The 115,343-nt window shown below is 56.7% G+C and carries 100 protein-coding genes (2 of these 100 only partly in view); 40 read left to right on the top strand and 60 right to left on the bottom strand.

Annotated features, from left to right (window positions below; translation table 11 throughout):
- From purF to PQR63_RS06635, 19 genes are all read right to left on the bottom strand, one after another.
- Positions 1 to 1,063: the 5' portion of an amidophosphoribosyltransferase gene (gene purF, locus PQR63_RS06725; RefSeq protein WP_408166696.1), read on the bottom strand. 458 nt of this gene lie to the left of the window's left edge; 1,063 of the gene's 1,521 nt are visible here — the first part of the coding sequence; its start codon is at positions 1,061 to 1,063; its stop codon lies off the left edge, out of view.
- Positions 1,064 to 1,101: 38 nt separating this feature from the next.
- The gene (locus tag PQR63_RS06720; protein WP_094564803.1) at positions 1,102 to 1,590 is read right to left on the bottom strand and encodes a CvpA family protein; all 489 of its coding nucleotides are present in this window, start codon (positions 1,588 to 1,590) and stop codon (positions 1,102 to 1,104) included.
- 40 nt (positions 1,591 to 1,630) lie between these two features.
- Complete coding sequence (locus PQR63_RS06715) at positions 1,631 to 2,662, bottom strand: SPOR domain-containing protein (protein ID WP_408166694.1); 1,032 nt, start codon at positions 2,660 to 2,662, stop codon at positions 1,631 to 1,633.
- Between the two features lie 134 nt (positions 2,663 to 2,796).
- Positions 2,797 to 4,104, bottom strand: coding sequence for a bifunctional tetrahydrofolate synthase/dihydrofolate synthase (folC, locus tag PQR63_RS06710; RefSeq protein ID WP_408166692.1), 1,308 nt, complete (start codon positions 4,102 to 4,104; stop codon positions 2,797 to 2,799).
- Between the two features lie 146 nt (positions 4,105 to 4,250).
- A complete protein-coding gene (accD, locus tag PQR63_RS06705) occupies positions 4,251 to 5,123 on the bottom strand; it encodes an acetyl-CoA carboxylase, carboxyltransferase subunit beta (RefSeq protein WP_408166690.1) in 873 nt (290 codons plus the stop codon).
- Between the two features lie 157 nt (positions 5,124 to 5,280).
- Positions 5,281 to 6,078 carry a tryptophan synthase subunit alpha gene (gene trpA / locus PQR63_RS06700; protein ID WP_408166689.1) on the bottom strand — a complete coding sequence of 266 codons (798 nt, stop codon included), beginning with the start codon at positions 6,076 to 6,078 and terminating at the stop codon, positions 5,281 to 5,283.
- A gap of 120 nt (positions 6,079 to 6,198) precedes the next feature.
- Positions 6,199 to 7,458 (bottom strand): tryptophan synthase subunit beta, encoded by a 1,260-nt coding sequence (gene trpB, locus PQR63_RS06695; RefSeq protein ID WP_094564807.1) that lies wholly within the window; start codon positions 7,456 to 7,458, stop codon positions 6,199 to 6,201.
- Between the two features lie 52 nt (positions 7,459 to 7,510).
- Positions 7,511 to 8,170, bottom strand: a complete 660-nt coding sequence (locus PQR63_RS06690) for a phosphoribosylanthranilate isomerase (protein ID WP_408166686.1) — start codon at positions 8,168 to 8,170, stop codon at positions 7,511 to 7,513.
- Positions 8,171 to 8,252: 82 nt separating this feature from the next.
- Positions 8,253 to 9,119 carry a tRNA pseudouridine(38-40) synthase TruA gene (gene truA / locus PQR63_RS06685; protein ID WP_408166790.1) on the bottom strand — a complete coding sequence of 289 codons (867 nt, stop codon included), beginning with the start codon at positions 9,117 to 9,119 and terminating at the stop codon, positions 8,253 to 8,255.
- A gap of 307 nt (positions 9,120 to 9,426) precedes the next feature.
- Positions 9,427 to 12,165, bottom strand: coding sequence for a motility hub landmark protein FimV (locus PQR63_RS06680; protein WP_408166685.1), 2,739 nt, complete (start codon positions 12,163 to 12,165; stop codon positions 9,427 to 9,429).
- A 333-nt stretch (positions 12,166 to 12,498) separates the two neighbouring features.
- Positions 12,499 to 13,605 carry an aspartate-semialdehyde dehydrogenase gene (asd, locus tag PQR63_RS06675; protein ID WP_408166683.1) on the bottom strand — a complete coding sequence of 369 codons (1,107 nt, stop codon included), beginning with the start codon at positions 13,603 to 13,605 and terminating at the stop codon, positions 12,499 to 12,501.
- A 78-nt stretch (positions 13,606 to 13,683) separates the two neighbouring features.
- Positions 13,684 to 14,754 (bottom strand): 3-isopropylmalate dehydrogenase, encoded by a 1,071-nt coding sequence (leuB, locus tag PQR63_RS06670; RefSeq protein WP_408166681.1) that lies wholly within the window; start codon positions 14,752 to 14,754, stop codon positions 13,684 to 13,686.
- A gap of 140 nt (positions 14,755 to 14,894) precedes the next feature.
- The gene (gene leuD / locus PQR63_RS06665) at positions 14,895 to 15,542 is read right to left on the bottom strand and encodes a 3-isopropylmalate dehydratase small subunit (RefSeq protein WP_094564813.1); all 648 of its coding nucleotides are present in this window, start codon (positions 15,540 to 15,542) and stop codon (positions 14,895 to 14,897) included.
- 124 nt (positions 15,543 to 15,666) lie between these two features.
- Positions 15,667 to 15,798, bottom strand: coding sequence for an entericidin A/B family lipoprotein (locus PQR63_RS06660; RefSeq protein ID WP_408166679.1), 132 nt, complete (start codon positions 15,796 to 15,798; stop codon positions 15,667 to 15,669).
- Positions 15,799 to 15,816: 18 nt separating this feature from the next.
- The gene (gene leuC, locus PQR63_RS06655; RefSeq protein WP_408166678.1) at positions 15,817 to 17,217 is read right to left on the bottom strand and encodes a 3-isopropylmalate dehydratase large subunit; all 1,401 of its coding nucleotides are present in this window, start codon (positions 17,215 to 17,217) and stop codon (positions 15,817 to 15,819) included.
- Between the two features lie 131 nt (positions 17,218 to 17,348).
- Entirely contained in the window at positions 17,349 to 18,188 is an 840-nt protein-coding gene (locus tag PQR63_RS06650) for a M48 family metallopeptidase (protein WP_408166677.1), read from the bottom strand.
- Positions 18,189 to 18,413: 225 nt separating this feature from the next.
- Positions 18,414 to 19,511: a chorismate synthase gene (aroC, locus tag PQR63_RS06645; protein ID WP_408166676.1), complete on the bottom strand. Its 1,098-nt coding sequence runs from the start codon at positions 19,509 to 19,511 to the stop codon at positions 18,414 to 18,416.
- A 57-nt stretch (positions 19,512 to 19,568) separates the two neighbouring features.
- Positions 19,569 to 21,455: an MFS transporter gene (locus PQR63_RS06640; RefSeq protein WP_408166675.1), complete on the bottom strand. Its 1,887-nt coding sequence runs from the start codon at positions 21,453 to 21,455 to the stop codon at positions 19,569 to 19,571.
- A 158-nt stretch (positions 21,456 to 21,613) separates the two neighbouring features.
- Entirely contained in the window at positions 21,614 to 22,063 is a 450-nt protein-coding gene (locus tag PQR63_RS06635) for a CBS domain-containing protein (protein ID WP_094564818.1), read from the bottom strand.
- Positions 22,064 to 22,263: 200 nt separating this feature from the next.
- On the opposite strand from PQR63_RS06635, the gene PQR63_RS06630 reads away from it, so the two are divergent.
- Positions 22,264 to 22,584 (top strand): Mpo1-like protein, encoded by a 321-nt coding sequence (locus PQR63_RS06630; protein WP_408166673.1) that lies wholly within the window; start codon positions 22,264 to 22,266, stop codon positions 22,582 to 22,584.
- A 5-nt stretch (positions 22,585 to 22,589) separates the two neighbouring features.
- Here PQR63_RS06630 and PQR63_RS06625 read toward each other — a convergent pair whose 3' ends face one another.
- The gene (locus tag PQR63_RS06625) at positions 22,590 to 23,894 is read right to left on the bottom strand and encodes a YihY family inner membrane protein (RefSeq protein ID WP_408166671.1); all 1,305 of its coding nucleotides are present in this window, start codon (positions 23,892 to 23,894) and stop codon (positions 22,590 to 22,592) included.
- 142 nt (positions 23,895 to 24,036) lie between these two features.
- On the opposite strand from PQR63_RS06625, the gene wrbA reads away from it, so the two are divergent.
- The 3 genes from wrbA to PQR63_RS06610 are packed head-to-tail and all read left to right on the top strand — an operon-like array spanning position 24,037 to position 26,509.
- Positions 24,037 to 24,648 carry an NAD(P)H:quinone oxidoreductase gene (wrbA, locus tag PQR63_RS06620; RefSeq protein ID WP_408166670.1) on the top strand — a complete coding sequence of 204 codons (612 nt, stop codon included), beginning with the start codon at positions 24,037 to 24,039 and terminating at the stop codon, positions 24,646 to 24,648.
- Complete coding sequence (locus PQR63_RS06615; protein WP_408166668.1) at positions 24,649 to 25,044, top strand: DUF2069 domain-containing protein; 396 nt, start codon at positions 24,649 to 24,651, stop codon at positions 25,042 to 25,044. It begins immediately after the preceding gene.
- Between the two features lie 16 nt (positions 25,045 to 25,060).
- Entirely contained in the window at positions 25,061 to 26,509 is a 1,449-nt protein-coding gene (locus PQR63_RS06610) for an FAD-binding oxidoreductase (RefSeq protein ID WP_408166666.1), read from the top strand.
- A gap of 121 nt (positions 26,510 to 26,630) precedes the next feature.
- Here PQR63_RS06610 and PQR63_RS06605 read toward each other — a convergent pair whose 3' ends face one another.
- Complete coding sequence (locus PQR63_RS06605; protein WP_408166665.1) at positions 26,631 to 27,344, bottom strand: hypothetical protein; 714 nt, start codon at positions 27,342 to 27,344, stop codon at positions 26,631 to 26,633.
- Positions 27,345 to 27,709: 365 nt separating this feature from the next.
- On the opposite strand from PQR63_RS06605, the gene PQR63_RS06600 reads away from it, so the two are divergent.
- Together PQR63_RS06600 and PQR63_RS06595 are read left to right on the top strand one after the other, a co-directional pair.
- Positions 27,710 to 28,423, top strand: a complete 714-nt coding sequence (locus PQR63_RS06600; RefSeq protein ID WP_408166663.1) for a hypothetical protein — start codon at positions 27,710 to 27,712, stop codon at positions 28,421 to 28,423.
- Between the two features lie 202 nt (positions 28,424 to 28,625).
- Entirely contained in the window at positions 28,626 to 28,910 is a 285-nt protein-coding gene (locus PQR63_RS06595) for a hypothetical protein (protein WP_408166661.1), read from the top strand.
- A gap of 102 nt (positions 28,911 to 29,012) precedes the next feature.
- Here the strand turns inward: PQR63_RS06595 and PQR63_RS06590 are convergent, their stop codons facing one another.
- Together PQR63_RS06590 and PQR63_RS06585 are read right to left on the bottom strand one after the other, a co-directional pair.
- Positions 29,013 to 30,647 (bottom strand): methyl-accepting chemotaxis protein, encoded by a 1,635-nt coding sequence (locus PQR63_RS06590; RefSeq protein WP_408166659.1) that lies wholly within the window; start codon positions 30,645 to 30,647, stop codon positions 29,013 to 29,015.
- Between the two features lie 321 nt (positions 30,648 to 30,968).
- Entirely contained in the window at positions 30,969 to 33,056 is a 2,088-nt protein-coding gene (locus PQR63_RS06585; RefSeq protein WP_408166658.1) for a putative bifunctional diguanylate cyclase/phosphodiesterase, read from the bottom strand.
- 330 nt (positions 33,057 to 33,386) lie between these two features.
- Between PQR63_RS06585 and PQR63_RS06580 the strand changes: the two genes are divergently transcribed.
- Positions 33,387 to 34,607 carry a phospholipase A gene (locus PQR63_RS06580; protein ID WP_408166656.1) on the top strand — a complete coding sequence of 407 codons (1,221 nt, stop codon included), beginning with the start codon at positions 33,387 to 33,389 and terminating at the stop codon, positions 34,605 to 34,607.
- Positions 34,608 to 34,670: 63 nt separating this feature from the next.
- Here the strand turns inward: PQR63_RS06580 and gorA are convergent, their stop codons facing one another.
- Positions 34,671 to 36,023, bottom strand: a complete 1,353-nt coding sequence (gene gorA / locus PQR63_RS06575) for a glutathione-disulfide reductase (RefSeq protein ID WP_408166654.1) — start codon at positions 36,021 to 36,023, stop codon at positions 34,671 to 34,673.
- An 18-nt stretch (positions 36,024 to 36,041) separates the two neighbouring features.
- Complete coding sequence (locus PQR63_RS06570; RefSeq protein WP_408166652.1) at positions 36,042 to 37,649, bottom strand: ABC transporter permease; 1,608 nt, start codon at positions 37,647 to 37,649, stop codon at positions 36,042 to 36,044.
- A gap of 286 nt (positions 37,650 to 37,935) precedes the next feature.
- On the opposite strand from PQR63_RS06570, the gene PQR63_RS06565 reads away from it, so the two are divergent.
- The gene (locus PQR63_RS06565) at positions 37,936 to 39,021 is read left to right on the top strand and encodes an ABC transporter ATP-binding protein (protein ID WP_408166650.1); all 1,086 of its coding nucleotides are present in this window, start codon (positions 37,936 to 37,938) and stop codon (positions 39,019 to 39,021) included.
- 96 nt (positions 39,022 to 39,117) lie between these two features.
- Here the strand turns inward: PQR63_RS06565 and PQR63_RS06560 are convergent, their stop codons facing one another.
- From PQR63_RS06560 to PQR63_RS06520, 9 genes are all read right to left on the bottom strand, one after another.
- Positions 39,118 to 40,152 (bottom strand): Fe(3+) ABC transporter substrate-binding protein, encoded by a 1,035-nt coding sequence (locus PQR63_RS06560; protein WP_094564831.1) that lies wholly within the window; start codon positions 40,150 to 40,152, stop codon positions 39,118 to 39,120.
- 300 nt (positions 40,153 to 40,452) lie between these two features.
- Positions 40,453 to 40,692, bottom strand: coding sequence for a hypothetical protein (locus PQR63_RS06555; protein WP_094564832.1), 240 nt, complete (start codon positions 40,690 to 40,692; stop codon positions 40,453 to 40,455).
- Positions 40,693 to 40,881: 189 nt separating this feature from the next.
- Positions 40,882 to 42,228, bottom strand: coding sequence for a TAXI family TRAP transporter solute-binding subunit (locus PQR63_RS06550; RefSeq protein WP_408166648.1), 1,347 nt, complete (start codon positions 42,226 to 42,228; stop codon positions 40,882 to 40,884).
- A gap of 43 nt (positions 42,229 to 42,271) precedes the next feature.
- On the bottom strand, positions 42,272 to 42,715 hold the full coding sequence (gene cynS, locus PQR63_RS06545; RefSeq protein ID WP_094564834.1) for a cyanase: 444 nt from the start codon (positions 42,713 to 42,715) through the stop codon (positions 42,272 to 42,274).
- 62 nt (positions 42,716 to 42,777) lie between these two features.
- Positions 42,778 to 43,638: an ABC transporter ATP-binding protein gene (locus PQR63_RS06540; protein ID WP_408166646.1), complete on the bottom strand. Its 861-nt coding sequence runs from the start codon at positions 43,636 to 43,638 to the stop codon at positions 42,778 to 42,780.
- A gap of 27 nt (positions 43,639 to 43,665) precedes the next feature.
- Entirely contained in the window at positions 43,666 to 44,559 is an 894-nt protein-coding gene (gene ntrB / locus PQR63_RS06535; protein WP_408166644.1) for a nitrate ABC transporter permease, read from the bottom strand.
- Entirely contained in the window at positions 44,559 to 45,968 is a 1,410-nt protein-coding gene (locus PQR63_RS06530) for a CmpA/NrtA family ABC transporter substrate-binding protein (protein WP_408166642.1), read from the bottom strand. The genes ntrB and PQR63_RS06530 overlap by 1 nt, the downstream gene beginning before the upstream one ends.
- A 180-nt stretch (positions 45,969 to 46,148) precedes the next feature.
- Positions 46,149 to 46,793 carry a response regulator gene (locus tag PQR63_RS06525; protein WP_094564838.1) on the bottom strand — a complete coding sequence of 215 codons (645 nt, stop codon included), beginning with the start codon at positions 46,791 to 46,793 and terminating at the stop codon, positions 46,149 to 46,151.
- 50 nt (positions 46,794 to 46,843) lie between these two features.
- The gene (locus PQR63_RS06520) at positions 46,844 to 48,052 is read right to left on the bottom strand and encodes a sensor histidine kinase (RefSeq protein WP_408166788.1); all 1,209 of its coding nucleotides are present in this window, start codon (positions 48,050 to 48,052) and stop codon (positions 46,844 to 46,846) included.
- A 151-nt stretch (positions 48,053 to 48,203) separates the two neighbouring features.
- Here PQR63_RS06520 and PQR63_RS06515 point away from each other — a divergent pair, with 151 nt between their 5' ends.
- Complete coding sequence (locus PQR63_RS06515; protein WP_408166641.1) at positions 48,204 to 48,686, top strand: DUF4259 domain-containing protein; 483 nt, start codon at positions 48,204 to 48,206, stop codon at positions 48,684 to 48,686.
- An 86-nt stretch (positions 48,687 to 48,772) separates the two neighbouring features.
- Here the strand turns inward: PQR63_RS06515 and PQR63_RS06510 are convergent, their stop codons facing one another.
- Positions 48,773 to 49,534 carry an SDR family NAD(P)-dependent oxidoreductase gene (locus PQR63_RS06510; protein ID WP_408166639.1) on the bottom strand — a complete coding sequence of 254 codons (762 nt, stop codon included), beginning with the start codon at positions 49,532 to 49,534 and terminating at the stop codon, positions 48,773 to 48,775.
- A gap of 189 nt (positions 49,535 to 49,723) precedes the next feature.
- A complete protein-coding gene (locus tag PQR63_RS06505; RefSeq protein WP_408166638.1) occupies positions 49,724 to 50,443 on the bottom strand; it encodes a FadR/GntR family transcriptional regulator in 720 nt (239 codons plus the stop codon).
- A gap of 302 nt (positions 50,444 to 50,745) precedes the next feature.
- Between PQR63_RS06505 and PQR63_RS06500 the strand changes: the two genes are divergently transcribed.
- Positions 50,746 to 52,221: an MATE family efflux transporter gene (locus tag PQR63_RS06500; RefSeq protein WP_408166636.1), complete on the top strand. Its 1,476-nt coding sequence runs from the start codon at positions 50,746 to 50,748 to the stop codon at positions 52,219 to 52,221.
- Between the two features lie 20 nt (positions 52,222 to 52,241).
- On the opposite strand, the gene PQR63_RS06495 is transcribed toward PQR63_RS06500, so the two are convergent.
- Positions 52,242 to 53,219, bottom strand: a complete 978-nt coding sequence (locus PQR63_RS06495) for an aldo/keto reductase (RefSeq protein ID WP_408166634.1) — start codon at positions 53,217 to 53,219, stop codon at positions 52,242 to 52,244.
- Positions 53,220 to 53,400: 181 nt separating this feature from the next.
- Here PQR63_RS06495 and PQR63_RS06490 point away from each other — a divergent pair, with 181 nt between their 5' ends.
- The gene (locus PQR63_RS06490; RefSeq protein WP_408166632.1) at positions 53,401 to 55,074 is read left to right on the top strand and encodes a Na+/H+ antiporter; all 1,674 of its coding nucleotides are present in this window, start codon (positions 53,401 to 53,403) and stop codon (positions 55,072 to 55,074) included.
- A gap of 231 nt (positions 55,075 to 55,305) precedes the next feature.
- Here PQR63_RS06490 and acpA read toward each other — a convergent pair whose 3' ends face one another.
- A complete protein-coding gene (acpA, locus tag PQR63_RS06485; RefSeq protein ID WP_408166631.1) occupies positions 55,306 to 56,934 on the bottom strand; it encodes an acid phosphatase in 1,629 nt (542 codons plus the stop codon).
- A 152-nt stretch (positions 56,935 to 57,086) separates the two neighbouring features.
- Here acpA and PQR63_RS06480 point away from each other — a divergent pair, with 152 nt between their 5' ends.
- Positions 57,087 to 58,367 (top strand): cytochrome-c peroxidase, encoded by a 1,281-nt coding sequence (locus PQR63_RS06480; protein WP_408166630.1) that lies wholly within the window; start codon positions 57,087 to 57,089, stop codon positions 58,365 to 58,367.
- A gap of 98 nt (positions 58,368 to 58,465) precedes the next feature.
- Here PQR63_RS06480 and PQR63_RS06475 read toward each other — a convergent pair whose 3' ends face one another.
- The 6 genes from PQR63_RS06475 to PQR63_RS06450 form a co-directional block, all read right to left on the bottom strand.
- The gene (locus PQR63_RS06475) at positions 58,466 to 58,702 is read right to left on the bottom strand and encodes a hypothetical protein (RefSeq protein WP_408166629.1); all 237 of its coding nucleotides are present in this window, start codon (positions 58,700 to 58,702) and stop codon (positions 58,466 to 58,468) included.
- A gap of 195 nt (positions 58,703 to 58,897) precedes the next feature.
- On the bottom strand, positions 58,898 to 59,701 hold the full coding sequence (locus PQR63_RS06470) for a transporter substrate-binding domain-containing protein (RefSeq protein ID WP_408166627.1): 804 nt from the start codon (positions 59,699 to 59,701) through the stop codon (positions 58,898 to 58,900).
- Positions 59,702 to 59,721: 20 nt separating this feature from the next.
- Positions 59,722 to 60,495: an ABC transporter permease gene (locus PQR63_RS06465; protein WP_007884259.1), complete on the bottom strand. Its 774-nt coding sequence runs from the start codon at positions 60,493 to 60,495 to the stop codon at positions 59,722 to 59,724.
- Positions 60,496 to 60,704: 209 nt separating this feature from the next.
- A complete protein-coding gene (locus PQR63_RS06460; RefSeq protein WP_408166626.1) occupies positions 60,705 to 61,715 on the bottom strand; it encodes an ABC transporter substrate-binding protein in 1,011 nt (336 codons plus the stop codon).
- Positions 61,716 to 61,723: 8 nt separating this feature from the next.
- A complete protein-coding gene (locus PQR63_RS06455) occupies positions 61,724 to 62,509 on the bottom strand; it encodes an ABC transporter ATP-binding protein (protein ID WP_408166624.1) in 786 nt (261 codons plus the stop codon).
- Positions 62,510 to 62,694: 185 nt separating this feature from the next.
- Positions 62,695 to 63,576, bottom strand: coding sequence for an SDR family oxidoreductase (locus tag PQR63_RS06450; RefSeq protein WP_408166623.1), 882 nt, complete (start codon positions 63,574 to 63,576; stop codon positions 62,695 to 62,697).
- A gap of 12 nt (positions 63,577 to 63,588) precedes the next feature.
- Between PQR63_RS06450 and PQR63_RS06445 the strand changes: the two genes are divergently transcribed.
- The 4 genes from PQR63_RS06445 to PQR63_RS06430 all read left to right on the top strand — a co-directional run bounded on the left by PQR63_RS06445 (position 63,589) and on the right by PQR63_RS06430 (position 67,136).
- Entirely contained in the window at positions 63,589 to 64,620 is a 1,032-nt protein-coding gene (locus PQR63_RS06445; protein WP_408166621.1) for a CDP-6-deoxy-delta-3,4-glucoseen reductase, read from the top strand.
- 308 nt (positions 64,621 to 64,928) lie between these two features.
- Positions 64,929 to 66,131, top strand: coding sequence for an acetylornithine transaminase (locus PQR63_RS06440; protein ID WP_408166619.1), 1,203 nt, complete (start codon positions 64,929 to 64,931; stop codon positions 66,129 to 66,131).
- A 17-nt stretch (positions 66,132 to 66,148) separates the two neighbouring features.
- On the top strand, positions 66,149 to 66,685 hold the full coding sequence (locus PQR63_RS06435; protein ID WP_408166617.1) for a C40 family peptidase: 537 nt from the start codon (positions 66,149 to 66,151) through the stop codon (positions 66,683 to 66,685).
- A 76-nt stretch (positions 66,686 to 66,761) separates the two neighbouring features.
- Positions 66,762 to 67,136, top strand: a complete 375-nt coding sequence (locus PQR63_RS06430) for a GFA family protein (RefSeq protein WP_408166615.1) — start codon at positions 66,762 to 66,764, stop codon at positions 67,134 to 67,136.
- 18 nt (positions 67,137 to 67,154) lie between these two features.
- Here the strand turns inward: PQR63_RS06430 and PQR63_RS06425 are convergent, their stop codons facing one another.
- The 5 genes from PQR63_RS06425 to PQR63_RS06405 form a co-directional block, all read right to left on the bottom strand.
- Positions 67,155 to 68,078, bottom strand: coding sequence for a FadR/GntR family transcriptional regulator (locus PQR63_RS06425; RefSeq protein WP_408166613.1), 924 nt, complete (start codon positions 68,076 to 68,078; stop codon positions 67,155 to 67,157).
- A gap of 86 nt (positions 68,079 to 68,164) precedes the next feature.
- Positions 68,165 to 69,223, bottom strand: a complete 1,059-nt coding sequence (locus PQR63_RS06420) for an Ldh family oxidoreductase (RefSeq protein ID WP_408166611.1) — start codon at positions 69,221 to 69,223, stop codon at positions 68,165 to 68,167.
- A 67-nt stretch (positions 69,224 to 69,290) separates the two neighbouring features.
- On the bottom strand, positions 69,291 to 70,784 hold the full coding sequence (locus tag PQR63_RS06415) for a tripartite tricarboxylate transporter permease (RefSeq protein WP_408166609.1): 1,494 nt from the start codon (positions 70,782 to 70,784) through the stop codon (positions 69,291 to 69,293).
- 12 nt (positions 70,785 to 70,796) lie between these two features.
- Positions 70,797 to 71,270: a tripartite tricarboxylate transporter TctB family protein gene (locus tag PQR63_RS06410; protein WP_408166607.1), complete on the bottom strand. Its 474-nt coding sequence runs from the start codon at positions 71,268 to 71,270 to the stop codon at positions 70,797 to 70,799.
- Positions 71,271 to 71,420: 150 nt separating this feature from the next.
- The gene (locus PQR63_RS06405) at positions 71,421 to 72,395 is read right to left on the bottom strand and encodes a Bug family tripartite tricarboxylate transporter substrate binding protein (protein ID WP_408166605.1); all 975 of its coding nucleotides are present in this window, start codon (positions 72,393 to 72,395) and stop codon (positions 71,421 to 71,423) included.
- Positions 72,396 to 72,951: 556 nt separating this feature from the next.
- Here PQR63_RS06405 and PQR63_RS06400 point away from each other — a divergent pair.
- From PQR63_RS06400 to PQR63_RS06365, 8 genes are all read left to right on the top strand, one after another.
- The gene (locus PQR63_RS06400) at positions 72,952 to 73,158 is read left to right on the top strand and encodes a hypothetical protein (protein WP_408166604.1); all 207 of its coding nucleotides are present in this window, start codon (positions 72,952 to 72,954) and stop codon (positions 73,156 to 73,158) included.
- Between the two features lie 92 nt (positions 73,159 to 73,250).
- On the top strand, positions 73,251 to 74,978 hold the full coding sequence (locus PQR63_RS06395; RefSeq protein ID WP_408166602.1) for an IlvD/Edd family dehydratase: 1,728 nt from the start codon (positions 73,251 to 73,253) through the stop codon (positions 74,976 to 74,978).
- A gap of 109 nt (positions 74,979 to 75,087) precedes the next feature.
- Positions 75,088 to 76,044, top strand: a complete 957-nt coding sequence (locus tag PQR63_RS06390; protein WP_408166600.1) for a C-terminal binding protein — start codon at positions 75,088 to 75,090, stop codon at positions 76,042 to 76,044.
- Between the two features lie 484 nt (positions 76,045 to 76,528).
- The gene (locus PQR63_RS06385; RefSeq protein WP_408166598.1) at positions 76,529 to 77,617 is read left to right on the top strand and encodes an ABC transporter ATP-binding protein; all 1,089 of its coding nucleotides are present in this window, start codon (positions 76,529 to 76,531) and stop codon (positions 77,615 to 77,617) included.
- 124 nt (positions 77,618 to 77,741) lie between these two features.
- Positions 77,742 to 79,079: an ABC transporter substrate-binding protein gene (locus PQR63_RS06380; RefSeq protein ID WP_408166597.1), complete on the top strand. Its 1,338-nt coding sequence runs from the start codon at positions 77,742 to 77,744 to the stop codon at positions 79,077 to 79,079.
- Between the two features lie 130 nt (positions 79,080 to 79,209).
- Positions 79,210 to 80,109, top strand: a complete 900-nt coding sequence (locus PQR63_RS06375; protein ID WP_408166595.1) for a carbohydrate ABC transporter permease — start codon at positions 79,210 to 79,212, stop codon at positions 80,107 to 80,109.
- The gene (locus PQR63_RS06370) at positions 80,106 to 80,990 is read left to right on the top strand and encodes a carbohydrate ABC transporter permease (protein ID WP_007884378.1); all 885 of its coding nucleotides are present in this window, start codon (positions 80,106 to 80,108) and stop codon (positions 80,988 to 80,990) included. The genes PQR63_RS06375 and PQR63_RS06370 overlap by 4 nt, the downstream gene beginning before the upstream one ends.
- Positions 80,991 to 81,291: 301 nt before the next feature.
- Positions 81,292 to 82,050, top strand: coding sequence for a class I SAM-dependent methyltransferase (locus PQR63_RS06365; protein ID WP_408166593.1), 759 nt, complete (start codon positions 81,292 to 81,294; stop codon positions 82,048 to 82,050).
- A gap of 136 nt (positions 82,051 to 82,186) precedes the next feature.
- On the opposite strand, the gene PQR63_RS06360 is transcribed toward PQR63_RS06365, so the two are convergent.
- A complete protein-coding gene (locus tag PQR63_RS06360; protein WP_408166591.1) occupies positions 82,187 to 82,957 on the bottom strand; it encodes a dienelactone hydrolase family protein in 771 nt (256 codons plus the stop codon).
- Between the two features lie 224 nt (positions 82,958 to 83,181).
- Here PQR63_RS06360 and PQR63_RS06355 point away from each other — a divergent pair, with 224 nt between their 5' ends.
- Together PQR63_RS06355 and PQR63_RS06350 are read left to right on the top strand one after the other, a co-directional pair.
- On the top strand, positions 83,182 to 83,700 hold the full coding sequence (locus PQR63_RS06355; protein ID WP_408166589.1) for a MerR family transcriptional regulator: 519 nt from the start codon (positions 83,182 to 83,184) through the stop codon (positions 83,698 to 83,700).
- A complete protein-coding gene (locus PQR63_RS06350; protein WP_408166587.1) occupies positions 83,603 to 84,664 on the top strand; it encodes an aldo/keto reductase in 1,062 nt (353 codons plus the stop codon). The genes PQR63_RS06355 and PQR63_RS06350 overlap by 98 nt, the downstream gene beginning before the upstream one ends.
- Positions 84,665 to 84,789: 125 nt before the next feature.
- On the opposite strand, the gene lpdA is transcribed toward PQR63_RS06350, so the two are convergent.
- From lpdA to gshA, 7 genes are all read right to left on the bottom strand, one after another.
- Entirely contained in the window at positions 84,790 to 86,556 is a 1,767-nt protein-coding gene (lpdA, locus tag PQR63_RS06345) for a dihydrolipoyl dehydrogenase (RefSeq protein ID WP_408166586.1), read from the bottom strand.
- Between the two features lie 140 nt (positions 86,557 to 86,696).
- Complete coding sequence (gene aceF / locus PQR63_RS06340; protein ID WP_408166584.1) at positions 86,697 to 88,379, bottom strand: dihydrolipoyllysine-residue acetyltransferase; 1,683 nt, start codon at positions 88,377 to 88,379, stop codon at positions 86,697 to 86,699.
- 154 nt (positions 88,380 to 88,533) lie between these two features.
- Positions 88,534 to 91,230: a pyruvate dehydrogenase (acetyl-transferring), homodimeric type gene (gene aceE / locus PQR63_RS06335; protein ID WP_408166583.1), complete on the bottom strand. Its 2,697-nt coding sequence runs from the start codon at positions 91,228 to 91,230 to the stop codon at positions 88,534 to 88,536.
- Between the two features lie 412 nt (positions 91,231 to 91,642).
- Positions 91,643 to 91,990, bottom strand: coding sequence for a hypothetical protein (locus PQR63_RS06330; protein WP_408166581.1), 348 nt, complete (start codon positions 91,988 to 91,990; stop codon positions 91,643 to 91,645).
- Positions 91,991 to 92,086: 96 nt separating this feature from the next.
- On the bottom strand, positions 92,087 to 92,758 hold the full coding sequence (locus PQR63_RS06325) for an amino acid ABC transporter permease (RefSeq protein ID WP_408166579.1): 672 nt from the start codon (positions 92,756 to 92,758) through the stop codon (positions 92,087 to 92,089).
- Positions 92,759 to 92,800: 42 nt separating this feature from the next.
- A complete protein-coding gene (locus PQR63_RS06320; protein ID WP_408166578.1) occupies positions 92,801 to 93,598 on the bottom strand; it encodes a transporter substrate-binding domain-containing protein in 798 nt (265 codons plus the stop codon).
- Between the two features lie 178 nt (positions 93,599 to 93,776).
- Positions 93,777 to 95,381, bottom strand: coding sequence for a glutamate--cysteine ligase (gene gshA, locus PQR63_RS06315; RefSeq protein ID WP_408166576.1), 1,605 nt, complete (start codon positions 95,379 to 95,381; stop codon positions 93,777 to 93,779).
- Positions 95,382 to 95,555: 174 nt separating this feature from the next.
- Between gshA and folD the strand changes: the two genes are divergently transcribed.
- The 8 genes from folD (at position 95,556) to PQR63_RS06275 (ending at position 105,289) form a co-directional block, all read left to right on the top strand.
- On the top strand, positions 95,556 to 96,401 hold the full coding sequence (gene folD / locus PQR63_RS06310) for a bifunctional methylenetetrahydrofolate dehydrogenase/methenyltetrahydrofolate cyclohydrolase FolD (protein ID WP_408166575.1): 846 nt from the start codon (positions 95,556 to 95,558) through the stop codon (positions 96,399 to 96,401).
- A gap of 6 nt (positions 96,402 to 96,407) precedes the next feature.
- Positions 96,408 to 98,504 (top strand): M3 family metallopeptidase, encoded by a 2,097-nt coding sequence (locus PQR63_RS06305; RefSeq protein WP_408166573.1) that lies wholly within the window; start codon positions 96,408 to 96,410, stop codon positions 98,502 to 98,504.
- Between the two features lie 180 nt (positions 98,505 to 98,684).
- A complete protein-coding gene (locus tag PQR63_RS06300) occupies positions 98,685 to 99,104 on the top strand; it encodes a DNA polymerase III subunit chi (protein ID WP_408166572.1) in 420 nt (139 codons plus the stop codon).
- A 4-nt stretch (positions 99,105 to 99,108) separates the two neighbouring features.
- A complete protein-coding gene (locus PQR63_RS06295; protein WP_408166570.1) occupies positions 99,109 to 99,657 on the top strand; it encodes a hypothetical protein in 549 nt (182 codons plus the stop codon).
- 149 nt (positions 99,658 to 99,806) lie between these two features.
- Entirely contained in the window at positions 99,807 to 101,114 is a 1,308-nt protein-coding gene (locus PQR63_RS06290; protein ID WP_408166569.1) for a D-amino acid dehydrogenase, read from the top strand.
- 298 nt (positions 101,115 to 101,412) lie between these two features.
- Positions 101,413 to 102,315, top strand: coding sequence for a lipid A hydroxylase LpxO (lpxO, locus tag PQR63_RS06285; RefSeq protein WP_408166567.1), 903 nt, complete (start codon positions 101,413 to 101,415; stop codon positions 102,313 to 102,315).
- 622 nt (positions 102,316 to 102,937) lie between these two features.
- Positions 102,938 to 103,978: a GGDEF domain-containing protein gene (locus tag PQR63_RS06280; protein ID WP_408166565.1), complete on the top strand. Its 1,041-nt coding sequence runs from the start codon at positions 102,938 to 102,940 to the stop codon at positions 103,976 to 103,978.
- Positions 103,979 to 104,218: 240 nt separating this feature from the next.
- Positions 104,219 to 105,289, top strand: a complete 1,071-nt coding sequence (locus PQR63_RS06275) for an asparaginase (RefSeq protein WP_408166563.1) — start codon at positions 104,219 to 104,221, stop codon at positions 105,287 to 105,289.
- Positions 105,290 to 105,423: 134 nt separating this feature from the next.
- On the opposite strand, the gene PQR63_RS06270 is transcribed toward PQR63_RS06275, so the two are convergent.
- Positions 105,424 to 106,065, bottom strand: coding sequence for a DedA family protein (locus PQR63_RS06270; protein ID WP_094566425.1), 642 nt, complete (start codon positions 106,063 to 106,065; stop codon positions 105,424 to 105,426).
- A gap of 123 nt (positions 106,066 to 106,188) precedes the next feature.
- Positions 106,189 to 107,388 carry a serine hydrolase domain-containing protein gene (locus PQR63_RS06265; RefSeq protein ID WP_408166562.1) on the bottom strand — a complete coding sequence of 400 codons (1,200 nt, stop codon included), beginning with the start codon at positions 107,386 to 107,388 and terminating at the stop codon, positions 106,189 to 106,191.
- A gap of 337 nt (positions 107,389 to 107,725) precedes the next feature.
- On the opposite strand from PQR63_RS06265, the gene PQR63_RS06260 reads away from it, so the two are divergent.
- A complete protein-coding gene (locus PQR63_RS06260; RefSeq protein ID WP_408166560.1) occupies positions 107,726 to 107,992 on the top strand; it encodes a hypothetical protein in 267 nt (88 codons plus the stop codon).
- Here PQR63_RS06260 and PQR63_RS06255 read toward each other — a convergent pair.
- On the bottom strand, positions 107,943 to 108,650 hold the full coding sequence (locus PQR63_RS06255) for a GntR family transcriptional regulator (RefSeq protein WP_408166558.1): 708 nt from the start codon (positions 108,648 to 108,650) through the stop codon (positions 107,943 to 107,945). The genes PQR63_RS06260 and PQR63_RS06255 overlap by 50 nt on opposite strands.
- Before the next feature lie 486 nt (positions 108,651 to 109,136).
- Here PQR63_RS06255 and PQR63_RS06250 point away from each other — a divergent pair, with 486 nt between their 5' ends.
- The 5 genes from PQR63_RS06250 to PQR63_RS06230 all read left to right on the top strand — a co-directional run.
- Positions 109,137 to 110,411, top strand: a complete 1,275-nt coding sequence (locus PQR63_RS06250) for an ABC transporter substrate-binding protein (protein ID WP_408166556.1) — start codon at positions 109,137 to 109,139, stop codon at positions 110,409 to 110,411.
- Positions 110,412 to 110,566: 155 nt separating this feature from the next.
- Positions 110,567 to 111,442, top strand: coding sequence for a branched-chain amino acid ABC transporter permease (locus tag PQR63_RS06245; protein ID WP_408166554.1), 876 nt, complete (start codon positions 110,567 to 110,569; stop codon positions 111,440 to 111,442).
- A gap of 8 nt (positions 111,443 to 111,450) precedes the next feature.
- Positions 111,451 to 113,973 carry a branched-chain amino acid ABC transporter ATP-binding protein/permease gene (locus PQR63_RS06240; RefSeq protein WP_408166552.1) on the top strand — a complete coding sequence of 841 codons (2,523 nt, stop codon included), beginning with the start codon at positions 111,451 to 111,453 and terminating at the stop codon, positions 113,971 to 113,973.
- A gap of 36 nt (positions 113,974 to 114,009) precedes the next feature.
- Entirely contained in the window at positions 114,010 to 114,792 is a 783-nt protein-coding gene (locus PQR63_RS06235; RefSeq protein WP_408166550.1) for an SDR family oxidoreductase, read from the top strand.
- Between the two features lie 21 nt (positions 114,793 to 114,813).
- Positions 114,814 to 115,343, top strand: partial view of a 3-hydroxyacyl-CoA dehydrogenase gene (locus PQR63_RS06230; RefSeq protein ID WP_408166548.1) — the 5' portion only. It continues 403 nt past the right edge of the window; 530 of the gene's 933 nt are visible here — the first part of the coding sequence; its start codon is at positions 114,814 to 114,816; the stop codon falls past the right edge of the window.

Here is a 115,343-nt window from a genome sequence, read left to right as displayed (position 1 = left end):
CGATGGCGTTGAGCTTCTGACGCACGGACTTCTTGCGCAGGCCCTGGCCTGGCATGATAAAGGTACGGCCGATGTAGCGGTTTTTGATGAAACCTTCGCGGTAATCGAGGTTCAGCTTGAGCGCCAGTTCCATCGCTGCAGGACGCGACGAATCAGGAATCGGCATGACGACATCGATTTCACCGCTGGAGATTTCGCGACGGACCTTCTCGGCCAGGTATTCACCCATCTTCAGACGGCTGGCGTAGACCGAAGCACCATCGATGACCGAGTCAGGACGGGCCAGGTAGACGAATTCGAACGCACAAGGATTCAGCGTCGGATTGTCGGCACATTGCTGGTTGTACAGCTTGCCATCGTTGTCGATGAAAATCGCTTCACCCGGCATCACATCGCGCAGGAAGCGGAAGCCCAAGCCTTCCAACGCCACGGATTCGCTGGCCAGCATGTATTCGGAGCCCTTGTCGGTTTCGTTGAAACCCAGGCACATCGGACGGATACCGTACGGATCGCGGAAACCCAGCAGGCCGTAACCGGCGATCTGCGCCACCACGGCGTAGGAGCCGCGCACGCGCTTGTGCACCATCGCAACAGCCTTGAAGACTGCAGCCGGATCCAGCGAATAGCCGGTCGTAGCTTGCTGCAACTCATGCGCAAACACGTTGACCAGCACTTCGGTATCGGAATCGGTGTTGAGGTGGCGGCGGTCGTTCTTGAACATCTCGACCTTGAGCTGTTCCGCATTGGTCAGGTTGCCGTTATGCGCCAGAATGATGCCGAACGGCGCATTGACGTAGAACGGTTGCGCTTCTTCTTCGCTGGACGAGCTGCCGGCGGTCGGATAACGCACCTGGCCGAGGCCGGTGTTGCCTGGCAACGAACGCATGTTGCGCGTACGGAACACGTCGCGCACCAGACCGTTGGCCTTGTGCATCGAGAAACCGTTTGCGTGATTGGTTGCGATACCCGCTGCATCCTGGCCGCGATGCTGCAACAGCAGCAGCGCATCGTAGAGCAACTGATTGACTGGACTATGGGAAACGACGCCGACAATGCCACACATGGTGGACTCCTAATGAAAACAAAGACGAAAAAACAAAATTAAAAATGGACGTGCTGCGCGAACTGGCCCGGCAAATAGGGTTTAACGGTCTCCGCGGCGGTTTCCGCCAGCGGGCTTAACCTCGCATCTTTCCAGAATGGCTGCTGCGGAATCGACGTCGTACCGCATAACAACACCACCGCCAGCACAATCACCGCACCGCGCGCCAGGCCAAACACTGCACCCAGGCTGCGATCGATCAGCGACAGGCCGCTTGCCTTAACCACTTCGGACATCGCTCTGGTCACCAGGCCCATCAACAGGCGCGTACCGATAAACAAAGCAATGAATCCCACAATCAATCTTGTCGACTCGCCCGGAATCACGTCGGGTAACATCGTCGCCAATGTTTCACCATAGGCGTTGGCGACGACTAATGCAATTATCCAACTGGCCAGCGACAGCACTTCCCTGACCAATCCTCTTAACATGCTGATGATTACTGAACAAACCAGTACCAGCAATACCAGATAATCAAAAATCGTCACAATAACAACATAAGCAATATGCGACCGGTCATCGCGAAATTCAAGCTGGAACGATAGTAGCGTTCAAGCCGAGCTTATTAATCCTGGCGCGCATCTTGTCGGCCTCGTCGCGGCTGGCAAACGGGCCGACGCGGATACGCGTACGGTCACCCGATTGGGTTGCCACTTTTTGCGTAAATGATTTGATGCCAGCGCTATTGAGCTTGCCGCGCAACTCATCGATTTTTTCCTGTGTCGCTAACGCGGCGACCTGAATCACAAATTTACCACCTGCCGCTGCTGGAGCCGATGCTGCCGGTTTCTTGTCGGCGGTGGCAGACTTGCCTTCCAGAATCGCCATGGCGCGGGCCGCATCGTCGGGCTTATCCGCAGTCTTTGGCTTGGCCGCTTCCTTCACGTCCTTCTTGCGATCGTCTTTGTGCTCGGTTGGCTTGGCTGCAGCCTTGCTATCTTTTACGTCTGCTTTGGCGTCGGCTTTAGTCTCGGGCTTGGCCGCAGGTTTGGGGGCTTCAGGTTTCTCTGCAGGCTTTTCCGCCACGGCAGCAGTTGGTTCAGACAGTTTGGCCAGCGGCGCATTGGCAGGACCGGAAGGCATTGCCGGAGCACCGGGAGCAATAGCGGGCTTCTCGTTAGCAGGCGCCAGCGTTGCCGGATCGACAAACTCTTCCTTCGGTTGCGCTGCTGAGTTTGCCGAAGCTGTCGATGTTGCCGGTTTGGCATCGGCAACCGTATCCTTGGCAGCATCCTTGCCATCCTTGGAAGGAATCTGGATCGCGATATCGTCCGCGAGCGGACGCGGCTCGGAGTCGAGAACCATCGGCAACACAATCACCACTGCCAGCACCAGCGCAACGGCACCGATCAGGCGGCGGCGTGCACGTTTCTTTTCCGGCAGTACGGGATCGACCGACTCTTCTTTGCCGCCCTTGCTGGACTTGCGGGAATTCCCCGCACTACGGCTGCTGCGGCTGTTCTGTGCGGCCGACGACTCCCCTGCGGAACGCGACAGGAATTCGCCTTGACCGGAAGCAGATTCCTGCTTGTTTTTACGAAAAAACGAGAACAAGCCCATGCTGATCTATATAAGGTGGTCTGAAAAATGCGGATGACAAATACCGGGCGCAGCGGATGCGACTGATCGCATCAAAAAACAAACTGCAACATCCCAGCCGAAAACGACGCAAACCGAGGCAAACCGCAAAAAACTCAATGCAACTCCGGCTTACGGGCTTGCATCACGCCTGCAACGGTGAGGAAGGATCCAAAAACCACAATTCTATCATTCTCGGTAGCTCTGCTCTGCGCATTTGCGAATGCAGCAGCAGGCGTTTCAAAGGTTTCTATGGTGCAGGCCGCGTCAGGCTTGAATTCCGGCTCGACGCCTGCTTCCAGTAATTTATCCTTCAATTGCTGCGCCGTAGCAGCGCGCGGCAATGGCAAGCCGGTCACACACCAGTGATCGATCTTGCCTTTGAGCTGATTGATGACGCCTTCGATGTCCTTGTCGAGCATGGAGCCGAACACTGCATAGGTGTAGGGATGAAAACCCATGTTGTCGAGATTTTGCGCCAGCGTGGCGGCGGCGTGCGGGTTATGCGCGACGTCGAGAATCACCAGAGGTTGTCCAGGCAAGACCTGGAAACGCCCCGGTAATTCGACCGTTGCCAGGCCGGTGCGTACTTCTTGTGCGCCGATGGGCAACACGTCGCGCAAGGCTTCCAGCGCAGCCAGTGCAGCCGAAGCATTAAGCAATTGATTGGCGCCACGCAGGCTCGGATACGCCAGCGAATTGCGGCGCTGAGCGCGACCGCCATAGGCCCACTGTTGCTTGTCACCCTGGTAGTTGAAATCGCGGCCCATCAGCCAGAGATCGGCGCCGATGGATTCAGCATGCTTGATGAGCGACCTCGGCGGTACGGGATCGCCGCAAATCGCAGTTTTGCCGGCGCGATAAATGCCAGCTTTCTCAAAGCCGATTTCTTCGCGCGTGGTGCCGAGGTATTCGGTATGGTCGATGTCGATGCTGGTGACGATGCCGACGTCGGCATCGATGACATTGACGGCATCCAGACGACCACCCAGGCCGACTTCCAGGATCACGACTTCCATCTTGGCATCGGCCAGCAGCTTCATGATGGCCAGTGTGGTGAACTCGAAATAGGTCAGCGAAATATCGCCGCGCTTTTCTTCCACCGCTTCAAACGCAGCGATCAGCGCCGCATCGGATGCCGGCACGCCTTCGACCCGGGCGCGCTCGTTGAAATGCAGGAAATGCGGCTTGATGTACAAACCCACGCGATAACCGGCGCGCATCAGGATCGATTCCAGCATGGCGCAGGTCGAGCCTTTGCCGTTTGTGCCGGCCACCGTGATGACGGGGCAATCGAAACGGATGTCGAGCAATTCTTTGACCTTGCCGACGCGCTCCAGGCCCATGTCGATGGACTTGGTGTGACGGGTTTCCAGAAGGGTCAGCCATTCGGCCAGGGTGGAAGGTTTTGCTTGCGCTTGCATGAGTTGAATCTACAGTGAATCTGAGATGACCTGCATGGAGCTGATGAGCTCGATGAATGACTTGGAACGACTTGGAATAACTTAAAAGCAAAAACCCGAACTTGCGTTGAACGACGACAAGTTCGGGTCTGTCTGCAGCATCGCGATCAGGAAACGGTTTCGGCCGCCTGATTTTGCAGCAACGCCAGCAAACGTGCGATTTCTTCGCGCATCTTGCGACGGTCGACGATCATGTCGATGGCGCCCTTGGTCACGAGGAACTCGGAGCGCTGGAAGCCTTCCGGCAACTTTTCGCGCACGGTGTTCTCGATCACACGTGGACCGGCAAAGCCGATCAGTGCTTTCGGTTCGGCCATCACGACGTCGCCCATGAAGGCGAACGATGCCGACACGCCGCCCATGGTCGGGTCGGTCAGCACGCTAATAAAGGGCAACTTCTTCTCGGACAGCTTGGTCAGCATGGAAGTGGTCTTGGCCATTTGCATCAATGACAACAAGCCTTCTTGCATACGCGCACCACCGGTGGCGGTGATGCAGATGAACGGTACTTTTTGCTCCAGCGCCATCTGCGCGCCACGGGCGAAACGCTCGCCAACCACAGAGCCCATAGAACCTCCCATGAATTCGAACTCAAAGCAGGCAACCACGACCGGCAGGGTCATGATGGCGCCGCCCATGACGATCATGGCATCGGTTTCACCGGTGGATTCCAGCGCGTCTTTCAGACGGTCTGGGTATTTCTTGCTGTCTTTGAACTTGAGCGTATCGACCGGCAGGGCTTCCTGGCCGATTTCATAACGGCCACCTTCGTCGAGCAGCGAATCCAGGCGCGCACGGGCGCGGATACGCATGTGATGGCTGCACTTCGGGCAAACGTGGAGATTGGATTCCAGATCCGTACGATAAAGCACTGCTTCGCAGGATGGGCACTTGACCCATAAACCTTCGGGTATCGACTTCCGGCTTGCGGAATCGCTACGTTGAATTTGAGGCGGGAGTAATTTCTCTAGCCAGCTCATAGAAACCTCTTTCTAATTTCCGGTGGCGCATTGTACCAGAGGCAAAGCCACACAACCGGAGACGATGATTTGATTGCTTTTCGATAATTTCTTTTAGGAAACCATGCTTTCAGGAGAGGCCGGGCTCGCTGTCGGCCTCCTCCTCGAGATGCAGGGATCAGGCGTCCATTGCCTTGCGAATATCCGTCACGAAGGCCTGAACCGCCTCCACCGCACGCTCACGCGGGGTGTTTTCCAACTCTTGAATAATGCGGCTGCCGATCACGACGGCATCCGACACCTGGCTCACTGCCTTGGCGGTGGCACCGTCGCGAATGCCGAAACCGACGCCGATCGGCAGTTTGACGTGCTTGCGGATTTCCGCAATGCGCTTGGCGACTTCGGCGGTATCGATGTTGCCGGCGCCGGTCACGCCCTTCAAGGAGACGTAGTAGCAGAATCCGCTACTGACCTTGGCCACTTGCTGGATACGTTCTTCGGTCGACGTCGGCGCCAGCAGGAAAATCGGATCGAGTCCCTGTGCCTGCATTTTTTGCGAAAACTCTTCGCATTCTTCCGGCGGGTAATCGACGATGATGGTGCCGTCCACGCCAGCCTCTTTCGCTGCCGCAATGAAGGCATCGACGCCAAAACGTTCCAGCGGATTGGCATAGCCCATCAGTACTACCGGCGTCGTGCTGTTGGTCTTGCGAAACTCACGCACATAGCCGAGCACGTCGCGCGTGCTGACGTTGAATTTGAGCGCGCGCTCGCAGGCACGCTGAATGACCGGACCTTCTGCCATAGGATCGGAAAAAGGCACCCCAAGTTCAAGAATATCGACGCCACCCGCGACCAGCGCATGCAGCAGAGGCACAGTCAGTTCGGGAGCCGGGTCACCGGCTGTGATAAAGGTGATCAGCGCCTTCTTGTTGCTGGCTGCCAGTGCGGTAAAAGTGGATTGAATTCGGGACATGGTGTTGAAATGTGTTGTTCGTCGATTCGGCCAGCCCTGCTTTGTTTTTGCAGCTTGCGCGCAGCGGATTTTAAGTCCGCTGCCCGCATGCAGAGCTGGAGCCTTTTTGCTGGAGCTTATTTAACCCTGATGTTGCTGGACGGTGTGCATGTCCTTGTCGCCACGTCCCGACAGATTGGCCAGCACAATGCGGTCTTTCGGCAAAGTCGCTGCCAGCTTGGCGGCGTAGGCCAGCGCATGGCTCGACTCCAGCGCGGGAATGATACCTTCGATGCGGCAGCAGGTATGAAACGCCGCCAATGCCTCGTCGTCGGTGATGCATTCATAGCTGGCACGCCCGCTGTCTTTCAACCACGAGTGCTCAGGACCGACGCCTGGATAGTCAAGACCCGCCGAGACGGAATGCGTTTCCATGATCTGGCCGTTTTCATCCTGCAGCAGATAGGTACGATTGCCGTGCAGCACGCCTGGCGTACCCAGCGTCAGCGAGGCGGAATGACGGCCGGTATCGAGACCGTCGCCGGCGGCTTCAACACCGACCAGTTTGACGTCCTGATAATCGATATAGGGATAGAAAATACCCATCGCATTGGAGCCGCCACCGACGGCCGCCACCACGTAGTCAGGCTGACGGCTGGCGATCTCAGGCATTTGCACGATACATTCGTTGCCGATCACCGATTGGAAGTCGCGCACCATCATCGGATAAGGATGCGGACCAGCCACTGTTCCGATGATGTAGAACGTGCTTTCAACGTTGGTGACCCAGTCGCGCATCGCTTCGTTGAGTGCATCTTTCAGCGTCTTGGAGCCGGATTCTACCGGCACCACTGTCGCGCCCAGCAGGTTCATGCGATAGACGTTCTGCAACTGGCGCTTGACGTCTTCGCTGCCCATGTAGACGATGCATTCCATGCCAAAACGTGCACAGATCGTTGCAGTCGCCACGCCGTGCTGACCTGCGCCGGTCTCGGCGATGATGCGCTTCTTGCCCATGCGCTTGGCGAGCAAGGCCTGACCAATGACGTTGTTGATCTTGTGCGCACCAGTGTGATTCAGGTCTTCACGCTTGAAATAGATCTGCGCGCCGCCTGCCAGCTCGGACCAGCGCTTGGCGTGATACACCGGGCTGGGGCGGCCGACAAAATGTTTCAGCTCGGTATGAAACTCTGCCAAAAACTGTTCGTCGTTCTGGTAATGCGCATAGGCTTCACGCAGCTCCGTGAGTGCGTCGGTCAGAGTTTCCGCTGCGAAGCTGCCGCCGTATTGGCCGAAATGGCCACGTGCGTCCGGCAGGTTATAGGGCGCTGTTTGATGCAAGGCTGCAGCGGCAATAGGCTGACGCTCGGAAAAGTTGCCGAGCGGATTCAATTCTTTCATGGTATTCCTCAAATGTTCCGGTGAGATGGCTGCCAGGCTCAGGGATAGCTAATCAGGTCTTGTCCGCCAGATATACGGCGCTGATGAAAGCGGCGATCTTGGCGGCATCCTTGATACCTTTGGCTTGCTCGACACCACTGCTGATGTCAACGGCGTGCGGGCGCACGCGCTGCACCGCGTCAGTCGCGTTTTGTACGCTCAAGCCACCACTTAAAACGACCCGAGGCGCGAGTTCTTTTGGAATGAGAGACCAATCGAAAACCTTTCCGCTGCCGCCGTATTGCTCAACCAGGGTGTCAAGCAAGAGCCCCGTAAAGAAAGGGCTGGCGGAACGATAATCCTGCTCCCATTTTATCAAATCTTCGGGCGTGGTCGAGCTTCCGATGCGTGCTGCGCGCATAAAAGGCCGTTTGACGGCTTGCGCAATGGCGGCACAATGCTCCGGTGTCTCGTCGCCGTGAAATTGCAACAACGACAAGGGCGCCCGTTCCAACACCGCACTGACCTCCTCCGCACTGGCATTAACAAACAATCCCACCGTCGAAATGAAAGGCGGCACAGTGCGAATCAATTCCGCCGCTGCCGATGCGGTGACATAGCGCGGGCTCTTGTCGTAAAACACAAAGCCGATCGCATCAGCGCCGGCGGCTACGGCAGCGGCAACATCTTCCGCGCGGGTCAAACCGCAAATCTTGATTCTGGTTCTGTGCATGGTGACTAAATGGGGTCGTAAGCGAAAGTGGCAAGACAGATAGCAAGACGCCTAGTCTAACCGATTGAGATAGTGAACCAGATTACAGCCAGGGCCAGGCGGCTTCTTCCTGGGGCAATGACCAGCGCGCCGGATAGTCGACTTTGGCCAGATACAAACCATCGGGCATGAATGTCGGTGCGGCGAGGCTGCGATCCTGCTGCGCCAAGATCTGAGCAATCCATTCCGGCGGCTGCCTGCCGTTTCCGACAAAAATCAACGATCCGACGATGTTGCGCACCATGTGATGCAAGAAGGCGTTGGCTTTCAACGTGAAGACAATCATGTCGCCATGGCGGCGGACCTGCAGCGATTCCATTGTCCGTACCGGCGACTTGGCCTGGCACTCCACTGCCCGAAACGTCGAAAAATCATGCTTACCGACCAGATGATTTGCCGCCTGCTGCATCAAATCCACATCGAGCGGCCGGAAAGTCCAGCCTGCCTTGCCCGCCAGCAAAGGCGAACGCACCGGATGGTTGTACAGCATGTAGTGATAGGTACGTGCTGTCGCGCTGAAGCGCGCATGAAAACCGTCTTCGCGCCCGTTGAGAGCAACGTCCCCGCCTTCATCCGCCGGTAGCTCAATCGCCCAGCGCACGGCAATCGACGATGGCAAAAAGGCATTGACACCGCGCACCCACGATGACTTGTCGCGCGTAATCGTGGTATCGAAATGAACCACCTGCTCCAGCGCGTGCACGCCGGAATCGGTGCGACCGGCACAGGTGGTATCAATGTCAACCAGCGTGAACTGCTTCAGTGCTGCTTCCAATTTATCCTGCACTGTCAGCCCATGAGGCTGTGTCTGCCAGCCTTGCCAGGAATTACCGTCATATTGGATTCCGAGCACAATGCGATGCAGCGAGCGAAGCGGACGCAAAGCCGGTCCGGAAGAAGCCCCCTCGATAACTGGCTGCGGCGCTGCGGAAAGGGAAAGTGCGGGTTCGGTCACGGTAGTTCTTTTCTGCGTTGTTACGTGCGTGATTACATGGATTATTACGTGGATTGCTACTTTATTGATCAGGTTCGTTGCTTCATTGATTGCTTCGTTCGCCGTAACATTCGTTATGCGTCATCTGATCTGGCTGTCACGCAGTCGCGGTAAAGAGATCTCTGCATCCACAGCATATTTCAATCGCAAATCAAAAAGCAAACGGGCGCCAATCTCGGCGCCCGTCTCCGGACAAGTCGGTGTACGGCTTACGGCATCCGCCTTACGACAGCTTGGACAACATTTCCTTGGCACGCGCGATCTGGGCATCGCTGCCGCCACGAATGACTTCGTCCAACAGTTCGCGGGCACCTTCCTTGTCACCGATTTCCTGATACGCCGCTGCAAGATCCAGCTTGGTCGACATTTCTGCAGCAAAGGCCGACTCGTCGTCTTCCAGCACATCCTGTTTAGGCGCTTCCACCGGCTCAGGCAGATCCAGATCGATGTTATTGACGACTGGCGATGGCTTCGGCAGATCATCCAGCAAAGAAGCGGCATCTTCTGCGTCAGACTTGCCGCTATCAAGCTCCAGATCAAAATCGATCTTGCTGCCGATATCTGCGACAGGCGTCGCACCCGGTTGAATTTCTGCGCCTTTGAAGTCGTTCAGATCGAACTCCAGATCCTGTTCTTCAGGAGCAGGCGCTTCTGGTTCGGGCTCTGGCTCCGGCATCTTCTCGGCGACCGGCGCTTCTTCGGCAACAAGCTCTTCCACAGGAGATCCACCGTACAACGGATTGGTCGGATCAAGCACGATACCCATAGCAGCGGCTTGCTCCCATTCCGAACCAATGCCGCTGGTGGCGTCATGCAATTCCCTGGCGACATCATTGAAACCTTCGACGTCCTGGCGCTTGGAATAAATTTCCAGCAGCTTCAGGCGAATAGCCTGACGATTCGGATCGCTCTTCAGGGCCAGACGCAGAATGTCTTCGGCCTGCTCTTCGCGACCATAAGAAATATACATATCCGCTTCAGAGATCGGATCGACCGCATCCGGCTCGGGGGCTGCAGTCACTGCTGCTGTAGCGGCGACGGCTTCAGGCGCCGTCTCTGCGACAACTTCTGGCACGGTTTCCGGTTCTGCAACTGCGGCTGCTTCAGGAGTCGGTTCAGGTTGTTTGGTTACCTTTCCCGGCTCATCCTCCTTGTCTGCATCGGCAGATGCAGCAGTTGCTGCCTTCTTCCGATTATTGCGAACGCGCACAATGCCCCATGCCGCCAGCAGTGCGACCAGCGCACCGGCACCAGGCAAGACGAAAGGATTGTCTTGGATGTTGTCGAAGAAGTTTGCTTTGACGGCAGGCACAGGTGCTGCTGCAACCTTCGGCGCCACCGCTGCCGGCGCAGCAGCAGGCGTTGCTGGAGCAGGGGCCGGTGTTTCAGGCTTAGCTTGTTCAGCAGCTGGTGCTTCAGCTGGTTTCGCTTCGGCCGGTTTTTCTTCCGGTTTGACAGCGGCAGCAGGCGCTGGAGTCGGTTGTGCTGGTGTTTCCGGCTTGGCAGCGGCAGCTTTTTGCTGTTCGCTCATTTCCGCCAGTGTCTTGTTCTTGATTTCCAGCAGTTTTTGCAAATCGCTGACGTTTTTCTCCAGCGCTTTCACGCGCTCGCTCGCTTCAGCAATTGCTTTGTCTGCTGCGATTTTGTCTTCCGCTGCGGCCTTCTCAGCTGCAGCGCGATCACTCGCGCCAGCCTTGGAAAGTTGCAACTTGTCCTTCGCATCGCCCGCGCCGGATTTTTCTTCAACACGTGCAGTCACTTTGCCGCTGCTGCTTTGCCTGGAGTCACCCGCTTTACGTGAAGGACCGTTGGCGACCTGGCCTGCCAGCTTGTTACGATAGGCGTTGAAATCCTGTGCCTGAGCAACAACGGTGGTGCGCGCTTCGCCCTTGTCGACAGCGCTTGCGGTGGCGGCGTCAGGCACCGACAACACGCGGCCTGCGCGCAGGCGGTTAATGTTGTCGCCGATGAAGGCATCCGGATTGGCACGGTACAAAGCGACCAGCATCTGATCCAGAGAGACGGTGTTGCCTTTGGTGCGATTGGCGATTTCCGCCAGCGTATCGCCCTCTTTCACGCGATACGATTTGCCTTCTGTTTTGGCATCCGGCTGCGCGGCATTACTGGCGGCTTTGCCACCTTTGCCGCGTTTGCCTGAAGCGGTAGCGGCAGGCATTGTGGCAGCATCATCCGCTTTGGCATCCATCTTTGCAGGAGCCGGAACAGTCTTTTCCGCAACGGCAGCGGGAACCGGTGCATTGGTCAAACCACTCTGGTCATTGCTGCGGCCGTTACGAATCAGTTCTTCTGCCTGACTGGAAGGAGCCGACTTGGTGACGATACGCGACGTTGGTTCTTCATCGCTGTTATTGATTGCCGCCGCGGCCGGCATTGCGTTTGTAGCTGGAGCCGAAACTGCCGGTGCAGCTGCAACCGGTGTAGCAGCCGGCTTGGCAGGCGCAGTTGCAGGCGCACTGGCCGCTGGCTTGGCGGCAGGAGGTGTCGCCGGAGCCGATTGCGCGGTCTGCGGCTTGCGCATGTCCGGCGGGTCCAACAGGAAGGTGTATTCGCGCACCAGACGCGAACCGCCACCGCTCAATTCCAGCAGCAGGTCGACGAAGGGTTCATTGATCGCTTGCGACGAACTGATGCGGATCAGTTGCTTGCCCTGCCGTTGCTCTACCGAGAAACGTAGCGACGACAACACCGGGTTGAAATCGATATTGGCCTTCTTGAAAGCGTCTGCCGGTGCGAGCCTTGCCACCAATGCGCCCTCTTCCTCTTTCGATACCGAGTTCAACTCGATTTCCGCGCGCAGCGGTTGCCCTAAAGAGGAGAGCACCGTGAGTTTGCCCAGTCCGGCGGCATTCGCAGCCATTGGCAAGGCTAATGCCAAGGTCACGGCAGCACTCAGTTTTTTCAGGCGGGACAGCGCAAACTTATTATGAGTATATAGAGGCATGTTTATATGGTTTTAGATAGACGTTCTACTAAAGAAGGCCTGAAGACCAAAGTTTATTTCATCGATGACAATCAAAAGATCGACAACTCAACCAAAGCCCTCCAAATTGCCACGAAGCAATGGATTTGAACATCCCTCATAGTAAGGGGCTTTAATGACCGGATTGTTGACAGTGATGAGATAAATTCTGATTTTCAACATATCATCAAGAACTTAGGCCTGCAAGTGTAACCAAGTTCTCAAGATGGTCAAAACCCGCCAACATTCCAGTGAAGGAATGTTTGACGGGTTTGCGTTGCAAATTGACAACGGAAGGCCAAGCCTTCCGCGCCATTATTTACCCAGAATGATGCGCAACATGCGGCGCAGCGGTTCTGCGGCACCCCACAGCAACTGATCGCCGATCACGAAGGCCGAAATATATTCCGGTCCCTGGTTGAGCTTACGCACACGGCCAACACCGATTTCCAGGCTGCCGGTGATGGATGCCGGCGTCAGTTCCTTAACGGTGATGGCGCGATCATTCGGCACCCATTTGACCCATTGGTTACCCGAACGGATGATGGATTCGATGTCGGCCAGCGGCAGGTCGCGCTTGAGCTTGATGGTCAATGCCAGGCTATGGCAACGCATCGCACCGATACGCACGCACAGGCCGTCGACAGGAATAACTTTCTCGCTGTCGAGGATCTTGTTGACTTCAGCCTGGCCCTTCCACTCTTCCTTGGACTGACCGTTTTCCAGTTGCGCGTCGATCCATGGGATCAGGCCGCCCGCCAGTGGTGCGCCGAAGTATTCGGTCGGCACGTCTTCGCGAATGGTCTTGGCAACTTTGCGGTCGATATCCAGAATCGCCGACGACGGTGTCGCCAGTTCATCAGCCACGGCTGCATTGATGACGCCCATGCCCTTCAACAGTTCGCGCATATGATTCGCACCGCCGCCGGAAGCCGCCTGGTAAGTCATCGAGCTGACCCACTCAACCAGACCTTCTTTGAACAGACCGCCTACGCCCATCAGCAGGATGGAGTTGGTGCAGTTACCACCGATGTAATTTTTGACGCCCTTGGCCAGCGCGTTCTTGATCACATCGTTGTTGACCGGATCCAGCACGATCACGGCGTCATCCTTCATGCGCAGAGTCGACGCCGCATCGATCCAATAGCCGTCCCAGCCGGCTGCACGCAGCTTAGGGAAGATCTCAGTGGTGTAGTCGCCGCCTTGCGCGGTAATAATGATGTCGCATTTTTTCAGCTCATCAATGCTGTTGGCGTCTTTCAGCGTCGTTGCCGTTTTGGCGAACGACGGAGCTTTACCGCCTGCATTCGAGGTCGAAAAAAATACCGGTTCGATGTGATCGAAATCACGCTCGTCCTGCATGCGTTGCATCAGGACCGAACCCACCATTCCACGCCAGCCAACCAAACCAACCAGTTTCATCATCTTTCCCTATTAATGAACTTCCATAATCAATGAACTACAACGTTAAAAAAACCACCGCCGCGATCAACTTCGAACTCAACCCAATGCTTTGACGACTGCGTCGCCCATTTCCTTGGTGCCGACCTTGGTAGTGCCCTCTTCATAAATATCGCCGGTGCGATAGCCTTGTGCAAGGACTTTCTTCACCGCCGCTTCAATACGGTCTGCCTGTTCCACCTTGTTCAGCGAGAAACGCAGCATCATTGCCGCCGACAAAATGGTCGCCAATGGATTAGCGACGCCCTTGCCTGCGATGTCGGGTGCTGAACCATGCGACGGTTCGTACAAACCCTTGTTGTTGGCATCCAGCGATGCCGATGGCAGCATGCCGATCGAGCCGGTCAGCATTGCGGCTGCATCCGACAGGATGTCGCCGAACATGTTGCCGGTGACGATGACGTCAAAATTCTTCGGCGCCTTGACCAGTTGCATTGCGGCATTGTCAACATACATGTGGGTCAATTCGACTTGCGGATATTCCTTGTGCACGTCAGTGACGATATCTTTCCAGAACTGGAAAGTTTCCAGCACGTTGGCTTTGTCCACACTGCACAGACGATTGCCGCGCTTGGCGGCTGCCTGGAAGGCAACGTGTGCGATGCGGCGGATTTCCGGCTCGCTGTAGCGCATGGTATCGAAGCCTTCGCGCGCGCCCTTGAAAGGACCGTCCGGTGCTTCGCGCATACCGCGTGGCTGGCCGAAATAAATGTCGCCGTTCAGTTCGCGCACGATCAGGATATCCAGACCTGCAACCAGTTCAGGCTTGAGCGATGACGCGCCGGTCAGTTCCGGATAGCAGATCGCAGGACGAAAATTGGCGAACAATTGCAGATGTTTACGCAGACCCAGAATCGCTTGCTCAGGACGCAGCGGACGATCGAGTGTGTCGTACTTCCAGTCACCGACGGCGCCGAACAGGATCGCATCGGCTTCCTTTGCCAGCTTCAGCGTGCCGTCCGGCAGCGGATGGCCGTGCGCTTCATAGCCTGCGCCGCCGACCGGCGCAGTTTCCATTTCAAACTTTTCGCCCAGTGTATTGAGTACACGTACAGCTTGTTCAATGATCTCGGGACCGATGCCGTCACCTGGCAAAATTGCAATCTTCATGTCGTCGTCTTCTAGTCTTGGAAAATAATAGCGCCGGAGGCCACATCTGCACCGGTCTTGGCGACCGTGCAATGCGGCATCCGGCTGATCAGAACTTCAGAAACCTGTTGCGAATAACTTAACCGCGTAATTGACAGCACTCAGATAGTGTTGGCCAACCAAGGTTGATCGTAAAGGTGACGCTCTTCAAAAGCGCGGATTTTGTCCGCTTGGCGCAATGTCAGACCGATGTCGTCAAGGCCGTTGAGCAAGCAGTATTTACGGAATTCGCCGACCTCAAACGGATAAGTCTGACTACCATTCGCGGTAGTGATGATCTGTTTGTCCAGATCAATGATCAGTCGGAAGCCCGGGAATGCTTTTACTTCATCGAACAGATGGTCGATCTGCTGTTCCGACAGCACGATCGGCAGCAAGCCGTTCTTGAAGCAGTTATTAAAGAAAATATCGGCGAAGCTCGGTGCAATTACTGCGCGGAAGCCGTATTGATCCAACGCCCATGGCGCGTGTTCGCGCGAGGAGCCGCAACCGAAATTCTTGCGTGCGATCAGGATCGACGCGCCTTGGTAGCGCGGTTGATTCAGCACAAAATCAGGATTTAGCGGGCGCTTGGAGTTGTCCATGCCGGGCTCGCCGTGATCCAGATAACGCCATTCGTCGAACAGATTCGGACCGAAGCCGCTGCGCTTGATCGATTTCAGGAATTGCTTGGGAATGATCGCATCAGTATCGACGTTAGCGCGGTCAAGCGGAGCAACCAAACCATCATGGACAATAAATTTATTCATGGCACTTTTATCGATGATGGATCGCCGCACCATGCAGCAATCCGGATCAGCCGATTTCTTTTATCTCTTCAACAAACAAATCAGCAACAGCGATGCAAGCGCACCGGCTGCCGCCACTGCATTATTACTTCTTGCTGGCGTCTTGCATCTTGTCGCCAACCTTCGCGACATCTTCACCAAAACCGTGGACGGTATTGCATGCAGTCAGAGTCAGCATAGACGCAGCCAGCAGAGCCAAAGCGATTATTTTTTTCATGATTTCATCCAAGTAGGTTTACAAAGAACGGATATCAACAAAATGTCCTGCAATGCCTGCCGCAGCAGCCATCGCCGGACTTACCAGATGCGTACGACCACCCGCGCCCTGACGTCCTTCAAAATTGCGATTGGACGTCGAAGCGCAACGCTCGCCCGGCTCCAGACGGTCAGCGTTCATCGCGAGACACATCGAGCAACCCGGCTCACGCCATTCAAAACCGGCATCGCGGAAAATCTTGTCCAGGCCTTCGCGTTCGGCTTGTTCTTTCACCAGACCGGAACCTGGCACCACCATCGCCAGCTTGACGTTGGATGCGCGGAATTTGCCACGCACCACCGCCGCCGCTTCGCGCAAATCTTCGATGCGCGAATTGGTGCAAGAGCCGATGAATACTTTGTCGATGCGAATATCTTCAATCGGGGTATTGGGCTTGAGCGCCATATAGGCCAGCGCCTTTTCCATACCGTCGCGCTTGGTGGCGTCTTTTTCCTTGTCCGGATCAGGGACACGGCTGTCAACGGCAACCACCATTTCCGGCGATGTACCCCAGGTCACTTGCGGCTTGATGTCGGCAGCGTTCAAGGTTACGACCATGTCGAATTTGGCGCCCGGATCGGAATGCAGCGTACGCCAGTAAGTCACGGCGCGCTCCCAATGCGGGCCCGAAGGTGCAAACGGACGGCCCTTGAGGTAATTAATCGTGGTGTCGTCAACCGCAACCATACCGGCACGCGCACCCGCTTCGATCGCCATGTTACAGACCGTCATACGGCCTTCCATGGTCAGCGAGCGCATGGTCGAGCCGGCGAATTCAATCGCATAACCAGTGCCGCCCGCGGTGCCGATCTTGCCGATCACGGCCAGCACGATGTCTTTTGCGGTCACGCCGACAGGCAATGCGCCGTCGACCTGCACCAGCATGGCTTTGGATTTTTTGGTCAGCAGCGTTTGCGTTGCCAGCACGTGCTCGACTTCAGACGTGCCGATACCGTGCGCCAGACAGGCGAAAGCGCCGTGCGTGGAGGTGTGCGAATCGCCGCAAACCACGGTCATACCGGGCAGCGTCGCGCCTTGTTCAGGTCCGATAACGTGTACGATGCCTTGACGCTTGTCGTTCATGCCGAAATAGGTCAGGCCGTATTCCTTGGCATTGGCGTCCAGCGTTTCCACCTGCAGACGGGAGATCGGGTCGGCAATGCCGTTAGCGCGATTGGTTGTCGGCACGTTGTGGTCGGCTACCACCAGATTGGCGGCATTGCGCCATGGCTGGCGACCGGCCAATTTGAGGCCTTCAAATGCTTGCGGGCTGGTCACTTCATGCAGTAGATGACGGTCGATGTACAAAATGGCCGTTCCGTCTTGTTCTGCATGAACAACGTGAGATTCCCAAAGTTTGTCGTAAAGCGTCTTAAGCATGATGATGCGGGCGTGTAAAAGCTACGCAAGTCGTTGAAATGAGCCTTTGATTATGCCATAAACGCGCCTTTCCCGAGGCGCGAATGTGGGTTTTAGGGCTGCGTTGTACAACGCTTTGCGGCCGCCGGTGTTCAGCGGGTCTTCTTGCTTTGCTCGTAAAGCGGCATCACGCGTTGCGAATAAACCGTGAGATCGCTGATACGGTCTTCACGCGAGGGATGAGTGGACATGAATTTCATCGGTTCGCTACCACCGATCTGAGCCATTTTTTGCCACAGGGAAATGGCCGCGCGCGGGTCATAGCCGGCACGGGCCGCCAGCTCGACACCGATGCGGTCAGCCTCGGTCTCGTGGGTACGTGAATTCGGCAAACCGACAAGACCCATGTACGCGTACTGTGCTCCCTGCTTCCCCAATTCACCGACGCCCAGAATCGATGATCCTATGGAAATCAGCGATCCCGTCACGGCCTGCTCTGAGGCGCGTTCACGAGCATGCTCGCGCAAGGCGTGAGCGATTTCATGTCCCATGACGGCAGCAAGTTCATCATCGGTAATCTTCAGCTTTTCAATCAAGCCGGTATAGACAGCGATTTTTCCTCCCGGCATGCACCATGCATTGGCCTCAGGCGAGGTGATGATGTTGACTTCCCACTTCCACTTGACGGCGTCGGGACGGAAGGCTGCGGTCTGAGGGATGAGGCGATCCGCGATAGCACGCACGCGGCGCACCTGAGCGGCATTCTGATTCAGCGCGCCCTTCTTCTTTTGCTCATCGAGCACTTGCGCATATTCTTTGACTGCAGAAGCATCGACTTCTTGTGCGGACAACATCATGCTTTGCTGACGTGTGATACCAACAGCCCCACCCTGCGTGGTTTGCACGCTTTCGCAGGCAGTCAGCGCCAAAGCGGCCGCAATCAGAAAAAACCGGGAAAGAAATTGGTGTGAACGCTGCATTTGATACGCCATGCTGTCTCCATCGTCAAAGATAAAAATACGCGGGAGAAACGCTTGGCAGTGCCTGCGAAAATTGCCACGCGACTGCCATCAATTGACATTGTCAGTGCGGCGCTCCCCTATGTTGCAGGCCCTTCGACCTGAACACATTGCCCCAGTTCTGAGACCGACGTGAAAGTCGGCGATCTCAATTTAATTCTTCTTTTATTTCTTCTTTTACTTCTTTGATTCTTCGTTTTATTTCTGTGCGGCGATTTGCGGCGTAGTTACCTTGACATCACCGCATTGGGCGCGATGACGCAAGGCATGATCCATCAAGACCAGCGCAACCATGGCTTCTGCAATGGGCGTAGCACGAATGCCAACGCAAGGATCATGGCGGCCATGCGTCTCGACTTCGGTCGCCTGACCAGCTTTGTCGATTGATGGACGTGGGGAGCGGATGCTCGACGTCGGTTTAATCGCGATCGAGGCCGTGATGTCCTGCCCGGTCGAAATACCGCCCAGGATACCGCCGGCGTTGTTGCCGACAAAGCCCTCCGGCGTCAACGCGTCACCGTGCTCAGTGCCCTTTTGCGCTACCGACTTGAAACCGGCGCCGATCTCGACACCCTTGACGGCATTGATGCCCATCAGTGCGTAAGCGATTTCCGCATCGAGCTTGTCGTAAATAGGTTCGCCCAGACCGACCGGCACGTTTTGCGCCACCACGTCAATACGCGCGCCGCAGGAGTCGCCGGCCTTACGGAGCGCATCCATGTACTCTTCCAGTTGCGGAATCATGGTCGCGTTGGCTGCGAAGAATGGATTTTCACGCACCTGATCCCAGGATTCGAACGGAATCGCGATGTCACCGAGCTGACTCATGCAACCCTTGAACGTTGTGCCGTATTGTTCGAACAGCCACTTCTTGGCCACTGCTGCCGCGCCGACCACCGGCGCCGTCAGACGCGCCGAAGAACGCCCGCCGCCGCGTGGATCGCGAATGCCGTATTTGTGCCAATAGGTGTAATCAGCATGACCTGGGCGGAAGGTATCGAGCAGATTGCCATAGTCCTTGCTGCGCTGATCCTGATTGCGAATCAGCAGCGCAATCGGCGTGCCGGTTGTCTTGCCTTCGAACACGCCGGAGAGAATTTCGACCGTATCCGGCTCCTGACGCTGCGTGACGTGGCGCGAGGTGCCCGGCTTGCGGCGATCCAGTTCAGGCTGAATGTCGGCTTCGGACAATGTCATTCCCGGCGGACAGCCGTCGATCACGCATCCGATGGCCGGGCCATGGGATTCGCCGAAGGTGGTAACGGTAAACAGCGTGCCGAGGGTGTTGCCGGACATAGCGAAGCTCTACTTTTAATTATCTGAAGATGTGATTTTACCAGACCGGCCCAGGTACTATTTCCACTCACCGCGCAACTCGCTCACGCGCTGCTGCAAGTATTCCGGCGTAGCCTGTTCTGCCGCAATCGGTTCGCCCACTGCCAGTTCCAGCTTCGAAAACAAGCCACGCTTGAAGGATCGATGAAAAGGATTACCGCTGCCGCGCGTCAGCAGGCTTCCCCACAATCCGCGCAAGGCCATCGGAAACACCTGTACCGGCGTGCGGTCGATGATCTTCTTGATCCCGCCCTTGAATTCATTGATTTCGCCGGTACTGGTCAGCTTGCCTTCCGGAAAGATGCAGACCAGATCGCCTTCATGCAAGGCTTGGGCAATGTCGACATAGGCCTTCTCCATCAGCCATGGATCTTCCTTGGCCGGTGCAATGGGAATCGCCTTGGCCGTACGAAAAATCCAGGACAGCACCGGCGTCTTGAAGATGCGGTGATCCATGACAAAACGGATCGGGCGTGGACTGGCTGCCATGATCACGATAGCGTCGACATAGCTGACGTGATTGCATACCAGTACTGCCGCGCCATGCTTGGGAATCAGGTCTGAATTGACGGTGCGCACCCGATGGATAGTGTGGATCAGCATCCACGCCAGGAAACGCATCAGGAATTCCGGCACCAGCGAGAAGATATACGTCGCCACGATGGCGTTCAGAATCGCCGTGATGAGGAAGATCTGTGGAATCGTGAAACCCGAGCGCAGCAGCACCATCGCCAGCAAAGCCGCGACCACCATGAACAGCGAGTTCATGATGTTCATGCCTGCAATCGTACGGGAGACATGTTGCGGGTCGCATCGTGTCTGGATCAGCGCAAACAGCGGCACGATATACAAGCCGCCAAACACGCCAATCATCAGACAGTCGAACAAAATCCGCAGGCTGCCGTGCTGAGCGATAAAACCGCTCATATCGACCGCTACCGTTGCGCTGTAACTGACACTGGCGAAGTACAACTCCAACCCAAACACAGACAAGCCGATAGCGCCAAAAGGCACTAGCCCGATTTCAACCTTATGACCGGACAGCCGTTCGCACAGCAGCGAACCAACGCCGATCCCGACGGAAAACACCATCAGCAGCAACACGAAAACGCTATGATCACCGTGCAGGTAATTCTTCGCATACAGAGGGAATTGCGCCAGTACGATGGCGCCGTAAAACCAGAACCAGGAGTTACCGAGTATCGACAGGAAAACAGGGCGATTTCGGCGTGAGAAGCCAAGATTGCGCACCATTTCCGAGAACGGATTCCAGTTGATCTTCAACTCTGGCGCAGGCGCCGGCGACAGCGGTATGGCAAGACTGGTGAGCCATCCAAGAATTGCAAAGCCGATGGTCACAAAGGCGATGGTCTCCAGTCCAAACGGCTTTTGCACCACGAGCACAGCGCCCAACACCTCGCCCAGCAAAATGCCGACAAAGGTGCCCATTTCAATGACGCCATTGCCGCCGACCAGCTCCTGCGGCTTCAGCTGTTGGGGCAAATAGGCATACTTGACCGGACCAAAGATGGTCGAATGAATGCCCATGCCTGCCACCGCCACCACCAGCAGCCACAGGTGATGCGTCATCCAGCCATAAGCGGCGATCCCCATGATGACGATTTCCAGCAATTTGACGTAGCGCGCCAGACGGCCTTTTTCCATCTTGTCGGCCAACTGCCCCGCTGTGGCCGAAAACAGGAAGAACGGCAGGATGAACAAACCCGGAATCAGGTTATTGAGCAGACCGGTGTCCAGCGTGGTCCAGCTCAATGCATCGTAGGTGAGGATTGTAAGTAAGGCCGTCTTGAAAACGTTGTCATTGAGTGCGCCGAGGAATTGGGTCCAGAAAAAGGGAGCAAAACGACGCTGACCGAGCAGGGAAAACTGATTGGATTGACTCATGGAGCGAGCAGAATGGGCAAGTTGGACGAATCGGTTAAAAAAGACGCCGTTCGGATAACAAAAAACCGTTCATGACGGCATGAACGGTTTCTCGGATAAGCGGCGCACCCTGCTTGAGTAATACAGCGGGGGCGCTGCCGATATTTGTTTCAGCTATTTCAGCTATTTTCTTCCTCGGTCGGCCAGTCCCGGATATACGCCTTGAGCATTTTGTTCTCAAAGCCCTGCGCATCCAGCACCGCCTTGGCGACGTCATAAAAAGACATCACGCCCAGCAGTGTCTTGGCGTCCATTACCGGCACATAGCGCGCATGCTTTTCCAACATGATGCGGCGCACTTCGTTGAGGTCGGTGTCGGGTGTGACCGTGATCGGATGGTCGTCCATGTGCTTGCGCACGGTATTGGTGCCGACGGATCCAGCGTTTTCCTGCAAGGTCTTCAACACCTCGCGGAAAGTCAGCATACCGACCAGTTCACCGAATTCCATGACCACCAAAGAGCCAATGTCTTTCTCAGCCATTGCACTCACGGCTTCCGCAATCGGCGTGTCGGGGGTAACGGTGAAGAGAATGTTGCCTTTGACTTTAAGAATTTCAGAGACTTTCATGGTGTCATCCTTAAGTTATTGTGGCCTTATCGGGAATGTAGCCCAAGCGTGGGCAAAAATCTACAAACCAGTGGCGGTTTCTCCATGGTACGAGGTTTGGCGTCTGCCTACAATCACCATTCCATATTAAAAATGAAATTTTTTCATTGATTACGCCCCATAGACGGCCTACTCTGAAATAACAAGACAAGGAGACAAGCATGCCTACCGTTCTGCAACATGAAAAGTACGCCAGCTTTGAGGAGTTCTACCTTACTTATCTCGGAGAGCATTCCAACCGGATTTGCCGTCAGCTGCATTTCGTCGGTTCGACACTGGCGCTGCTATGCCTCGCCATGATGCTGCTAACGCACAATTTATGGTGGTTGCTGGCCGCAGTGCTGTCCGGATACGGCTTTGCCTGGGTCGGCCATTTCAAGTTCGAGAAAAACCGGCCGGCGACGTTTCGCCATCCCCTGTATTCCTTCATGGGCGACTGGGTGATGTATTGGCAATTGCTGACTGGCCAGATTTCGTTCTGACTGGGCTAGCGACCGGCGGTCATCCCGACCGAGGTCACTTCTCGCAAGTCCGGGCCGCCATGGACTTCTGAAAAATAAGACTCCAGCGTCTGATCCAGCACCGCTGCGACGGCGCCATCCACGCGAGTGACCAGTGACCGGTCTTCCTCGAGGTGTGCGGCGGTGTCAAAGACGAACAAGCGATAGACGTCGACCAATTTCAGAAACTCAGGATTGATCAGCAGAGTCCAGTGATCCAGTCCATCAACGAGGCGTTTGTTCCAGGCGGATTTCTTCGGTGCCTCGCTCTTGAGTGAGCCTACCCATCCCGCATCGAGCATTTTTTGCAACAGGTTCTGCAACTCTTCCAGCCCCATGTGCGTATGTGCGCGCAGCAACGCCACGTCCACTGTCGCCGATTCACCGTTGGCGCGGGCATCATGCAAAATCTTCAATACTTTCATGGCATCAACGAACTCGCTGCCGGGCGAAGCGACATGCCACCAGCGCTCATAACGTACGATCGGCAAAGCAGCCGTCAGCAGCGCGCCCACCAGCGTGATCATCCAGAGCATGTAGATCCACAGCAGGAAGATCGGCAAGGCCGCCACCGCACCGTACACCATGGTGTAGGTCGGGAATTTCATGACGTAGGAAGCAAACAGGCGCTTGGCGATTTCCACCGCCACGCCCGCCAGCAAACCACCCCAAACGGCATCGCGCCAATCCACCCATTGATTCGGCACCGCGATATAGAGCAGCGTGAATGCGCTGGTCGTCAGCAAGATCGAAATCAAGGTGTAGAAGCTCGCCCCGATAAACGGCACGCTGGTCACCACGCCATTCGTGGCGGAATACAGATAAGACGTCACGCTGATGGACACACCGATCAGCAGCGGGCCGAGAGTAATAATGGCCCAATAGACCAAGATACGCTGCAGCAGCGGGCGCGACTTCTTGACGCGCCAGATCTGATTGAACACACGGTCGATGGTCGCCATCGTCAGCACCGAAGTCAAAATCAGCGCTACACCCCCGACTGCCGACAGACGCGCCGACTTCGACGAAAACTGATTGAGGTAGCCGAGAATGGTGTTGGCCACGCCCTTGGGCATCAGGTTCTGGACAAAATAGGCCTCCAGCGCCGAGCGGAAAGTGCTGAACAGCGGAAACGCCGTAAAGATCGCCAGCGCGATCGTCAGCAGCGGCACCAGCGACAGGATGGTCGTAAACGTCAGGCTGCCTGCCACTTGCGGCAAGCGATCGTCGCTGAGCCGTTTGACGGCAAACCGGAACAAATCACGCAACTGGGTACGAGACAAGCCCTGCATAGGTTTAAAAAAGGTAAGCAAGATAGGGCAATCAAAATCATGACAGACGCTACAGACCGCCTGCCATGCGCCGGGTTCCACATGCGCGAACGCGAGTACTTAACCCGTGCAACTGAGAATTAAAGGCCCCTATAATACCAACATGGCGAACATAACTAATACAACGATACTAGTCCTTTACTATTCGAGACACGGCTCCACCCGCAAACTGGCCGAATTGATCGCCCAGGGTGTGGAAAGCGTGCCCGGCTGCGACGCGCGCCTGCGCACTGTTCCGGCAGTCTCTAACGTGACCGAAGCCACCGAACCAGATGTACCAGGCGAAGGCGCACCCTACGTCGAACTGCAAGACCTGGAGCAATGCGCCGGCCTCGCACTCGGCTCGCCGACGCGCTTCGGCAACATGGCTTCCGCAATGAAATACTTCTGGGACGGCACCGCACCGCAATGGCTGTCCGGGGCACTCGCGGGCAAACCGGCCTGCGTCTTCACCTCCACCGGCAGCATGCACGGCGGGCAGGAATCAACGCTGCTGTCCATGATGATTCCCTTGCTGCATCACGGCATGCTGATCATGGGCTTGCCCTACACCCAGCCTGAGCTGATGAGCACCAGCACCGGCGGCACGCCCTACGGTGCCAGCCATTGGGCCGGCGTCAACGGCAACCAGGCGATTTCGGAAGATACGCGTGCGCTGGCCATTGCACTCGGCCGACGCCTCGCACAGAATGCCATCAAATTGCAGGAGACTTGAATGAGCTCGCAACGATTTCGTTTTTTCCATATGGGTGCAGCCATCAGTCTGGTGGCGTTGATTGCTCTGTGCGTCGCTTGGGAACTGCTGCTGGCCCCCTTGCGGCCGGGCGGATCCTGGATGGTGCTCAAAGTGATTCCTTTGCTGTTCCCCCTGCGTGGCGTGCTCAAGCGCGACGTCTACACTATGCAATGGTCATCGATGCTGATCCTGCTGTATTTCACCGAAGGCATCGTGCGCGCCACCAGTGACCGTGTCGCCATGTCGGTGACGCTAGGCTGGGTCGAAGTCACCCTGAGCTGCATCTATTTTCTGTGCGCCATCCTCTATCTGCATCCCTACAAGAAAGCAGCCAAGGAAATCGCACGTCAGGCCATTCAAAAGGCCTCGCAATAATTTTCTGAGGGTCGCCATGACGGCAACATCAGCAGCATCGGCAGCACCGACAGCATCACCGGAAACTTTCCTGCAAGCCTGCCGCGCTGCCATCAGTGCCGGCTACGTCCTGACAGAAGACGCCGACACCGTCGGCTATCTGACCGATCAGCGCGGACGCTATACCGGCAAGGCGCTGGCGGTACTCAAGCCCGGCAGCACCGAAGAAGTCGCAGCCATCGTCAAACTCTGTCATCAGCATCTGGTGCCCATCGTGCCGCAAGGCGGCAATACCGGTCTGGTGCTCGGTAGCGTGCCCGACACCAAAGGCAACGCGGTGCTGCTATCGCTGACACGGCTCAATCGCATTCGCACCGTGGACCCGGTCAACAACACCATGACGGTCGAGGCCGGCTGCATCCTGCAGAACATACAACAAGCCGCCGCCGCCGAACAGCGCCTCTTTCCCTTGTCGCTGGCGGCCGAAGGCAGTTGCACCATCGGTGGCAACCTGTCGACCAATGCCGGCGGCACAGGCGTTCTGCGCTACGGCAATACCCGCGAGTTGTGCCTGGGTGTCGAAGTCGTGACCGCTCAAGGGGATGTCATGAGCAGCCTGCGCGGCCTGCGCAAAGACAACACCGGCTACGACCTGCGCGATCTCTTCATCGGCGCGGAAGGCACGTTGGGAATCATCACTGCCGCCGTGATCAAACTCTTTCCGCAGCCGAAGGCGCAGGTCACCGCACTCGCTGCATTGCGCACGCCGGACCACGCATTGCGTCTGCTGAGCCTGGCACAGGCGCGCTGTGGCGCGACACTGACCGGGTTCGAATTGATGTCGGATTTTTGCCTGCAACTGGTGGCCAAACATTTCCCGCCGCATCGGGCTCCGTTCGACAAGCCGCACGCACAATACGTCCTATTGGAGTTGTCGGACAGCGAATCGGAAGCGCACGCCGCCGACATATTTGAAGCCGTCATCGGCGAGGCGCTGGAGCAAGAACTGATTGACGATGCCGTGATTGCGACGTCGATCGCACAATCGAAATCGCTATGGCAATTGCGCGAACACATTTCGATGGCGCAGGCGCATGAGGGCAAGAACATCAAGCACGACATCTCGGTACCGATCTCCCGCATCGGCGAATTCATTCGCGTCACCGACGTACTGGTGCAAGAGACTTCGCCCGGCTGCCGGATGGTGACCTTCGGCCATCTTGGCGATGGCAACCTGCATTACAACGTGTCGCCACCGGAAGGCGTGAAAGATACCGACTTCATCGCCCAGCAAGAAAAAATCAACCGTACGGTGCACGACAGTGTCGACAAATTCGGCGGATCAATCTCGGCAGAACACGGTTTGGGCGCGCTCAAACGCGAAGAAATCCTGCGTTATAAATCGCCGGTAGAACTACAACTGATGCGCACCATCAAACAAGCGCTGGATCCTCATTCATTGATGAATCCAGGGAAAGTCATTTAGCTATCTGGCTTTCCAGTCACATAGATACAGACCTGGTTACTGCACGTGTACTTTTAAGCTTTTGGATTAAGCTCTGTGGCACTGCAATCGCACGCGGCTTATTGATTGTTGCAACCAATTTTTAATTATTGGCCCAACAAGGAAAAGCACGATCCAGCTCACCTAAATTGACGTCCTCGTATAGTTGCCCTGTTCCTCCGCAGAATCCAAAAAGATACGGCCGGAGCGATCTCATGGAAGGCAATTTCTCGTTAAGCATATGAAAACACAGAGATTCTATGGCTGTAACGCTGTCATCACACACGAGATATTTGGGTAAGACATTTTCCGTAAAAAATTCGGTCGTCGTGTAATAAAAACGGGTATCCGTCCATCGTGAAAAAAAACCGTCACGATCGACTGTTTTCCAAAACATGTTTTGAATCTGATGATGGTGAATCACTTCGCGTAGCTTCTTAAAATTTCGACAGTAAATTTTTCCCGTACATTTAAAAAAGCTTGCGGCGCCTTTTAGAAACTCAGAATTCTGCAACGCAAATTGCATCACCATACCTTCTGCATAGCCCTTTCCTTTTTGCTTAACGACTTCATCATCCTGAAAATAACAAATCTGCTCAACCTCGACATTCATTTTCTTGAGCATGGATACTTCATTTTGATCAAGCAGGACACGTCCCGTTGCATCGGCAATCACAATTTTTTCAATGCCTTGCGTTGCCCAAGAAAATACCGCTGCTTTTGCCGCAATACTTCTTGTCGCGACATCTACCGTCTGTAAATAAATCATGCCACGTGGCGGCGCCGTTGCCGTTGTAATCAGAACGATTGAATCCATTGACTGTCTCCATCTCCACATCATCAAGAGGTTACTTTTTCCGTCTTCCAAATTCGCGTAGCAATGACGACATTGCGACTGATTTAACAAAGCGGATAGTCATTAGTTGTACCAAAATTGAGCGCCCACGATAAGCGCCACGGTACAGCTCGAGAGAAAATCATGGCAAATATAGAAATATTTCTAATTACTTCAACAATCGAGCAACACCTCAAGTTTCACGCCATCAATTTTGTTAGCATAAATTGAAGCTCGTCAGACGCCTCACACTAACGCCTTTACCAGTCGCTTCGCAGATTGTTAGTTCGGCATATTCGAGTGCATTCAAGTCTCTCCTTCCCGTACTTCACACCTATGGAATAACGATGAGTTCGACAGTTTTGATCACCACAGCGAATGATCCGCCAAACGGAATGATGTTCTTGACCACGACGGATAGCGCCACAAGACGCATCACGGCGAAAGCAGCTGTCTTCTTTTGGGCAATTCAAGGCGTGGAGAAAATCGTCATCGCCGATGCAACCGGAACTACCCTTCTTGATGAGAATGAGATGTCGATGCTCAATCAAATGAATATCGAGGTCGAACAACTTCACTATTTTCAAGATGACGAAACGGTCAAGCAAAAAGGCAAGGGATATGCTGAAGGCATGCTTATGCAATTTGCTATGCAAAATTCCGAAATTTTAAAAAAAGAAACCGGCTTTTTTAAATGCACAGGTAAAATCTATTGCCGCAATTTTGCGCAGATTCTCCATACAATCCGGACCAACCACTTCAAAAATATATTCTGGACAAATATCGATGAGTCCGGAGCAACTCGAGGTTGGGCAGACACTCGTTTTTTTTATACTTCAATTGATTTTTTCAATGAATATTTGTTGCCCACTTACCTCAGCAGCGATGACAACGTAGCCGCAATCGAGTCGCTCTGCTTCCATTTGCTCAGCACAAGACTTCCGTCGATTAAAACTGTCCGGCCTCTTCTCGTTGGATTTTGCGGTGGAACCGGCGAGTTGTATATGGACAGCAGCTTCGGGGAACTCGATACGAATTTTCCTAGCTGGCTCTCTACTTAGCGTCATGCTGTCGTTTTGTTTTTTCGAATCTCCGGCAGCAATTTACACACCACGCAAATGGCTCCTTGCCATCGCTTTGTTGTATGCAATGCCTGCGCAGGCAGTCTATAGATGCGAGACTGCCGGCCAGGTGATCTATAGCGACGCTGCCTGCACCAATGGCAGGACGCTCGATATCAATACAAGTAAAGGCAATACAGGCATGGCGTCGCCACTCGCCTCCCAAACCAAGGCCGAATCACAGCAGCAGGGACGTGAACGCGCGAAGGCTGACAAACAGCAAATCAAGGCACAGCAAAAAGCCGAGCGCGAAGCCGCCCGCGCCAAATTGGTGGAAGACAAACAGAAACGGAAGTGCGCCCAACTGGCGCAACGCAAGAAGTGGGCGGATGAAGACGTACGCGCCGCCACGGTAAAAAATCTGGAAAAAGCACGCCGCAAAAGTTCGCGCGTTAATGACCAATATCGGGCCGAATGCGCCGCCTAAAAAAAGCGGCCGTCGTTGCGTAGTCGATTACTGCGACAACGACGGCCTGGCTCCCCTTCCCCCGAAGTTTCCCCGCTCTACTCTTCCCTGCTCTTTCCCCGATTACTCCAGACGCGGCGCAGGATTGATATCAATCGTGGTGCGACGCGAATTCGATGCCGCCGGCGCGCCAAGGCTGCCGGTGCTGCTGATGTTGAACACACTGACAAGCTGAGCCAGCTTGCCGGCCTGTTCCTGCATGGATTGTGCTGCAGCGGCGGCTTGTTCAACCAGCGCCGCATTTTGCTGAGTGCTCTCGTCCATCAGAGTAATGGCGCGATTGACCTCTTCGATGCCGGTGCTTTGTTCCTGGCTGGCCGAACTGATCTCGCCGACGATATCGGTCACACGCTTGACGCTGGCAACAACTTCTTCCATGGTCGATCCGGCTTGCTCAACCAGCTTGCTGCCGGTGCCGACTTTTTCCACAGAATCATCGATGAGTGATTTGATTTCTTTCGCTGCTGCCGCAGAACGTTGCGCCAGACTGCGAACTTCGCTTGCCACGACCGCGAATCCTCGGCCTTGTTCACCGGCACGAGCGGCTTCCACCGCGGCGTTCAAGGCCAGAATATTGGTCTGGAAAGCAATGCCGTCAATCACGCTGATAATGTCCACGATCTTCTTCGACGACTCGTTGATCGAGCTCATGGTCGCGATCACCTTGCCGACGACGCTACCGCCTTGCACTGCGACTTCCGATGCCGATACGGCCAGTTGATTGGCCTGGCGTGCGTTGTCGGCGTTTTGTTTCACGGTCGAGGTCAACTCTTCCATTGCCGACGCAGTTTCTTCCAACGAACCAGCCTGTTGCTCGGTACGGGATGACAGATCTAGGTTACCGCTGGCAATCTGGCCAGAAGCTGTTGCGATCGTATCTGTACCGGTGCGAACATTGCCGACGATGTTACGCAAGCTGACGTTCATGTCCTTGAGCGCCTGCAACAACTGGCCGGCTTCATCCTTGGTGCTGACGGTGATTTCAACCGACAAATCGCCCTCGGCAACGCGGCGCGAAATACCTACAGCGGTGTTGAGCGGGCGCGTGATGCCGGTAGTCAGATACCAAGCGCAGATGATGCCCATCGCCAAGACCAGCACTTCCAGCACGATCAACAGGTTGGCGCTTTGCGAAGCGATCTCAGCAACATGCTGATTGAGTTGATCAATGGTCTTACGTTGCAGTGCAAGCAAGTTTTCCACTTCCGTCGAATATTGCTTGGCTGCCGGCAGATAGTCTTTTTCCAGTGCCGCGGCAATCATTGCAGGATCCGGATTTGGTTCGGCCTTAGCCTTGTAGATCACGTCACGCTTGGCAAGATATATTTTGCGCAGTGCCATGATTTTGTCGTAAAGCTGCTTTTCTTCATCGCTGACAAGCAACTCAAAAATCTTTTTTTGCAGTTCTCCGGAGATGCGAGTGGCTTCATCTGTTTCCGGTTTGAAGAAAGCGCCCAACGATGGATCAGAACTCTTGGCAACCGCGGTCGCGCGGCGTATCCCCGAATAGGTGTGCCGATACCAGTCGCCGATCATGCGTTCCTTGGCCAGCGGGACGTCCATCATGGCCTGCGTTGCGGTGGCCACGCTTTGCAACTTCCATACGCCGATACCGGCAATGACGATGGACAAGCCCAAAATCGCTGCAAAGCCCAACCCCAGACGCTTGCCGATCTTCATATTTCCGATGATGTTCATTTCCCCTCCTGACACTTCATTAAAGACAGGCAATCTTGATTTTTATCAATAGTTTTACTAACACCTACTGCTCATAATGATCCCAACAAACGGGATTGAATTCGGGGAACAGCGATTGAGTGCCACGTCTGTTCGTGGCTTGCAGGGCTTGCATTAACAACCAGCAACACCTGCCCGGCGTGGCCGCATTGCAACATCCGGAAGGCTATCCCGGCACCGGCAAGTGATGAAGTGGAAGATGAAGATGAAGATGAAGAGAGATCGGGTCTTGAATACTTCAAGAACAATCAGAGAACTGCCGAAGAGCGCGGCAAGACAAAATCAGAGCGGTTGCACGACACTGTTTTGCAGATTGGAGGTCGCTTCCAGGAATTTCTCCGGCGTCATCGGACGCCCCATCAGATAGCCTTGCAAGGCATCGCAGCCAACTGATGTCAGGAAATCCTGTTGTTTTGTGGTTTCGACACCTTCTGCGACGATGCGCAGGTTCAATGTCCGGCCCAGCGCCACAATAGCGGAAATGATCGCTGCATCGTCGTTGCCGTCCGCGAGGTCACGTATGAAGCCGCGATCGATCTTCAGTTCATTGGCAGGCAAACGCTTCAGGTACAGCAAGCTCGAATAGCCGGTACCGAAATCGTCGATAGAGATATCGACGCCCAGATCGGAAATCTTCTGCAAGGTTTTCAGACTGTTTTCCGCGTCGTGCATGGCGGTCGATTCGGTGACCTCCAGCGTCAGGCAACGTGCCGGCAAGCCATGACGCGACAAGGTGTCTTTGACCAGGTCAATCAGATCAGCATGCGCAAACTGCAAGGCAGATAAATTGACAGCGATGGTCCAGTCCTCGTGCCCCATGTCGAACCATACCTTCATCTGGCGGCAAGCCTCGTTCAAGACCCACTCGCCTATCGGCACGATCAGGCCAGAGCGTTCCGCCAGGCCGATGAACTCATCCGGCCCGACCAGTCCATGCGTCGGATGCTGCCAGCGCAACAGCGCCTCGGCGCCCAGTACCTGCCCGCTCGGCGAATTGAATTTGGGCTGGTAATGCAGCAAAAATTCCTTGCGTTCCAGCGCCATGCGCAGATCTTGCAACCATTGCAGCTGGTTGTGCGCGTTCACATTCATCGACGCTTCAAAGAAGTGATAGCCGTTCCGTCCGGCGCGCTTGGTGTGATACATCGCGGCGTCGGCGTTGACGACCAGATCATGGCGGTTATTGCCATCTTCCGGATAGATGGCGATACCGATACTGGCCGAAACGCGCAAGTCGTGTTTCTGGACGTGAAAGCTTTCGTTGACGATATTCACCAGCTTGTCTGCAATCGTCATCGCGTCGTTGGGCTCTTTCAGCTCCACCAGCATGACGAATTCGTCGCCGCCCAGACGCGCGACGGTATCCTGCGCGCGCATGACGGAACAGATGCGCTTGGCAACTTCCACCAGCAGCAAGTCGCCGACATGGTGACCGAGCGAATCGTTGATTGCCTTGAAGCCATCAAGGTCGCAAAACATCAAGGCAAAATGCCCCTGTTCGCGCGATGCCTTGTTAATGGCCTGATTCAAGCGGTCTTCCAGCAAGGTGCGATTCGGCAGCTTGGTCAAATTGTCGTGCAACACCAGTTGCGTGAGTTCTTCGTTGGCTTCAGCCAATGAGCGCGCCAGCTTCGCCGTGCGCGACTCCAGCCGTGCATCGAGCAGCGACGTCAGCAAGGCAATCGTCAATACCGCCAACGTCACCACAATGATCAAAATCGCCAACCAGCCCGGGCTGACGCCGTCCCTGACCGCGAGACAAATACTGTCGTCAGGGAAATTGGCAGCCGCCATGCCGGAATAGTGCATGCCGACGATGGCGATACCCATTACCACTGCCGCACCGGCGCGAGCGAATTTGACGTGAGGTGTGTTCTTGCGCAGATGGAATGCGATCCACAACGCGGCGGCAGATGCTCCCACGGCGATCATGATCGAGGCAGCAAACCACCATGGATTGTAATGAATACCGGGATTCATCAACATCGCGGCCATGCCGGTGTAATGCATGGCCGCGATACCCAGGCCCATAGCCAGTGCACTCTTGAACAGACGGCGCAAGGGCAGTTCCGGCCGGCTCACAATCCAGAGTGCAAAACCGGAGACCGCAACCGCGATCAATAAAGAGAGGAAGGTAATCCACGGGTCGTACCCGAGATCGATAGGCAGGCGGAAAGCCAGCATGCCGACGAAATGCATCGACCAGATCCCGATACCCATCGCCACCGCACCGCCGATCAGCCAGGAGCGACCGGCATAATCGCGCGTCGAGTTGATCCGCTCGGTCATGTCCAGGGCTGTATAAGAGGCCAGAACTGCGACCAGCAGGGACACGGCGACGAGCAAACTATCGTAAGAAGCGGATAACATGATGAAATGGGAAACTGACTAAAAAAACAACTTTTTGCGTGACTATTTGGATAGCTTATCCAGATTATCCCGCAGAACGATCGTTCTAATTTGAAGAAACCCTCAAAACGGCGACCTTTACATACTTCGACGTATGAATCGTCGGATTCGAGCAACTTTCCTTATCGAAATTACTCCATATGGCTGATGTTCGCTTCTCAAACCATATTAAATCGACAAAAAAGACCAACAATGAAAAAGACGCTTCCCGCCCCCACCTTGCCCGTATGGAAACAAATTTTCCCAATTACCTTGCATACATTGCAACGAGCACTGTTTGCCGCAAGCGCAATGACACTGACACATAGTGCAGTTGCCGGTATCTCCGTCTTGCAGCCCCCCAAGGTCATTGACGGCAACAAACCATTTGTCTTGACTCTCATGGTGAGCGAAGACGACCAGGCATCGCAGGCTTACGCTTTGCCCGATGATCTGGTGATTGCAGCATCAGCCGACATGACACCACCGGTACAGGTGCATCTGAAGCGCAATGGCGACGGCCCCGGCCAATTCACCCTGCAACGCGGCGAATTCCGCAAAGTCACCTACAGCGCGGAATTGCCTAAATACCTGCGCGGTGTCGTGCGTATCGAAACCGTCGGCGTCGATGCTTCGCCGGTGCTGGTTGCCATCGTCCGCGCCAAGCCCGGCAGCGAACAGGTTGCCGATGCGAGTGTCGCGGCGACCGCTACCAGCGTCGAGGGCGGCGCAGCGAAACCATCGGCCTCCGTCATCACCCCGGGCACCAGCAGCAGCCCGATCGGCATTGCGCCGGCAGCCGAAGACCTGATCAATATTCCTCGCCTGTCGTTCAACGAACCCATGTACCTCGCAGCGGGCAACAGCGGCGGCAATCGCAACGCCAAGTTCCAGCTGAGTTTCAAATTTCGCCTCTTCCAGCCTGACGACATGCGCTCGCGGGGGCTGATCGACAATCTGTATTTCGGCTATACCCAGTTCTCGCTATGGGATTTGCAAAGCCCGTCATCGCCATTCCGCGACACCAACTACCGGCCAAGCCTCTATTACTACCTTCCGGATCTGGGCATCCACAACAGCGTGCTGAGCCGCATGTCAATCGCCACCGGTCTGGAACATGAGTCAAACGGCCGCGATGGTCCGCAATCGCGCGGCCTGAATATCTTCTTCGTACAACCGACGCTGACTTTCGGCAATCTCAACGACTACCAATTCCGCATTTCGCCGAAGATCTACACCTATATCGGCCCGCTGTCGGACAACCCCGATATCGGCCAATATCGCGGCCATACGGATTTGAAACTGGCAGTCGGCAAACCGGATGGCGTGGAGTTCTCGACCACGCTGCGCAAGGGTACGCGCAGCAACACAGGCAGCGCGGATTCGACGTTGTCGTATCCGCTGTCCAGACTGATTCCCGGTACTGCCGGTTATCTGATGGCGAGTTATTTCTACGGTTACGGCGAGAGCTTGCTGACGTATAACCAGAAGTCGACGCCACAGTTCAGGATCGGTTACAGCCTTTCCCGCTAAGCGCTGGAAGCCAGACGCTTGCAGAGACCATCCAGGTCTCTGCGGCGGCGACCTTCAGAAGACTTATGCCACCGGCGTACGCATCGTCACAAATTCTTCTGCAGACGTCGGATGAATCCCGATCGTTGCGTCGAACTGGGCCTTGGTAGCGCCGCATTGCAACGCCACGGCAAAGCCCTGCACGATCTCACCGGCATCCGCACCGACCATGTGTACACCGAGCACGCGGTCACTTTTCGCATCCACCACCAGCTTCATGAAGGTACGTTCGCTGTTACCGCTGAGCGTATGCTTGAGCGCCTTGAATTCCGATTTGAAGATACGTAGTTCACCGACCTGCTTGCGCGCATCCTCTTCACTCAGGCCGACTGTGCCGACGTTGGGATGGCTGAACACTGCAGTAGGAATATTCGCGTAAGACATTTCCTTGCCGCCCTTGTTGAACAAGCGCGCAGCAACAACCATCCCTTCTGCGAGTGCGACCGGCGTCAACGCAACGCGGTCGATCACGTCGCCAATGGCGTGGATAGAGGGAACGCTGGAGATGAAATTATCATCGACCTTGACCGCGCCTTTGTCGGTCAGCACAACACCCGCTTTTTCCAGGCCGATGCCGGCCGTATTCGCGTGACGCCCGGTGGCGAACAACACGCAGTCGGCTTCGAGCGTGGCGCCGTCGCTCAGCGTGACCTGCCTGGCGTCACCCGCAGCCTTGAGCGATTCGATATTGTTTTCAAACAGAATCTTCATGCCCTTCTTGCGCATCTCTTCGGCCAGGAAAACGCCCAGCTCGCTGTCCATGCCGCGCAGCAGATGTTTGCCGCGATAGACCAACGTGACGTCGCTGCCCAGACCGTTGAGAATGGATGCCAACTCCACGGCAATATAGCCGCCACCCAGCACCACGGCACGCTTGGGTAACGCGGTCAGGTGGAAGAAATCGTCGGACACAATGCCGAGTTCCTTGCCTGGAATATCCGGCACGGTCGGATGGCCGCCGGTGGCGACCAGAATGTGTGCCGCGGTGTAGCGTTTGCCGTTGACGACGACGGTGTGAGCGTCTTCGACGGTGGCATAGCCTTCGACGATGTCGACCTTGGCGCCATCAAGAATCTTGCGATAAATGCCATTGAGGCGAGCGATTTCCTTGTCTTTGCTGGCGATCAGCGCCTGCCAGTCAAAGCGGCTCTCGCCCACTGTCCAGCCGAAGCCGACTGCGTCGGCAAAATCTTCATGAAAATGCGCGCTGTACGACATCAGTTTTTTGGGGATGCAGCCGACGTTGACGCAAGTGCCGCCAAGATCCTTGCTCTCGGCAATCGCCACGCGCGCACCGTATTGCGACGCAAACCGGCTGGCGCGCACGCCACCGGAACCACCGCCGATGGTGAACAGATCGTAATCATATTGGCTCATGTTTTCCTCTATCTTCTGCTATCTTTTATTTAATGCCCGCGTGACCAGCAGCACCGGGATCAGGCCAACCACAACAATGCTCAATGCCGGCAATGCCGCTTCGCCCAGACGCTCGTCGCGCGCCAGGTTATGCGCGATGACCGCCAGCGTATCGGTATTGAAAGGACGCAGCAGCAGCGTTGCCGGCAACTCTTTCACCACATCGACAAACACCATCAGTCCAGCCGTCGCCAGCGAACGCCACAGCAAAGGCATATGCAGCTTTTGCACAATGCGGCTACGCGATGTGCCCATGGTGCGCGCCGCTTCGTCGAAACTCATCGGGATACGTGTATAGCCGGCTTCCACCGACTGCACCGCAACGGCCGTAAAGCGTACCAGATACGCGTAAATCACGCCGAGCGAGGTTGCCGTTAGCCAGACGCCCGCCATGCTGCCCGGAAACACCGCCTGCAGCCACGCAATCGGCAACAGAATACCAATGGCGATCACCGAACCGGGAATCGCGTAGCCCATGGAGGCAATACGTGCGACCACGCGCAAGAATCCGTATTTGAAACGAGGCAAATCGCTGGCGCGCTGAGCGAAGCACAAGGCCAGCGCCAGCACGATTGCAATCGCCGCCGCCATACCGCCAAAGCGGAAGCTGTTCCAGGTCCAGCCCGCATAGCGAACCAGATTGGTCGCCAGCGACATCTCGCTCTCGCGCCACATCAGTTGCAGCAAGATCAGCACGGGCAAGACGAAGCCCAGCACGATCGGCGTCGCGCACACCAGCCACGCGGCTACCGCTTTGACACCATGCAATTGCGGCAGGCGCGACTCTGCACCATCGTCACGACGATTTCCCCGTACCGAAGAGAACCGCATACGCTGTTGCTCGCGACGTTCCAGCCAAAGCAGCACGGCGACGAACAGCAACAGCAAGGACGCATACTGCGCCGCGGCGATGCGGTCATCCATCACCATCCATGCTTTGTAAATACCGGTGGTGAACGTGGTCAGGCCGAAATAGGCGCTGACACCGTAATCCGCAAGCGTCTCCATCAATGCCAGCGCAGCGCCTGCCATCAGAGCCGGACGCGCCAACGGCAACGCCACTCTGTAGATGCGCTCATGCAGCGGCGTGCCTAGCAAGCGCGCGGCTTCCATCAGATGCACGCCTCGCTCACTCAAGGCATTGCGCGCCAGCAGATAAGCGTAGGGATACAACGTAAAGACGAACAGAAAAATCGCGCCCGACAAACTACGCACATCGATGCGGAATCCGGGAAACATATCGCGCAGGCTACTTTGCACCAAGCCGGCATATTGCAAGAAATCGGTATACGCATATGCAGAAACATACGCCGGCATCGCCATCGGCAACAGCAAAGCCCACGAAAGAAAGCGCTTGCCGCGAAACTCGAACAAGCTGATCGCAACCGCCGTCACGGCGCCAACCAGAATGACACCTGCGGTTACAAACAACGCCAACCAGCCTGAGGTCACCAGATATCCCGGCAAGACGGTCTGTGCCTGCTGCCGGATGGCGTCGATACCGGCAGCATCAAGATGCAGCCATGCCCCCGCGATGCCGAGGATGGGCAAGGAAATCAATAAGGCAACCAGTCCGATGAAATACATAAATGCGTCGATGAAAGATAAGTAAAAAACAAAGGATTCTGACGTTCAGTTGCATCTGCGTCTGTCCTTGAGCGTCGTCCCAGCGACCGCTGGGATCCAGTGTCGTGATGACCGCCGGGACGACACTGGATCCTGACTTTCGTCAGGACGACGGCAAAATGAACTTTGCATGCCTGATGGAAAAATATCCGAGCAAAAGGTCCATGAATATCCGTAAGCGAGAATGACGATGCGCTACACTTGCAGACGCTCAGCAACCCGCGAATTGTAACGACAAAGGCCCACGATGTTCCTGCAAATTGACCACGTCAGCATCAGTTATCCACGTGCCTCCGCGCCCGCGGTGCAATCGGTTTCCCTGACATTGCAGGCCGGACAGCTGGGCGTGCTGATCGGCCCTTCCGGCAGCGGCAAGACGACACTACTGCGCGCCATCGCCGGACTTGAACACCCGCAATCCGGACGCATTCTGCTCGACGGGCAAGTACTGGACGGCCCCGGCATTCGCCTCGCCGCCGAAGAACGCCGCATCGGCATGGTATTCCAGGACTTTGCACTGTTCCCGCATCTCAGCATCGACGCCAATATCGGTTTCGGCTTGCGTCAGGAGCATGGCAGCAAACAACAACGCCGCCAGCGCGTGCAAGAGATGCTGGCGCTGGTCGGTCTGGCCGGCCTGGAAGACAAATTCCCGCATCAGTTATCCGGCGGGCAGCAACAGCGAGTCGCCCTTGCCCGTGCATTGGCGCCGCAACCGCGCCTGTTGCTGCTGGACGAACCCTTCTCCAGCCTCGACGTCGAGTTACGCGAACGTCTGGCCGAAGAAGTGCGCCGCATCCTCAAGCAAGCCGGCATCACCGCGTTGATGGTGACCCACGATCAGATGGAGGCGTTCGCCGTCGGCGATGTCGTCGGCGTCATGCAGCAGAGCCGACTGGAGCAATGGGATGAGCCTTACGCGCTCTACCATCGCCCCGCCACACGCTTTGTCGCCGACTTCATCGGCCATGGCATCTTCGTACCTGGTGCATTAGTCAGTGATTCCGGCGTCACGGCGATGGACACACCGCTGGGCAAATTACACGACGTGGCCCACATGCTTGACACCTTGCAATCCGAAACCGCACACGGTTTGCCATTCGATGTCTTGCTGCGTTCCGATGACATCGTGCATGACGACTTGTCGCCGTTCAAGGCGCGCATCGTGCGCAAGTCATTCCGCGGCGCCGACTTCCTCTACACGCTGCAACTCGACGACGGCATTGAGCTGCTGTCGCTGGTTCCCTCGCATCACGACCACGCCATCGGCGAAGCGATCGGCATCCGGCTCGACGTCAATCACGTCGTCGCATTTCCGCGCGCCACCACATGACCCAACCTGATTCGTTTTGTCCGTAAAAAAGCACCGGAGGGCTTAACCTTCCGGTGCTTTTCAATTTCAGCGCAACGACATTAAACCGTATTGCGATTACTTGTAACCGACGCGATCCAGAATCTGCAGCACCTTCTGTTGATTGCGGCCGGTTGCGGCGACATCGATCACTTCCGCCTTGAACGGCCCCAGCGTATCGAGCGCGGCATTGCCGGTCTTCACGCTTTTGACTGCAGGCCATTCGTTATTGCCTTCGGCGAAATAGCGCTGCGCATCGTCGCTGGACAGATACTCCAGAAATTTCACAGCGTCAGCCTTGTGCGGAGCGTGCTTCGCCACGCCTGCACCGGCGATATTCACGTGCGCGCCAAAGCTCTTCTGATTCGGCCAGACCACGCCAAATTTGCTGACGATAGCGATGTCTTCCGGTTTGGTCGACTTCATCAGGCGTGCCACATAGTAGGAGTTGGAAATCGCCACGCCGCATTCGCCGGATGCCACAGCCTTGATCTGATCGGTGTCACCACCCACAGGAGTACGCGCCATGTTGGCGACCATGCCCTTGAGGATGGCTTCCGTCTTGGCTTCGCCGACATGTTCATACAGCGCGCCGAACAGTGACACGTTGTAAGGATGCGAACCGGAACGGGTGCACAACTTGCCCTTGTTCTTCGGATCAGCCAACGACTCGTAGGTGTCGACGTCCTCCGGCTTCACGTTTTGCTTGTTATAGACGATCACGCGGGCGCGTGTCGAAAAACCGAACCATTGAGAACCCTGGCCGTCGTCCTTGCCGCGCAGGTTGGCGGGAATACGCGATTCCAGCACGCTGGACTTCACCGGTTGGAACAAGCCGTCGTTCTCGCCGCGCCACAGACGGGCGGCGTCGACCAGCAGGATCACATCGGCTGGACTTGCAGTACCTTCGCTTTTGAGACGCGCCAGAATACCGGCGTCATCGGCGTCGACACGGTTGATCTTGATACCGGTTGCCTTGGTGAAGTTGCCATACAAGGCTTCGTCAGTCTGATAGTGGCGCGCGGAGTAAAGGTTGATTACCTTTTCCTGGGCGAACGCGCCGACCGAGGTTGTCGCCAACACCATTCCTGCAACAAAAGTACGCAAAAACATGAACTTATCCCTTTCTGCTGGTTAATCAGTCTGCTTGTCAGCCCCAGCATTTTCTCGAAAACCTTCGAAAAAATTATGCCGGACGGCTGCAAAGACGAACGGAATATAGCACAAATGAGAATAATTCTTGTTTTAAATTCAGCTTTTTGTCAGGATTTGAAAAATAAAAATTTATAACCAGCAACAAGCTACCGATATCCCTGCTCGCATTTCTACCAGCGACAGAAAATCGAAGAGTGAAGCAGATACATAGGGTGCAGCAGATGCTTCAGCTCAATGCGCGAAATCAAATGACGGCGCTTAATTAAGTGAAGCACGCGCCTTCGACAGCACGACCAGCCAGCGGCGGAACAGCAGTACTTCCAGGTGACCTGGCTCGATACCGGCGCTGCATTCAATTACGGGATTGACGCGATAACGGCGCACGTATGAGTCGCGGCAGACGAACATTTCACGGCGGCCGAAGCGCAGGCTGAAAGACGAAGGGGAAGAAGATTCCAGACCAAAGCGAGCGCCTGAAGTGAGATCCAAGTGAGTCATGGCAGTGGTTCCTATCTCTGTTAAAGAGATTCCACTGTATCACAAGTACTGTATAAATAAACAGTAGTTTTTAAAGCCGTTGTTTTTCTAACGATTTTTGAAGTTTTTCGATTTCCGTCCGAATGCAGGCCATTCTACCCTGATCCGGACGGAATCCGTCAACTGTGCGTCAAGGCCAGTCAAACCCGGTTACGCCCCACTCTCCAGCCGGCTGCGCACAAAACCGATGTGCTCGCGCAGTACATAAAACTGATCCGCAAAGGCCAGCGGCATCTTCATCCTGTTGACCGAGGTTTCGATCTCGTCGAGCTGCCTGAGCATCTGCTCCTGCTCTTCCTTGGTTCCGGTGGTCACGCCGCGTTCCAGCGAGATCAACGCGCCATACCATTTGTAGATGCGCGACCGGATGCGCCAGCCATACAGCAGCGGCACCAGTTTGACGCCGGGAATCAGCAGCAGAATAATCGGCAGCAGGATCACCATCGTCCTGTCCACCAGGCTCGCCAGCCAGAACGGCAGCGTACGATAGAAGAAGCTCTTGCCCGACTTGTAATAGCGCGTGGCGTCATCACTGATCGGATATTCATGTGCCAGCGGCGCCGGGAACTCTCCCGCCTTCTGCAGCACGCTGGCCTTGCCGTGCACTTCGCGCGCCGCTTCGATCAGCAGGTCGGACAAGGCCGGATGCAAATCATCGCGGGCGATCAGTTCTGCCGTTGGTGCAATCAATCGGATCGTGTGGTCAGGCAAATTGCGGTGGAAGTCGAACACGCCCGGCGGCAGCGTCAGTTCATTGAGATAACTGAAGCGACGCGTATAAGCAGAGGCTTGCGAGAAATCGAGCAAACGAATGCCCGACGTGCGCAACAGCTTGCCCATGGTCGCCGGCGCCGCCGATTCACCCATCAGGAAGGCCACATCGATCTTGCCCTTGGAAAGCGCATCTGCAGCTTCGTCGCCGCCCATGTCGAGCAACTTCGTTGCGCCACCCGGTTCGATGCCGCTGGCCTTGAGCAAGGTCAGCGCCAGCACGCGCGAGCCGCTGCCCTGCAAACCGATGGCGATGCTCTTGCCGGTCAACTCGGAAAGCCGCGACACCACCTTGTCATTGCGATAAAACACCGACACCGGGGAGTACGACACGCTGCCCAGCGACACGAGGTCTTCAATATTGACGCTGTCGGCGATACCACCCTGCACAAAGGCGACATCGACACCGCTCGCGGAATCGACCAGCTTATGCAAATTGTCGAGCGAGCCTTCCGACGCCACGATCTTCACCGTCACGCCATCACGCGCAAGAATCTTCTTGTAGCGCTCGGCAACGTTCCAGAAATTACTGTGCTCCGGCCCGGTCGCAATCGTGATGGTCTTGGGCGGCGCCGGATGGATCAGCCAGATCGCCAGCCAGACGCCGACGATGATCAGCAAGACCATCGGCCCAAAACTGACGGCGAGGTCGCGCCAGGAGATGGCGACGAAACGCGCCTTCATGGCGCTGACGGAGTGTTTACGAGGGGCGGTAGTTTTTTCCATGAAGGCATTCTACCGCCCTCCTTCCTGAGAAGGAGAAAACGGTTTAGTAAGTCTTATAGGGCAGGAACTTGCCGCTCAACATGACATTCACGCGATCGCCGTTAGGATCTGCCTGGCGCTGGATATCCATCTTGAAATCGATCGCGCTCATAATGCCGTCGCCGAATTCTTCGTGGATCAGTTCTTTGATGGTCGATCCGTAGACGCTGACGATTTCGTACCAGCGATAGATCAGCGGATCGGTCGGTACCGGCGTCGGCAACGAACCCTTGTACGGCACGATCTGCAGCCACAGGGTTTCTTCGTCGGTCAGGCCGAACAATTCCTGCGTGACGGCTGCCTGCTTGGCGGTCAAGGTCATCTGGCCAAGCATGGCGGCGGTTGTCCACTCTTTGCTTTGGCCGATGCTTTCGGCGATCTTGGACCAGGTCATTTTGTTCTTGACCTTGGCTTCGATGATTTTTTGGGTAACGAGATTGCGATCCATGAGCTTCTCCTTGCTGTAAAAATTGAATTGTTGGTAAAAATCAGACGTCTAAATAGTCATTGCTAAGCCACCGCCTGTGAAAGCTTGTCCTCCTCCAGCCCCGGCGTCACCACGCGCGTCACCGCATCTTCCACGCCGGCCTCCTGAATGCGGCGCGAACGATGCACCAGGAAATCGACCAGATGATTGCGGATACGATAGAACTGCGGATCGTGGTGCATGCTTTCACGCGTACGCGTCTTGGGCATGGTATTGACCACAACTTCCGCAATGCGCGCGTGCGGGCCGTTGGACATCAGGAAGATCTTGTCGGCCAGCAGAATCGCCTCGTCCACGTCGTGCGTGATCATGAACACGGTCTGGTGCGTGGCGCTGCAAATCTTCAACAGCTCGTCCTGCACCACGCCGCGCGTCAACGCATCGAGCGCGCCGAATGGTTCATCCATCAGCAACATCTTCGGCTCGATGGAAAACGCCCGTGCGATGCCGACGCGCTGCTTCATGCCGCCGGACAGCTCGGAAGGTTTCTTGTGTTCCGCGCCTTTGAGACCGACCATCTCGATGAAGCGGCGTGCATGCTGCTCCGCCTTATCGCGCGACCAGTCCGGCCAGCGCGAGCGCACCGCGAAGACGACATTGCTCAGCACGCTGAACCACGGCATCAGCGCATGGCTCTGAAACACGACGCCGCGATCCAGGCTCGGCCCTTTGACTTCGCGCTGATCCATGATGACCACGCCGCCCGATGGCGCCTCCAGGCCTGCCAGCACGTTCAGGATGGTGGTCTTGCCGCAGCCCGAATGGCCGATGATGCAAACGAACTCACCCTTGTCGATGCTGAACGACACCTTGTCGAACACCGGCGGCGCATCGTCGGCATAGCGCTTGTTGAGGTTGTCTACGGTAAGAAATGCTTTGTCCATTGTTCTGCCTTATTCCGCTTGTTCCACTTATTCGGTATAGGTAACCAGCTTTTGCAGACGCGCAAACACCAGATCCAGCACCATGCCCGTCACACCGATCACCAGAATTGCAAAGATGACGCTGGTCAGCGACAGGTTGTTCCACTCATTCCAGACGAAGTAGCCGATACCGGTGCCGCCCACCAGCATCTCGGCCGCCACGATCACCAGCCACGCAATCCCCATGGAAATGCGCATGCCGGTCAGAATGGTCGGCGCCGCCGCCGGCAGGATCACGAGGAAGGCCTTGCGCAGCGGCTTGACCTCCAGCGTCTTGGCGACGTTGAGCCAGTCGCGCCGCACCGACGCCACGCCGAACGCGGTATTCATCAGCATCGGCCAGACCGAGCAGATGAATATCACGAAGATCCCCGAGATCGACGAATCCTTGATCGTGTACAAGGCCAGCGGCATCCACGCCAGCGGCGAGATCGGTTTGAGGATCTGGATGAAGGGATTCAGCGCCCTTTGCATCAGCGGCGACATGCCCAGCAAGAAGCCCAGCGGAATCGCCACCAGCGCTGCAATAGCAAACCCCAACCCAACCCGCGCCAGCGAATAACCGAGCTGGATGCCGATACCCTTGTCGTTCGGGCCGTTGTCATAGAAAGGATTGGCCAGCTCCTTGCGCATGGTCTCGCCCATCTGCGCCAGGCCGGGGAAACCGCTGGTCTTGATAGGCGAACTGCTGCTCTTACCCATCAGCTTGGCGTATTCATCTTCAGCCGAGGACGAGGACGAGGACGACGACGCCGCCGAGCCTGCTTCGATACGCGCACTCTCCTTCGGCGCCGTTGCCAGATGCCACACCAGCAGCAGGCAACCGAAGATCGCCAGCGAAATCAGCGCAGCGCGCCAGCCAAGTTGCGAAGCCGGTTTCATCAGGTCGTCCTCTTGATGGCAAAGCTGTTGACGTAAGCGTCGGCCTTGGCTGGATCAAACTCCTTGCCCATGATCTTGTACTTGCGATACGCGCCGTCCGGCACCGGCTGGCCGAGTTCCTTCATGTACTTCTTGGCATCGGTCAGCAACAGCACGCGCTCGGCGATGCCCTTGTAATCGACCTCGCCCTTGACATAGCCCCAGCGCTTCATCTGGCTCAGGATCCACACCGCCATCGAATCCCACGGTACGGGATCGAAGTCAGCACGGCCTGGCACGTTCTTGACGTTGCCAAGACCATCGGCGTAGCGACCGGTCAACACCTGCTCGACCACGGTCTCCGGCTGATTGAGATACGCTGCCGGCGAAATCACTTTAGCCACCAGCGAACGGTTGGCCGGATCGCGCGCCATCGCCGCAGCAGTCAGCACCGCGCGGAACAAGGCGGCGAAGGTATTCGGATTTTGTTTGACGAAATCTTCCGACATGCCGAAGGCACAGCACGGGTGGCCGTCCCAGATTTCCTTCGTCAGGATATGAATGAAACCGATTTCGTCATACACCGCACGCTGGTTGAATGGATCAGGTCCAAGGAAGCCGTCGATGTTGCCGGCGCGCAGATTGGCCACCATTTCCGGCGGTGGCGTGACGCGGATCTGCACGTCGCGATCCGGGTCGATACCGTTCTCGGCGAGGTAATAGCGCAACAGAAAGTTGTGCATCGAATACTCAAACGGCACCGCCAGCTTGAAGCCCTTCCACTGCTTGGGATCGCGCTTGTCCTTGTGCTTCACGTGCAGCGTGATGGCCTGACCGTTGATGTTCTGGATGGTGGCGATGCGCATCTGCACCGGATTGCTGCCCACACCCATTGACATCGCCAGCGGCATCGGCGACAGGAAATGCGAAGCGTCGTGCTCCTTGTTGATCATCTTGTCGCGGATCAGCGCCCAGCCGGCAGTCTTGTTGAGCGAAACGTTGAGGCCTTGCTTCTTGTAGAAACCGAGCGGATCAGCCATGATCAGCGGCGCCGCACACGTGATGGCGATGAAGCCGATCTTGAGATCCTTCTTCTCAATCGCACCGTTCTTTTCCTGCGCCATAGCCTGCAAGGCACCCATCGGAAACATGCTGGCGATCGCCGCCCGCGCCGTATTGACGCCGACCGCACGCAGGAAATCACGACGCTGCGCCGCCTGCGGGAACAGGGCGCGCATCACCGACTCTTCCACCACATCGTTACTCAATTGCTCTGCATCCTGAGAACGCGCCTGCGCCTGCACGTCTGCCTTGCGCTGTTGCTCGTCGTCGTGCGCGGTCTGGCTGGCGTGCTTGCCGCAGGAACAGGTGTTGCCTGCGCGCTCGGCGTCGTAGGTGTGGAAGATGGTGCTGTCGATTTCTTTTGGCATGGATTCCCCCGGCATGATGAGTTGAAGTAACTAAGTGAAGTAACTATCTAAGTAACAACTGCTTTGTTACTTCATCATGTGCAAGGGGCTTGCCAGAGTGCGTTTTGATGTCATCACCAGACGACGTCTTGTAGTGGAACGACTACAAGACGCTGTCAGAGCGATAACGAATTGGACAACTTAAGCCGGTAGAAGCTGATGCCGCACGGCATACATCGCGATGCCGACATCGTTGCTGGCGCCGGTCTTTTCCAGGATACGGCTGCGGTAAGTGCTGACGGTGTTAGGGCTTAGTGTCAGCTGGTCGGCGATTTCCTTGACGCTGCGCCCGGCCGCGATCAGCTGGAAAACCTGATATTCGCGATGCGACAGCGTCTCGTGCGCCGCGCGCTGGGTGCTTGCGGAATGTGCACTCAGCTCGGCGGCCAGCGTCTCCGCCATATGCGGGCTGACGTACACGCCGCCATCCGCCGCCTTGCGGATCGCCGCCACCAGTTGCTCGGTGTCAGCGCTCTTGTTCAAATAACCTGCTGCGCCGAGGCGATAACAACGCGCCGCATATTGCTTCTCGGGATAGGTCGACAGCATCAGCACCGGCAGGCGCGGCATCTCCTGCTTGAGCTGACGCAGCACATCCAGGCCGTCTTGCAGCGGAATGGCGATGTCCAGCAGCACCAGGTCGATCGCCTCCACGCGCGCCTTGCGCAGGACTTCCGGGCCATCGGCGCACTCCGCCGCCACCTCGATGTCGGGTGTGTCGGCGAGGATCTGCTTGAGACCTTCGCGCACGATGCGGTGGTCGTCACAGAGCAGGATACGGATCATTGTTTTCCTTGTTGCTACGGTTGTCTTTCTTGGTACGGCAGGGTCATGCCTTAAGCATGGCTGTCGTTCCTCAGCGGCAAGACCAGGCGCACGCGGGTGCCGCGATTGACGGCGGCATTGCCGCTTTCCGGTGCAACCACTGCACCCGCTGCACCAGCAACGGCGTTTTCGATGCTCAATGCGCCAGCAAAGTGCAGTGCCCGCTCACGCATGCCCATCACACCATAGGACTTCGGATTCGCCAGCGCCGCCGCCGGCACGCCGATGCCATTGTCCTCCACTTCCATCAGCAGCTCATCCGGCGTCAGGCGTACCATGATCTTTGCTTCTGTTGCTTGCGAATGCTGTGCCACGTTGCTCAGCATTTCCTGAAAGATACGAAACGCCGCCGTCGCCAGCGTCCCTTGCGGTGCAAAAGCCTGCGGTGAAATGTCGAACTCCACTTCGCACGGCAGCTCGGTCGCTTCGGAGAACTCCTGCACCTGCCATTCCAGCGCGGCAATCAAACCCTGATGATCCAGAATGCTCGGCCGCAGATCGGTAATGATGCGCCCGACGTTGTCCACTGCGATCTCGATCAGCCGGTTCATGCTCGCACACTTGCGCGCCACCGGTTCGAGGTCGGCGACACGGCTGGCCATCCAGTTCACGTCCAGCTTCAAGGCCACCAGCAAGCTGCCAAGTTCGTCATGGATCTCGCGTGCAATGCGCGTGCGCTCATCCTCGCGCACCGAATGCGCATGCGCCGACAACTCACGCACCTGCGTCAGCGCAGCCGATAATTCACGTGTGCGTTCCGCGACGCGCAGCTCCAGCTCCGCCTTGGCACGCTGTAACTGTTCCTCCGCCAGACGGCGCTTGGAAATATCGCTGAACGTAATCACCGCCCCGCGTACCTCGCCACCATCGACGATCTGATAGGACGAGTATTCGGTCGCAAAATAAGTGCCGTTGGCACGCCAGAACACTTCCTGATCAACCCGGCACGACTCGCCCTTGCGGAAGGCCTTCAGAATCGGACACTCCTCTTCAGGATAGTGCTCACCGTCTTCATGGCTGTGATGCACGAGGTCATGCATGTTCTTGCCCAGCACCTGCTCGACCGCATAGCCGAGCATCTCCGCACCCGCGCGATTGATGAAAGTACAGCGGCCTTCGAGGTCGATGCCGTAGATGCCTTCGCCGGTGGAGTCGAGCAAGAGAGTGAGCTTGTCGCGAAGTAACGTCGCGTCGCTGGAACCGCCCATACCGGAATCCATTGCACTGATCGGTTTTATTTCACTAGGGGCGAACATCTGCATTCCGTTTCCAAGAAATGGAGATGTATGTGCAAAGGCCATGCCAGTGCTGCCGTCCTTATCGTCACGCAAGCCCATGCTACTATCCCCGACGCTTCCAACGTGTCACTGCGTGGAAACAACGCGTCGGTATCATCGTCAACGCAGTTTTTTACGTACGCATCAATCTTTATTGGAGAAATACATGGGAGCATGGTCACACGAGTCATTCGGCAATGACGACGCCTGCGATTTTGCGTCTGACCTACTGGAAGTCAAGGATTTGTCCCTGCTTGAAGAAGCACTGGACGCCGTTGTTGAAATCGGCAACGACTACCTTGAAGCGCCCGAAGCATCGAGAGCGATTGCTGCTGCCGAAATCGTCGCCAGACTGCAAGGGAATTGGGGCATACGCGACGCCTATTCGGAAACGGCGGATTCGTGGGTTGAAAAAGCAGGCCTGCGCCCTGATTCAACGCTAGTGCAAAAAGCAGATGAAGCAATCGAACGCATACTGATCGAACCATCCGAATTATTGGAGTTATGGCAAGAATCCGAAAACAGCGATCTCTGGATGAACTCGGTCCGCGACTTGAGAAGCAGGCTTTCTTCGTAGTCACACAAAGAACCACGAACAAAAATCAACGCCGTCTTCAACTATCGCTGAAGACGGCGTTTTTCAATGCAGATCGCTATAGTGAATCAAGGCATGTACTGCCCGCCATTCACTTCAATAATCTGCCCCGTCACATACCCCGACAACTGATCCGAAGCCAGATACAGGAAAGCGCCGCTGCATTCATCCGGGTCGCCGATGCGGCCCATTGGAATCGTCTTGCGGAAAGCTTCCAGCTGATCCGGTGTAGTGAAGCGCTCTTGAAACGGCGTCATGATCACGCCTGGCGACACGGCGTTGACGCGGATCTTGTCGGCCAGCAGTTCTTTGGCCATGCCGCGCGTGATGGTGCTGACGAAACCCTTGGACGCTGCGTAAACCAGCGCTCCTGGTCCACCGCCGTGACGGGCTGCGACCGAGGTCACGTTAATGATGTTGCCGCCGCCCTGCTTGCGCATGACCGGGATCACGGCGCGAGTGAATGCGACCACCGAGCGGGCGTTGATCTGCACCACCTCGTCGAACAATTCGTCGGTGATTTTTTCCAGCGCTTCGCGCTTGACCAGGCTGCCGGCGTTGTTGATCAGGACGTCGATACGGCCCAGTTGTTCAACCGCGCTGGCGATGGCCTTGTCGACGGCCTTGCTGTCGCGCACGTTGGCGCCGATGGTGATTGCCTTGCTACCACCCTTGCGGATGTCGGCTGCGACGGCTTCTGCTTCTGCTGCCGAGCTGTTGTAATGGACAACGACGTGTGCGCCCTGAGCGCCGAAGGCGCGTGCTGCCGCCGCGCCGATACCGGTGCTGGCGCCGCTGATGAAGACGACTTTACCTGCGAGATCTTGCATTGCTTTTCTCCTGAAAATAATCGAAGGGCGCAGTCTCACGCTTGCATCCAAGGTGAGCCACGTTCCGGCTCGTTTCAATCTTTTGTATTTTTGACGGCCGGACTATTTTTCTTCTGAGCAAATCGGTGTCAATTGTGGCGCAATTTCAAGATGTCTGCGCCGACGCAGTAAAAACGCCGGCGAGCATGTTTAGTCGTGTACCGACTCATCCTTGTTTTGCGCTGCGCCGCGATAGGCATCGCGCACGCGGATCAGATGCGTGCGCATGGCTTCGGAAGCGCGTTGCGGATCGCGGGCTTTCAGTGCAACGAGGATATCGCGATGATCTTGCAGGCTGCGTTCCAGCGTAGCCGGGATGCGCGAGGTAATGGTGCGGCTTTTCTTCCCGAGCATGTAGAGGCTGCCGGCAATGCTTTGCAGGAAGGGATTGTCGCAGGCTTCGATGATGGCTTCGTGGAATTCGACATCGGCGGCGGCAAAGGCGGCCGGGTCGCTGAGCAGGCGTTCTTCGTCTTCGACATTGCGGGAGAGGCGATCCAGTTCTTCTTGCACCATGTGTGTGGCAGCCAACGCGGCGACGCCGGTCTCAATGATCAGGCGCGCATCGAACAAGGCTTCGAGCGTACCGGCGTTGAGGTCGATGATCATTTCCAGCGGTTCGAGCAGTTCGCGCGTTTCCAGCTTGCCGACGAAAGTGCCTTCACCCTGACGGATGCGCAGCAAACCCAGCAGAGCCAGACCGCGGATCGCTTCGCGCACGGCGGGACGACCAACACCCAGCATGGCTGCGAGTTCGCGCTCGGGAGGAAGCTGCTGACCGGGCTTGAGCAAGCCGCTGCGGATCATGGTGAGCAAGCGCTGCGCGACTTGTTCTGAAATGGATTTTTGTACGATGGGATCGAAGGACATGGAGTCTGCTGAGGTTGCCTGAGTTTGCTTGAGTTTGCCTGCTCTGCTTGTTATATTACCTGCCGCCAAAATGCGAGCGACTGGTAAGACCTTTGGGTATGCAGAGAATAGGTGCGGCCCTGAGGCCTGTCAAGCGAGGACTTTCCGCAATGGTCAAACCATTTCATGTGTCGCTATTGCCATTGAGACAACACCTGATTGGCGACATCAGCACCAATGGCACACACCTCCATTTACACACCGATACAAACCGGGCATCCGAATTGGGCTAGCATGACTTTTTTGTATCCAGCCATCACGTCATGTCCGCCAATCCCCAGCAATCTCCCCCTAACAAATCATCCCGTCCGGATCTGGTCAACGGCCCCATCGCCAAAACATTGCTGATGTTTGCCTTGCCGGTACTGGGCAGCAACATCCTGCAATCGCTCAATGCCTCGGTCAATGCCATCTGGGTCGGACACTATCTCGGCGAAGCGGCATTGACCGCAACGTCCAACGCCAACATCATCCTGTTCTTCCTGCTGGGCGTGGTGTTCGGCATCAGCATGGCGACGACAATTCTGGTCGGGCAATCCATCGGCGGGCGGGATATCAACCGGGCCAAACGCGTGGTTGGCACCGGCGCGACCTTCTTTGCAACACTGTCGATTCTGGTGGCGGCAGCAGGTTATATTTTCACACCGCATATTCTGGCGATGATGCAAACGCCTGCCGACGCTGCGCCTTATGCGATTGCCTATCTGCGCATCATCTTCATCGCGCTGCCGATGATGTATTTCTATAACTTCATGATGATGACCTTGCGCGGCGCGGGTGACTCACGCACGCCGTTCTATTTCATGCTGTTGTCGGTGGGCTTGGATATCGCGCTGAATCCGCTTCTGATTTTCGGACTCGGCCCTGTTCCGGCGATGGGTATTGCCGGTTCGGCGCTGGCGACACTGATCGCGCAATCCGGCAGTTTGCTGCTGATGATCGCCTTCTTGTATCGCCGCAAGCATTTCCTCGCCTTGCACAGCAATGAGCTTAACTATCTCAAGCCGGATCTGACCATCCTGCGCGCGCTGGTGCTGAAAGGTTTGCCGATGGGCTTGCAGATGCTGGTGATTTCTTCGTCGGCACTGGTGATGATCAGCCTGGTCAATGGTTATGGTTCTCAGGTGACGGCAGGTTACGGCGTGACGTCGCAGCTGTGGACGTATGTACAGATGCCGGCGCTGGCGCTGGGTGCGAGCGTGTCGTCGATGGCAGCGCAGAACATCGGCGCCGGCCGCTGGGATCGCGTCTCGCGCATCGCCGGGATCGGTGTCGGCTACAACTTTTTGCTGACGGGCGCGCTGGTAGCCTTGCTGTATCTCTTCGATCATGCAGCGCTGGGACTGTTTCTTCCACACGAAGGCGAGGCAATGGCGGTCGCTCGCCACATCAACAATATCGTCGCGTGGTCTTTCGTTTTGTTCGGCGTGACGATGGTGCTGTTCGGCGTGGTGCGTTCCACCGGCGCGGTGATGGCGCCGCTGGTGACCTTGTTTATCGCGATCTGGCTGGTGCGTCTGCCGTTTGCCAAATGGCTGATACCGACCTATGGTGCCGAAGCGATCTGGTGGAGTTTTCCGCTCGGCAGCGTGGTGCTGATTGTGCTGGCGATGGCGTATTACCGCTACGGCGGGTGGCGCAAGGCGCACATGCTGGCGGCGCAGCCACGAGGGCTGGCACCGGACACCGGCATGGCGACGCCTGCCATGACCGCCGTGGATGAGAAACCGGCGTCTTAGTTTTAGACTTAGACTTAGACTTAAGGCGCGCTGGCCTGATCGAGCTGAGCAATCGCGGCACCGTCCAAGGACAACTGCGTCGCCTCAATCAGTGCATCCATCTGCGCCAATGTCGTCGCGCTGGCAATCGGCGCGGTGATGCTGGGCCGTGCAATCAGCCACGCCAATGCGATACTCGCGGGTGTGCTGCTGTAGCGTTCGGCCACTGCGTCAAGTGCGTCAAGAATACGCAGGCCGCGCGGATTGAGGTAGCTCTGCGTCTTGCCGCCGCGCGTGCTCTTGCCGAGATCTTTCTCCGAACGGTATTTGCCGCTGAGGAAACCGCTGGCCAGCGAGTAGTAATTGATGACGCCGATTTTTTCCTTGAGGCAGTATTGCTCCAGATTGTTTTCGAAATCGGCACGCGAGTAGAGGTTGTATTCCGGCTGCAACGTCTGGTAGAGCGGATAGCCATGTTCACGGCTGATCTTGCGCGCTTCTTCCAGCCGCTCTGCGCCGAAGTTGGAAGCCCCGATCAGACGCACCTTGCCTTGCTGCACCAGCTCGCCATAGGTCTGCAGAGTTTCTTCCTGCGGCGTGTTCTTGTCGTCGGTATGTGATTGGTAAAGATCGATGTAGTCGGTTTGCAGACGCGTCAGTGAGTCTTCGACCGCGCGCTTGATGTAGGCGGGAGACAAGCCGATCTTGCCGTCACCCATGTCCATGCCGACCTTGGTGGCAATGACCAGCTTGTCGCGGCGACCACCTGCCTTGATCCATTTGCCGATGATGGTTTCGGACTCGCCGCCTTTGTTGCCGTTGGCCCAGCGCGAATACACGTCGGCGGTGTCGACCAGATTGAGGCCGGCGTCAATGAATTTGTCGAGCAGCGAAAACGATGTCTGTTCGTCGACGGTCCAACCGAAGACGTTGCCGCCGAATGCCAGCGGTGCGACGTCGATGGAAGAATTACCCAGGGTGCGATGTTGAATTTGTGTCTGCTTGCCGGTAGTAGCCATTGCGTCAATCTCCACGTGCTATAGGGAAACAATCATTCTATGCGCTAACCGTTTTCGCTGCCGTAGGCCGTACGCTTTATACTGACAGCCTCGTCAGGAATCTTGAGCCGGCTCACGGCTCTCTTGCGATCCTTTTACGTTCACGCGTTCATCGCCCTACTCTTCTTTCGTTTGCCCACTGATGGAAATTGTCTTCACCGTTTTAATTCTGCTGCTCGCGGTTGCCGTCTCCGGCGTCGCGTCGCGACTCGTCCCTTTCAAATTGCCTCGGCCACTCTTTCAAATTGGCTTGGGCGCCGTGTTGGCATTGCCGGTGTTTGGCTTACGGATCAGCTTCGATCCGGAATTGTTCCTGCTGCTGTTCATCCCGCCGCTGCTGTTTACTGACGGCTGGCGTATGCCCAAGCGCGAGTTCTTCCGGCTGGCGCAACCGATCCTGGCGCTGGCGCTTGGTCTGGTGTTGTTCACGGTGATCGGTGTGGGCTACTTCATCCACTGGATGATTCCGGTGATTTCGCTACCGTCCGCGTTTGCGCTGGCGGCGGTGCTGTCGCCGACCGACGCGGTGGCGGTGGCGTCCATCATCGGCAAGGGCCGTCTGCCGCCAACCATGCAGCACGTGCTGGAAGGCGAAGCCCTGATGAACGATGCGTCGGGTCTGGTGGCGTTCAAGTTCGCGATCATCGCGGTGCTATCGGGCACCTTCTCGCTGCTGGACGCCAGTATCAGCTTTACGCTGATTTCCATCGGCGGTCTTGCGGTCGGTCTGATCGTGGCATGGGGCTTTGGGCTGGTCCGGCGCAAGATCATCGAATGGAGCGGCGACGAACCCGGTATCCAGGTAGTACTCCTCTTGCTGATCCCCTTCTCGGCTTACATCTTTGCCGAACATTTTGGCTTGTCCGGCATTTTGTCGGCGGTCGCGGCCGGTATGCTGATGCCGTATATTGAAACCGCCGGCGCCGAATCAGCCGCCACACGCATGCAAAGCCAGAGCATCCTGACCATGCTGGAATTTGTCTTCAACGGCATGTCCTTCATCTTGCTGGGCTTGCAGTTGCCGGGCATCGTCAGCCTCGCGCATCTCGATGCCAAGGTCGCAGGCAACGTGCCGGTGTGGCATCTATTCGCGTACATCCTCGCAATCACCGTGGCGCTGATTGCGCTGCGCTTCACCTGGGTATGGTTCAACCTGCGTCTGCGCCGTTTCTCTGCGGCGGTGCGCGGCCAACGCGCCAAGCAACGCTACTTCGATGTGCGCCTGATCAGCATCACGTCGCTGGCTGGCGTGCGCGGTGCGATTACGCTGGCGGGCGTGATGTCCATCCCGCTGATGATGCCTAACGGCCATGCCTTCCCGGCACGCGACCTGCTGATCTTTCTGGCAACGGGCGTGATCGTGTGTTCACTGCTGGCGGGCAGCTTTTTATTGCCGTGGCTGTTGAAGGGACTCAAGCTCGACGCCGACAATGAACGCCGCCGCAGTGAAGAAACCATGGCGCGTCTGCGCGTGTCGGAAGCAGCAGTGCGCAGCATTGAAGAGGCGCAGGAACGCTTGGGTGCGGACATGGATCAGGATGACCTGGCCTTGCTCACTGAAGTCAGCGGCAGCCTGCTGGCAACCTACCGCATGCGCATGGATGCCGAAAGCGGCACGGAAGAAACCCATCGTGTCGCCAATCGCTTCAAACACTTTGAACGAGAACTCAGGCTTGAAGCGATCCGCGCCGAACGTCGCGAAGTACATCACCTGCGCGCCGAGCAACAGATCAACGACGAGACTTTCATTGCGCTGATCAATCAGATCGATCTGGCGGAAACCTGGCTGATGGGATCGCTGAGCGCATCACATTGATCCAGTCCGACTACATCCCTTGTCGTCCTGACGACCGTCAGGATCCAGCGGCGTGATGCGATCACCGAGTGAGGCTCAACATCTGTTTGACGACACTGGATCCCCGCGTTCGCTGGGACGACGGAAAATTGATACAGGTGCCAGCGATTAACAAGAAATACAGACCGATAGTTGAATAAAAAACGGCGTCATGCACATCGCATGACGCCGTTTTTATTGATCGCTACAAACTCAGTTTGCTTGCGACACCAAAGCATTGCTGAGGTCGCCGATAGGCTTGCCGCCGTTGGCCTGGATCGCCTTGTCGCGCAGCGCAATGCCGTCGAGCACCGGCAAGGACCAACGGCGTGTGATGAAGCGCAGCACCGAGCTGGTGTCATACAAGCTATTGTCGACGTAGCCCTTCTTCGCATACGGCGACACGATGATCGCCGGGATACGCGTACCCGGGCCCCACTTGTCGGCCTTTGGCGGTGCGGCGTGATCCCAGAAGCCGCCGTTTTCGTCATAGGTCACGACGATCAGCATGTGCTTCCATTGCGGGCTTTGACGCAGCTTGTTGACCACGTCAGCAATGTGCGCATCGCCTGAAGCGACATCGGCATAACCGGCATGCTGGTTCAGGTTGCCTTGGGGCTTGTAGAAAGTCACAGCAGGCAGTTTGCCGGCAGCAGCGTCTTGCAGGAAGCTGCTGTCGAAGTCCTTCAGATGCTCGGCACGGTAAGCGGCGTTCTTGACCGGATCCATGTTGGCGAAGTAATTGAACGGCTGATGATGGAACTGGAAGTTCGGTGTCGGCGACGCGAATTTACGATCGGTCTGCGCAGCCTTGGTGGTTGTGTTCCATGCACCGGCGTACCAGGCCCAGCTCACGCCCTTGTCGCTCAGCAGATCGCCGATGTTCTTTTGCGTTTGCGGTGGCAGAGTGGATGCGCTGTTTGGATCAGCATACAACTTGGCGCTGTCGCCGGCAGGCGATGCGACATTGCTCGGCTGGTATGGCGGCTGCATGGTGTTGATGGCGTACGACATGCCGCTTGCGTCAGGCGGTGTCAGGGTGCCGTCGTTGGCGTATTTCTGCGCACCGTCCAGTGTCGACTTCGGCGAAGTCGCAGCCGGTGTCAGACGTACAAAGTTGCCGCTAGCGTCGACCTCGATCTTGGAGATGCCACCCTTGGCCGGTGACTTCTCGGCGTTCGGATATTGCGGTGTGCAGGCGCAGATCAGGTATTGGTGATTCTGGAAGGAACCGCCGAAGGAACCCATGAAGAAATTGTCGGCCAGCGTGTATTCTTTTGCCAGCTGCCACATCGCCATCTTGCTGCCGTCGTAGTAGCCCATCGACAATCCGCCGGCGTCGGAATAGGTGGCGAACTTGTCGTTCTTGCCGCCGTTGATCTGCATCTGGTTATTGTAGAAACGGTGCACCAGATCACGCGTGACCACATTGGCGTCAACCGCAATTCCATCTTTGCCGTCGATCTGGAACGGTTTGTTTGGCAATCCGGCGGATTGCGCCTGTGTGACGACCCTGGTCTGCCCGGCCGCCGTCACACCACCCCAGGTCGGCGGCAACACCGGTAACACTGCACCGTCAACGTCGACCTGCGGCAAGTAGACGCCACGGGACGATGGGTTCACGCCCGGAATGCCATTGGCACCTGGGAACAGTCCGTACAAGGTATCGAAGCCGCGGTTTTCGGCGTAGATCACGACAACAGTGTCGATGCTGCGTACGGCTGCGTCATCGCCTGCGAGATTGGCATTGCCGCCGCAAGCGGCAAGACCGACGGCAACGGCTGCTGCGGTGAGGGACAAACGAACTGGCTGTCGGAAAGACTGGCTGAAATGGGCAGGCATGGATATTCTCTTTTTATCGGAACGGCAGAGGAGGAAATAGCAGCTATGCTAGCCAGCAAATATAACCACAAAATGACACGATGGCGACCCCACCGCGCCGCATGGCGCGGCCTCTTCACATTTTCGTCATATTGTCCTGCTAACCTGCGCGCATGAAATCTCTGTATCTTGTCGCCGCCGTCACGGCCGCCCTCGCCCTCGCCGCCCTGTATTTCGACAGCCAGTCGCCTGTTGTGGCCGCTGCAGCTGATTCAGCAAGCACCCCCGCCTACACCAACGCTGCTTACGCGCCGCAACCGGGACGACGCCCCAGCGTGGAAGAAATGACAGCGCTGGGCCGCACCATGTTTTTCGATCCTTCATTGTCAGGATCCGGTAAGCAATCCTGTGCAACTTGTCATAGTCCCGATCATGCTTTCGGTCCACCAAATGATCTGTCGGTGCAGCTTGGCGGCAAGGAGATGAAAACCGTCGGCACGCGCGCGGTGCCTTCGCTGCGCTATGGGCAGAATGTGCCGCCGTTCAGCGAGCATTTCCACGATGACGACGGCGATGACAGCATTGATGCCGGCCCGACTGGTGGACGCACCTGGGATGGCCGCGCCGATTCTGCGCACGATCAGGCGCGCATCCCTTTGTTGTCGGCGCACGAAATGGCCAACACCGATGCGGCGGAAGTCGTTGCCAAATTGAAGCGTGCCGCCTATGCCGCGCAGTTCAAGGCGACCTTCGGCGAGACGATTTTTGACAATACCGATCGTGCCTTTCAGGCGGCCTTGATGGCGCTGGAAGTGTTCCAGGAAAGCCCTGCCGATTTTTATCCCTACACCAGCAAGTACGATGCTTACCTGCGCAAGCAGACGACATTGAGCGCGCAGGAATTGCGCGGTCTGGAATTGTTCAATGAGCCGACCAAGGGCAATTGCGCCTCCTGCCATCTGAGCGAAATCCTGCCCAATGGCGCGTTCCCTCAATTTACCGACTACGGACTGATTGCCGTGGGCGTGCCGCGCAACAAGAAGATTCCCGCCAATGCCGATCCGCGCTACTACGACTTTGGCCTGTGCGGCCCCGAGCGCACCGACTTCAAGGACAAGCTGGAGTATTGCGGCCTGTTCAAGACACCCACCTTGCGCAACATCGCGCTGCGCCAGACCTTCTTTCACAACGGCGTATTTCACACGCTGCAAGAGGTGATGGAATTCTATGTGCAGCGCGATACGAATCCGGAGAAATGGTATCCACGCAATCGCGACGGCAGTGTCCGCAAGTTCGACGACCTGCTGCCTGAGCATTTTTCCAATGTGAACATGGAGCCGCCGTTTGATCGCAAACCGGGTGATAAGCCGGCGCTCAACGATGCGGAGATCAAGGATGTGATTGCGTTCTTGAAGACGCTGACGGATGGCTATAAGCCTGAGGTGAAACAATAAGCGCGAGACGCACAGTTCTGTTACGAAGCTGTGTTAACGACAAAAACCCGCTATACGCGGGTTTTTCGTTTCATGAAACAACAATGAGCAGAGACGAATCAGGCAGTCGTGCTGATGGTCGTGCCGATGACTTCACCGTTCGAGTTGCGCGAAGACTGACTTGCCTGCGCCTGACGAACTTGTTCTGCGCGCTGCTCTTCCAGCTTGCGTCGTGCATTTTCAGCATCTTGGCGAGCTTGTGCTGCACGAGCCTCGTCGAGATTGTTCACCGATGGAGCGGAATTCGGAGAGCTGGCAACAGCGCCAGGAGAACTGGCAGTAATTGCGACGTCCATATTGATCACCTTTCAATACCTGAAAACATAGTAGAAGTCCGGCGTCGAAATGTGCGGACTTACGAACATCTTACACCTTTAGAACAGCTTGCCAAGCTACGGAAGCGTTTGCTTACAAAGCCTGGTTGCCATCACGACAACTTGGCAAAAAGCCACGCCATGTCTCGCTGACAATGAATATTAGCTGAGCGGCAATCAATGACAATCAGGAATATTCTGATCCAGGTAAACCTCGAAGGCGACGTTGTTGACCCACTTCTTTCTGAGCTCGGCCCAGAAGCCTCCCGCAGCCCAGTCTGTGCTTGCCTGTTTCAGATAAGAAATTGATTTTGCGTCATCAGCACGCACCGCAAACACCAGCGTCTGACGGCTTTGCACTGGCAGGCGTGCAGAAAATTTTTTCCATTCCGGCAACTTCAGCAAATCGTTGAGCATGGTGTCGTCATGCACGGCAGCATCACACGCACCGATGCGTAAAGACAACAGCGAGTCGGCCGGTGCGCGCTGCACTTTTTCGATCGCCCCGTATTTGGCTGCGATCTTGCCGACATAGGCGCCACCTTCGGACAGGCACACGGTGCGACCCTTCAACTGTTCCCAGCTTTTGATATCGGTGTCGCTGCGCATGATCGCCATCGCGCCGGCGCTATAGCCAGTCGGGATGGTGCTCACCCCGACGTCCCGGCGCAAGGCATCGTTATCGTCGACCAGCGTCAACACCACATCGGCGCGTCCCGATTTGATCCACTGCGCGGCAGTACTGCTGTCTGTTTGGGGTGTGCCGAGTTTGAGCTTGAGGCGCTTGCCGAGATCGTCGATCAGTATCGACTCAGGACTTTCCGGCGTCCGGAATTTGGCGCCGGCGACATAAGCCGGCAAGGGATACGACATACCCGCCACCAGCGTACCGCGTTGCCGCGCAGCGTCGATGCCAGTGTCGGCTGCATGCGCCGATGCCAGCAAGGACACCGACAACAATACGGAAGCAGCGAATTTCATGGCGTACATTTTTCGTGTGATCAAACGTACTGATAACGCAGCAGACGGTGCTTGAGATTCTCAAGAATCACCTGATCGATCAGCGCAGCCAAAATAGCAATGGCGAGGATGTTGGTCATCACGCCGACCATGTCGGCGGTCTCTCCGGAATACGCCAGCGTGCGGCCGAGACCCTTGCCGAAACCGACCAGCATCTCCGCCGAAATCAGCGCGCGCCAGGCATTGCCGAAGGCCAGCTGCGCACCGGTGATCAACTCAGGCATGACCGCCGGCAGATACACGCGGCGCAACATGCCCCAGCGCGACGCACCCATCACGCGTGCCGCGGATACGTGCACCTGCTGCACGCTCTCGGTCGCATTCATCACCGACAAGGCCGCCGGGAAGAAAGCCGCAATCGCCACCACCACGATGATCGGCAGATTGCCGAAGCCCATCAGGATCAGGAACAGCGGCACCCAAGCGATCGATGGAATCGACTGCAAAATGATGATGGCCGACTTCAGTACTTCACGGAAGAAGAACAGTACTGCCCCGATCAGACCGAAACCGATACCGAACAACAGCGCCGCGCCGTAACCACCGCCAAGACGGGTAAGACTGCCCCATAGCGCGGTACGGAAAGCAGGCGCCTGAATCTCTTCCCACAAACGCGCGAGCACCGTCGGCACGCCCGGCATCAGGAAGTCCGGCAAGGACCACGCAGCGATCTGCCACATCAACAAAATGAAAGCGATCGCCAACACCATGGCGAGCTTTTTACGATAACCGGTAACGCGACGCTGAGAGCTCATAAGTTAGAAATGAGTAGAACTGAGTAAAACTGAGTAGAAATGCAATGGCCGACGAAATCGTCGGCCGAAAAATAGTGTTCCACAAACGTATCGTAATGCGGAGGAAAGCGTAGCGAGCGCGTCGAGTTCTGATCGAGAAGCGCAACCGTGCTGGTGCACAGTGAGCATCACAGATCGGAAATCGGCGCGCGCAGTAGCTTTACACCGTATTACAATTTTCTGTCTTTTTGCCAGGAGAGATCTACGATGCTGCGCACTTCAAACGGCTTGCCGTCCTTGGTCTTCAGCGAACCCTGTGCTTGCAGGATATCGGCGATTTCCTGCATGCGGTTCTGTTCCTTGTCGTTCAGCTTGGCATTAAAGGTCTGGCTCTTGATGGCGTCACGGATCACGTCTTCGCGCAGCATCTCGCCATGCTTCAGCGTCTTCAGTGTCGGCTCGGCGATGAAGTAGCCGGCGATCAGCTTGGCGGCCTCGGCCGGTTTCTTCTTCAGCAATTCGATCGCGTCGCGTTGTGCATCGAGCGACTTCCAGACTGCGGCGCGACGGTTCTTCAGCGTTTCGCCGGAGGTGATCACGACCATGCAAGGGAAAGGCCAGACTTCGCCGATTTCATAGATTTGCTTGACCGGCGCGATCAGTTGCGCAATGCGTGCTTGCGGCTCGAACAGGAAGGCGGCATCGACGCGTTTGCCAACCAGCGATTGCACGGCAACTTGCGGGCTGACGCCGAGCACGTTGACGTCGTCCGGCTTCAGGCCGGCATCACGGAACACGACACCTTTCAACACCACGTCAGCAGTGCTTCCTTCGGCTTGCGAAGCCAGGTTCTTGCCCTTCAGATCGGCGACTTTGTTGATGTGCGCATCTTCGCGCGCGACGATGGCGTGATAGCCGAGTTGCGCGCCGCTGACGACTTTGAGGTCTGCGCCTTTGGAAGCCCAGGCCACTGCATTGGTGAAACCGAACACGCCACTGTCGAGCTGGCCGCCGACGATGGCTTTGATCAGGTCGGTGCCGGACTTGAATTCGATCAACTCGACGTCGAGACCATACTTCTTGTACAGGCCGGCTTCATAGGCAGCCATCGCTTGCGCATCGTCCATGACGCGCAGATAGCCGATCTTGAATTTTTCCAATGCCATGGCCGGTGTGGAAAATACCAAGGCGGCCAATGCCGTGGATGCCAGCAGCGACAAACGTTTCAATGCCAATTTCATTGCCGATCTCATATTCCAACCCCTTCTATTGTTTTAGCAAACTCGTCTTGTTCGGCATGGATACCGAGCAGACAAAGAATTTCACGACGGATCGCCGAGAACTCCGACAGATCGTGCGTTTTTTCGTGATGCACCAGATTGAATTCCTTGAGCACAGTCGCCGGACGTGCGCTAAACACGAAGATGCGATCTGCGAGGAACAGTGCCTCATCGACATCGTGCGTGACCAGCAATACGGTCGGCGCCTTACCCTGCACTTCGGAGCGAATCAGACTGCGCAGTGCATCTTGCAGGGTCATGCGCGTCAATGCGTCGAGCGCGCCGAACGGCTCGTCCAGCAGCAATGCTTTCGGCTGCGAGATGAAGGCGCGGGCCAGCGCCGCGCGTTGGCGCATGCCGCCGGACACTTGATGCGGATAGTAGGCTTCGAAGCCGGACAGATTGACCTTGGCCAGCCATTCGCGCGCTTGCGCGGCAGCGGTCTTCTTGTCGACCTTCTGGAATTCCAGCGCCAGTGCGACGTTCTGTTCCAGCGTCAGCCAAGGATAGAGCGCGTTTTCCTGAAACATCAGCGTGCGTTCAGGATGCGGACCGGTCACCGGCTTGCCGTCGGCAAGGATGGTGCCGGAGCTTGGCGTTTCCAGACCGGCGGCGATATGCAGCAGCGTCGACTTGCCGCAGCCGGACGGACCGACCAGTGCGACCAGTTCGCCCTGCTCGATGTCGCGGCTGAAGCCGTCAATGACGTGCAGGCCGGAGAAACTCTTTTGTATATCTTTAAAGGATAGCTTCATGGATAGGTGCGTTGCAGATGCCTTGCGGTGTCTTGCCGACGCGTTGCACTCATGGCAACTTTGCACGGACTTCCAGACGGTAGGCTGCGACTTTACTGACATCGCGCTGACCGGACAACAATTTAAAAGACGTATGCTTATACGAAAAACAAATAAGCATAGTCTTCAATCGTGGATTATTTCTTTTACGACAACGTTTTTAGCAATGCCTCGACTGTCTGATAACGCAGCCGCACGCCAAGCTCATTGTGCAGACGCTCATTGCGCAGGCGACGTGACTCCGACATGAAGGACAACATCATCGGTGACACCTGCTGCTGCAGTTCGCTGCGCGGCAGGCGCGGCGGCGACGGCAAGTTGAAGGTGCGGGCTACGGCGTCGAAATACTCTCCCATCTTCATCTCGGAATTGTCGACTGCGTGATACACGCGCAGCGGCCGGGCGCGATCGATGGCGGCTACCGCGATCATGGCGAGATCGTCGGCGTGGATGTGATTGGTATAGACATCGTCCTCGGCGCTCAGCGCCGGCGTGCCCTTTTGCAGGCGCTCCAGCGGCAGACGATCTTTGGCGTAGATACCGGGCACGCGCAAGATCGCCAGCCGGCTGCCGGAGCGCCGCGCCCAGGCACGCAAGACGCTTTCGGCATCGACGCGGCGCTGCGCGCGTGCATTGGTTGGGCGGGTGGCGCGTGTCTCATCGAAGCTGGCGCCGCCGCAGTCACCGTAGACGCCGGTCGTGCTGATATAAACGAGAGTCGCCCGGTCAGGTAAAATGGCGGCCAAATTGCGGGTGCGCCGGTCTTTTTCGCCCGCGGATTGCGGTGGAGCAAGATGTACGATGGTGTGCGCCAGACGCGCAAGGCGTCCCAGTGAGGCTGGCTGATCAAGATCGGCGACGATGGGGATGGCCCCGGCGGCGCGCAGCTCTTCACAGCGCTCCGGCTTACTGGTGACGACGATTACGCGAAAGCGCTCACGCACCAGCGGCAGCATGCGCATGCCAACGTCGCCGCAACCCAGCATCAACAGACGCGGCTTGCCGATTTTTTTTACTTTATTGTTCATTGTCAGGATTGTATGAGTTTTCAAGTTACCGTTCAGCCCAGCGGCCATCAGTTTACCTGTGACGAAGGCGAAACCATCCTTACCGCCGCGATTCGTGCAGGCGTCGGCCTGCCCTACGGTTGCAAGAACGGCGCATGCAGCTCTTGCAAAGGCAAGCTGGTCGAAGGCAGCGTGACCCACGGTCCGCATCAGGAGCGCGCGCTGTCGGCACAGGACGAGAGCCTGGGTTTCTCGCTGTTTTGCTGTGCCAAGCCAAATTCGGATGTCGTCATCGAAGCCCGCGAAGTGGCCGGCATCGGCGATTTCCCGGTCAAGAAAATGCCGGTGCGCGTGGCCAAGCTGGATAAGGTCGCCGACGATGTCATCATTCTCTCGCTGCAATTGCCGGCCAATGATCGTCTGCAATACAAGGCCGGCCAGTACGTCGAGTTCATGCTGCGCGACGGCAAGCGCCGCAGCTACAGCATGGCCAACGCGCCGCACAAGGACGAGCACCTGACGCTGCATATCCGCCACATGCCGGGCGGCCTGTTCACCGACCAGGTGTTTTCGACACTGAAAGAACGCGACATTTTGCGCTTCGAAGGCCCGCTGGGAACTTTCTTCCTGCGCGAGGATTCCGACAAGCCGATCGTGCTGCTGGCTTCCGGCACCGGCTTCGCGCCGATCAAGGCGATCGTCGAGCAACTGGAACACAGCAAGTCCACGCGTCCGGTCACGCTGTACTGGGGCGGACGCCGCCCACAGGATCTTTACATGGATGAACTGTGCAAGAGCTGGGTGCAAACGCTGCCCAACTTCAAGTACGTGCCGGTGATCTCCAACGCGCAGCCGGAAGACAACTGGAGCGGCCGTAGCGGCTTCGTCCATCAGGCGGTGATCGACGACCAGCCGGATCTGTCCGGCTATCAGGTCTACGCCTGCGGCGCGCCTATCGTGGTCGAATCCGCGCAGCGCGACTTTGTCGCTACCTGCGGCCTGCCGGACGACGAGTTCTACGCCGACTCCTTCACGTCGGCGGCAGACCTGGCGACGGTGCAATAAATCCCGAGGCGGTGCATGTTGCAAAGTGGTGAGCGTTCTAAAAATGAGGTCGAATTTGCACCAAATTAGTTTTGACGCATCGCGCAAAACGTCCTAATATTGACCGCATGAACGCTACTACTATTTCCTTGCGACGTCGCAGCCAACCTCAACGAGGTTTGCCGTGCGCGTGAGTTGATATTGGTCACGAAGCCACAGGCAATCCCTGTGGCTTTTTTTTATCGTTTTTTCCAGTTCATTATTACAGTTCGGTTACCGCCGTCTTTCACTTTCAAGCAGCTTAATTACCACTCATGCAGGAGTCATCAATGGAATTCAACGAGTTCGCCATCAACAAGCTGATGTATGTCACCAATCGCCCTGAAATCGTCTTTACCGAAGGCAGCGGCATGTGGATGACCGACCATACCGGCAAGCGATATCTCGACTATCTGCAAGGCTGGGCTGTCAACGCGCTGGGCCATGCGCCAAAATGCATCGAAGAAGCGCTGGTCGCGCAAAGCAAGAAGCTCATCAACCCTTCGCCGGCCTTCTACAACGCGCCGTCGATCGAGTTGGCCAATCTGCTGACCGAAAACTCGGTATTTGACCGTGTGTTCTTTGCCAATAGTGGCGCCGAAGCCAATGAAGGCGCGATCAAGCTGGCCCGCAAATGGGGCAAGGTCAACAAGAACAACCAGGGCGAAGACCGTTTTGAAATCATCACCTTCAACCACAGCTTCCACGGCCGCACCATCGCGACCATGTCGGCCAGCGGCAAGCCGGGCTGGGACACCATGTTCGCACCGCAGGTGCCGGGCTTCCTGAAGGCTGAACTGAACGATCTGGCCAGCGTTGAGCGCCTGATCAGCAAAAAGACTGTTGCCGTCATGCTGGAGCCGGTGCAAGGCGAAGGTGGCGTAATCCCGGCCACGCGTGAATTCATGCAAGGTCTGCGCCGCCTGACCAAGAACGCCAACCTGCTGCTCATCGTCGATGAAGTGCAGACCGGCGTCGGCCGTACCGGTGAACTGTTTGCCTATCAATTGTCGGGCATCGAACCAGACATCATGACGCTGGGCAAAGGCATCGGTGGCGGCGTGCCGCTGGCGGCTCTGCTGGCGCGCGAAGAAATCGCCTGCTTCGAAGCCGGTGAACAAGGCGGCACCTACAACGGCAACCCGCTGATGACTGCCGTCGGCGCTGCCGTGATCAAGGAATTGCTGAAGCCTGACTTCCTGCCTACGGTCAAGGCCACAGGCGAATATCTGAGCGCGGAACTGATCAAGCTGTCGGACAAGCACGGCTTTGAAGGAGAACGTGGCGAAGGATTGCTACGCGCGCTGAAGCTGGGCAAGGACATCGGCCCGCAAATCGTTGAGGCGGCACGTGACCTGCAACCGCTCGGCCTGCTGCTGAACTCGCCGCGTCCAAACTTGCTGCGCTTCATGCCGTCGCTGAACGTGACCAAGGACGAAATCGACCAGATGCTGACCATGCTGGAAGGCGTACTGGTTCAATTGGGCCATTGATTCCGGGCCGGTAGGCAATGCGTAGCACCCGCTCGTCGAATCACCTGCACGCGCTCGCCGCCTGCTGCCTCGCCGTCCTGTTGACGGCATGCGGCAGCGCGCCGATGCGTACGCCGGACGCATCTGTATCCACGCCGATACCGGCGCCAACTGATATCCGCTCCGAAGCAGCAACCGAACACGGCAGCGAAATCGCCATCTACGCACTCGACATGATCGGCACCGGCTACCGTTTCGGCGGCAAGAATCCGGATGCCGGTTTCGATTGCAGCGGTATGGTGTCGTATATTTTCAATCGCGCCACCGGCCTCAAGCTGACGGGCAGTGCTGCCGACATGGCGCGCCAAGGCCGCAAAATTGACAAGTCCAATTTGCGGCCAGGCGATCTGGTGTTTTTCAATACGCTCAACCGGCCGTTCTCGCATGTCGGGATTTACATCGGTGACGGGCGCTTCGTCCACGCGCCGTCGGGCAACGGCAAGGTGCATATCTCGCGGATGGACAATCCTTACTTTGCGCCGCGCTTTGAAATGGCCCGGGCATATTTCAACTAAAAAGCGTCAACTAACAAGTTGAAACTGAGTCCGATCAACTAAGCTTCGTCAATTGAACATGCAAAGGCGGATGCACATGGATCACCACAAAGGCAGTTGTCATTGCGGCCAGGTTCGTTTCGAAGCCGATGTCGACATTGAACGCATCACCGTCTGCAACTGTTCCATCTGTACCAAAAAGGGATTTCTGCACCACCGTGTGCAGCCTGAGAATTTTCGCCTGATTGCCGGCGAAGATAAACTCGCGACCTATCAGTTCGGCACCATGGCCGCGAAACATCATTTCTGTCCGACCTGCGGCGTGCACGTTTTCACACGGCCACGCGCAGCACCGGAGCTCTACACCATCAATGTCCGTTGCCTCGACGATGTCGATTTGAACAGCGACAAGCTGACTTTCGTCGATTTCGACGGACTCAATTGGGACAAGAACGTCGGCAAGCTGGGCTGACGCGCCACCACCGTCTCGTTAGCTTCCGGCGCGAGCGCTGCGACGTTTGGTCGGCGTAACAACCGGTGCGCGTTTGGCCGACGCCTTCAATGCAGACGTCTTTTTGACTGTCGTCGACTTTGCAGATTTTTTGGCAACCACTTTGACTGCACTCTCTTTCGCCGCCGGTTTCTTTGCTACCACTTTGGCCTTGACAACTTTGACTACCTTCTCCGCTACGACTTTTTTGCTGAACAATCCTGCCTGCCCGACGAGACTTGCGCTATAGCGTTTGAAGGCAATGTCCATGTGACGCCGCATCGCAGTGCGCGCCATTTCAGGATCGCGTGCGCGCAGTGCTTTCATTACGCGTGAATGTTCTTCGATTGCGTCGTTCCACACTTCAATGGTGTCAAAGTGGCTATGCAGACGATTGAATAGCGGGCCCAGACGCGCATCGAACAATTGCGTCACCAATCCGACCAACACGCTATTGCCGGTCGCTTCGGCCACGCGAATATGAAATAAGCGGTCGGCCTCCAATGGATTGGTGCCGGCGCTGGTGTGCTCGATCATTTGTTGAAAAGCTTCTTCGATGGCATCGATCTGCGCCTTCTTGGCATTCTTGGCAGCGGCGTAGGCGACCTCACCTTCCAGCATGGCGCGCGCACGGATCAATTCCAGCGGCCCCTCTTCCGTCGACAGGTCGATCTCGCCTTCGGGAGCGGGCGATGGCGGACAGACATAAATCCCGGATCCCATGTGGACTTCGATATAACCTTCGACTTCCAGCGCAATCAAGGCTTCGCGCAACGACGGTCGGCTGACGCCCAGTTGCACGGAGAGGTCGCGCTCCGACGGCAGACGCGAGCCGACGGGAAACTCACCGTCGACGATCAGCTTGCGCAGTTGGTCGCTGATCTGGCGATACAGTCGTTGCGGCTCGATCGCTTCAATTGGCATAGAGGGTTCCGATTAAAATCTTCTTTTATCTTGGCGCCGGATTGTATCGCACCCGCAGATAAATCATTTACCTGCGAGGCGAAAACTCACACCGCTGTCGGGAACGTCAAACCATACTGCTGCGCGGCTTCGCGCAGCGCCGGCGCAATCGTCGGATGCAAGGCCACCCCCTGCTCCAGCTGCTCCGCGCGACGCGCCATGCCGCGGTCGCCCGGCATGCGCACCTTCTCCACACCGGGGCGCGGCGGATTGGTCCGGCAAGCTTCGGCGATGTGATCCATCTGACGCTTGAAGGCCGCTTCGCCGCCGAAAGCCGTCGGATCGTACAGGCTCATGAACACCGTGGCGCCCCAACCTGCCGGAGGATCTGCACGGCCAAAACCGGACAGGCCACCAGTCAGTGCTTCGATCAGCACCGCCAGGCCGAAGCCCTTATGCCCTGCCGACAAGCCGCCCAAGGGCAGAATCGTACCCGGCGGATCGGCAGCAAACACGGCAGGATCACGACTGGGATTTCCCTGCGCATCAAGCAGCCACTCTTCTTCAAACTGCTTGCCGGCTTTATGCAAGCGGTTGCTCATGCCGTTGGTGGTAATCGAGGCAGAAATATCTACCAGGAAAGGCGTGCCCGAGGTAGGAATGCCGGCGGCGATCGGATTTGGCGTGAACACTGCTTGGGTACCACCGAACGGTGCCACGCTATGTACTGCAGGATCCGAGCTCGACAACACCATCAAAAAACCTTCTTCCGTGGCGCGCAACAAGTACGCGGCAAGGCAGGCAATATGATGGCTATGATGAATTGCCAGCGAGGCCGTACCTAACTCGCGCGCGCGCGGGATCAACGCATCGATGCCCCTGTGCACCAACCATGGCCCCGGCAGACGACGGCCATCCCAGACCAAGGCGGCCGGACGATCGGACACCACCTCAGGTTCACCGGAGGTCGCCATCGCGCCCTTTTCGATTTCTTTCACGTAGGGTGCCAGCAGCGCGAGGCCGTGCGTGTCGTGCCCCAGCAGGTCACCATCGACCAGCGTGCTTGCCACCGAAGCAGCAGGCTCCAACGGCAAGCCGGCCTTTTGCAGCAGTTGTGTGGAGAACTGCTTGAGTTCGACGGCGGAAAAACGTTCAGGTGAAGCCATGTTGCAAACCATCCTTTCAATAAAAAATCATTCGAACTTGTCCACGATCAGGAGCGTGGACAAGTTCTCAAGCCGCTGCCGGCTTCCTGCGCAATCCACGCAAGATCAGCGGCAACAGCCACAGCAATATCGTTAATACGCCCAAAGTTCCCGCGATGGGTCGACTGAAGAATGCCACGAACTCGCCGTCAGCCTTAATCATCGATGTAACGAAATGTTCCTCCAGCATGCCGCCCAGCACGACGCCGAGTACCGTCGGCGCCACAGGAAACCCATTTTCTTCCATCAGATACGCCAGCAAGCCGAAGACCAGCATGATGCCGACATCCGATACGCTGTTGTTGGTGGCGTATGAGCCGACGATGCAAAACAGCAGAATCAGCGGCATCAGCAGATTACGCGGTACGCTCAGAATGCGCTTGGCCAGCTTGATGCACCAGTAGCCCAGTGGCAGCATGAGCAAATTGGCAAGAATGAAAACGATGAAAATCGCATACATCGACACCGGATTTTCAACAAAGATCATCGGGCCGGGATTGAGATTCTTCATGTACAGCACGCCGATCACGATCGCCGTGATTGAGTCGCCCGGAATGCCGAACACCAATGCAGGAATCCATGCGCCGGCCAGCGCCGAGTTGTTGGCGGCACCCGATTCGACGATGCCTTCCGGATGACCGGTGCCGAATTTTTCCGGCTCCTTGGACATCTTCTTGCTCATCGCATACGACATCCACGCCGCGATGTCGGCACCGGCACCCGGCAAAGCGCCGACCAATGTGCCGAGCACGCTGCCGCGCAATATCGATTTCGGATAGCGGACCGCCAGATCCCACATGCCCTTGAAAACGTTGCCGACCTTACCTGCCGTCACCACCAGCTTCTCGTCTTTGGACACGGCATAGCGCAGCACTTCCGACATCGCAAACATGCCGACCATGAGCGGCACCAGCGATACGCCGCTGAGCAAGTCACTGTTATTGAAAGTAAAGCGTGGAAAGCCCGCAGGATTTCCCATGCCGATCGAGGCAATGAACATGCCGAGAAACAGCGAGACGAAACCCTTGAGCGGATTTTCCGATGCGATGAAAATGGCACAGGTCAACCCCAACAACACCAGCCAGAAGTATTCGAACGAGGAAAACTTCAGCGCCAGTTCCGCCAGCGCAGGAGCCGCCAGAATCAGCACGAAGGTGCCGAAAAGGCCCCCTACCGCTGAGAACACCAGACTCGCACCCAGCGCAATTTCGCCCTCTCCTTTACGTGTCATCGCATAGGCCTCATCGGTATACGCCGCCGATGAGGGCGTACCGGGAATGCGCAGCAGACAACCAGGAATATCCCCCGAAAAAATCGCCATCGCCGTGGCCGAGACCATCGCCGCCACCGCAGGCACAGCCGGCATGAAGAAGGTCACCGGCACCAGCAACGCCACCGCCATCGTGGCAGAGAGTCCGGGAATCGCTCCCATGAAGAGTCCGAACATCGATGAACCGAGAATGACCGCCAGTACATAGGGGTCGAATACCAGCCCGAAGGCCGCGTACAAATTTGCAAGCATTGTCAGCTCCCCTTACCAGGCGACAGATTCCAGAAGGCCCCAAGGCAGCGGTACTTTCAGGATTTTGTAAAAAATGTAGTGGATACCCAATGCGCTGACGAGCGCCACCGGCAACGCCACTACAAGACGTGCCCCAAAGGTCAGGAACAATGACAACAGCAGTATCGCTGCAGTAGGCAAGAAACCAAGCGGCTCGGATGCATAGATGTAGAACACCAGCGACAGCAGCACCAGCGCGTAACCGAACACCGCGTGGCGATCGCCGGCCCATTCCGGCAGGCTTATCCAACTGTCAGTGCGTGTTTGCCGCAAGCCCTTGAGCACCAATAGGATCGCGCAAATCATCAGCCCGCCAGCCAGCAATTGCGGAAACAGGGCTGGACCGATTTGCTGCTGCCCCATGGAAGGAAAGGTTGCGGAATAGGCGTAAATCATGCCGGCAAAAATTGCCAGCAATACTCCTGAAACGGCATCGTTGATTTTCATGGCAATGGAGACCCAACAAGTTCAACAGGTTCAATGGGCAAGTCTGAAGACTCGGCTATGGCGTTGCTTTGCACTACACTGCAACGCGGAACACAACGTCAGGGAAAAACGTCGGCAGCAACAGTGCAGCCGACGCCTGTCGTCGATCTGTTACTTCGCCATTCCGAGTGTTTTCAGTATCTTGCCCATGTCGTTGTCGCTCTTCTCCATGAACTTGCCGAAGTCAGCGGAATCGGCGTACATCGTGCCAAAACCGCGTCCCCCCATGAAATCCTTGTACTCCTTACTGTTGTAGATTTTTTGCATATGTCCGGCCAGCTTGGTCTGGATATCCGCAGGCAGGCCCTTGGGCGCGACGATGCCGCGCCAGGCGCCGTTGGTCCAGCTGCTGCCCGTCAGACTCTTGAGCGTTGGCACCTTGGGATACAAGGCTGCGGGTTGCTCCGCCATGATCACCAGCGGACGCGCCTTGCCGGCATCGATCAGCGAACGTGCTTCGGGCAGCGATGCAGCGACGATATCGACACCGCCGGCAGCAAGATCCACCATGGCAGGAGCGGCACCATTTGATGGCACAAATCTCACAGCTGTCGGCTCCAACTTCAGATCGCTCAGCATGCCAGCCAATCCAAGATGCCAGATACCGCCCTGACCGGTACCGGATGCTTTCAGTTTGCCGGGGTTGGCCTTTACGGCCTTGAGCAGATCGTCGAATGTCTTGTGCGGCGACTCCGCACTCACGGTCAATGCTGCCGGATCGAAATTCATCAGCGCGATCGGCGTGTAGTTCTTGTAGCTCAATTGAGTCAGGCCCTGATGATGCATCATGGCAATTTCCACCGTAGCCAGGCCAATGGTGTAGCCATCTGGTGCGGCGCCTGCGATAGCCTGGTGTCCGACCACGCCGTTACCACCAGTGCGATTGACAACGTTGACAGGCTGGCCAAGTTCCTTCTCCAGCAGCGCACCAATGATGCGCGCGGTGGCATCCGTACCGCCGCCAGCGCCCCAGGGCACTACCAGCGTCACCGGGCGATCAGGCCATGCTGCATGTGCAGCACCGAACGACAAAACCGCTACCGCGGCGACCATTGCCTTGATTGCATTTCTACGCATGTTGCTCATTGTCTCTCCTCCTTTGTATGGTGAAGACAGGCAGATGTCTTTTGCATTGCCTGCTGCGTCGGGGTTCATTGCAAACCCGTCGATGAACCATTCAGCGCGGTCTGTGCCGGCTTATCCCTCTCCAGTACTGGTCTTTCCTGTTTTTGTTTCCTGACAAATTCTTGTCAAGCGGTCATGTGGTCTTACCAGACTGAGGAAAAGAATTTCATATCACCCCGGCACTGTCAAGGAAGAAAACGATGCACGAAAATAATTCACCCACGCCGCAGCGCACCATTGGGCATCATAGAGCGCAATGGAAAACATGAGTGATGCATCGATAAAAAGATGTATGACAAATCTGGTATTACCACTTGACCAAAGCGCAAATGCTGAAATAGACTCGCTGACATCTTTTCGAAGCATGCTGTTCGCAACGTTCATTTGCAACGTACAAAAATTACCAGAGCAGAGGTAGTCGCCAGAGGTTGTGGTTGCTACACACTGCCAGCGGACAAAACCGCAGCACTGGAGACAGGCATTGGAATTCATAGCTAGCCGGGGGAGTACTTCAACCATGTCGCAGGCATCGCCGTATGCATTGCCGACAGGGAAGCGCAACGCTGCTTATGCAGCGCTGCTTTCTGCGCGTGCCGTTTTGGCCTCCAATACCTCTCGCTACGCATGCCACCTCGGCCATGCCGGCAATGGCGACGCCATGCTGGCGTATCACCTGATGGATTTCTCCCGTTACTTTTTTGATCAAAGCAATATTCGCCACTGATTTTTCCTGCAGCCATCCGATTCAGACAGCATTCGGTCCTCAGTTGATTCCAATCTATCGATTGACGGGCCACAAGGAAAGAAGGAAAGAACATGAGCGATACCAAGAAATTTACACGTCGTAGCCAGGCATGGTTTGGCCGGCAAGACCGGGATGGTTTCATCTACCGTTCGTGGGTGAAGAACCGCGGCATTCCGCATGATCAATTCGATGGCCGTCCGGTCATCGGCATCTGCAATACTTATTCAGAACTGACGCCCTGCAATTCGCATTTCCGCGCCTTGGCAGAACAAGTGAAAATCGGTATCTGGGAAGCTGGCGGTTTCCCGCTGGAGTTTCCTGTGATGTCGCTCGGCGAAACGCTGATGCGCCCTACCGCAATGCTGTTCCGCAATCTCGCCAGCATGGACGTGGAAGAATCCATCCGCGCCAATCCGCTGGACGGTGTGGTGCTGCTGATGGGTTGCGACAAGACGACTCCTGCACTGCTGATGGGTGCCTCTTCGGTGGACCTGCCGACTATCGGCATCTCCGGCGGCCCGATGCTGTCGGGAAAATACCGTGGCGGTGAGCTGGGTTCAGGAACCGGCGTCTGGCAGATGTCGGAAGAAGTTCGCGGCGGCCATATGTCGCAGGAAGAATTCTTTGAAGCCGAGAGTTGCATGCATCGCTCGCATGGTCACTGCATGACCATGGGCACGGCATCAACCATGGCCAGCATGGTGGAAGCATTGGGCATGAGCTTGCCGGGCAATGCCGCGATCCCCGCAGTCGATGCGCGCCGTAATGTTCTGGCCCGCAACTCCGGCCGCCGTATCGTTGAGATGGTCAAGGAAGATTTGATCATGTCCGAGATCCTGACCAAGGCCGCATTTGAAAACGCCATCCGCGTCAACGCCGGCATCGGCGGCTCGACCAATGCCGTGATTCATTTGCTGGCGATTGCGGGCCGCATCGGCGTCGATCTGAAATTGGAAGAATGGGACACCATCGGTCAAAAGCTGCCCTGCCTGGTGAATCTGCAGCCGTCGGGTAAATATCTGATGGAAGATTTTTACTACGCCGGTGGTCTCCCGTCAGTCATCCGCGAACTGGAAAGCGTCATCGACAAGAGTGCGCTCTCCGCCAACGGCCAGACCTTGTGGGACAACTGCAAAGATGCACCAAACTGGAACCGCGACGTTATCCACGCCTTTGATACGCCCTTCAAACCAGCTGCAGGCATCGCCATCCTGCACGGTAATCTGTGCCCGGACGGCGCCGTCATCAAGCCTTCCGCCGCCACACCGGCATTGTTGAAACATACCGGCCGCGCTGTGGTGTTTGAGAACAGCGACGACCTGCACAAGCGCATCGACGATGAAAATCTGGACGTCGACGAAAACTGTGTCTTGGTATTGAAGAACTGTGGCCCGAAGGGTTATCCCGGCATGGGTGAAGCAGGCAACATGCCGCTACCACCAAAGGTGCTGCGCAAGGGCATTACCGACATGGTGCGCGTCTCCGATGCGCGCATGAGTGGCACAGCCTACGGCACCGTGGTGCTCCACGTGACACCTGAAGCAGCTGCCGGCGGCCCGTTGGCGCTGGTGAAAGACGGCGACATGGTGGAGTTGGATGTAGAGGCGCGCAAGCTGCATCTGCACGTCAGTGACGAAGAGCTGGAACGTCGCCGCGCAGCATGGCAAGCGCCGAAAGCGCCCGCGGATCGCGGTTGGGTCAAGCTGTATGTCGATCACGTGCAGCAGGCCAATCTCGGTGCCGATCTGGATTTCCTGGTCGGCAAGAGCGGCTCGGGAATACCGAAAGACAATCACTGATTTCAGGGTGTAGGGATTTAATCATTCAACCAGGCAGCGGAAGAAGCTAGCGTCACATCAGATGACACACTTCCGCTTCTTGCAACCAGAGTCACGGAGACATGACGCAATGAAAGTATTAATTACCGATTACGATTTTCTGGATGTAGAACTTGAACTAGCACTGTATCGCGAAGCCGGCGTTGAAGTCGTGACGGCGCAATGCCGTACCGAAGACGAAGTCATCAAAGCCGCCGAAGGCTGCGAAGGCCTGCTGGTGCAATATGCACCGGTCAACGCCAAAGTCTTCGCCGCCCGGCCTGAAATCCGCATTGCCAGCCGCTATGGCGCAGGTTTCGATACCATCAATACCGCTGATGCTGCAAAGCATGGCGTCTGGGTGGGCAACTCGCCCGACTATGGCGTCGGTGAAGTCGCCACGCATGCGCTGGCGATGGCGCTAGACCTGATCCGCAACATCACGGGTTATGACCGCGACGTCAAATCGGGTCAATGGCATTACACCACCGCGGGCAAGATTCAACGCTGCTCCGAGATGACGATCGGTATCGTCGGCCTCGGCCGCATCGGCAAGCGCATGGCCCACATCAGCCGCAACCTGTTCAAGCGCGTAATCGCTTACGATCCGCACATCATCGATGGCGACTTCCCTGCTTATGTTGAACGCGTCAGCAAGGAAGAATTGTTCAAGCAAGCCCATGTCGTTTCGCTGCATACACCGCTCAACGATGAGACCCGCGGTATGATCGACACCTCAGTGTTGAAGTTGATGCAACAGGACAGCTTCCTGGTCAACTCGGCACGTGGCGGCCTGGTCAATATTGATGACCTGCTCAAGGCGCTGGACACCAATTTGAAGGGTGCCGGACTCGACGTCTTGCCGGTCGAACCGCCGGAGACAAGTTCCGCTATTGTCCAGCACAAACGTGTGCTATTGTCGCCGCACGCAGCCTTCTATTCCGAAGTCGCCGCCAAGGAATTGCGCCGCAAGGCAGCGCAAAACCTGATCGACTGGGACCGCAACGGACGCCCTTCGTATGTGGTGGTTGAAGGCAGAGCAAAATAATCAAACACAAAACCAACAATAAATAAGTAATACATAAAAGATAAGAGACACCCTGCGTCCCAGCCAATCGCCAGACGCAGGCAAGCACGAATCCAGCAAGCGCAACAGACTTAACGAAGTTAGCAACCGATCTCGCAGCAAGCAATAAAAACAAGCAGCACCAGAGAGGTATGGCGCGTTGATGATGTATGAAGATTCACTATCGCAGCACGACTGAATGAATGGGTCACGATAGTGCGCTGTCACAGTTGTATCTCTCAATACCGCCGAAAATCATAAAAATCAAACGGCGCAGGTATCGGAATAAAGAGCCGCTAACAAAACGCTGATGGCAAGGCGCGCCGACGCAGACAGTACAAGCGTACGGAAAGGAAAAGCAACGCTGCCAGCAGCGTTTTGTTAGCGGCTCTAAATGTGCGGTAGCCCTCCAAGAAGGGGCTCACTGCAGACACAAAAAACGAGATATAGAGACGAGGAGCAAGGCATGGCATCAGTTCAGATTCGCGGCATCAAAAAGCAATTCGGCAGCACCCAGGTTATTCGTGGCGTCGATATCGAAATCGAGGACGGTCAGTTCGCCGTGCTCGTGGGCCCTTCCGGCTGCGGCAAGTCAACGCTGCTGCGCATGCTGGCAGGCCTCGAAGAAATCACCGAAGGCGAGATCTCCATTGGCGGCACGGTCGTCAATAACGTCCAGCCAAAGGATCGCGATATCGCCATGGTGTTTCAGAACTATGCGCTGTATCCGCACATGACGGTCAATGACAACATGGCCTTCTCGCTGATGCTGGCCAAGAAGGATAAGTCCTTCATCCAGCAACAGGTCAAGAAGGCTGCTGAAATCCTGGGCCTGACCAATCTGCTGGAACGCTATCCCCGTCAACTGTCCGGCGGTCAACGCCAGCGTGTGGCGATGGGCCGTGCGATCGTGCGCGATCCGCAAGTCTTTCTGTTTGATGAACCGCTGTCCAATCTTGACGCCAAGCTGCGCGTGCAAATGCGCACCGAGATCAAAGAGCTGCATCAGCGCCTGAAGACAACTTCCGTCTACGTTACCCATGACCAGATCGAAGCGATGACCATGGCTGACCAGATCGTTGTCATGCGTGATGGCCTGGTGGAACAGCGCGGCCGGCCACTGGAACTGTATGATCGCCCAGCCAATATTTTTGTCGCAGGCTTCATCGGTTCACCGGCGATGAACTTCATCCCTGCCACATTGCGTCGCAATGCCGACAAGGCCGAGGTCGAATTCGCCGACGGCACACGCCTGCCTGCACCGTATGCACATCGCGGTCTCGATGGTATCGATGGCCAGCGCGTGGTCTACGGCGTGCGTCCGGAACACCTGAGCATCGGTCCTGCCGGCAGCGGCATGAGCACCAAAGTGGTGGTGGTTGAACCGACCGGCGCCGACACCGAAGTCTATGCACGCTTCAACGACACCAGCCTGACTTCGATCTTCCGTGAGCGTCATAACTTCGGCGCGGGCGACACGATCGATCTGGTGCCTGAACACGGCAGCACGCATCTGTTCGATGCCGACAGCGGCAAGACGCTGGCGCATGGTTGAGCGTAAGACCAATTCGTCTTTTTCAAAGCAGTCCCAGTAACACAATCTGTACTACAGCAAGTAAAAATAACAACGCAACAGAGCGGACCCATTCACTTTCATCAGAAGAGAAGGAGTAGGAGACATGACAAAGCTGACCAGACGTGACTTTTTAGCTGCGAGCGCATCCGTCGCTGCAGCATCGACAGTAGCCACAACCAATGCATTTGCCGCACCGGCAGCACCTGCCGCCACCGGAGCAGGCCTGAAGTTCGAGATCGAGAAAGGCGCGACACTGCGCGTACTGCGCTGGAAGCGTTTCGTCCAGGGCGATGAAGATCTGTGGAATGCAAACGTGAAGAAATTCACCGAGAAGACCGGTGTCGCCGTACGCACCGACAGCGAAGGCTGGGAAGACCTGCGTCCGAAGGCTGCAGTTGCCGCCAACGTCGGTTCCGGCCCGGACATCGTGATGAGCTGGTTCGATGATCCACAACAATACCCAACCAAGCTGATCGACCTGACCGACCTGGCGACTTCGCTGGGTAGCCGTCTGGGCGGCTGGTACGACGTCTGCCGTAAATACGGCACCAAGGACGGCAAGTGGATTGCTCTGCCGGTCGGCGTGGTCGGCAATGCGCTGGTCTATCGCGAAAGCCAGTTGAAGGCTGCAGGTTTCGACGGTGTGCCGAAGGATACCGCCGGCTTCCTGAAAATGTGTCAGGCCTTGAAAGCCAAGAACACACCTGTCGGTTTCGCGCTCGGTAAAGCCGTCGGCGATGCCAACAACTGGGCACACTGGTTGCTGTGGTCACACGGCGGCAAGCTGGTCGACAAGAAAGGCGCCGTCGCCATCAACTCGCCGGAAACCCGCGCAGCGCTGGAATACGCCAAGCAACTGTATGCGACCTTTATTCCAGGCACACTGTCCTGGCAAGATCCGTCGAACAACAAAGCATACCTGGACGGTCAGATCAGCATGACGGCCAACGGCATCTCGGTGTACTACGCGGCCAAGAATTCGACCGATCCAAAGCTTCAGGAAATGGCGAAAGACACGCAACACGCCCACTTCCCTATCGGCCCTGCCGGCAAGCCAACCGAGCTGATGCAGATCACGCAGATGATGATCTTCAAGCACACCAAGTTCCCGAATGCGGCCAAAGCCTTCGTGCAGTTCATGTTCGAGCCTGAGCAATACAACCCATGGATGGAAGCATCCATCGGCTACGTCAGCCAATCGCTCAAGGCCTACGAAAAGAACGCCATCTGGACTTCGGATCCAAAGGCAACCGTGTATCGCGATTCGGCAGCGCTGATGATCGATCACGGCCACGAAGGTCCGCTGGGACAAGCGTCGGCGGCGTGTATGGCTGACTATGTGGTGGTCGATATGGTGGCGGAAGCCGCCAGCGGATCGAAGACCGTGCAGCAGGCCATCGATCGTGCAGCGGAGCGCGCCAAGCGTTTCTACAAGGCATAACAACCTGCTTTCGTCTGTATCGGCTTCTTGTCATTTCTGAAGCTGCTGCAGACGGTGCATGGAGCAAAACATGCGTTCGCATCGGCAATCGCCATGCGAACGCAGTCATCACGCTTACCGAGGTCTGCTTATGTTATCCCGACTGCTGAACAACCGTAATGTGCTGGGCATGCTGTTCATGGCGCCTGCCGTATTACTGCTTGTTGTGTTTCTTACCTATCCGCTCGGACTGGGAGTCTGGCTTGGCTTTACCGATACCAAGATCGGTGGCGAAGGCAACTTCATCGGGCTGGACAATTATTCCTTCCTGCTCGGCGACTCGCTGGCACAGCTGTCGCTGTTCAACACGCTGTTCTACACCATCACCGCCAGTATTTTGAAATTCGTGCTCGGCCTCTGGCTGGCGATTCTGCTCAACAAGAATCTGCCGATCAAGTCATTCTTCCGTGCGATCGTGCTGCTGCCATGGATTGTTCCTACCGCCCTGTCGGCGCTGGCATTCTGGTGGATGTACGACACTCAGTTTTCGGTGATCAGTTGGTCACTGATGAAGATGGGTCTGATCGATCACTACATCGACTTCCTCGGCGAGCCTTGGCTGGCGCGGATTTCCACCGTTGTCGCCAATGTCTGGCGCGGTATTCCGTTTGTCGCGATCTCGCTGCTGGCCGGTCTGCAAACGATCTCGCCTTCGCTGTATGAAGCGGCGGCGATTGACGGCGCCAAGCCGTGGCAGCAGTTCCGCTACGTCACACTGCCGTTGCTGACACCGATCATCGCGGTAGTCATGACCTTCTCGGTGCTGTTCACCTTCACCGACTTCCAGCTGATCTATGTGCTCACACGCGGTGGTCCGTTGAATGCCACACACCTGATGGCAACGCTGTCGTTCCAACGCGCCATCCCCGGCGGCTCGCTCGGTGAAGGGGCAGCGCTGGCAACATACATGATTCCTTTCCTGCTCGCAGCCATCATGTTTTCGTACTTCGGCCTGCAACGTCGCGGCTGGCAACAAGGAGGTGACAAATGAGCAAGAAGTCAAAAGACCTGCAGCAAGAAACGCAGGGCATGGATTTTCTGCAATCGATGCCGCGCCGCTGGATCACGACGTATATCCCGCTGGGTATCTTCGTGTTCGTGCTGCTCTTTCCGTTCTACTGGATGGTGATCACGGCCTTCAAGCCGGATAACGAATTGCTGCGTCAAACCGGTAATCCGTTCTGGGTGGTGGCGCCGACGCTGGCCCACTTCAAGAAGCTGCTGTTCGAAACCCAGTATCCGGCGTGGCTGCTGAACACGGTCATCGTGTCGGTGGTGTCGACTTTCGCTTCCCTGGCAGCCAGCGTGTTCGCAGCTTACGCCATCGAACGTCTGCGCTTCCAGGGTTCCAAACAAGTCGGTCTGGGCATCTTCCTGGCGTATCTGATTCCGCCATCGATCCTGTTCATTCCACTGGCGGCGATCGTGTTCAAGCTGGGTCTGTTCGATACGCGCTGGGCGCTGATCCTGACGTATCCGACCTTCCTGATCCCGTTCTGCACCTGGCTGTTGATGGGTTACTTCCGCTCGATTCCGTATGAGCTGGAAGAATGTGCACTGATTGACGGCGCCACACGATGGGAAATCCTGGTCAAGATTATCCTGCCGCTGGCGGTGCCGGGCCTGATCTCGGCCGGCATCTTCGCCTTCACCCTGTCATGGAACGAGTTCATCTATGCGCTGACCTTCATTTCCTCATCCGAAGTGAAGACGGTGCCGGTTGGGATCGTGACCGAACTGGTCGACGGTGACGTGTATCACTGGGGTGCACTGATGGCCGGCGCGCTGCTGGGTTCGTTGCCGGTGGCGGTGGTGTATTCGTTCTTCGTGGAATACTACGTGTCGGGCATGACCGGGGCGGTGAAAGAATAGTCGCCTGCTCCTTGGGCAAGAAGCTGACCGGCGTCCAAACGACGCCGGTTTTTTTACGCTTGCTCAAAAAATCCTCTGTGCCGCTGCCACACCGGTCGGGTTCTTCGCCGAACGAAATACGCTATAGGCATGCACAGCCTGTCGAATTGTTGCTATTTGACCATGTCAGCCACGGAATTTTTCAACATATAAGCAGTATCAACAAGTAAGATCGTAGTAATCCAATTAGTCAGTCAAATGGATTTTCACGAAAAATACTTAATTCCAAACAAATTCCGTAGATAAGGGTGAAGGTGAAACAATGAATTTTACTGCTCATAATATTCAGTTGGACAATGGTTCTTTTACGAAACCAGATGCGATGCTCATGAGCGATCATCCATGCACCATCTCCACACGTAAAATATTAAATCTGGTTTTTCCTTCGAACAAAAAAAATTATCGTGTCGTTGATCTGGGATGCCTGGAGGGCGGATATACAGTTGAAATCGCCAAAATGGGATTTGATACTTTAGGACTGGAAGTCCGTGAAGAAAGTATTGCTTGCTGCAATTATGTAAAAGAAAATCTTGATTTGCCGAATTTGAATTTCGTTAAAGATACGGCTTGGAACCTCGACAAATATGGCCCCTATGATGCGGCTTTTTGCTGCGGTCTTTTTTACCATTTCGACAATCCAAAAGCGTTTTTGGAAAAACTAGCCAGGAACACAAAGAAATTATTAATTTTGGAAACGCACTTTGCAACTCCGCTGGACAATGGCGTGAAAGAATTCAATCTGGAACCCATGAATGTACATGAAGGGCTGCCTGGAAGATGGTATTACGAGTTCGATAAAAATTTGTCTTTCGAGGAAAGGGAAAAAATGCGGTGGGCGTCCTACGAAAACGATAAATCGTTCTGGATACAAAAAGAATATCTCTTAGGTTTAATCTACGATTTGGGCTTCACCACAGTATTTGAACAATTTGACAGCTATGCGCCAAACATGGGCGAAGATCTGAATAAACGGTATCCAAATAGTTTGCGCGGAACATTTATTGGAATCAGAGATATGTAATGTCTCAGCGCGTGTTGATGTAATCGCGCGCTTGTTGATTCTTGAGGAATGTCTTCCTGATTCAATCGAATTACCTGCAAAAAAAAGCCCAACGGCAAATGCCGCTGGGCTTTTTTTTATGACCGTGTTACATCAATCAGCCGAGTTTTTCTGCAAAGAAGTTCTTCAATGACACTGCAGCACGTTCAGCAGTTTGCTTGTGATAGAAGAAGCCGGGGTTACTGGCGTCCGGATCAGTGAACGAGTGACCGGCCTGACCGTAGTTGATCAGTTGCCAGTCCAGCTTGGCAGCGCTGACTTCATCGATGAAAGCATTGACCATGTCGCGCGGCACCGATGGATCCTGCACGCCGTGCAGCACCAGAATCGCGCCCTTGACGTTTTCTGCATCTTTGGGATTTGGTGTATCCAGTGCGCCATGCAGCGATGCAAACGCATTGACGGCTGCACCCGCTCGCGCCAGTTCCAACGCTGCCGTACCGCCAAAGCAGAAGCCGCAAACACCTAACTTGCCGCTCAGTTTGACCTTGTCCTGGCCCTTGAGTGCTTCGAGCACGGCGCTCATGCGCTTACGCAATTCGGCGCGATCTTTCTTCAGCGGAATAATGGCTGCCATTGCTTCATCGCCATTGGTCGGACGCACGGACTTGCCGTACACGTCGCCGACCAGAATTGCCTGGCTCAGTCCGATCGTTGTAGCAGCGACTTCCAACGCCTTCTGGCTGACGCCGAAGAAATTAGGAATCGACAGCACGCCGGCGACCGGCGCTGTGCTCTTCTTGTTGAACAGCAGGACGCTTTCGTACTCAATACCGTCCAGCGTATGGCTGATCAGTTCGATACCGAGATCGTCAGCGGAAATGCCGAATTTTGCGGCGATGGGGGCGGGATTAAACGGGTGACTCATTCACTCTTCTCCTGAGCATTGCAAACTGAGAAAACCGCATGCGCTGCCGGTCGGTGACCGCACGGTCGTGCATGGGCTTTCCCGCGAAAAACGCTATCTTTGCATAGCTGTCAAAAGTTTGCTGGCGCGCGCCTGATTAGCAGTCGGCATCCTGACAAGCCGTCAGAAAAAAGCGCATAATCTCCCTTGACTTAGAGCGCACTCCAACTCCTAGACTGCCCTGCATGACCACTTCCCTGACCATACAACAAGCTGCTGCAAAGACCGGATTGTCGGTGCATACCCTGCGCTATTACGAAAAGATCGGCCTGCTCGATCCCATCGCACGGCAAGACAATACGCACCGGCTGTTCCGTGAAGAAGATCTGCTCTGGATCGGATTCTTGCTGAAGCTGCGTTCGACCGGTCTGCCGATCCGCGACATGCTGCGCTATGCAGAACTGCGTCGCGCCGGCAACACAGCGGAAAGTGTGTCTGCACGGAAGGCTTTGCTGCAACAGCATGCCCGCACCGTGGAAGAGACGATCGCCGAGCTGCAAAGCAATCTGGCCGTGCTTCATATGAAAGTGAACATGTATGAAGAGATGGAGGCTGCGCTACCGGCTGTCGTCGTCACTCAACCGCAAGAACCAGAGGACGCTTCCAATGAACAACGCAACAACGACAGCAACGACAGCAACGACAGCAACAAACGTACACACAAAACCAGCGACGCAGGTCGGCACCCGCAAGCTCGGCGCTGACGGCCCGACCGTCTCGTCCATCGGCCTCGGCTGCATGGGCATGAGCGATTTCTATTCGAACCGCGACGACGCCGAATCCATCGCCACCATCCATCGCGCGCTGGAACTCGGCATCTGCTTCCTCGACACGGCCGACATGTATGGTCCGCATATTAACGAAGAGCTGATCGCCAAGGCCATCAAGGGCAAGCGTGACCAGGTCTTCATCGCGACCAAATTCGGTATCGTGCGTGATCCGTCCAATCCGGCGGCGCGCGGCGTCAACGGCAAACCCGATTACATCCGCAGCTCGGTCGAAGGCAGCCTGAAACGCCTGGGCGTCGACACCATCGACCTGTATTACCAGCACCGCATCGATCAGGGCACGCCGATCGAAGAGACCGTGAGCGCGCTGGCTGATCTGGTCAAGGCCGGCAAGATCCGTCACATCGGCTTGTCCGAAGCATCGTCGCAAACGCTGGAGCGCGCCAGCAAGGTCCACAAGATCACCGCATTGCAAAGCGAGTATTCGCTGTGGACGCGCGATCCGGAGCAGGACGTGCTGGCGACATGCAAGAAGCTCGGCATCGGTTTCGTGCCGTACAGCCCATTGGGACGTGGCTTTCTGACCGGTGCGATTACACGTCCTGATCAGTTCGACGCAGATGATTACCGTCGCCACAATCCGCGCTTCCAGGGCGAGAACTTTGCGAAGAATCTGCTGCTGGTGGAGAAAGTAAAAGAGCTGGCAACTCGCTATGAATGCTCGCCGTCGCAATTGGCATTGGCCTGGGTGCTGGCGCAAGGCGACCATATCGTACCGATTCCGGGCACCAAGCGCCGCACCTATCTGGAAGAAAATAGCGGCGCGCTGGCGGTCACACTCACGGCGTCGCATCTGGAAGAACTGAATCAGCTCTTCCCGGTCAATGCGGCGGCCGGACCGCGTTATACGGAAGAAGGCATGCGCATTCTGAACGGCTGATTTCAATCAGCTCATTCTGAATAACGCAGGCAATAAAAAACGGCTGGCATCTTGCGATGTCAGCCGTTTTTCTTTTCAGCGAAATACTCCCTCGCTGATGACTCCTCTTATTTCTTTTGCTTCTTTTACTTCTTGCGCATCGGCGGCAAGTCGGTGCAGACGCCCTTGTAGACTTCTGCCGCCATGCCGATCGATTCGCCCAGTGTCGGGTGAGGATGGATGGTCTTGCCGATGTCGACGGCGTCCGCGCCCATCTCGATGGCCAGTGCGATTTCACCAATCATGTCGCCGGCGTGCGTGCCGACGATGCCGCCGCCGACGATGCGATGTGTCTCGGCATCGAACAGCAGCTTGGTGAAGCCTTCCGAACGACCGTTGGCAACGGCGCGACCGGATGCGGCCCACGGGAAGTGGCCCTTCTCCAGCTTGATGCCCTTGGCCTTGGCTTCGTCTTCGGTGATGCCGACCCATGCCACTTCCGGATCGGTGTAAGCCACCGAAGGAATGACGCTGGCGTCGAAATGGCTCTTCTCGCCTGCTGCAGCTTCCGCAGCAACGTGCGCTTCGTGCACGGCCTTGTGCGCCAGCATTGGCTGACCGACCAGATCGCCAATCGCGAAGATGTGCGGCACGTTAGTGCGCATCTGGCTATCAACAGGAATGAAGCCGCGATCGGTCACGGTCACGCCGGCCTTGTCGGCGGCAATCTTCTTGCCGTTCGGGCTGCGGCCGACGGCCACCAGCACCAGATCATAAAGTTGCGGCTCAGGTGCTTTGGCGCCGGCTTCCGCTGCCTCAAAGGTGACCTTGATGCCTTCTTTCAATGCTTCGACGCCGACCGTCTTGGTCTTCAACATGATGTTGTCGAAGCGCTTTTCGTTGAACTTCTGCCAAACTTTAACCATGTCGCGATCTGCGCCTTGCATCAGGCCGTCCATCATTTCGACGACGTCAATACGTGCGCCCAGCGTGGAGTACACGGTGGCCATTTCCAGACCGATGATGCCGCCGCCGATGACCAGCATGCGCTTTGGCACCTGACGCAGTTCCAGCGCGCCGGTCGAATCGACGATGCGTGGATCTTGCGGCACGAAAGGCAGGTTCACCACCGACGAACCGGCGGCGATGATGGCTTGCTTGAACTTGACGGTTTTCTTGCTGCCATCAGCTGCTGTCACTTCGATGTGATTGGCACCGACGAACTGGCCAACACCTTGCACAACGTTGACCTTGCGCGCCTTGGCCATGCCGGCCAGACCACCGGTCATGGTACCGATGACTTTTTCCTTGTAAGCGCGCAGCTTGTCGATGTCGATTTCCGGCTTGGCGAAGTTAACGCCATGCGATGCCATCGCAGCTGTTTCATCGATGACGGCGGCGACGTGCAGCAGTGCCTTGGATGGGATGCAACCGACGTTCAGGCAGACACCACCGAGGGTCGAATAACGCTCGACCAGTACCGTATTCATGCCCAGATCGGCGGCGCGGAACGCAGCGGAATAACCGCCGGGGCCTGCACCGAGGACCATCATGTCGCATTCAATGTCGGCAGAACCGCCGAAGCTGGCTGCAACCGGAGCCGGTGCCGCTGCTACAGGCGCAGCTGGCGTAGGTGCTGGTGCTGCCGCAGGAGCCGGCGCGGCAGCCACATCGCCACTGGCTTCCACCAGTAGCAGCACGGAACCTTCAGCAACCTTGTCGCCTACTTTGACTTTCAATTCTTTTACCACGCCAGCTGTGCTGGACGGGATTTCCATGCTGGCCTTGTCGGACTCGACGGTGATCAGCGATTGCTCGACCTTGATGGTGTCTCCAACCTTGACCAGCAATTCGATCACTTCCACTTCTTTGAAATCGCCGATATCGGGGACTTTGACTTCGCTCAGACTCATGTCTTTACTCCGTAAATTCTGTTATTCGCTTATTTGCGCTGCGCGGTCTCATTACCGGAATGAACGCGCGACGCCGCTTAGTGCGTGCCTGAAACTGAAGCGCCGCACCGAGTTGAATCGGCACGGCGCAGCAGCAACAATTACAGCAGCGACTTACGCAAATCACCCAGCACTTCGGCCAGATAAGCCGAGAAGCGCGCGCCCATCGCGCCGTCGACCACGCGGTGGTCGTAGGACAACGAAGTCGGCAGCATCAGGCGCGGCACGAATTGCTTGCCGTCCCAGACTGGTTTGGTGATGGACTTGGACAGACCCAGGATCGCCACTTCAGGTGCATTGATGATCGGTGTGAAAGCCGTACCGCCAATCCCGCCCAGCGACGAAATGGTGAAAGTCGCACCTTGCATGTCGGCAGGCTTGAGCTTGCCGTCACGCGCTTGCGCCGACAGTTCGCCCATTTCGGTAGCAATCTGGCCGATGGTCTTTTGATCGGCGTTCTTGATCACTGGCACTACGAGGCCGTTCGGCGTATCGGCGGCGAAACCAATGTTGTAGTACTGCTTGAGGATCAGGTTTTCACCCTTGGCGTCGAGCGAGGAATTGAACGCAGGGAATTTCTTCAGCGCCGCAACGCTGGCCTTGATCACGAACGCCAGCATGGTCAGCTTGACCGGCGACTTGGCCTTGGCATAAGCGTCGTTGGACGACTTGCGGAATTCTTCCAGCTCGGTCACGTCGGCTTCGTCGAATTGCGTGACGTGCGGGATCATGACCCAGTTGCGGTGCAGGTTCGGACCACTGATCTTCTTGATACGCGACAGCGGCAGCAGTTCGGTCGGGCCGAACTTGCTGAAATCCAGCGATGGCCATGGCAACAGATCCATACCAGTGCCGCCGCCATTCTTGGCTGGTGCGGAGGCCGCTGTACCAGCGCCGCCGGCCAGTGCCGCCTTGACGAACTTCTGGATGTCTTCTTGCACAATGCGGTTCTTCGGACCAGTACCGACAACGCGTGTCAGATCGACGCCGAGTTCGCGGGCAAACTTGCGCACCGACGGCGATGCATGCGACTTGTTCGCAGCGCCTGGCGTAACGGAGGCAACCGCCATCGCTGGTGCAGCAGTAGCAGCAACAGCAGGTGCCGATGCCGGAGCAGCAGCGGCTGTTGGCGCCGGAGCTGCCGGCACAGGTGCAGCAGCGGCAGGCGCTGGAGCAGCCGCACCACCTGTAGCTTCCACCACGGCAACCAGTGAACCCTTGGCAACCTTATCGCCGATCTTGACTTTCAGTTCCTTGATCACGCCGGCATGGCTGGATGGAATTTCCATGCTGGCCTTGTCGGATTCGACGGTCAGCAGGGATTGTTCGATCTTGACGGTGTCGCCAACCTTGACCAGCAGCTCGATCACTTCGACTTCGGCGAAATCGCCGATATCAGGGACGAGGATATCTTGCAGGCCACCCGACGCTGCCGGGGCAGCCGCAGGTGCAGCTGGTGCAGGCGTGGACGCTGTCGCGGCTGCAGGTGCGGCGGCCGCCGCCGCTGCAGCCGGAGCTGCTGCCGGCGCAGTTGCAGCGCCAGCGCCTTCGGCGTCAACGATCACGACCACGGAGCCTTCGGCAACCTTGTCGCCGAGCTTGACGCGGATCTCTTTGACCACGCCGGCGTGACTGGATGGGATTTCCATGCTGGCCTTGTCGGATTCGACCGTCAGCAGGGATTGTTCGACTTTGATGGTATCGCCTACCTTGACCAGAACTTCAATGACTTCAACTTCTTTGAAATCGCCAATATCCGGTACTTTTACTTCGATTTGACTCATCTCTTGCGCTCCGTTTGTTCTGGATCCGGTGCGTTGCATGGGGATAAATGCAGCGCCGGATTTGTGTCCACTCATGTTGAAGGCGGCTTGCCGACATTAGTATGTCATGACAAGCCGCCTCGCTGATGGTTCAGGTCCAGCAGATTTCCAAAAATTACACGGTCACCGGATTTGGTTTTTCCGGATTGATGCCGTACTTGGCAATCGCTTCGGCAACCACGGAAGGCTTGATCTTGCCTTCGTCAGCCAGCGACTTCAGTGCAGCCACGGTCACATAGTGACGATCGACTTCAAAGAATTCACGCAGCTTGGCGCGGGTGTCGGAACGGCCGTAACCGTCGGTACCCAACACCTTGTAAGTACGGCCCTTTGGTACAAAGGCGCGGACTTGCTCGGCGTAGGTGCGCATATAGTCGGTCGAGACCACGATCGGGCCTTCGGTGCCTTCCATCGATTGCTCGAAGTGGCTCTTGCGAGCAGCTTCGGCCGGATGCAGCATGTTCCAGCGTTCCGAATCCTGGCCGTCGCGCGCCAGCAGCGTGAACGATGGTGCGGACCAGACGTCGGCGTCGACCTTCCAGTCGTCGCGCAGCAGATCCGCGGCAGCGATGACTTCGCGCAGGATGGTGCCGGAACCCAGCAGTTGCACGCGCAGCTTGTTCTTCTTGCTGCTCTCGTTCAACAGGTAGAGACCCTTGATGATGCCCTCTTCCTGACCCGGCTTGATACCTGGGTGAGCGTAGTTCTCGTTCATCACAGTGATGTAATAGAACACGTCTTCCTGATTGCCGACCATGCGGCGCAGGCCGTCATGGATGATCACGGCGACTTCGTGAGCGAAGGTCGGATCGTAAGGCACGCAGTTCGGGATAGCCGAAGCGAACACGTGGCTGTGGCCGTCTTCGTGCTGCAGACCTTCGCCGTTCAGTGTGGTACGGCCGGCAGTGCCGCCGATCAGGAAGCCGCGGGCGCGCATGTCGCCGGCAGCCCAAGCCAGATCGCCGATACGTTGCAGACCGAACATCGAGTAATACGTGTAGAACGGAATCATGATGCGGTTGTTGGTCGAGTACGAAGTCGCCGCAGCGATCCACGAGCTCATACCGCCGGCTTCATTGATACCTTCCTGCAGAATCTGGCCGGCCTTGTCTTCGCGGTAGTACATGACCTGGTCTTTGTCGACCGGTTCGTACAGCTGACCGACCTGGCTGAAAATACCAATCTGACGGAACAGGCCTTCCATACCAAAGGTTCGCGATTCGTCGACCATGATCGGCACCACGCGTTGACCCAGGCTGCTGTCGCGCAGCAGCGCTGTCAGCACGCGCGAGTACGCTGCGGTGGTGGAGATTTCACGGCCTTCGGCGGTTGGTTCCAGCATGACCTGGAATGCCGACAACTCAGGCACCACCAGCTTTTCGTCAGCTTGCGGACGGCGTTGCGGCAGATAGCCACCCAGTGCTTTGCGGCGCTCGTGCAGGTATTGCATTTCCGGGGTGTCGTTGGACGGCTTGAAGAACGGAATGCTCGGCAAGTCGGCGTCGGAAATCGGCAGTTGGAAACGGTCGCGCATGGCCTTGATGGCCTCGTCGTCCAGCTTCTTGGTGTTGTGTGCGGTGTTGCGTGCTTCACCCGCTTTGCCGAAACCATAGCCCTTGATGGACTTGGCCAGGATGACGGTTGGTTGATCCCTGCTGTCCTGTGCAACCTTGAATGCTGCGTAGATCTTGTGCGGATCGTGGCCCCCGCGAGTCAGGCGCCAGATGTCGTCGTCGGACATCTTGCTAACCATTTCCAGCAGCTTCGGATGCTTGCCGAAGAAGTGCTTGCGTACGAACGCGCCATCCTTGGCCTTGTAGTTCTGATATTCGCCGTCGACGGTTTCCATCATCACTTTTTGCAGGATGCCTTCTTTGTCCTTGGCCAGCAGCTCGTCCCAGCCGCTGCCCCAGATGACCTTGACGACGTTCCAGCCGGCGCCGCGGAAATCGGATTCCAGCTCCTGGATGATCTTGCCGTTGCCGCGCACCGGACCATCCAGGCGTTGCAGGTTACAGTTGACCACGATGACCAGGTTGTTCAGCTTTTCACGGCCGGCCATACCGATGGCGCCCATCGATTCCGGTTCATCCATTTCACCGTCGCCGCAGAAGGCCCAGACCTTGCGGTTGTCGGTTTTGGCAATGCCGCGTGCGTGCAGGTACTTCAGGAAACGCGCCTGATAGATCGCCATCAATGGACCCAGGCCCATCGACACGGTCGGGAACTGCCAGAATTCAGGCATCAGCTTCGGATGCGGATACGAGGACAGACCATGACCATCGGCTTCGCGGCGGAAGTGGATCAGTTGGTCTTCGGTCAGACGGCCTTCCAGGAACGCGCGCGCATAGATGCCTGGCGAGGAGTGACCCTGGATGTACAGCAGGTCGCCGCCGTGGTCTTCGGTCGGAGCGTGCCAGAAATGGTTGAAACCAATGCCCAGCATATTCGCCAGCGAGGCAAACGAGGACAAGTGACCGCCGAGGTCGCCGTCGACGCGGTTAGCCTTGACGACCATCGCCATGGCGTTCCAGCGCATCCACGAGCGCAGGCGTTCTTCGATTTCCAGGTTGCCCGGGCAGTGCTCGCCCTGATCGGCAGGAATGGTGTTGACGTAAGCGGTATTGCTGGAGAACGGGATGTGGGCACCACGGCGGCGGGCCAGATCGACCATGCGCTCCATCAGGTAATGTGCACGTTCCGGGCCTTCTGCTTCGATCACGGCTTCGAGGGCGTCGAGCCACTCTTGCGTTTCAATCACATCGGGATCGTTGGCGGCTTGCGCCAGGACTTGGTCGATTTGGGCTGACATGGTATGTCTCCTGAGTTGATAGGGATCGGCGGGGAGGCCGGATCGTTAAGCTGCAATACTTAATCTGTAATACGAACCTGCATGCGAGACCGCACTTCTCAATCTGTCACGCGAAGCTGCGATGCGTCGTGGCGGGGTTCTCGCGGTTCTTTTAGCCAATAATGTACGGTCTTTGTGCCGCGTGGACGAGGCATTTTAACAGGGCTTTTTGCATTTTCAAATAGCGATATTTGATTTCATATTATGGGAAATTGCTGCAAAGCGGCATAAACAGGGCTTCTTACAAGACCCAAATATCAGACCCTCCTAAAAATCAAGGCTCCCGGCTTGGTTGCACCGCCGCAAAAGCAAGCCCCACCTGTAAAAGAGGCCTGACATGTTTCAGCATGCAGGCCCACTCTTGTTTTCAGTCTCACTTCCATACGCCGGTTTCGCGCTGGAGAAGTTTGCCCCCCTTGAATATCTGTAATTGCCCTTCTTCCAGCACCTTATATAGATACGCACCGTTTTTGAACTCATAGCCGATAAAACGGCCTTGCCCATTTGCAAGCGTTAAAGTCCGCCCTTTCAGTTTGATTCGATCGCTTGGTTTGCCGTTGCGCGTGCCGACGTAGTCAACTTTGCTGCAAGTTACCTCGCCTTCTTCGCAATGCGTCGTGATGTCAATGGTAAAAGTTTTGGTCACCAGGGTTTGCACATTGCCTGCATGCGCGATGGAAGCCAGGCCAAACAGTGTGGGAATGAGAAAGAGCCTCTTCATGTATTACCTTTCAAAAAAATGACCGTGTCAAAAACAGGGATTTCTCCCAGCCCGGTCAGTGGTAAAAAACTGCAAGCATTCGAGCCGCTCGGCATGTCAGAATGACGGCCGATAAGCCTTCTTGAAATGCGCCTCTACCCGGCGGTGGATGCCGTACTCATATAAGAGGCACAAGCCCCAATAGATAAATGCTGCTATTAAATAGAAGGTAAATGGCTTGAAAGTGACCGAAATGATGTCGCCGGTGTATTTCATCAGTTCGGCCACCGTAATCACCGACAGGACTGACGTATCTTTAAACAGGCTGATCAGCGTGTTGCTGATGCCTGGAATAGCCAGCCGGAACGCCTGCGGCGCGATGATGCTGCAGATCGTCTGAAATCGTGTCAGCCCAAGGCTATAGCCGGCGCCCCATTGCCCGGCAGTAACGCCCTCCATGGCGCCGCGCATGGTTTCCGACAAATAGGCGCTGGCGTTTGCCGTCAATACCAGCGTCCCGATCACAATCAGCGGCAAATCGACGCCCGCTGCGCCCAGCCCGAAATAGATCAGAAAAGCTTGTATCAGCTGAGGCGTACTGCGCAGAAAACTCACATAGACGCGCGCGCAACCGGCCAGCACCGGCACCCGCTCGTAGCAAATGAACGTCACCAGCATGCCGAGTGGCAATCCGAACAGCATGCCAAGTACGGCATATAACAAGGTGTAAAGCGTCCCCAGCAAAATAAGATTGCCGGATTCGGTGACAAGAGAAAGAAGCTCAGCCATGAAGGAAGTCAGCCGTGGATAGTCAAGGCAAGGACGCCGGCATTATTGGCCCGGCAGACGGGAAGCATCCAGCCCGAACCATTTCTGCGAAATGCGGGCGTAGCTGCCGTCCCGGATCATGTCGGCAATCGCGGTATCGATGGCAGCCTTGAACCTGGGATTGTTCTTCTTGAAAGGAATGCCCTGTTTTTGGATGTCGCCGATAGCTGCGGCGACTCGCAGGGGTAATTTGGCCTCCTGAATCATGTAAGGCACCAGCAGACGGTCGTTCAATGCGGCATCAATACGGCCATTCGCCAGATCCTGCAAATTGAGCGGTGCCGAAACATACGTCTTGACGTTGATCCCACCGACCGCATTGAGCGTTTCTGCGTAGCTGCTGCCCTGCCCCACACCGACGCTCTTGCCCTTGAGGCTGCCGAAGTCGCGATATTCGGCCTTGTCGTCTTTGCGCAGAATCAATTGTGCCGTGGAGTAGGTATAGGGACGTGAGAAGTCGAACTCGGCCTCTCTTTTCGGCGTCATGGTGACCTCCGAAATGATGGCGTCATATTTACCGACTTGCAGCCCGGCGAGGATACCGACCCACTCCGTAGCGACGAATTCCACCTTGACGCCCAGCTTGTCCGCCAAGGCACGCGCGAACTCGATGTCAAAGCCTGTCAGCTCGCCGGTCTTTTTGTCTTTGAAGTTGAACGGCGGATACGTGCCCTCGACCGCCACGCGCAACGCGCCTCGCGCTTTGACGTTATCAAGCAGATCCTGCGCCAAGGCAATCGTGCCCGCGGAAGCAAGCAAACCCAGAAGACATACCGTAATGATCTTTTTCACACGCATCATCGCACCTCGCCGTTAGCTGAATCGGGCGGAATATACGCGAAAAGAATTGATTTTTAAGCCGCTTTGCGGAGCGACAAAGCAAAGACGGCGAACAATCCAAAAATGATTGCTCGCCGCTAGAATTTATTCAAATGAATGTCCCGGTTATCCGGCAACAATCAGGTATTCAGGTCAGGGATCAAACGCTGATATTTCCCAGCGTACTGGCCCGGTAAGCTGCTACAAAGGTATCGAAATCGCCGATCTGGGTGCTCTCGATCGATTGCTGCTGTTCGAGAGAAGTTTGAGCGGTGGCGTTGAATTCTGCCGTCAATTCCGCACTCAATGGACGCGCCAGGAATTGCTCTGCCTGGCTGCGGCTCAGGTTCAGTGCGAATTTGGCGAACGAATTATCGGCTGCACGCACTTCTCTCAATACGCGGGCTGATGGCGTCAGTTCGACATCGCGCAACTTTTCGCGCTGCGCCTGCAAGGCCTGCGCATGCTGTTCGCCACCGGCCTGGGCATCCAGCAAAACGGCGATAGGCTGCATCCGGTCCAGCAACTCGAATCCCCATGCCTGCAGGCCAATGGATTTTCCCTCTTGTTCCAGTTGCAAGCCCGGGCGACGGCCTTCCTTGACTACCTTGGAGAAGTTACAACGGCTTTCAGCGCCGCTTTCATCCGACGTCAGCGAACTCTCTTCGAACGCGATGAAATGCAGGAACACGTCGAGGAAACGCGACGCCTGCAGGCTCACGCCAAGCGGCTCGAACGGATCGATGTCCATGCAACGCACTTCAACATACTGCACGCCGCGCGCGGCCAGCGCCTGCACCGGACGTTCGCCGCTATAGATCACGCGCTTGGGGCGAATCGCCGAGTAGTACTCGTTTTCAATCTGCAGAATGTTGGTATTGATCTGCACCCATTCGCCTTCACGCTTGGTGCCGATGGCTTCGTACGCAGGGTACGGCTGGCTTACGGCTTGCGAGAGGCTCTTTATATAGCTGTGCAGATTATTGTAGTGCGGCGTGATGTTAGCCTGGGCGTTACTCTGATAGCCAAGATCGCTCATGCGCAGGCTGGTCGCATACGGCAGGTAAAGCGTGTCGTCGCTCAGCGTCTCCAGCTTGTGCGGACGGCCGCGCAGGAAATTCGACGCCAGCGCCGGCGATGCGCCGAACAGATACATCAGCAGCCAGCTGTAGCGGCGGAAATTGCGAATCAGCGCAATGTAGCTCTCTGATTGGTAATCACGTGCGGAAAACGACGGCTCCACGCTTTGCTCGCGGTCATCCAGTTCGCGCAGCAGCGTCCAGACGCCTTCGTTGAGCGAAAAGTTGTAATGAATGCCGGCGATGCATTGCATGGTCTTGCCATAACGCAAGGCCAGGCCACGACGATAGACATGTTTCAGCGTGCCGATGTGCGAGGTGCCGTACCAGGCGATGGGGATATCTTCCTCGGGCGGAAGCACACAGGGCATGGACTCGTTCCACAGCAACTCGCCGTTCAGGTTGGCGTGCACAAAACGATGGATTTCATCGAGTCGTTTCAGGGCCGTGGCGATGTCGTGTTCAGCCGGGGTGATGAACTCAAGCAAGGATTCCGAATAGTCGGTCGTGATCTGCTCGTTGGTCAGCGCAGAACCCAGCACGGCCGGATGCGGCGTGGTCGCCAACTGTCCTTCGGGGGTCACGCGCAGGGTTTCCCGTTCCACGCCGCGCAAGCCTTGTCCAAGCAGCGCGCGGTTTTCCGGGCTGGCAAATAGGGCTAAGCGGCGGGTGAGCAGATCGGTCATTCAGGGTCCTTCGATGAATTAGTTGGCGGAGCATAACCGAAAATTAAAATCTGCGTCGTCGGGCTCCGAATCTTCAAATGGGCAATTTTGCTCGCGTTCGGTGCGTCTGACACCCTGCCCTGCGCAGCCCTTTATAATGTCGCTTTATTCTTCCACATTGAGCCTTTCCCCACCATGCCAGCACAATTAATCGACGGTAACCTGCTCTCCCAACAACTGCGCACCGATGTCGCCAAACGCGCCGCCGCCCTCACCGCCAAGGGCAAACAGCCCGGTCTGGCCGTGATTCTGGTCGGCGACAGCCCGGCGTCCCAGGTCTATGTGCGCAACAAGGTCAAGGCCTGTGAAGACAACGGCCTGCACTCGGTGCTGGAAAAGTATGAGGCCACGCTGACCGAAGCCGATCTGCTGGCACGCATCGATGCGCTCAACAAGGATCCGAAGATCAACGGCATTCTGGTGCAGTTGCCGCTGCCGGCGCACATCGACGCCAATAAAGTGATCGAGGCCATTGCCGCCGACAAGGACGTGGATGGTTTTCACATCAGCAACGCCGGCCTGCTGATGACCGGTCAACCGCTTTTCCGCCCTTGCACGCCTTACGGCGTCATGAAAATGCTGGAATCCATCGATTATCCGGTGCGTGGCGCCAATGCGGTTGTAGTCGGCGCTTCCAACATCGTCGGCAAGCCGCAGGCAATGTTGCTCTTGCAAGCTGGGGCAACCGTCACTATCTGTAATTCCAAGACCCGCGATCTGGGCCACCATACCCGCCAGGCAGATATTCTGGTGGTGGCTACGGGCAAACGCAATATCGTCACCGCCGACATGGTCAAACCCGGCGCTGTCGTTATCGATGTCGGCATGAACCGTGACGATAACGGCAAGTTGTGCGGCGATGTGGATTTTGCCAATGCCAAGGAAGTCGCAGGTTACATCACCCCCGTGCCCGGCGGCGTGGGGCCGATGACCATCACCATGTTGCTGGTCAACACTATTGAAGCTGCCGAAAGAACCTGAGTCCCCATGACCACCACAGCCACTACAGATACCGCAAACACTCCTGATAACAACCCGTTGCTGGACTTTTCCGGCCTGGCGCGTTTCGACGCGATCAAGCCGGAGCACGTCACGCCCGCCGTCGAAACCCTGCTGGCCAAGGCCACCACGCTGGTCACCGAGCTGGAAGCGCCGATGACGCATGTCAACTGGGCCAATTTCGTCGAGCCGCTGGAAAACGCCACCGAGCAACTGGGCCGTGCCTGGAGCATCGTCGGACATCTGAATTCGGTGGTGGACACGCCGGAACTGCGCGCCACCTACAACGAAAACCAGCCCAAGCTGGTCGAGTTCTGGACCGCGCTGGGCCAAAACCTGGCCTTGTTCGAAAAGTACAAGGCCGTGCAAACCGGCCCGGAATACGCCGGCCTGTCGGCCGCCCGCAAGAAAGTCATCGACAACGCCGTGCGCGACTTCCGCCTGTCTGGCGCCGAGTTGCCTGACGATCAGAAAGAACGTTTCGCCGAAATCCAGGAAAAGTCAGCCGCGCTGACCACCCGCTTCTCGGAAAACATCCTCGACGCCACCAACGATTTCGGCTTGTTCGTCGAAAACGAATCCGAGCTGGCCGGCCTGCCGGACGACGTCAAGCAAGCCGCACGCGCGGCCGCCGAAAAAGACGGGACGCCTGGCTTCAAGTTCACGCTGCATTTCCCGTCTTACTTCCCCGTCCTGCAATACGCGCACAGCCGCAGTCTGCGCGAAAAGATCTATCGCGCCAACGCCACCAAGGCCTCGGAACTGGGCGCCAAGCCGGAATGGGACAATACCGCCAACATGCAGGAAATCCTGCAACTGCGCCACGAAGAAGCCGTGATGCTGGGCTTCAAGAATTTCGCAGAATTATCGTTGGTACCGAAGATGGCGCAGTCGCCGCAAGAAGTCATCGGCTTCCTCGAAGACCTGGGCCGCCGCGCGCGCTCCTATGGCGAAAAGGACTTGGCGGAACTGCGTACCTTTGCGCACGATGAACTCGGCCTCGACACGCTCGAAGCCTGGGACATGACCTACGCCGCCGAAAAGCTGCGCGAACAGCGCTACGCTTTCTCCGAGCAGGAAGTGAAGGAATACTTCCCGGAACCGAAGGTGGTCGAAGGCCTGTTCCAAGTCATCCAACGCCTGTTCAACGTCAACATCAAACCCGACACCGCCCCGGTCTGGCATCCGGACGTCAAGTTCTTCCGTATCGAGCGCGACGGCAAACTGATCGGGCAGTTCTATCTTGATCTTTACGCCCGCAGCGGCAAACGCGGCGGCGCCTGGATGAATGACGCACGCTCGCGCCGCATGACTGTCAATGGCGTGCAGACGCCGATCGCTTATCTGGTCTGCAACTTCACCGAACCAATGACTGTTGATGGCGTGAAGAAGGCGGCGCTGTTCACGCATGACGAAGTCATTACTCTGTTCCACGAATCCGGCCACGGCCTGCACCACATGTTGACGCAAGTCGACGAAGTGGGCGTGTCGGGCATTTCCGGAGTGGAATGGGATGCGGTTGAATTGCCGTCACAGTTCATGGAAAACTTCTGCTGGGAATGGGACGTGCTGCAACACATGACCGCCCATGCCGACACCGGCGCACCGTTGCCGCGCGAGCTGTTCGACAAGATGACGGCTGCCAAGAACTTCCAGTCCGGCTTGCAGATGCTGCGCCAGGTTGAGTTCTCGCTGTTCGACATGCACATCCATTACGACTACGACGCCTCCGGCAAGGATAGCGTGCAATCCGTGCTGAACGCCGTGCGCGACAAATTTGCCGTGATCCGTCCGCCGGAATTCAACCGCTTCCAGCACTCGTTCAGCCATATCTTTGCAGGCGGCTACGCGGCCGGCTATTACAGCTACAAGTGGGCGGAAGTCTTGTCGGCCGACGCTTACAGCGCGTTTGAAGAAGCTGCAGCCAAGGGCGACAACGTGGTCTCGATCGAAACCGGCCTGCGCTTCCAGAAGGAAATCCTGGCGGTCGGCGGTTCGCGTCCGGCGATTGAGTCGTTCAAGGCTTTCCGCGGTCGTGAACCAAGTATTGATGCCCTGCTGCGCCATAGCGGCATGGCAGCCTGATCGGGTAACTGCAATAAAATCCCTGTCGTCCCAGCGCACGCCGGGACCCAGCGTCGTGACAACGGTCGGCACGACACTGGGTCCTGACTTTCGTCAGGACGACGGGTATCGTATAACGCTACCCGCGTTTAATTCCTTCCTCAGGTTTTCCTCCTCCCTGGATATGTCTATACTTCGTCCATGACCCGCATCGATTTCCACAGCAACGTCCCCAATAAACTCGCCTACGCCTGCCGTCTGGTGCGCAAGGCGCGCGCCGCCCAATGCAAGATTGTGCTGCTCGGCAAGGATCGCAACGAACTGGCCCAGCTTGATCAATTGCTGTGGTCGTTTTCGGAACAAGACTTCTTGCCGCATGTGCATGCAAACGATCCGCTGGCTGCGCAGACGCCGGTGATTCTGACCGACAGCGAGGCCGTGGATCTGCCGCATCACCATGTACTGATCAATTTATCAGGTACGACACCGGAACACTTCGCCCGCTTCGAGCGCATGTTTGAGATTATTTCGTCCGACGAAGCCGACAAGGCCGCCGGGCGTGATCGTTACCGCTTCTATAAAGAACGCGGCTATCCGTTGAGCCATTTCGTCGCAGATTGAAGCCATGAGCCAATCTTCCGCCGACAACAGCATCCCGCTCCTGACCGAAGTCATTGCTACGCCTGCCGGAGCGGACACACCGCAGCAAGCACCTACATCGCCGCCAAACGCACTGTATTGGGAAGACGCTCCGGCGCAGCAGCCGATACAAACGTACGACTACGGCCAAGCTCAGCCAGACTATCATCAGCATTACCAGCCTGAGGCGCAGCAATACCAGCCAGTTCAGCAGCCGATTTACCAACCGACATTCGACGCACCGCCGTTACCGGTGCCCGTCAGCACACCATTACCGGTCGCTGCGCCCGTTCCGACGGCGGAGCAGCTTCAGCAGCTCCGCCAGGAAATCCAGGACAACATCATGCAAAAGATGCTGGGCCAGGTCGACAATGTGCTACACCAGCATTTGCAGGATCATCTGGCAGTCATTCTGGACAACATGGCCGACATCCTGAAGACTCGCGTACGCGCCAGTCTGGAACAAGCCCTGGCAGAAAGCGTCACACAGGCGCTGGCGGAAGAAATGGCAAAGTTTGAAAATACAAAATATTAAGTTTTTTGCAAAAATATTTTCTTTTTTGAACACATAAAGCAGGTTTCTATTTAAAAATAGAAATACAGGCACGCCGATTGCTTACCTAAAAAACTGATTACTTCTTACAATTTCACCCATTCAGGGAACATGTAATCAAGGAGAATGTGATGAAAGTCATCGTATTGGGAGCAGGCATCATCGGTACCGCGTCCGCGTGGTTTTTGAAGCGTGAAGGTTACGACGTTACCGTCATCGATCGCCAAGCCGGCGCAGCGCAAGAAACAAGTTTCGCCAATGGCTGCCAGATCTCCGTATCGCACGCCGAGCCATGGGCCAATCCCTCCGCTCCGCTCAAAGTCCTGAAATGGCTGGGCAAGGAAGACGCTCCGCTGCTGTATCGCTTCCGTCCTGAATGGCTGCAATGGAAATGGGCCATCAACTTCCTGCGCGAATGTACGCCTGCGCGCACCGACGCCAACATCCGCCAGATCGTCGCGCTGTGCGAATACAGCCGCCAGACACTGGTGGCCCTGCGCGCCGAAACCAATATCCAGTACGACCACCTGACCCGCGGCATTCTGCATTTCTATACCGACGCCAAAGAATTTGAGCTGTCGCTGCCTGCGGCCAAGCTGATGCGTGACCTCGGTTGCCAACGCGATTCGATCAGCGCTGAAGAAGTCGTCAAGATCGAACCGGCACTGGCCAGCATCCGCGACAAAATCGTCGGCGGCGACTTTACCGCCAGCGACGAATCGGGCGACGTCTACAAGCTGACCACCGGTCTGGCGCAAAAGGCCGAAGACGCCGGCGTCGACTTCCAGTTCAACACCACCATCACCCGCCTGCTGACCGAAGGCACCGGCGCTTCCGCCAAGATCACCGGCGTGGAAGTCATCGACGGTGCTGGCCGCCACAAGATCCTGCGCGCCGACAAGTTCGTCGTCGCCATGGGCAGCTTCTCGGAGCCGCTGCTGCGTCCACTGGGCATCAATCTGCTGCTGTACCCGGGCAAGGGCTATTCGGCCACTTACAAGGTCACCAATCCGGATGCAGCGCCAACGGTTTCGCTGACCGACGACGGCTACAAGCTGGTCGTCTCGCGCCTGGGCGACCGCCTGCGCGTGGCCGGCACCTGCGAGCTGAACGGCTACACCCGTGAACTGAACAACACCCGCTGCGACGCCATCACCCGCCGCACACGCGAATTGTTCCCTGACGGTTGCGACTACGACAATCCGGTGTACTGGACTGGTCTGCGTCCGCTGACGCCGTCCAACATCCCTTACGTCGGCAAGACCAAGTTCAGCAACCTGTTCCTCAACACCGGCCACGGCACATTGGGCTGGACCATGGGCGCAGGTTCGGGGCGTGCAATTGCTGAAATCATTGCCGGTCGTCAACCTGAGATCGACTTCGGCTTTACCGGCATGCCGCGCATCGCGCCAGGCAAGCTGGCTGCGCAGCCGGCGTAAGCACCCACAACGCTTAACAACGTTTGCCCTTCTTATAGACCGGGTTCCGCCCCTCCCCCCCATTCGGGGCTCGGTCTATATTTTTACAATTCTTCACTGATCCACCGCAAAGCTGCCCAAATCGGCTTGGTGTAGAATCAGCCCCATCCATCGCGGCAAAACTGCCGGATTTCCAGAATATTCAGCTAATAGTATTCAGCTACTGGCGCATTGATATCGCTGATATCGCGCCTACCGCGCTTATCTATACAAGATGGCAAGCCTTTATCAGGCCGGTCATCCTCATGAGGACATTGCAATGAAGTGGGTTGTTGTCGGTATTTATCTGTTTTCCATCTTTTTCATTCATTTTCGCGGAAAGGTGAGACTGCCGTTTTTCCGGCAATTCTTCGACCATTCCTCGATCATGGCGCCCATCAATCTGTTCATGTACGCCTTCTCGCGCGTGCCGGCAGTGCCGTATCCCCCGGCGACCAAGGATTTCCAGAACCTGCATTTGCTGGACGAGAACTGGGAAACTATCAAGGCCGAGGCCGTCAACCTGCAGAACATTTCCAAGATCAAGGCTGCGGAAAAGAATGACGACGCCGGCTTCAATTCCTTCTTCAAAGCCGGCTGGAAGCGTTTCTATCTGAAGTGGTATGACGCCAGCCATCCATCGGCCGAACAGTTCTGCCCCAAGACCGTCGAGATCCTGCGCCAGATTCCTTGCGTCAAGGCCGCGATGTTCGCCGAACTGGCACCGGGCGGCACGCTTAACCCGCACCGTGATCCTTATGCCGGTTCGCTACGCTATCACCTGGGGCTGGTGACACCGAACGATGATCGTTGCTTCATTGAAGTCGACGGCCAGCGTTACAGCTGGCGCGACGGCAAAAGCGTGGTATTCGACGAAACCTTCATCCACTGGGCGCAAAACGGTGCCGACACGAACCGCATCATCCTGTTCTGCGATGTCGAACGTCCTTTGCGTTACGGCTGGGCACAAGCCATCAACAAATGGCTCGGCAAGACCATGATGACCGCCGCCAGCTCGCCGAACGAAACCGGTGACCAGACCGGCCGCATCAACAAGCTGTTTCGCTTTGTCTGGATCGCCGGCCAATATCGCCGCAAGTTCAAGAACTGGAATCGCAATGTATATCGGGCGACCAAGTTCGGCCTGATCATCGCCGTGGCGCTCGCCATCATTTATCTGTAATTCTCTGCCGCTTCCGGCGCGTCGTGCATATCGCGGCGCGCCATCCCTTCAGCAATAACTCTCCCCTCCCGGCGTTCAAAAGCGAGTCCCTCTGCGAGGCAGCTTGCACTCGCAAGGTACTTACGCATCCGCACGTTGAAATACGATACGTTCTGTCTCCCCTTCTCTAATAATATAAATAATAAATTGCTGCGTTGCCCTATCGCGCAGAGAGGCGCTCTCCGGCATTGTTGCGATCAAAGTGAAGAGACGATATTGCGCAGCGATGCACTCTATTTTTCCATATGGAAATACTAAATTCATCGACAGAATTTCACATCGGCAGAGCATGAGGCGAGACGGTGAGTGCCAATATAGTGCGGGCAATGCGAGCGATCACGGCATAAAATTTCCACTCGGAAATGAAAGAAAATTATTCGCTTTGATTTTGCGTTAACTCAATAGCTGTTACGCCAAGCTGCGTGTAAAATCCCGTGGTTCCCGGCTTGATTCATGGCTTGATTCTTGCGTAATGTCCTTATGCATTCTATGAATGGTAGAGCCAATGAGAACGCGTTGAACGTGTTCCAAAGAGTACCCACTAGACATAGAATAATGTGCTCACGCAGGAGTCGACATCCGGATGATGAAACTGCTTCTAAAGAACCTCACTGATATCACGGCACAACGTGAGAACACGCGTCTTGCCGGCTCCGTCGTCACCGCGCTGTATCAGCTGACCAAGGTCCACCAGATTCGCGTGCACGATATTTTCTCCCTGCGCGAAGAGCTCTTCGTCCAGGAAAAAATGTTCCTCGACGAAGGCCGTCTGAGCACCATCGCCGAACACACCGACGACGACCCCAAAGAACCGCTGAGCAACTTCCCCGCCATCGCGGAGTGCATGCGCCAGCACAAGAACGAACACTATGTCATCGACAGTGACGGCACGCACGTGCTGTGGCTGCCGGTGTGGTTGCACGGCAAGGTCAATACCTGCATTGAGATCCGTCATCCGCATGCCTACGATGTTGCGATGCGTGAATTGATTGACGGTGTCTTTGCCATTTACTGCAACTATCAGAGCTTGCTCGACTACAGCGAGCGCGATGCGCTGACCGGCCTGTTCAACCGCAAGACCTTCGACGAACAATTCTCGCGTCATGCCTTCGCCATTGCGCCGCATGAGGCGCATTCGGTCGACAACAATGAACGTCGCCATTCCGGCAACGCCAAATCGCATTGGCTGGCCGTCGTCGATATCGACCACTTCAAGCAGGTCAACGATCAGTACGGCCACCTCTACGGTGACGAAGTGTTGATCCTCGTCGCCAATATCCTGCGCAGCTCGTTCCGCTCGCATGACCGTATCTTCCGTTTCGGCGGCGAAGAATTCGTCATACTGCTGCGCTCGACCACGCTGGACGATGCGCGCAAGATCTTCGATCGCTTCCGTCAGCATGTTCAGGATTATGACTTCCCGCAGGTCGGCAATGTCACCGTCAGCCTCGGCTTTGTCAGCATTTCGCACGAAACGCCGGTGGTGATTCTCGGCCATGCCGATCAGGCTCTGTACCATGCCAAGAAAAACGGCCGCAACCGAATCTGCTATTACGATGAACTGGTAACCTCCGGCGTGCTCAGCCCGGAAATTTCCACGAATGACATCGTCGAATTTTTCTAATTCCCCAGCCTGTTTTTTGATTTTTAAAAGACCGCCGCCAGGTCATGCATCTGTTGCATAACCTGCGCAAAACCATGCTGTAAAAGCATGGGACATCCCCTGCGCAGTTCCGTAAGATTCTTTCGTGCCATAACCACAACGCAAAACGATTGGCACGCAAGTCGCCGTCGCGCGCACTATCCGGCACGACGGTGGGACCATCTAATATCTAATGATCTTACGATTGCTCAGGAGACCTTCATGCAACACCAGAAGCTGAAACAACTTGGTGGCGTCCTGCTACTGTCCGCCGCCATGTCGCTGTCCGCACAGGCACAAGAAAAGAAAGCCAACGTCGTCGTCATCGGCACAGGCGGCACCATTGCCGGCGCAGGCGCGTCCAGCGTCAATACTGCAGCCTATCAATCGGCAGTCGTGCCGGTCGACAAGATCATTGCCGCCGTTCCTGAAATTTCGAAGATCGCCAACGTACGCGGCGAACAAATCTTCCAGATCGGCAGCGAAAGCTTCAACGACGAGCGCCTGCTCAAACTGGGCAAGCGCGTCTCCGAACTGCTCAAGCAAAGTGACGTCGACGGCATCGTGATCACCCACGGCACCGATACGATCGAAGAAACCGCTTACTTCCTCAATCTGACGCTGAAGAGCGACAAGCCTGTCGTGGTGGTCGGTTCCATGCGCCCGGGTACTGCGTTGGGTGCAGACGGCGCACTGAACCTGTATGACGCCGTGCTGGTTGCATCCAGCAAGGACGCAGCAGGCAAAGGTACGCTGGTCGTCATGAACGACGAAATCCATTCCGGCCGCGACGTCACCAAGAGCAACTCCTTCAAGGTTGAAACCTTCCGCTCGGCATACGGCCCGCTGGGTTATGTGGTCGAAGGCAAGCTGATGTTCTACCGTTTGCCGGCACGTCCGCACACCACGCAAACCGAGTTCGATATCGACAAGATCAACAGCCTGCCGCGCGTGGATATCGTCTACAACTACGGCAACGTCAGCCGCGCAGCGTATGACGCCTTCGTCACCGCCGGCGCCAAGGCCATCATCCACGACGGCACCGGCAACGGCAGCGTCGCAGAACAGATTGTGCCTGTCCTGCAGGAAGTACGCGCCAAAGGCCTGCAAGTGGTCCGAGCAACACGTACCGGCAGCGGCGTCGTGATCCGTAACGGCGAACAGAACGACGACAAGTTTGACTGGGTTGTCACTGACGATCAGAACGCACAGAAGGCCCGTATCCTGACTGCGCTGGCACTGACCAAGACCAACGACAGCAAGGAACTGCAAAAGATCTTGTGGAAGTATTGATAGCGGATCGTCGTACCAAATTTACTGTGTGACCTTTGGAGGTAATCTCTGTAGTTCATTTCTGCAGCAGTAAATAAAAAGCCGTTCAGTGCAAACTGAACGGCTTTTTTCTTTGTGCGGCTGAACCCGGATCGCTATCTCGACTTCATGCGCTGGCGCAGATAACCGATCACACCCGGCAAAATCGACAGCACCACGATCGCCAGAATCAGCAGGCTAAGATTCTGCTTCACCACCGGCAGATTGCCGAAGAAATAACCCGCATACGAAAAACTCGCCACCCACAAAATCCCGCCGATCACATTGTAGGTGAAGAAGCGTGGATACGTCATCGCGCCGACGCCGGCCACGAACGGCGCAAACGTGCGCACGATAGGCGCGAAACGGGCAATGATGACGGTCTTGCCGCCATGGCGCTCATAGAAGGCATGGGTTTTATCCAGATACTCGCGCTTGAATATCCTTGAGTTGGGGTTGTCGAACACCTTCAGGCCGATAGCCTTGCCGATCTGATAATTCACGCTATCGCCGAGGATAGCGGCAACAATCAGCGTCAGCACCATCAGATGAATATCGAAGGCGCCGGTGGCGGCAATCGCACCGGTGACGAACAATAATGAATCTCCCGGCAGGATAGGCGTAACCACCAGACCGGTTTCGGCAAAGATGATCAGGAACAGAATGAGAAACAGCCATGGACCGTAGGAAGCAGCCAGCTCGGTCAGATGGCGATCAATGTGAACAATGAAGTCAATCAGAAACAGGAAAAAATCCATGAAGCCCGCCAGAAAGAGGAACAAGGGAAAACGCGCATTGTACCAATAGACGCTTTCCCTTCCTTCAATCCGGCAGTGAAGATATCTTCAAGGACGAATCCTCTATCGTTTCATCACTGCGCATCACGGCGAAAATTGTTTATACAATTTACCGGCGATATCAAACAAGGCGTCGTTGGCTTTGGCGCTGGAGATGTTGGTGACCACTACCATGGCAAAGTCTTTTTCGGGGCTGAACCAGATATGCGCCAGATTTTTCTGGTTGGAGCCACCGTGGAAAACCAGCGGCTGCGGCGACCAGTCGGTCGTCGCAATCACCCAGCCCAGCGCGTACTTGCCGCTGGACGGTGTTCCTGGCGCTGGATTTCTTGCCGAGGGCATATCCACTACCGCCGTATGCAGGAGCTTAAGCGTTTCGGGTTTCAACAAGGCGGGCGCATGCTTTCCTTGGCCGGCATTCCAACCTGCCCAACGCGCGAAGTCCAGTACCGACATATGGGCCATACCAGCTGGGCCAATGATTTGCGGATTGTCGTCACCCGGCCCGGCCATGAAAGCCTTGATATTGCCGTCATCGAGAATGCCATGACCCAGTGCCGCGTCGATGCGGCCCGGACTAGCCTGCGAACCAAGACCGGCGGTCTTCAGTTCCAGCGGATCAAAGATCCACTCGCGGATCAGTTCGTCCCAACTCTTTTTGGCGACGCGTTCGATCATCGCGCCTGCCATCGTATAGCCCATGTTGGAATAGGCGAAGCGTTGTCCCGGCGCAGCCTGCAAGGGCTTGGTCATCCATTGTTGCAACAGCCAGTAACGCAAGTCGTCGAGATTGCCCTCTTCAAACGTGGACTTGGCCAGCAACTCGATGAACTCGGCGTTGTCGGCGGGAATGCCGGAAGTATGTGACAGCAGTTGACTGATGGTGATGCTACGGAAACCGGAATCCATATTCAGCGCCAGCTCGGGAAAGACCTCGCCGATGGTCGTCGTCCATTGCATCTGGCCACGGTCTACCAACATCGCTGCTAACGTCGCCGTAAATGCCTTGGTATCGGAACCGATATGAAAACGGTCATTCACCGTCACCGGGATACCGGAACCGAACTTGCGCTCGCCCACTGCACCGACGCTGATGACTTTGCCGTCTTTGACCACGGCAGCCGCCACTGCGGGCAAACGATACTGCTCCAGATAGGGTTTCAGCATCTCGTCCAGCGACGTTTGTGTCTGTGCCTGGGACAGAGAAGGCGTTGCAAGAACGAAAGACAAAAGAGCCGCGCGACCAATGAGCTTGCGCAGCCCGCCGTTGTTGAATAAAGACATGAAGCTCCCTGAATTATGTAGAACTATTTTTACCGAGAGAGTACACGATCCGGCGCATCGATGTCTTGGCTGAACGCCACACCTGAACAGTCTGTCAGCACCTCATTACAGGCGACTACACAAACTTACGCTTCTTTACCGGCCCTGCCTATCAACCTCCGCCACACCCGGTCGATATAGCACTTGTCTGCATACAGGGAGATACGTCATGAGCGAATTCGATCTGATCGTCTATGGCGGCTTTGGCGTCGTGAGCATTGTAAGCATCGTGCTGGCGGCATTGGCGACGGTGCCTGTGACCGTCATGTGGGGATAAAGGGGAGTATCGGAGATGAACATGCGACTCAAAATGATCGTGGGGCTGAGCGCCGCATTCTTGTTTTTATTGATGGCGTTCGCCACGCATTACAAGATCCGTCTGGAACAACTGGAGCAAAGCACCGGCATCCTGGAACTACTGGCCGCAGCTATTCCATTGTTGAGCCTCGTGCTGGCGAGCTGCTTCAATCGCACGCCTGCACAGCAAGCCGGCAAACAACAGTCTACACATCTGGCTACACGTCAGGCAGGCCGTCGCCGGCAAGAATCATCTGCGCGGCGCTGAGCAGATCGCCCGACAAGCCGGCGCGCGCCTGCTCCGGCGATTTCTCTTGCAAGCCCTTGAGCAGCGCTGCGTGATGCACCAGCGCGGGTGCTTCCGACAGGCGGCGGGAACCGGCGCGCAGGTCGAGGTTGATCACCGGCCCGACCTGCAGCCACAGGCTTTCGATCAGACCGACCAGCGTTGCCATGCCTGATCCTTCGTAAGCGGCAAAGTGCAGTTGTTTGTTGAGGCGGATGATGAGGTCGACATTAGGCTTCTTTCGATGCATCTCAACGCATAGCGTGTCGTGCAGATCGGAGACTTGCTGCAAGCCTTCCGTTGTGATGTTCTGCGCCGCATGTTCGACCGCCAGGCCTTCCAGCGCCAGGCGAATCTTCAATAGCTCGCGGAATTTGTCCTTGGTCATCAGCGGTACGCGCACGGCACGATTGGGCAGAATTTCCAGCGCCCCTTCCGCCGCCAGCTGGCGAATCGCTTCACGCACCGGCATCGGGCTGGTGCCCAAGGCTTCCGACAGACTTTTCAGGGTCAGCTTTTGACCGGGGCGGACTTGCCCTGCCAGCAGCAGCTCGCGCAAATCGTCGTACACGCGCTGCGACAGCGTGGCGTGCGTGATTTTGCGTATCTGCGAAAGGTCCGCAAGTATCGTGTGTTCCATGTCCCCGGCTTCTCACTTGAAACCATTTCATCCGTGTCGATGAAATGCGTATGTTGTTCAACTTTGTTATGCAAAAGTGCCGCGGATTATAGCAGCCGCACTTCCCCATCTTATTTGCCGAATGCCCTGCCACACTGACTTTTGCGGCGTTTTCCGCGGCGAGCAACCGTCTGTTGCCGTGTGGCGGCATGGTGCCCGGCAACATGTATTCCTGCTGCATCGCCGGTTGACACACCCCAATTCTATCGAATACATTTGATCACATGTCAAATAAATGACATAAAAAAGAGGCTATTGCAAAAAGATAAAGGAGACGCCAAGGCCGGATCAGCGACTTGAATCCAGCTTCACCCCGCCTTTACCTCTTCTGCACGCAAGCACTCAATAAGAAAACAAGCCGCTTCATTCGCGCCATCTCATCTGGCGATGTGCGGCGGCTTCCATCGAGACACCCGGCTCGCGCCGGACCATTAGGAGGTTTGCACCATGGAGCAAGACGATAACAACGCTAGCAGCAAGATCCTGTCGCCTGGCCGTCGCACCATTCTGAAAGCAGGCGCGGCCGTTGCCACCACTTCGGCGCTGGGATTCCCGGCCATCGTCAAGGCGCAGTCGGACAAAATCATCATCGGCCACCTGACCCCGCGCACCGGCTTCCTCGGCCCCTTGGGCGAATATGCCGTCATGAGCATCACGCTGGCGGTGGAAGAGCAAAACAAGGCCGGCGGCCTGCTCGGTCGCCAGCTCACGCTGATCTCGGAAGATTCAGTCAATCCGCCAACAGCCTCTTCCAAGGCTCAACGCCTGCTGGAACGCGACGGCGCCGCAGTGCTGATCGGTGAAATTTCCTCCGCCTCGGCACTGGGCATCGCGCAAATAGCGCAGCGCAACAAGAAGCTCTTCATGAACACCGGCTGCAACTCCGACGAGCTGCGCGGCAAGAGCTGCAACAAATTCATGTTCCATATCGAGGCCGCCAACTCGACGTACGTCAAGGCCTGCGGACGCTCGCTGGTGCGCGACAATCTGATCAAGGGCAAGAAGCTGTATGCACTGTCCGCGGATTACGCCTTCGGCCACGACCTGCTGCGCGCCGCCAAATCCTTCGTCTCGGCCAACGGCGGCACGATCGCCAATGACGAGCTGGTGCCGACCGACGCGACCGACTTCAGCCCTTACCTGCTCAAGATCCGCCAGGCCAAACCGGACCTGGTCATCTCTAACCTCGCCGGTAACCAGATCACCAACTTCATCAAGCAATATTCGGAGTTCGGCCTGCCCTTCCCGATCGCCGGTTTCGGTTTCGACACCGCTGTTGCCTGGGGCGCGGGCGCAGACAGTTTCGCCGGCACCTGGCCGACTACCTGGCACCACGACGTCAACGCTCCGTCGGCAAAAGCATTCGTCGCCGCCTTCATCAAAAAATTCGGCAAACCGCCTGAGAATCAGGCATGGGGCGAATACGTCGCCTTCCGCTCCATCGTGCAAGCCGTCACTGAAACCAAGTCGCTGGACACTACAAAACTGATCGAGTACTTCGAAAAAGGCGCGCCCATCGATGCATTGAAAGCACGCAAAGGCACCTACCGCGCCTGGGATCACCAATTGCTGCAAGAGATGTACACGGTCACACCCAAGCCGAAAGCGCAGATCAAGGACAAGTGGGACTTCATGCTGCTGGGTGCATCAGTGCCGGGACCGAATGAGTCGCTGGAGGTACTCGCTCCGACGATGCAAGAGAACGCCTGCACCTTTACCTAAGCCGTCGCCTACTCTCCGTCGTTCCAGCGAACGCTGGGGTCTCGTGTAACGACACTGGATCCCAGCGTTCGCTGGGACGACGGTGATTGATGACGCTTTTCAGGTTTCTCTCAGCTTTCTCTCAGCTTTTTCTTGTCCTCCTCTCCGGAGCAGCAATGCAAATCGTTTTCCTGTTGGAACAAATCCTCAACGGCATCCTGGTAGGCGGTTACTACCTGCTGATTGCCTTGGGACTGTCGCTGATTTTCAGTCTCGGCGGCGTGGTCAATCTAGCCCATGGTGCCTTCTACGCCATCGGCGCTTATCTCGCGGTGGAGATCACCAAATACCTCGGCTTTGGAGGTGCATTAATTCTGTCACCCTTGCTGGTAGCGTTGATCGGCATTCTGTTTGAGCGTTTTTTGCTGCGCAGATTTTATTCAGCCGATCCGATTCTCGGCCTGTTGCTGACCTTCGGTCTGGCGATGGTGGCGGAACAAATCATCCGCATCTTCTGGGGCGCGTCGCCGCTGCCTGCCTCGATTCCGCCGGTCTTCAAAGGCCAGATCATGGTCGGCGATTTCATGTATTCCAAATACCGGCTGCTGATGCTGGTCGCCGTCATCGTCGCGCTGACGCTGATCTGGATACTGCTCAACAAGACTTCCTTCGGCCGCGTGGTGCGCGCCGGCGTGCAAAAGCCGGACATGGTCGCGGTGCTGGGCATCAAGCTGCAACCCTACATGACCGCCATCGTGATGCTCGGCGTCGGACTGGCGGCACTGGCAGGCGTGTTGTTTGCGCCGATCTCCGGCGTGCATCCGGCCATGGGCGCGGAAATCATGACCGCCGCTTTCGTCGTGGTGGTGATCGGCGGCCTCGGCAGCTTCTGGGGTGTCGTGCTGGCGGCGTTGCTGGTGGGTGTGGTGCGCGGCATCACCATTCAGTTCTATGCCCCCGCCGGTGAAGCATCGATGTATCTGCTGATGCTGCTGGTATTGATCTTCCGTCCGCGCGGCCTGCTTGGCGAACGCATCGAACGTTTTGAATGAGAGCGGACATGTATAACAAATATCAATCTTTATGGATCGGCGCACTGGCACTGATCATCGTCCCCATCCTGCTGCAACTGCTGGGCCTGACCACCAGTTCATCCACCGACGTCGTCATCTACGCCATCGCCGCCATGGGCCTGAATCTACTGGTCGGCTATACCGGCCTGACTTCGTTCGGCCATGGCGCGTGGTTCGGTGTCGGCGCCTATGCTGCGGCGCTGTCGCAGAAATACTGGTTCCCCGGCCAGATCGTGGCGCCAATGCTGTTCACCATCGTCTTCATTGCGGCGTCAGCAGCGATTGTCGGCTTCCTGATCCTGCGTCGGCGCGGCGTGTATTTCTCGTTGCTTACACTGGCCTTGTCAGCGCTGACGTTTGCCATTGCGTTCCGCTGGACAGATTTCACCGGCGGCGAATCGGGACTCGGCAATGTCGTGCGGCCGGTCGTGGCAGGTATCGATCTGGATCAATCAATTCCCTTCCTCGTCTTCGTCAGCGTGATTGCGCTGATCGTGCTGTTCGTCCTGCAGCGCGTGATCCGTTCGCCCTTCGGCCACACCATCGTAGCGATCCGCGAGAACGAACAGCGCGCCCGTTTCCAGGGTTACAGCACCATCGTCTACAAGCTGATCATGTTCATCGTGTCGGCCAGCGTGACCGGTCTGGCGGGTGCCTTGCTGGCTTTCCATCACCGCTTCGCCTCGGCTGAGCCAACGTCGGTCGCGTTCTCCGGCGAGCTGCTGGCGATGGTGGTGATCGGCGGCATGCGCAGTTTCCTCGGCCCGGCATTGGGCGCGCTGTTCTACATCCTGTTCCGCGAATGCCTGTCGATCTGGACCGAAAACTGGCTACTCTGGTTCGGTCTCGCCTTTGTCGGTTTCATTCTGTTCTCGCCGACCGGCCTGGTCGGCATCTGGCAACAAATCAAACGGCGTCTGCGTCCACCGGCTGAAGTCGGCGCTGCGATGAGCCAGCGCCAGATCGTTGACGGTTTGCCGCTGCCGGCCTTTCTGCAACCACCGCGCCAAGAGGGATTGGTATTGGAGGTGAAGGATATCGACATTCGTTTCGGCGGTATCCAGGCGGTCAAGAATGCGCAGGTCAATCTGCACGCCGGTGAGATCCATGCGCTGATCGGCCCCAATGGCGCGGGCAAGACGACGACCTTCAACCTGATCTCCGGCATGTTCATCCCGAATCACGGCACGGTGAAACTGAACGGTGAAGAAATCCAGGGACTGACGCCGGGCCAGATTTGTCAGCGCGGTCTGGCGCGTTCGTTCCAGATCACCAATCTGTTCAAGGGTCTGAGCATCTACGAAAACCTGCGGCTGTCGCTACAGGCGCGCCACGCCTCACGCTTCAACATGTGGAAAGACATCGACGCCTATCCCGAAATCCACGCTGAAACCGAAGAGCTGATGCGCTTCCTTGGTCTCAAGGGGATCGACGACATCGAAGGCGGCGCACTGTCCTATGGCGGCCAGCGTCTGGTCGATCTTGGCATTGCGCTTGGCTCCAAACCGCATGTGTTGCTGATGGACGAACCGCTGGCCGGTCTGGCCGCCGCCGAGCGCGAGCGTGTATCGCGGCTGGTGAAAATCATCGCCGACAATATCCCGGTGCTGATCGTCGAACACGACATCGATCGCGTACTCGGTTTCTCGCATCAGGTCACCGTGATGAATCAGGGCAGCGTGCTGATGTCGGGCACACCCGATGAAGCGCGCGCCGACCAGCGTGTGCAGGAGATCTATACCGGCACCGGTACGCCGCCTGTTACCGGCCGCATAGCCGGTGATGCGCAGGAGCGTCCACAGTTGCTGTCCTTCGACAAGGTCAATGCCTTCTACGGCAAGAGCCACATCCTCAACGACGCCACACTGGAAGTGCGCGAAGGTGAAATCGTGGCCCTGCTCGGCCGCAACGGCGCCGGCAAGTCGACCTTGCTGAAGGCGCTGACCGGTTTGCTGAAACCGGCATCGGGTGCGATCCGCTACAACGGCAAGGACATCGCCGGCCTGAGCGCACCCGACATCGCGCGTCTGGGCATTGGCTACGTGCCGCAAGGGCGCGGCCTGTTTGCCGGCATGACGGTGGCGGAAAATCTCTCTCTGGGACGTCTGGCGCGCAAGACCGACAGCAGCAACGGCATTGCCTGGAGCGAAGAAAAAATCCTGCACTACTTCCCGCGCCTGAAAGAACGCCTGCACACGCCGGCCGACTTCCTCTCCGGGGGCGAACAACAAATGGTCGCCGTGGCGCGTGCCCTGTCGGGCAACGTCAGGCTGCTGTTGCTGGACGAACCTTTCGAAGGTCTCGCACCAGCGGTCGTGCAGGAACTGTTCACGGTCTTCGATCAACTGCGCAAGGAAGTCTCCATCGTCATCGTCGAACACAACCTCGACCTGGTGCTGGCATTGGCCGACCGCGTGTTCGCACTGGAGCGCGGCGCGGTCTTCCACACCGGACCGGCCGAGCCGCTGCTGACCGATCTGACCTACCGCAAGCAAATTCTCTGGCTTTAACTTTTTACTTCTTACACAAGCAACAAGGACATTGACATGAACACCAGTTTGAAAGATCAACGCGTCGTCGTCACCGCAGGCGCACAAGGCATCGGCCTGGCCATCACCGCATCGTTCGTGGCGGCAGGCGCGCAGGTTCACATCTGCGACGTCAGCGACGACTTCCTCAACAACGCGCGCAAGCAGTTCACCGGCGCGCCGGTCAGCTTCAGCAAGACCGATGTCGCCAACGAAGCGCAGGTCGACGCCATGTTCGCTGAGCTGACGCAACGTTGGGGCGCACTTGATGTATTGGTCAACAACGCTGGCATCGCGGGGCCAACCGCGAAAGTCGAGGAGACAGAACTGTCGGCCTGGGACCAGACCATCGCCGTCAACCTGACCGGCCCCTTCCTCTGCACACGCCGTGCCGTGCCGCTGCTGAAAAAAGCCGGTGGCGGTTCCATCGTCAACATTTCGTCGGCAGCCGGCCGTCTCGGCTTTCCGCTGCGCACGCCCTACTCCGCTTCCAAGTTCGGCGTCATCGGCCTGACCGAAAGCTGGGCCATGGAACTCGGCCCTTCCAACATCCGCGTCAACGCCATCCTCCCCGGCATCGTCGCCGGTGAGCGCCAGGAGCGCGTGATCGCCGCCAAGGCAGCGTCCTATGGCATCGACCACGAAGCGATGCGCGAGCGCCTGCTGTCCAAGGTCTCGATGCGCAAGATGGTCACCGCACAAGACATCGCCAACCAGATCATCTACATCTGCTCGCCGGCCGGATCGGCCATCAGCGGGCAAAGTTTGTCGGTCTGCGGTAATGTCGAACATCTCGGCTAAAGACCAAACAAAGGAGACACCATGAATGAAAAAATCGCCGTGATCGGCGCCGGACTGATTGGCCGCGCCTGGGCCATCGTCTTCGCCCGCGCCGGCTGCAGCGTCGCCATCTACGACGCCGTCCCGGAAGCGCTCAACAATTGCCAGAAGCTCCTGCACGACAACATCAGCGACCTCGCCCGCCACGGCCTGATCACTGAAACACCCGACACAGTGCTGGCACGCATCACACCGGTAAGCACCTTGGCCGAAGCCCTCAAAGGCGCAGCGCTGGTACAAGAAAACGTCAAGGAAACCGTCGAAGTCAAACGCCAGATCTTCGCCGAGATGGACAAACTGGCCGCGCCCGACACCATCCTCACCAGCTCGACCTCATGGATCCCGACCTCCGAGTTCTCCGAAAACCTGCCCGGCCGCCATCGCATCCTGGTCGCCCATCCGGTGAACCCGCCCTACCTCGTCCCGCTGGTCGAACTCGCCCCAGCGCCGTGGACATCGGAAGAAACGGTGAAACGCGCGCATGACATCTACACCCGTGCCGGCCAGTCGCC

This window comes from Herbaspirillum rhizosphaerae, assembly GCF_046025915.1.
GTDB classification, from domain to species: Bacteria; Pseudomonadota; Gammaproteobacteria; order Burkholderiales; family Burkholderiaceae_D; genus Herbaspirillum; species Herbaspirillum rhizosphaerae_A.
This window is presented reverse-complemented; position numbering and strand designations above follow the sequence as displayed.

Bases quoted from the DNA above. Each gene is read 5' to 3' on its own strand.
- PQR63_RS06715 (WP_408166694.1), bottom strand. From the start codon at position 2,662: ATGGGCTTGTTCTCGTTTTTTCGTAAAAACAAGCAGGAATCTGCTTCC.
- folC (WP_408166692.1), bottom strand. From the start codon at position 4,104: ATGCAAGCGCAAGCAAAACCTTCCACCCTGGCCGAATGGCTGACCCTT.
- accD (WP_408166690.1), bottom strand. From the start codon at position 5,123: ATGAGCTGGCTAGAGAAATTACTCCCGCCTCAAATTCAACGTAGCGAT.
- trpA (WP_408166689.1), bottom strand. From the start codon at position 6,078: ATGTCCCGAATTCAATCCACTTTTACCGCACTGGCAGCCAGCAACAAG.
- trpB (WP_094564807.1), bottom strand. From the start codon at position 7,458: ATGAAAGAATTGAATCCGCTCGGCAACTTTTCCGAGCGTCAGCCTATT.
- PQR63_RS06690 (WP_408166686.1), bottom strand. From the start codon at position 8,170: ATGCACAGAACCAGAATCAAGATTTGCGGTTTGACCCGCGCGGAAGAT.
- PQR63_RS06680 (WP_408166685.1), bottom strand. From the start codon at position 12,165: ATGCCTCTATATACTCATAATAAGTTTGCGCTGTCCCGCCTGAAAAAA.
- asd (WP_408166683.1), bottom strand. From the start codon at position 13,605: ATGAAACTGGTTGGTTTGGTTGGCTGGCGTGGAATGGTGGGTTCGGTC.
- leuB (WP_408166681.1), bottom strand. From the start codon at position 14,754: ATGAAGATTGCAATTTTGCCAGGTGACGGCATCGGTCCCGAGATCATT.
- leuD (WP_094564813.1), bottom strand. From the start codon at position 15,542: ATGAATAAATTTATTGTCCATGATGGTTTGGTTGCTCCGCTTGACCGC.
- PQR63_RS06660 (WP_408166679.1), bottom strand. From the start codon at position 15,798: ATGAAAAAAATAATCGCTTTGGCTCTGCTGGCTGCGTCTATGCTGACT.
- leuC (WP_408166678.1), bottom strand. From the start codon at position 17,217: ATGCTTAAGACGCTTTACGACAAACTTTGGGAATCTCACGTTGTTCAT.
- PQR63_RS06650 (WP_408166677.1), bottom strand. From the start codon at position 18,188: ATGGCGTATCAAATGCAGCGTTCACACCAATTTCTTTCCCGGTTTTTT.
- aroC (WP_408166676.1), bottom strand. From the start codon at position 19,511: ATGTCCGGCAACACCCTCGGCACGCTGTTTACCGTTACCACCTTCGGC.
- PQR63_RS06640 (WP_408166675.1), bottom strand. From the start codon at position 21,455: ATGAGTCAATCCAATCAGTTTTCCCTGCTCGGTCAGCGTCGTTTTGCT.
- PQR63_RS06635 (WP_094564818.1), bottom strand. From the start codon at position 22,063: ATGAAAGTCTCTGAAATTCTTAAAGTCAAAGGCAACATTCTCTTCACC.
- PQR63_RS06630 (WP_408166673.1), top strand. From the start codon at position 22,264: ATGCCTACCGTTCTGCAACATGAAAAGTACGCCAGCTTTGAGGAGTTC.
- PQR63_RS06625 (WP_408166671.1), bottom strand. From the start codon at position 23,894: ATGCAGGGCTTGTCTCGTACCCAGTTGCGTGATTTGTTCCGGTTTGCC.
- wrbA (WP_408166670.1), top strand. From the start codon at position 24,037: ATGGCGAACATAACTAATACAACGATACTAGTCCTTTACTATTCGAGA.
- PQR63_RS06615 (WP_408166668.1), top strand. From the start codon at position 24,649: ATGAGCTCGCAACGATTTCGTTTTTTCCATATGGGTGCAGCCATCAGT.
- PQR63_RS06610 (WP_408166666.1), top strand. From the start codon at position 25,061: ATGACGGCAACATCAGCAGCATCGGCAGCACCGACAGCATCACCGGAA.
- PQR63_RS06605 (WP_408166665.1), bottom strand. From the start codon at position 27,344: ATGGATTCAATCGTTCTGATTACAACGGCAACGGCGCCGCCACGTGGC.
- PQR63_RS06600 (WP_408166663.1), top strand. From the start codon at position 27,710: ATGAGTTCGACAGTTTTGATCACCACAGCGAATGATCCGCCAAACGGA.
- PQR63_RS06595 (WP_408166661.1), top strand. From the start codon at position 28,626: ATGGCGTCGCCACTCGCCTCCCAAACCAAGGCCGAATCACAGCAGCAG.
- PQR63_RS06590 (WP_408166659.1), bottom strand. From the start codon at position 30,647: ATGAACATCATCGGAAATATGAAGATCGGCAAGCGTCTGGGGTTGGGC.
- PQR63_RS06585 (WP_408166658.1), bottom strand. From the start codon at position 33,056: ATGTTATCCGCTTCTTACGATAGTTTGCTCGTCGCCGTGTCCCTGCTG.
- PQR63_RS06580 (WP_408166656.1), top strand. From the start codon at position 33,387: ATGACACTGACACATAGTGCAGTTGCCGGTATCTCCGTCTTGCAGCCC.
- gorA (WP_408166654.1), bottom strand. From the start codon at position 36,023: ATGAGCCAATATGATTACGATCTGTTCACCATCGGCGGTGGTTCCGGT.
- PQR63_RS06570 (WP_408166652.1), bottom strand. From the start codon at position 37,649: ATGTATTTCATCGGACTGGTTGCCTTATTGATTTCCTTGCCCATCCTC.
- PQR63_RS06565 (WP_408166650.1), top strand. From the start codon at position 37,936: ATGTTCCTGCAAATTGACCACGTCAGCATCAGTTATCCACGTGCCTCC.
- PQR63_RS06560 (WP_094564831.1), bottom strand. From the start codon at position 40,152: ATGTTTTTGCGTACTTTTGTTGCAGGAATGGTGTTGGCGACAACCTCG.
- PQR63_RS06555 (WP_094564832.1), bottom strand. From the start codon at position 40,692: ATGACTCACTTGGATCTCACTTCAGGCGCTCGCTTTGGTCTGGAATCT.
- PQR63_RS06550 (WP_408166648.1), bottom strand. From the start codon at position 42,228: ATGGAAAAAACTACCGCCCCTCGTAAACACTCCGTCAGCGCCATGAAG.
- cynS (WP_094564834.1), bottom strand. From the start codon at position 42,715: ATGGATCGCAATCTCGTTACCCAAAAAATCATCGAAGCCAAGGTCAAG.
- PQR63_RS06540 (WP_408166646.1), bottom strand. From the start codon at position 43,638: ATGGACAAAGCATTTCTTACCGTAGACAACCTCAACAAGCGCTATGCC.
- ntrB (WP_408166644.1), bottom strand. From the start codon at position 44,559: ATGAAACCGGCTTCGCAACTTGGCTGGCGCGCTGCGCTGATTTCGCTG.
- PQR63_RS06530 (WP_408166642.1), bottom strand. From the start codon at position 45,968: ATGCCAAAAGAAATCGACAGCACCATCTTCCACACCTACGACGCCGAG.
- PQR63_RS06525 (WP_094564838.1), bottom strand. From the start codon at position 46,793: ATGATCCGTATCCTGCTCTGTGACGACCACCGCATCGTGCGCGAAGGT.
- PQR63_RS06520 (WP_408166788.1), bottom strand. From the start codon at position 48,052: ATGGATTCCGGTATGGGCGGTTCCAGCGACGCGACGTTACTTCGCGAC.
- PQR63_RS06510 (WP_408166639.1), bottom strand. From the start codon at position 49,534: ATGCAAGATCTCGCAGGTAAAGTCGTCTTCATCAGCGGCGCCAGCACC.
- PQR63_RS06505 (WP_408166638.1), bottom strand. From the start codon at position 50,443: ATGTCCTTCGATCCCATCGTACAAAAATCCATTTCAGAACAAGTCGCG.
- PQR63_RS06500 (WP_408166636.1), top strand. From the start codon at position 50,746: ATGTCCGCCAATCCCCAGCAATCTCCCCCTAACAAATCATCCCGTCCG.
- PQR63_RS06495 (WP_408166634.1), bottom strand. From the start codon at position 53,219: ATGGCTACTACCGGCAAGCAGACACAAATTCAACATCGCACCCTGGGT.
- PQR63_RS06490 (WP_408166632.1), top strand. From the start codon at position 53,401: ATGGAAATTGTCTTCACCGTTTTAATTCTGCTGCTCGCGGTTGCCGTC.
- acpA (WP_408166631.1), bottom strand. From the start codon at position 56,934: ATGCCTGCCCATTTCAGCCAGTCTTTCCGACAGCCAGTTCGTTTGTCC.
- PQR63_RS06480 (WP_408166630.1), top strand. From the start codon at position 57,087: ATGAAATCTCTGTATCTTGTCGCCGCCGTCACGGCCGCCCTCGCCCTC.
- PQR63_RS06475 (WP_408166629.1), bottom strand. From the start codon at position 58,702: ATGGACGTCGCAATTACTGCCAGTTCTCCTGGCGCTGTTGCCAGCTCT.
- PQR63_RS06470 (WP_408166627.1), bottom strand. From the start codon at position 59,701: ATGAAATTCGCTGCTTCCGTATTGTTGTCGGTGTCCTTGCTGGCATCG.
- PQR63_RS06465 (WP_007884259.1), bottom strand. From the start codon at position 60,495: ATGAGCTCTCAGCGTCGCGTTACCGGTTATCGTAAAAAGCTCGCCATG.
- PQR63_RS06460 (WP_408166626.1), bottom strand. From the start codon at position 61,715: ATGAAATTGGCATTGAAACGTTTGTCGCTGCTGGCATCCACGGCATTG.
- PQR63_RS06455 (WP_408166624.1), bottom strand. From the start codon at position 62,509: ATGAAGCTATCCTTTAAAGATATACAAAAGAGTTTCTCCGGCCTGCAC.
- PQR63_RS06450 (WP_408166623.1), bottom strand. From the start codon at position 63,576: ATGAACAATAAAGTAAAAAAAATCGGCAAGCCGCGTCTGTTGATGCTG.
- PQR63_RS06445 (WP_408166621.1), top strand. From the start codon at position 63,589: ATGAGTTTTCAAGTTACCGTTCAGCCCAGCGGCCATCAGTTTACCTGT.
- PQR63_RS06440 (WP_408166619.1), top strand. From the start codon at position 64,929: ATGGAATTCAACGAGTTCGCCATCAACAAGCTGATGTATGTCACCAAT.
- PQR63_RS06435 (WP_408166617.1), top strand. From the start codon at position 66,149: ATGCGTAGCACCCGCTCGTCGAATCACCTGCACGCGCTCGCCGCCTGC.
- PQR63_RS06430 (WP_408166615.1), top strand. From the start codon at position 66,762: ATGGATCACCACAAAGGCAGTTGTCATTGCGGCCAGGTTCGTTTCGAA.
- PQR63_RS06425 (WP_408166613.1), bottom strand. From the start codon at position 68,078: ATGCCAATTGAAGCGATCGAGCCGCAACGACTGTATCGCCAGATCAGC.
- PQR63_RS06420 (WP_408166611.1), bottom strand. From the start codon at position 69,223: ATGGCTTCACCTGAACGTTTTTCCGCCGTCGAACTCAAGCAGTTCTCC.
- PQR63_RS06415 (WP_408166609.1), bottom strand. From the start codon at position 70,784: ATGCTTGCAAATTTGTACGCGGCCTTCGGGCTGGTATTCGACCCCTAT.
- PQR63_RS06410 (WP_408166607.1), bottom strand. From the start codon at position 71,270: ATGAAAATCAACGATGCCGTTTCAGGAGTATTGCTGGCAATTTTTGCC.
- PQR63_RS06405 (WP_408166605.1), bottom strand. From the start codon at position 72,395: ATGAGCAACATGCGTAGAAATGCAATCAAGGCAATGGTCGCCGCGGTA.
- PQR63_RS06400 (WP_408166604.1), top strand. From the start codon at position 72,952: ATGTCGCAGGCATCGCCGTATGCATTGCCGACAGGGAAGCGCAACGCT.
- PQR63_RS06395 (WP_408166602.1), top strand. From the start codon at position 73,251: ATGAGCGATACCAAGAAATTTACACGTCGTAGCCAGGCATGGTTTGGC.
- PQR63_RS06390 (WP_408166600.1), top strand. From the start codon at position 75,088: ATGAAAGTATTAATTACCGATTACGATTTTCTGGATGTAGAACTTGAA.
- PQR63_RS06385 (WP_408166598.1), top strand. From the start codon at position 76,529: ATGGCATCAGTTCAGATTCGCGGCATCAAAAAGCAATTCGGCAGCACC.
- PQR63_RS06380 (WP_408166597.1), top strand. From the start codon at position 77,742: ATGACAAAGCTGACCAGACGTGACTTTTTAGCTGCGAGCGCATCCGTC.
- PQR63_RS06375 (WP_408166595.1), top strand. From the start codon at position 79,210: ATGTTATCCCGACTGCTGAACAACCGTAATGTGCTGGGCATGCTGTTC.
- PQR63_RS06370 (WP_007884378.1), top strand. From the start codon at position 80,106: ATGAGCAAGAAGTCAAAAGACCTGCAGCAAGAAACGCAGGGCATGGAT.
- PQR63_RS06365 (WP_408166593.1), top strand. From the start codon at position 81,292: ATGAATTTTACTGCTCATAATATTCAGTTGGACAATGGTTCTTTTACG.
- PQR63_RS06360 (WP_408166591.1), bottom strand. From the start codon at position 82,957: ATGAGTCACCCGTTTAATCCCGCCCCCATCGCCGCAAAATTCGGCATT.
- PQR63_RS06355 (WP_408166589.1), top strand. From the start codon at position 83,182: ATGACCACTTCCCTGACCATACAACAAGCTGCTGCAAAGACCGGATTG.
- PQR63_RS06350 (WP_408166587.1), top strand. From the start codon at position 83,603: ATGAACAACGCAACAACGACAGCAACGACAGCAACGACAGCAACAAAC.
- lpdA (WP_408166586.1), bottom strand. From the start codon at position 86,556: ATGAGTCTGAGCGAAGTCAAAGTCCCCGATATCGGCGATTTCAAAGAA.
- aceF (WP_408166584.1), bottom strand. From the start codon at position 88,379: ATGAGTCAAATCGAAGTAAAAGTACCGGATATTGGCGATTTCAAAGAA.
- aceE (WP_408166583.1), bottom strand. From the start codon at position 91,230: ATGTCAGCCCAAATCGACCAAGTCCTGGCGCAAGCCGCCAACGATCCC.
- PQR63_RS06330 (WP_408166581.1), bottom strand. From the start codon at position 91,990: ATGAAGAGGCTCTTTCTCATTCCCACACTGTTTGGCCTGGCTTCCATC.
- PQR63_RS06325 (WP_408166579.1), bottom strand. From the start codon at position 92,758: ATGGCTGAGCTTCTTTCTCTTGTCACCGAATCCGGCAATCTTATTTTG.
- PQR63_RS06320 (WP_408166578.1), bottom strand. From the start codon at position 93,598: ATGATGCGTGTGAAAAAGATCATTACGGTATGTCTTCTGGGTTTGCTT.
- gshA (WP_408166576.1), bottom strand. From the start codon at position 95,381: ATGACCGATCTGCTCACCCGCCGCTTAGCCCTATTTGCCAGCCCGGAA.
- folD (WP_408166575.1), top strand. From the start codon at position 95,556: ATGCCAGCACAATTAATCGACGGTAACCTGCTCTCCCAACAACTGCGC.
- PQR63_RS06305 (WP_408166573.1), top strand. From the start codon at position 96,408: ATGACCACCACAGCCACTACAGATACCGCAAACACTCCTGATAACAAC.
- PQR63_RS06300 (WP_408166572.1), top strand. From the start codon at position 98,685: ATGACCCGCATCGATTTCCACAGCAACGTCCCCAATAAACTCGCCTAC.
- PQR63_RS06295 (WP_408166570.1), top strand. From the start codon at position 99,109: ATGAGCCAATCTTCCGCCGACAACAGCATCCCGCTCCTGACCGAAGTC.
- PQR63_RS06290 (WP_408166569.1), top strand. From the start codon at position 99,807: ATGAAAGTCATCGTATTGGGAGCAGGCATCATCGGTACCGCGTCCGCG.
- lpxO (WP_408166567.1), top strand. From the start codon at position 101,413: ATGAAGTGGGTTGTTGTCGGTATTTATCTGTTTTCCATCTTTTTCATT.
- PQR63_RS06280 (WP_408166565.1), top strand. From the start codon at position 102,938: ATGATGAAACTGCTTCTAAAGAACCTCACTGATATCACGGCACAACGT.
- PQR63_RS06275 (WP_408166563.1), top strand. From the start codon at position 104,219: ATGCAACACCAGAAGCTGAAACAACTTGGTGGCGTCCTGCTACTGTCC.
- PQR63_RS06270 (WP_094566425.1), bottom strand. From the start codon at position 106,065: ATGGATTTTTTCCTGTTTCTGATTGACTTCATTGTTCACATTGATCGC.
- PQR63_RS06265 (WP_408166562.1), bottom strand. From the start codon at position 107,388: ATGTCTTTATTCAACAACGGCGGGCTGCGCAAGCTCATTGGTCGCGCG.
- PQR63_RS06260 (WP_408166560.1), top strand. From the start codon at position 107,726: ATGCGACTCAAAATGATCGTGGGGCTGAGCGCCGCATTCTTGTTTTTA.
- PQR63_RS06255 (WP_408166558.1), bottom strand. From the start codon at position 108,650: ATGGAACACACGATACTTGCGGACCTTTCGCAGATACGCAAAATCACG.
- PQR63_RS06250 (WP_408166556.1), top strand. From the start codon at position 109,137: ATGGAGCAAGACGATAACAACGCTAGCAGCAAGATCCTGTCGCCTGGC.
- PQR63_RS06245 (WP_408166554.1), top strand. From the start codon at position 110,567: ATGCAAATCGTTTTCCTGTTGGAACAAATCCTCAACGGCATCCTGGTA.
- PQR63_RS06240 (WP_408166552.1), top strand. From the start codon at position 111,451: ATGTATAACAAATATCAATCTTTATGGATCGGCGCACTGGCACTGATC.
- PQR63_RS06235 (WP_408166550.1), top strand. From the start codon at position 114,010: ATGAACACCAGTTTGAAAGATCAACGCGTCGTCGTCACCGCAGGCGCA.